Genomic DNA, 115343 nt, shown 5'->3' with positions numbered 1-115343 from the left:
AACGGTACTAGGTCTCCAAAAATAATTCGTCCTTTTTTGGACGGGCTGGAATATTCAACCTCTAAAGAACTTCCTTTTAATTCTAGTTGTTCGGTTTTAGCGGGGCTAAATTTTTTAGCCTCTTGGTGTATGTAAGGTATGATTACCAAATAAACAAGTGCCACAATAAGGGCTATAACAATGAAAATTCTCTTTATTAGTTTCATTTATTACCAGTAATTCTATACACGAAATTTAACTTTTCTTACCTAAATCAAACTTAAAGATAGAAATGTTGTTGTATAGATCACCAGGCCTTAAGAGGCTTTTAGGAAAATCTGGTTGATTTGGTGCATCTGGGTAGTTTTGTGTCTCAAAACATATACCAGGGAAATCATCTGGAGTATAGACCACCAAAGCTGGCTGATTGGTGTATACCTTCATGGTAATGCCCGAACTTTTGGAATGTAGTTCTGCTACCTTTTCATTACCAATATCTTTCACATAAATAGTATCAAACCTTTGTAGACCTATTTTTTTAGGTAAAAGAAAATCGTACTCGGTTTTACGAACTGGAACAATATTTCCCGTTGGTAGCAAATTCTCTTGTGTTTCTAATCTATAAGGACAGTTGAGCTGTAGTTCGTATTCATCTATGTACGGATTTTTATCTAATTTAAAATAGGAATGATTGGTAAGGTTTATAACCGTACTTCTATCCGTCATTCCCTCATAAATGACTTGCAAGGCATTATTCATAAGTTTATAGGTAACACTAACGGTTAAATTACCTGGGTAGCCTTCTTCTAAATGCTTGCTGTTATAGGTAAGTTTTACAAATGGTTTATCGCTATGGTCCACTTCATCTATGTTCCAATATTTTTGATGAAACCCTTCTTTACCTCCATGTAAATGTACACCGTCTTCTTGATACAGGTCATATCTTGCTCGGTCTATTACAAAACCACCATTAGAAATTCTACCTGCGTAACGCCCAACACTGGCACCTAACACATGATCATCTAATCTATATCTGCTTGGATGGTTGTAGCCTACAACTACATTGGTGAATTCGCCATCATCTCCTTTAACAAGTAATTTTTGAATGGTTGCGCCATAATCTAAAACCATTAGGGTCAAATAGGCATTGGAAATTGTAACTTGTTTCAAAGGAAAATTTTAATAGTGTAGTGTAAAAATAAAAATTTTTGCAACATTCTATTTTTTATATCGTCCTTAATATAACAACAACCAAAAACCAATCTAATTAACCGATGTTTCAAAGCAATGTCGTAGAGAAATGTAAAGCGAACGACCGGGCTGCCCAGTTGCAATTATATAGAAAATATTGTGACGGTATGTTTGTGGTAGCAAACCGCTTTGTTAAGAATGCGGATGATGCTGAAGATGTCTTACAGGAATCTTTTATTAAGGCATTTCAAAAAATTCATCAATATAAAGGTGAGGTAACTTTTGGCGCTTGGTTAAAAAGAATAGTGGTAAATAAAAGTATAGACTTTTTAAAATCAAAAAAAGATAAGGTCTCTATTGATGAACAGGATATGCAGGTAGTTGCAGAAGATGATAATTGGAACGTATCTGCTGCAATTAGTATTGATGAGGTAAGGTTGGCTATTGATCAATTACAGGAAAAATATAAATATGTAGTACTCATGTTCTTGGTTGAAGGGTATGATCATCAAGAAATTGCAGAGGTATTGAATATTTCATCCTCTGCTTGCAGAACAAGATTGTCAAGGGGAAAAAATCAACTAAAGGAATTATTAAAAGAAAAGAATTATGGAACAGGATCTTAGGGAAATGTTCAAAAAAGATAGGGAGAAGCAAAAACATGCCATAAAACCAGGTCATGAAGAACGGTTTTTAAAGAAATTGGAAGAATCTATTCCATCAAATAAAACTACAAAATGGGGTTGGTTGCACATTGCGGCATCTGTTGTTGTACTGGTTAGTTTGTCATTGGGCTTCTGGTTTTTAAGCGGAAATGATGAAAATACAGTAACGGTTGTGCAAAATGATAAAGAGGAAAAGCAGAAAACCGAATTCACATTTGGTGATCTATCTCCAGATTTAAAAAAAGTAGAGAATTATTATGTGGCGAACATAAATTTGGAATTGGCTAAGCTAGAGGTTTCTCCAGATACCAAAGGTCTTATTGATAGTTTTATGGAGCAGCTAAATAATTTGAACCTAGAATATAAAACCTTAAATAAAGAATTAAAAGAATTGGGTCCTAATGATCAAACCATTACGGCGCTTATAGAGAATTTACAGTTACGCTTACAATTATTACAGAAATTAAAAAGAAAGTTGAACGAATTAAAATTATCAAAAAATGAACAGATCAATGACACTAGTATCTAAGCAACTCATCATTGCATTAGGTCTTTTAACCTCTGTCGGCTCTTTTTCGCAAGCAGAAAGTAAAACTTTTCAAGAAAGATTTATCGTAGCAGAAGATGCTGTGGTAAATATCAATACCAGCTATGCTGATATTGAATTTGAAACTTGGGACAAGGATGAGGTGGCCATCACGGCCACCATAACCCTGGAAGGTGCTACTACAGAAGAAGCGAAAGACTATTTTGAAAACAGCCCTATTGAAATTTTGGGCAACAGCAAAGAGGTTAAAATTTCCTCAAAGTCCAAAAACAATGATTTTTTTGCAAGTTTTGATTCAAAGACCTTTTTTGACCATAACGATATGCACATAGAGGTGCCCGAAATTGCATCATTTGTAGTTAGTGTGCCACAAATTGCACCTTTTCCAGAAATGCCACCTTTACCACAGACCGAAGCTTTTATATTCGATTATGAAGCATATCAAGAAGATGGTGAAAAGTACATGAAAAAATGGCAAAAGAACTTTGAGAAAAGTTTTGATAAAAAACATCAAAAACGGTTGGAAGAGTGGGCTGAGCGCATGGAGGAGAAAGGTGAGGCAATGGATAAAAGAATGGAGGAATACAATCAAAGGCGTGAGGAACTGATGGAGAAGAGAGAGGAAGTTTTGCAAGAGAGACAAGAGAAAATGGAAGAGAGACAAGAGAAAATGGAAGAGAGACGAGAAAAAATGCAAGAAGAAAGAGAAGAACGTAGAATGTTGATCAATTCAGGTGAAGGTTCTCCAAATATATTCTATTATTCATCCGAAGGGAAACAAAAGAATTTTAAGATTAAAAAGACCATTAAGATCAGTTTACCAAAGTCTACTAGAATAAAAATGGATGTACGTCATGGTGAGGTGAAATTAGCTGAGAATACCAAAAACTTGAATGCGAACCTTTCGCATTCAAGCCTTTGGGCAGTAACAATTGATGGTGAAGACACTTCTGTTTCTGCTGCCTATACACCGGTAAATGTAAAAAAATGGAATGTTGGCCAATTGAATACATCCTATTCTGAAGAGATTTCATTGTCAGAGGTTGTAGAATTGCAGTTGCAAGCAACATCATCTGAAGTAACGATAGATAAGTTGATGAACAATGCGTTTATTAAAAACAATTTTGGAGCAATACATATCCTTGAACTAAGCAATGATTTGGAAGAACTTGATATTAGTGTGAAAAACGGAGAACTTAACGTTAAGTTACCTAAAGTAGCCACTAACATTTATGTAAAAGGTAATTCGTCAACGCTAAAATTACCTTCGCAGGTAAACTTAGTAGAAACTAAAAACGGATCTACAGTAGTAAATAAGGGATATCACTTAAAAAATAATAGTGGTCGTTCTATACTAATAACATCTGATTATAGTGAAGTAGTGTTACAGTAGTTATTTTAATAATTCCAGTGTGCCAAATACATTGGCATCAATCCAACCTGCATTTTTATTCTCTCCAGGTACAAAGACAGATCCTATTAAATTTTCTCGTTTTTTGCTATTATCGTTATCGGCATAGGCAATAGCAAAACCTATTCTTTTTCCTTCGCTCAAAACAACCGGTTTTACAGTAGGCTTATCATTAAATATGCTAGGGTATACCTTTACGAGCATTTCCCAATATGTGGTATTACCTTCTGTTTGGTGCTTAGAGATTACATGATCATTATAAAGCGTTGGTTTTTCATTTACACCTAAGTCTACCACATTACCATCCAAGGCAACATGATAGGTAAATGCATTATGATTAAATCTATGTTGACCACCTGAATTGTCTTCATCAACATAAACAATTACGCAATCATCATTCCACCATAATTTTAAAGGGTCTTCGGTTTGTTCTAATAAGGTATCATCCACTATCTCCAGTAAAATATAAAGTCCGTCTTCGTTCCAGGCCATTTTATATTTACCGTTATAATCATCATGGTCAAAAGGACCGCCGATCCAATTTTGGTCAATAGGTTGCCATTCTAACAAATTCCAATAATTCTCTATAGGTCTGCCGTCTAATGTAGGAGCTTCTTTAATATAGGAGACGGGAGTTATTTGAGTGTTTTTTTTGCTTTTGCCATCAGAACACGAAGTAATGCATAGTAGAAGTAAAAAATAAATAGTCCATTTCATAATACTGGTTTGGAATCTATAATTTAAACACACTATTCTCTTAATTATTGTAAGATTAATAGTACTTCAATATCTGGGGCAAGATAAAATAAAATTAAACGAACCTAATTGTTTTCAATGTTAACTCTTACAGTATTAGATTTTTATTGTTTGTTACCAAATAAAAAAGCGCCCCTACTGGAGCGCTAATCTATTCGTGGTGAACATAGTTCTTAATGTGCATTCTTCTTTAGATAATCTCCAAAGTTAGCTTTAAACCTATTTAATCTAGGTATAGAAACATTTCTGATGTAAGAATTGTTAGGATTATTCTTTTCATAATCTTGGTGATACGATTCTGCTTTGTAGAAAACGGTATATGGTGTTACCTCTGTGGTAATAGGATCATTATCATAAACTTTATTATCTACTAGTGCCTGAATGTAGCTTTCAATAATTTTCTTTTCGTCTTCATTTTTATAAAAGGCAATAGAGCGGTATTGTCTTCCACGATCTGGTCCTTGTCTGTTCAACTGTGTGGGGTCGTGAGATCCAAAGAACACCTGTACCAATTGAGTGAATGAAATTACCTTTGGGTCGTAGTATACTTCGACAGCTTCGGCATGATCCGTTTTGCCATAGCCAACTTCTTCATACGTTGGGTTTTTCTGTTCTCCGCCGGCGTATCCAGATACAACTTCCTTTACACCTTTTACACTTTCAAAAATAGCCTCTACACACCAAAAACAACCACTGGCAAAATAGGCGGTTTCGTATTTACTTAATTGTTGCGGACTCAATTTAACCTCTTCATACATTTCTTCCTGCTGCGTCTCTTTGGCTGGTGTGTTTTCGGAAATTGTATTTTTTTTATTCTTGGACTGGCAACTAGTAGCAATTAAGCTTGCACCGGCCAATAAAACGATTTGTAATAATTTCATATTTCTTTTTCTTTTGCAATTTGTTGCATAATTTACAAAGTACTTACGAGGTAAACGGTTAAAATATGTTAACGAGATACTAAGATGGCATATTTTTGAAAAATGAACGAACTGCAAAAGGTACTTGATTCTTATTCTTTACGTAGTATAGGTATATTGGATAGCACAATACCAATGAATAAGTATATACCTCTGGATCTATCCAAATCTAACGAAGCGTTGCTAGATGTGGACATTACAAATCCTGTTACCTGTCAATCATATATTGATACTGTGGTAAAGAGTAAGGATGGTATAGCTGCCTATGGGGGTTATTTAGAAGAACGAAATCTTTATGCGGATAAAGATGGGTTCTCTGCAGCTCATAAACCCAAGCGCAACATACATTTGGGAATAGATTTTTGGACCAATGCAGATACTAAGGTCTTAGCTCCCATAGATGGCAAGGTGCATAGTTTTAAGAACAATAATGTAGTTGGTGATTATGGACCTACCATAATATTGGAGCATACCTTACGTCATATTACTTTTTATACATTATATGGTCATTTATCTATAGAATCATTAACCGGTTTGTTTAAAGGAAAAGTATTTAAGGCAGGTGAAACCTTGGCAAAGTTGGGAACACCTGATATTAATGTGAATTATGCACCTCACCTTCATTTTCAAATAATAAGAGATTTAGAAGGTAATGAAGGTGATTACCCTGGCGTTTGCGCAGTGGAAAACTTACAACACTATAAATTCAATTGTCCAAACCCCAATTATTTATTAAAAATAAAAGGTAGTTCTTAAAAGAACATTCTTTACTCCTTTTATACCAAGCTCACATGGTCTTATGTGTAGCATATTTGTAGTACAAGAATATATATCGATTAAAAATTGTAAGAAAAAACCTATTAACTCGATAAACTGCACAAATTTGACGATTATCTGTTTAAGATTTTGTAGGAAAAAGGACTACAAAAAATGGTGATACATCGAATAAGTGCCCTTTCATCGTAAAAACTGTACCTCTTGTCGAATGGGAAATACGTTTACTTAGGGGTAGTGGGTTATCAATAGACCAAATTTACCTACTTTATTATGCGTACTATTATTTTTTTATTCCTTGTTATCTGTTTGGGAACCCAGTCCCAAGCACAAGAGAAGTCACCAAACACAAAAGTGCAGACTATTGTTATGCCCATGGCGGATATAACAGTAAAGTCTGATGTAAACACTCAGGGTTTTCAAACAGCTGCAAGGTTTTTTAAAGTGAAGAATGCAAGAGTTAAGCAAGCCTTACTTTTTAAACCAAGGGTAAGAACAATGTCTTTTGCCTAATTCAATTCTTCGACTGCAGCATCTTTGGTTACCTCTGCTACACTTGCAGGTAGTACAATAGTTTTTAAAATTTTCCAAACATTATTTGTAACTATTCTTTGACCTTCAGCGGTAGGATGAATTCCGTCCTCTAGATTTAAGCTTGGGTCGCCAGCTACTCCTTCTAACAAAAATGGGATTAAGTAAATATTGTTAGATTCTGCTAATGCCGGATACATAGCTTTAAATTGAGAAGCATAGTCAGTTCCCATATTTGGTGGTATCTGCATGCCCGCCAACACAATTTTAGTATCAGGATTTTTATCTTTTACCATATCGATCATTTCTTGAAGATTGTTCATGGTCTCGGCAATGGGTATTCCGCGCAAACCGTCGTTAGCACCTAGTTCAAGAACAAAAATGTCTACAGGCTGGTTCAATACCCAGTCTAACCTGTTTAAACCGCCGGATGTGGTTTCTCCACTTAAGCCAGAGTTAATGACCTTGTAGTCTAAACCTAATGAATCTAATTTTTGCTGTATTCTATTGGGAAATCCCTCCTTTACATCCAAACCATAAGCTGCGGTAAGGCTATTTCCATAAAACAAAATGACTTTGTCATCAGTAGAAACCTCTTCCTTTTTATCCGTATTTTCTACCTCTGCTTGCGTTTCAGATGGTTTTTTTTCGGTAGTTTCTCCGCATCCAACGAACAACAGTAGCACTAAAAAATAACGAAACTTTAATACTTTCAACATAGTCTTAACTTATTAGATTCCAAATCATTTGTTTATTTTGCTCTCTTGTACCAAAATGATTTATGACAAAGATATTAAACGTACGTAATCTAAAGAAAACGTATAACAGCGGATCAAGAAATTTGACGGTTATTGATGACATTTCCTTTTCGATTGATGAAGGGGATACTTTTGCAATTGTAGGTCCGTCGGGAAGTGGAAAAACAACTTTGCTAGGTTTATGTGCAGGTTTAGATGAAATAAATGAGGGTACAATAGAACTTTGCGGACAAGACCTAAGTGCTTTAAATGAAGATCAGCGAGCTTTGTTGCGCAATGAAAAAGTTGGTTTCATATTTCAAGATTTTCAACTACTGCCCACTTTAACAGCTTTGGAGAACGTGAGCGTTCCTTTAGAATTACAAGGAGAAAAAAACGCAAGTAAAGATGCTATGGATCTTTTGGCTAAAGTTGGTTTGGCAGGTAGGCATGATCATTATCCATCACAGCTTTCTGGTGGTGAGCAACAACGGGTAGCTCTTGCCAGGGCTTTTTCAAATAAACCATCTATTTTATTTGCAGATGAACCTACCGGTAATTTAGATGAAGAAACCGGTGAGAAGGTAATTAAACTATTATTTGACCTGAATAAGGAAATGGGTACCACTCTGGTCATTGTAACCCATGATCTTGAATTAGCTAATTTAAATAAACGTGTCTTACGACTTAAAGGGGGCAAAATAGTCATCAACGAAACTACATCCATATCTTGAGCGAATTTCAAAGAACATCTAAGGCAAAATTTAATTGGTTGTTGAAAATGGCTTGGCGAGATGGCAAGGCAAGCGGTAAAAGGTTGCTTTTGTTTATGGCATCTATAATATTAGGTATTGCCGCGGTGGTTTCCATACAATCTTTTAGTAATAACCTTAAAAATAACATTGGCCTACAGTCTAAGGCCCTAATGGGTGCAGATTTCTTAATTGATAGTAATCAGCCTGCAAATGAAAGGGTAGTGGAGTTAATGGATTCTTTGGGCGGCTATAAGGCACGTGAGGTGAAATTCGCGTCTATGGCAGCCTTCCCTAAAAGTCTATCTACAAAATTGGTTCAGGTAAGGGCTATTGAAGGTAATTATCCTTTTTATGGCGAATTGGAAACGGAACCCAAAACTTCGGCTTTTGATTATCAAGATAAGGGTGGTGCATTAGTTGATGCCACCGTAATGTTGCAGTTTGACCTAAAACCTGGGGATAGTGTAAAATTGGGCACCACTACCTTTCCTATTCTAGGGGCTTTGATTACTGCACCGGGTAGTACGGGTATAGGTGCAACTGCCGCACCGCCCATTGTGGTACCTTTTCGTTTTATGGAAGAGAGTGGGTTGCTGCAACGGGGTAGTAGGTTAGGTTATAACTACTATTTTGAGGATGATAAAGCCGATTTAGAATTACTTAATGATAAGGTGGATCCGTTATTAGATGCAGAAAATGCAGATATGGATACGCATACAGATACCAGTGAGCGTTTGGGGCGTAGGTATGAGAATGTAGGTAGGTTTTTAAACTTAGTTGCGTTTATAGCGCTTCTTTTAGGGTGCGTTGGTATAGCAAGTTCTGTTCATATTTATATCAAAGAAAAACTAAAAGCGGTGGCGGTACTAAAGTGTTTAGGTGCAACGCGAAAACAAACATTTTTTATATTTCTACTGCAAATTGCCGGAATGGGCTTGTTGGGCGGTATAATAGGTACAGCAATAGGACTATTGTTGCAACAGACCTTTCCATTCATATTACAAGAGTTTTTACCTTTTACCGTTGAAATATCAACTTCATACCCAGCCATATTCGTTGGTTTGTTATTAGGCGTTTCTATGTCGGTGCTTTTTGCTTTATCTCCTTTGGTACATACTTGGTTCGTTTCTCCGTTACAAGTGTTGCGCGTGCAAGAAGATACAGGTAAAAAATCACGTCCATATCAAATCTGGGTAGTGGTGGCTATTGTATTGTTTGTGCTTTTATTTGCATTGTGGTTGTTGGGTAGATGGGAGTTTGCCTTGAGCTTTGTGGTTGGTATATTAGTAACGTTCTCTATTTTGGCAGGTGTCTCAATAGGTTTCATGAGGCTCATTAAAAAGTACTTTCCAAAATCATGGAGCTTTGCTGCACGCCAAAGTCTTTTAAATTTGTACAGGCCAAATAACCAGACTGTAGTTTTAATATTAGCTATTGGTATTGGCACATTCTTAATTAGCACTTTGTATTTCACCAAAGATTTTTTACTTGCCAAAACAACTTTTGAGGCAAGTGCTGAAAGTCCAAATCTTATACTTTTTGATGTACAGACAGAACAACGTAATGACGTTGAAAATACGATAACACCAAAAGGTTTACCGGTTATAGATAATATTCCTATAGTTACTATGCGCATGGAGCGTATTAAGGATAGGGATGTGAATGACATTAGGTTAGACACCACCACTAGGGTGAATAAATGGATACTGAATCATGAATTTAGAACTACATATAGAGATTCTATGATCGGTTCGGAAAAGTTATTGGAAGGGGAGTGGTTGCCGTCTGTTCCTCCTAATACCGAAGTTATTCCTATTTCCCTAGCGGATAATGTTGCCAATGGCGCCCTTGTAAAATTAGGAGATACGCTGTTGTTCAATGTACAGGGTAAAATGATGACTACCGTGGTAGGTAATATTAGGCAGGTAGATTGGGCACGTATGCAGCTTAATTTTTCAATTGTTTTCCCAACCGGGGTATTGGAAAAAGCACCCCAGTTTCATGTGGTTACGACCAATGCGCCGGACAAAGCTTCATCTGCCAATTTACAAAGGGAATTGGTAAAGAAATTCCCGAATATATCCATCATAGATTTACGACAGGTGGTAACATTGGTTGAAAATATATTGGATAAAATTTCATGGGTCATCACCTTTATGGCTTTTTTCAGTATTCTAACTGGTATCATTGTTTTAATAGGATCGGTTCGTAATAGTAAATACCAACGAATTAGAGAAAGTGTATTGTTAAGAACCCTTGGTGCACAGAGTAAACAGATATTGAAAATTAATGCATTGGAGTACCTATTTTTAGGTGTTTTAGGAAGTGGTGTGGGAGTGTTACTTTCTTTACTAAGTAGTTTTTTACTGGCTTATTTTATTTTTGATACTCCATTTATTCCGTCGTGGGTGCCATTTTTGGTGGTGTTGCCGGGTATAACATTGTTGGTCTTAGCCATCGGTTTATTTAATAGTAGGGGAGTGTTAAATAGTCCGCCATTGCAAGTGTTGCGAAAAGAAGGATGATGCAAAAAGATATTACCCTTATAATAGTTTTGGCTTAATTATTTGTTGATGTGGGTTTACCAACATAGAAATATAATAGGTAATCCGTATTCGGGTCTAGAAATCGAAACAGCTGCGTTCGTATTGTTGGTTGTAGATAGTCTTCTTCATCATACACCTCTAATAAAAGTGATGCATAATCTGAACGAGAAAAACCTCCTTTTTTAGCAGTAATTTCAGATACTCGTTGATTAAATAGTATACTTTTAGGTTGAGCTTTATTTCTAAAATGTATTAATGGTACTGTTTTCAAAGTTTTTGCCAGTTCATAATTATGGTGCTTAGCAATTACCTTTAAAGAATCTCCCAAAGCAAAATCACTCACTATTGCATAAGTACTATCCCTGCTTATTTCTTTTAAAAGGTTGGTGTAATTTTTATAGGTACCATCTGTAATTACACTTTTTACAATTAACTCTTGTTCAAAATCATCTAAAATCTTTAAAAGTGCTGAGAAGTACTCAGGATACTCTTTTTCAACGGCCATGTTTATAGCTTCATCATATGTCACATTATTTGTTTGGGCGGCAGATTCATTAAAAGATAAAAAGAAAACAAATAAGTATAGATACGTGTGTAATTTCATTAAGTAAGGATATTCTGTTCTAGTTGAAATTTAGTACTTTATATAGTATTAATTTCTATAACTTTAAGGAATACATAACTTTTATAAATTATACAATTATGAATTTACCGGCAATTTTTTCATTTAAACTAGGTATTTGGCAATCATTAGTATATGTAGCGCTGTTTGTTTGGGTGTATTGCTTAGTTGATATTGTACGCCATGAATTCAAGAATGACGGTAAATTTACATGGTTGCTAATTGTATTTTTTCTTCCAATTTTAGGTTCGCTCCTATATTTATCCACAGGGAAAAGTAGACGTATGCTAAAGGCATAATCTAAAATCCCTTTTTATTATTTTCCGTTTTCCATAGGCGCTTATGACTTAATTACGGATAAATTACTCACTATACGTGAATTGTCAACTAATCAGCATAGCTTTGCACCTGAAATACAAAAGTGATTGTTATGCCGTTATTTACCGAATTAAAAATATCTAGAAACTTAGAAAAAGCACTTGAAGATCTAGGTTTTGAAAATACTACTCCTATTCAAGAGAAAGCTTTTCCCATTGTAATGAGTGGTAGTGATGTTGTAGGTATAGCACAAACAGGTACCGGTAAAACGTTCGCCTATTTACTTCCTATTTTAAATACTTTAAAATTTTCAAAAGATATTCATCCAAAAATTATTGTATTGGTGCCTACACGTGAGTTGGTAGTACAAGTAGTGGAAGAGGTAGAAAAATTGGCAAAATATTCAGGAACAAGAGTATTAGGGGTGTTTGGAGGAAAAAGTATGCTAAAGCAAAAAGAGGCATTGGCATTGGGGACAGACATTTTGGTTGCCACACCTGCTCGTCTTTATGATTTGATATTAACCAAGGCTGTTCAATTAAAACAGGTTAAGAAACTGGTTATTGATGAGGTCGATGTTATGTTAGATTTAGGCTTTAGGTTTCAATTGGTCAATATTTTTGAATTATTGCCGCAAAGAAGGCAGAATATTATGTTCTCTGCCACCATGACAGATGATATTGAACTGTTTATTACGGATTTCTTTACAGGTGTTCAAAAAATTGCTGTTGCCGTAAGTGGTACTCCTTTAGAAAATATTACTCAATTTGGGTATGCGACACCAAATTTTTATACCAAGGTGAACCTTTTGGTGAGCTTATTGCAAAATGAAGAAACGTATAATAAAGTTTTAGTGTTTGTTTCCAGCAAGCGAAGCGCAGATTTGCTGTTTAAGGAATTGTCTAAATTTTTTAGCGAAGAGATATGTATTATACACTCCAATAAAACCCAAAACTATAGACTGCGTTCCATAAATCAGTTCGATGAAGGTAAGAATCGAATTTTGGTTACTACTGATGTTATGGCACGTGGGTTAGACCTGCAAGAGATATCTCATGTTATAAATTTTGATACTCCCACATATCCTGAAAATTACATGCACCGTATAGGTAGAACGGGTAGGGCAGAAAAACAAGGAACATCTATTTTATTATTTACACCACAAGAGGAAGAGGCAAAAAATGCCATTGAAGAATTAATGTCTCACCAAGTTGAGCAATTACCATTGCCCGATGATGTTGAAATTGCAACACAGTTAACTTTTGATGAACAACCAAAACATAGAGAGCGCGATAATCCTTTAAATATCAACGAAGATGAACGTGGTGCAAGTTTTCATGAGAAGTCTGAAAAGAACAAGAAGGAAAATCAAGGCGGTTCCTATAAGCGTATTATTAAAAAGAAATACTCTAAACCCAAAACCAGAGGCGACAAAAACTACGGTAAACGTGGAAGAAATAAAAAGTAATTACATGATTTCAAAATTGGTTTTATAGTCCAGTTCGCCCATTTTTCTGAAAGTAATGATCGATGAAATGCATACCCTATCGGTATGCTGTTTTTAGACCAAAAACCGTTCGTCGACACTTTTTGTCTATTCACCTTAAAACTCTTCACTAGCCGAAAATTATTACAGTTTAGCGAGGTCAACCGGCTTGTTCGCTTTGCTGACGGTACTTTTATATTGTTCAATAATACGATATGAAAGCATTTTTCACCTTACTAGTTTTAATTTTCGCCGGAGCATTAGCATTGGCGCAAACACCCCAAGCAGATGATAAAGTTCACACTACTGAAATGGGTATTGTTATGGTTGATAGCCTTAACGATATTAACGCTGAGAAAAAGACTGTTGACTCTAACGAAACATCTGTAGCTCGCTTGTACAGATATAAGAATGCAAGGGTTAACAAAGAATTGGCATTTATTACCAATAAAACTTATGGTAAGTTGGCATAATATTTGCCCTATATAAAAAGGTGCAATGAAGCACCCTTTTAAAGAATTTAATTATGATGTTATTTACTTTTTTAATTCCGGCTTTAATAATTGTTGCGGCAATATCATTATCTAACAACAACAAAACGAAATTACGTGCTATTAAGGTTCCCGTGAATAAGCGTAAGTCTTAATTTTTAATACCGGGCTGCTTTATAGTATAGTTACTTTTAGCTTTAGCCTCATCTACTTGGCGTTTTACATCTGCGAGTAGAGCTTTGGAATCATACACAATTCCATCTTTTACAGTATATTTTACACCACCAACACGAACCACCTCGTTATCTTCAGTAAGTTTTACAGCTCCTGTGCCGTATAAAACTTTAAAATTTTGAAGAGGATTTTCTTCAACAATGACAAAATCTGCCAACTTACCTATGGCAACGGAACCTATTTTGTCATCCATACCCAATGCTTCCGCACCATTTAAGGTAGCAGATTTTATAATTTCCAATGGGTGAAAACCTGCTTCACGCAATAATTCTAATTCTCTTATATAGGCAAATCCATAAAGTTGAAAGATGAAACCGGAATCTGAACCGGTAGTAACTCTACCACCTCTATTCTTGTATTCATTGATAAAGGTCATCCAAAGTTTATAGTTATTTTTCCAAGCTACTTCTTGCTCGGTGCCCCAATCATGCCAATAAGAGCCATGTGAGACTTTACTAGGCTGATAAAATTCCCATAAAGAGGGTAGTGTATATTCTTCGTGCCATTCAGCTCTTCTTGCGCGTTGCAAATCTCTGCTAGCTTCATAAATATTGAAAGTAGGATCCATGGTAAAATCAAGCTCCAAGAGTTCGTTCATTACATTGTTCCAGTGTTCTGAATACGGTTTTGCCGCTTGTGCCCATAGTTTACCGGCATTTTCAAAGCGATCTTGTTCATTTTGATAATTATAATCTAACGGAAAATCTTGTACCGTACGATCATCAAAAAGTGCCTCAGGTAGTCCATACCAATGCTCCATTGAGGTTAATCCTGCTCTTGCAGAATGTAAAACGTTCCAACGGGCTACGCTCATTTGTGCATGATGGCAGGCGGAACCTAATCCTAGTTTTTTATTTTCATCTAATGCAGCGGCCATAATTTCTGGTTCTGCACCAAAAAACTTAATGCCGTCTGCACCTTTTTTTGCATTTGCACGTACCCATTCACGTGCCTGTGCCGGAGTTGATATTGGCACATCGTTTAAAGGATTGAATGCTTTACTGGTCTGTCCAAATGCGGTATAGGAAATAATACGAGGTGCAATGATTTCATTATTTTCACTTTTACGTTTTAAATCTAAAGCAATATCTATTCCTCTACCTGCAACCTCACGAACGGTAGTGACGCCATGTGCCATCCAAAGTTTAAAAACATAGTCTGGGTCTGCACCTTGTGCATCGCCACCAATATGGGTATGCATATCAATAAAGCCAGGCATTAGATACATGCCGGTACAATCTAATTCTTTACCACCTGCTTTTAATTTTGGTCTTTTGGCGTCATCAATTGCCACACCAGGGTAACCCACGACTTTTACATTTGTAATCCTGTTGTTCTCTACAACAATATCAATAGGTCCTTGTGGTGGTGCCCCGTTACCGTTAATGAGCATTACGCCTCTAATGATCAATTGATCGTGCGGTCCGTCTCCCTCAAGAGATTGTGCATGCATGGTGAGCAAAACGGATATGAATATAGCCGTTAGGAGCAGTTGTTTACGTAACATAGGGTGGTTGTTTGTGTTAGTTTCCTTAAATATAGAGAAAGCAGCAGAAAGAACAGTGACCGTATGTCAACTTTACAAATAAAAAATGGAATTGATATTTATACCCTATTAAGATTAAGCAACAGGTGATAATTGCTGCTTTATTTCTTGAAATTTAATAATGTAGTTGGTTCCTTTCTTAGACATATCCCTAGTAATAGTACCCTTTAATTGTCGGGTAAGATTATGGATTAATTTTAATCCTAAAGATTTTGTAGTCTTATAATTAATGGTTTCCGGGAAACCAATACCGTTGTCACCAATTTCTAGAATGTAACAATTCTTCTCGTCAGTATCTTGTTGGAGCTTTATACTGATAATACCTTCTTTGTCCCCTTCAATACCATACTTTAATGCATTGGTCAATGCTTCGTTGATCAATAAACCTAGTGGTATGGCGGTATCAATTCCTAATTTAATATCTGGAATATCTATTTTTAAATTTACATGGTTGTCATTGCCTTTAATAGATCTTATGAGGTATTCACCCAATTCTTGAACATAAGATTTATACTCTATATGGCTAATGTCATTACGCATATACAACATTTCATGAACCATGGCCATGGCTATAACCCTATTCTGCGTTCCTTTTAAAAGCCCTTTCATAGGTCCGGTTTCTATGTTTCTTGATTGCAAGCTTAAAAGACTGGAAACGGTTTGTAAATTATTCTTTACCCTATGGTGTACCTCTTTTAATAGATTTTCCTTTTCATGCACCTGTAAATACAATGCTTTTTTAGAACTGTACATGGTATTGTAGGTCTTTAGCAAAGTTTTGCCCAAGGTGTTGCCTAAAATAAAAACAGAAAATAAGATGGATACCAAGCTAAATATAGGTCTAGATGCTTCAGGTACCATATTCTGGGTAATGCTCAGTTCTGGTATGGTCTGTGTAAAAACCAGAAGAATGAGTATAATAATGATATTAAGATAGATTCTACCATATCTCGTACTATATATAAAACCTCCAAAAGCTATTAAAGGTATCATGAATATAAACGGACTAAAAATTCCGCCGCTATATAAGGTGATGACGACTGCCGCAATTAAACCGATTATGGATGAAAAATTGAATGTAGGTAGAATAACCTTATGAGACCTAAAATATAGTAGATTGATACTATTCAATATTGAAAAGCCAATAAATACAAAAGGAATGATTTGGGTAATATTTAAAAAGAAATAGCATAATACCCCAAATAGAAAGGAGATAATGCTTGTGGTATAATTTACCCTTAAAAATAGTTTGGTTTTATCCTGTAGACGTTCTTTGTCAATGGTAAATCCGGGCATAGATATTATTTATGTACTAGAAAACATACGAATTACGTAATGTAAATCTAATTATGTTTTTATCATTATACTAGTATTTTCGTGTTTAGTATAGTTAAAACGACGAATATTATTCTGAATAACGCATTTTTTTTGTCTAAATAATGGTTAAAAATATGAAATAAACTGTTAATGACTGATTTCATTTTAGAATCGAAAAAATGAATTATAAAGTTGATTGAGGTATATGTAGTTTATTTTAAGTGAGTTAAACCGGGGTATTAAAAAAGGCATCCATAATGGGATGCCTTTTTTAGATATTGATTTCTATTTGAATTAATCTTGGGTTAAAACCCAAGATCCATTTTGCAAAAGTGGCTCTGCCTGCTTAAATTTTACCGTTTTACTTTCCCCGCTCATTACATTTTTAATGGTAACACGCTCATTACGGCCAATTTTTGGCTGTTCTCTTGTAATGGTCTCGGTAATTGCTGGGCGTTGACCTTGATTTTGACTAACTGCTCTACTACGTGCCGCTAACTCATCGCTATTCGGTATTTCTTCTTTTGTAGTCTGCAGGTTTTCTTTTTTTCTAATGTTTCTTTCTTCTTGAATAGCATTTGCATTTTCAGAAGGTAATTCACCTTTGAAAAGGAAAGAAACCACTTCTTTGTTCACTTTTTCGATCATAGATTTAAAAAGCTCAAAAGCTTCAAATTTATAGATCAATAAAGGATCTTTTTGCTCATGAACGGCTAATTGTACAGATTGTTTCAACTCATCCATCTTACGAAGGTGTGTTTTCCATGAATCATCTATAATAGCCAGGGAAATGTTCTTTTCAAAATCTGTGATCAACTGCTTACCGTTACTATCATAAGCATCTTGAAGATTGGTGACAACATTTAAGCTTTTGATACCGTCTGTAAATGGAACTACAATTCGCTCAAAATTATTGGCATTATCTTCATGAACTTTTTTGATCACAGGGAAAGCCGCAGCGGCATTACGCTCCATCTTATCATTATAATGGTCGTATGCTGCTTTATAAATTTTTCCGGTTATCTCCTGAGCAGATAATTTTCCAAATTCGGCTTCATCTACAGGAGCTGTCATAGAGAAATATTTGATCAGCTCAAACTCTAAATTTTTATAGTCGTTGGCGGCCTTATTGCTTTCTACGATCACCTCACAGGTATCATACACCATATTGGCGATATCCAATTTTAATCGCTCTCCTTGTAGGGCGTGACGGCGTCTCTTATAAACAACTTCACGTTGGGCGTTCATTACATCATCATATTCCAAAAGACGTTTACGTACACCAAAGTTATTTTCCTCAACTTTTTTCTGAGCTCTTTCAATAGACTTGGTCATCATACTATGCTGAATTACTTCACCATCTTCCAAGCCCATTTTATCCATCATTTTAGCAACCCTGTCCGAACCGAACAAACGCATTAGGTTGTCTTCTAAAGAAACATAGAATTGAGAACTACCAGGATCTCCTTGACGACCAGATCTACCACGTAACTGTCTATCTACACGACGAGAATCATGTCTTTCCGTACCAATAATTGCTAGACCACCGGCTTTCTTAACCGCATCTGACAATTTAATATCGGTACCACGACCTGCCATATTCGTTGCTATGGTTACCACACCGGCATTACCTGCTTCGGCGACAACATCAGCTTCTTTTTTATGAAGTTTAGCGTTCAGAACGTTGTGCGGTACTTTACGTACACTCAATAACTTAGATAATAATTCTGATATCTCTACAGAAGTTGTACCGATCAAGACAGGTCTACCTGCTTTACTAATTTTGGTTACTTCTTCTATAATAGCGTTATACTTTTCTCTTTTGGTCTTATAAATAAGATCATTTTTATCTTGTCTGGCAATTGGTCTGTTTGTTGGTATTTCCATAACATCCAACTTATAGATTTCCCAGAATTCGCCAGCTTCTGTTACAGCGGTACCTGTCATACCAGATAATTTGCTGTACATTCTAAAATAGTTCTGTAACGTAACGGTAGCAAAGGTTTGTGTTAGCGCTTCAATCTTTACATTTTCCTTGGCTTCAATTGCTTGGTGTAATCCGTCCGAATATCTACGACCGTCCATAATACGACCAGTCTGTTCATCTACGATCATAACCTTGTTGTCCATTACCACGTACTCCGTATCTTTTTCAAATAGGGTATAGGCCTTTAATAATTGGCTCATGGTATGTATACGCTCGCTTTTTACGGTGAAATCTTTAAAAAGCTCTTCTTTTAGTTCGGCTTCTTTTTCAATTTCAAGATTTTGATTTTCAATCTTCGCTATTTCTGCACCTATGTCCGGCATTACGAAGAAATCTTTATCCTGCTCGCCAGAAATGTAATTAACTCCTTTATCGGTCAATTCTATCTGGTTGTTCTTTTCATCTATAACAAAAAGTAGGTCTTCATCAACAACAGGCATTTCCCTGTTGTTATCTTGCATGTAGTAATTCTCGGTTTTTTGAAGTAATTGTTTTACTCCTTCTTCACTTAAGAATTTTATTAAAGCCTTGTTTTTTGGAAGTCCACGGTAAACCCTTAATAAAAGGAAGCCCCCTTCTTTGGTATCACCTTCGGCAATCAACTTTTTAGCTTCTGCCAAAACACCGGTTAAATGCTGACGTTGTTTTCTTACGATCTCATCCACCTTTGGCTTCAGCTCATTGAATTCATGACGGTCACCTTCTGGTACTGGACCAGATATAATAAGTGGTGTACGTGCATCATCTACCAAAACTGAATCTACCTCATCTACAATGGCATAGTTATGTGGGCGCTGTACCAAATCTTTTGGTGTATGCGCCATGTTATCCCTTAGGTAATCAAATCCAAATTCATTATTTGTTCCATAGGTAATATCTGCATTATAAGCTGCACGTCTACCATCTGAATTTGGTCTGTGGTGATCAATACAGTCTACCGATAACCCGTGAAACTGAAATATAGGCGCCATCCAAGCACTATCCCTTTTTGCCAAATAATCGTTTACGGTAACCAAGTGGGCACCGTTACCGCTTAATGCATTTAAATATAAAGGTAGTGTTGCAACCAAGGTTTTACCTTCACCTGTTTGCATTTCTGCAATTTTTCCTTGGTGCATGGCAATACCGCCAATTAATTGAACATCATAATGAACCATGTCCCAGGTTACCTCTTTTCCGGCGGCATCCCATGAATTTTTCCAAATAGCATCTGTGCCGTCAAGAGTAACATAATCTTTGGAGCCTGACAGGGTTCTGTCATATTCAGAAGCGGTTACCTTTAAGGTTTCGTTATTGGCAAAACGCTTTGCGGTCTCTTTAACCACGGCAAAGGCTTCTGGTAATATTTTATTGAGTGTTTCTTCTGAAATAGTGTAAGCTTCTTCTTTTAACTTATCTATTTCAGTGTAGATATCTTCATTTTTATCGATATCGGTAGAGTTTTTAACCTCTTCCTCTAAAGTGCTGATTTGATCCGTCTTTTCTTTGATGGCATCTTGAATGGCCCTTTTGAACTCTATGGTTTTTTGCCTTAGCTCATCATGACTAAGATTTTCAAGCTGCGATTCAAATGATTTTATCTTATCTACTAAAGGCTGTAATTCTTTTACGTCTTTCTGTGATTTATCACCTACAAAAGCCTTTAGGATGGAATTAATGAAACTCATATATTTTAAACTATTAGAATTGAAACTATTACTTGTTATTAAGCAAGAATATATTTCAAAATGTTTTAGAGCCGATAAATATTTTCGACACTATAAAAGAACAAAAGGTATTCCAGTCTTGATTTTTGAACGGATTTACCTAAAAACATGTCAAAATTACATAAAAAAAAAGCCTCCAAGGAGACTTTTTAGTAGTAATTATGATATCGAATATTAATATTCGTCCTCGTTCCAGAGGTAGTCTTCTTCCGTAGGATAGTCCGGCCAAATTTCTTCTATAGATTCGTATATCTCGCCACCTTCTTCTTCCATAGACTGTAAATTTTCTACGACTTCTAATGGGGCTCCAGTTCTGATGGAGTAATCTATTAACTCATCTTTACTTGCCGGCCAAGGTGCATCACTTAAATAAGATGCTAATTCTAATGTCCAATACATAGTAATTGTTTGATTTTAATTTTTTGCAAAAGTAATTTTTAAATTGAGACAGCAAAGAAATTACGTGTAAATTTCAAGTAATCGCAATATTTTTTTCGCATTTGTTTATTGATAACGAATAAATTACGGAATTATTAGTCCTTTTTATTTGGGATCCATTTTATTTCATTCGCTTGTAGATTATACGACAATTTTCGTGCCAATAAAAATAGATAATCAGAAAGTCTATTTAAAAATGATAGCACATTGATATCAAATGGTTCTGTTTGAAATAATAATGTAGCTATTCTTTCAGCTCTTCTACAAACGGTTCTTGCTATATGACAGTATGACACTGTTGTATGGCCACCAGGAAGAATAAAATGTGTCATTTGTGGAAGTTGCCCATCCATTTCATCAATAGCTTGTTCTAAATAATTGATTTCAGTGTGCCCAACTTTGGTGATTTTTAATCTTTCTTCTCCGTTTTTAAGCAATTCTTTTTCTGGGTCAGTGGCCAAAATGGCACCTACGGTGAATAAATGTTCTTGTATGGCTATTAGTTGCTGCTGGTGAACTTCATCTATTTGTTGATCTCTAATGAGTCCAAGCCATGAGTTTAGTTCATCTACCGTACCATAACTGTCAATTCTAATGTGGTGCTTTGGTACACGAGTGCCACCAAAAAGACCCGTAGTACCGTCATCACCTGTTTTAGTATATACTTTCATTTTGTAGTTTATGGAATTAGGGTATAGATGAGTTAATTTGTAAGCTAAGATCAAGCAAAGGGTTTAAGATTAGTTAGCTATTCTTCTTTTTTGGTTTTACGCTCATAATCTCCCATAAATTTTCTTGACTTACGGGCGCTAGATTTGCCTTTGTTAGTTATACGTATGGCTATATAAATAGCAAATACAACTCCTAAAACTATATATATGGTATTACTTTGCATTGAAATTTACTTTAGTTTAAAATTACTTGTTTAAATCCGTATTTTAAAATGTTCCTTTACTTGTTCCTTTCTAAAGAAAACAATGCCACAATAAAAGAGGTCTAGTGTAACGCGAACATGCTCCATTTCTTTGAGTTGTTTCCACTTTTTTAAATTTTGTGGGTTTTTATGAATTCCGTCTAAAAGTAGCATGGTATCATTAGAAAGGTCATTCACTTTAAAATTGGGCTTATTTATATCGGTTATATCGCCAAAGACAACAGCTGCATTGCTATCAACAATAGATATATTTGGACAATTCGAAATTATTTTTTCTTCGGATGATTTACTGGTGTTCAATAAATGAATAGTTCTATAATCAAAATAGTGAACACTTTTGATTAATACTTTTAGTGTAATGGGAAGTTTGATTTTAGTTTTCTTGTACAGACATTTGGTGACATAATTATATACAAAGGGAGAATGCACACCATGCTGATTGGTAGCAGAACAAAGAAACTTTAAATAAGAAATTAAGCGGTACACGTATTACTTTTTCAATTTTGCCAAAAGTAAGAATAGTGATGCAACTTATAATTTATACGGTAAGAATAATATGTGTTGAAAGTAGGTTTGGTAAGAAATGGGGTAGGTGTAAGATCGTGGCGAAAAGGAAAATTAATGATGTATTAAGAAAGTTTAGCTCTGTTCAATTTAGTAGTGAATTTCAAAGCCTTGATTACTCTGTTGTTTTTGTTCTTGTACAATCTTGCAACTTCTATCGTGTTTTCAGTTTCAATAGTTGGTACGGTAATATCATTAATTTCAATTGTTTGAACCATCTCTACTCGTGCAGTTTCAATCTCCAAAGAAACATTCTCATTGTTAGCTTGAGCCTGAGCGAAGAAACATGTGAAAAAAAGAGCGGTTAAAAGAATATTTGATTTCATAATATTTGTTTTACACTGCTAAAGTACAGGCAAGCCCAAACATATTTTGCCGCTCGTCGTCGGTTACCATTTAACTATAGATGAATGGTAAATTGGCTTCGTTTATTATTTTTGGACAAGATGAAAATTCAATTGGAAATCAGGTGTTGTAATATCCTCAATAACCGTAGGTATAGGTGTTGATAGCTTTAGTTTTTAAAAAAGCTAGTTATTGATAGAAGGTATAATATACAGTTGAATGTTTATTTGAGTTTGAGTTTGATTTTGAGACTTGAACTTGAGTTCGTATTTAAAAAGTAGGTTTTGGTAAGAAAAGAGGTAGGTATAAGATTGGGGCGAAAAGGAAATTAAATGATGTATTAAGAAAGTTTAGCTCTGTTCAATTTAGTAGTGAATTTCAAAGCCTTAATTACTCTGTTGTTTTTGTTCTTGTACAATCTTGCAACTTCAATCGTGTTTTCAGTTTCAATAGTTGGTACGGTAATATCATTGATTTCAATTGTTTGAACCATCTCTACTTGTGCAGTTTCAATTTCCAAAGAAACATTCTCATTGTTAGCTTGAGCCTGAGCGAAGAAACATGTGAAAAAAAGAGCGGTTAAAAGAATAATTGATTTCATAATATTTGTTTTACACTGCTAAAGTACAGGCAAGCACAAACATATTTTGCCGCTCATAGTCGGGCGACATTTAACTATAGACGAATGGTAAAAACCATTCGTCTATTATTTTAATCAATAAAATAAATGTGAGTTTTATTGCTAAAATAAAGGTTAGCCTTCCATTAGTGCAGAAAGCTCAAACCATCTTTCGGTCTTACTGTCTATGGCATCGGTAATGTCGTTCAACTCAATAGATAAGTTCTTAATGTCATCACCACTCAATGATCCATCGGTGAATTTTTCTTGAAGCGCTACTTTAGATTTTTCCAATTTCTGAATCTCTCTTTCTAGCTTTTTAAATTCTTGCTGTTCAGCATATGAGATTTTTGTACCTGTATCGGCTTCTTTCCAATTGGTCTTATTGGTAGGCTGTGATTCTTTCTGCTCTCTTTTTTCTTGTATTTGACTGTCTTCGTATGTACGATAGTCAGAATAGTTACCAGGGAAATCCTCTATGACAGCATCGCCCCTAAATACAAATAAATGATCTACGATCTTATCCATAAAGTAACGATCGTGAGATACTACCATTAAACAGCCTTGAAAATCCATTAAGAAACTTTCCAGTACGTTCAAGGTAACAATATCCAAATCGTTGGTTGGCTCATCTAAAATTAGAAAATTAGGGTTTTGTATCAATATGGTACATAAGTACAAGCGCTTACGTTCGCCACCACTTAGTTTATCTACAAAATCATATTGCTTTTTCCTGTCGAACAGAAAGCGTTCCAATAACTGCTGCGCGGAAATTTGTTTTCCCTTCATTAAAGGTATGTAGTCACCAAATTCACGAATGACGTCTATAACCTTTTGGCCTTCTTTTATTTTTATTCCTTTTTGGGTGTAGTAGCCAAACTTTATAGTGTCACCTACTACTACTTTACCGCTGTCTGGTTGATCGCGCCCACTTAGAATATTTAAAAAGGTAGATTTGCCAGTACCATTTTTACCTATAATACCAATACGCTCTCCCTTTTGGAAAACATATTCAAACTTATCTAAAATAGGTTTGTTAGGAAAAGATTTAGAGATTTTATGAAGTTCAAGAATTTTACTTCCCATACGCTCCATGTTCAGTTCTAATTGAATTTGATGGTCTTTTCTTCTTTGACTTGCTTTATCTTTAATTACAGCAAAATCATCTATTCTGGATTTCGATTTTGTTGTACGTGCTTTAGGTTGTCTACGCATCCATGCAAGTTCCTTTTTAAAAAGGAGTTCTGTTTTGTGATGCTCTACCGCTTCTTGCTCTATACGGGCCTCTTTTTTCTCTAAGTAATAGGAATAGTTTCCTTTGTAGGGATATAACTTTCCATTTTCGAGCTCTATGATTTCATTGCAAACACGTTCTAAAAAGTACCTGTCGTGTGTTACCATGAACAAAGTCATGTTTTCTTTGGCAAAAAACTCTTCTAACCACTCGATCATTTCTAGATCTAGGTGGTTGGTAGGTTCATCCAAAACCAAAAGATCTGGCTTGTTGATCAAGGCGTTGGCCAAAGCCAATCGTTTTTTTTGTCCACCCGATAATTTATCGACCTTGGCACTTAGGTCATCTAACTTCAGTTTTGATAGAATCTGCTTATACTGAGTTTCAAAATCCCAAGCTTCAAAACGGTCCATTGCTTCAAATGCTTTTTGGTATGCATCTGCATCTTCTGGGTTTTGAAGCGCCTTTTCATAATTTTTAATGACTTCAAGAACTTCGTTGTCAGAAGCAAAAATGGTTTCCTCAATGGTCAAGTTCGGGTCCATATTGGGTTCCTGCGCAAGAAAAGATACACGGGTAGATTTACGATAGTTCACTTGACCACTATCTGGAGTGTCCGCTCCTGAAAGAATATTAAGTATAGATGTTTTTCCTGTACCGTTTTTAGCGATTAGGGCTATTTTTTGGTCTTTGTTGATCCCAAATGAGAGATTGTCAAAAAGCACCAATTCGCCATAGGATTTTGAAATATTTTCAACGGTAAGTAGATTCATATAAGGGTAACTGAATTTTATTTTTTGCGTAATTGCTTGGTCTTAAAATAATAGATCAAATATAGATAGCGAATTGCCAATGTCAATAAAACTATTATTAATAGTATAGAGAATACCTGAATTTTAAATAACCATAAAATACTGGTAATGCCTAAAAGTATTGTCAAGAAAACGGAGTAGGTAAGTACCCACTTGGGAACTGTTTTCCTTAAGAGAATAAATGCGATAAAAAGGTTAGGGGCAAATGCCCAAAGTGAATTAAAATTTGCTTTGGTAGCCAAGTGGTCTGTAGCAAACCAAAGGAGCAGTATAAGTACGCCCGCTAAACCTGTAATTGTAAATAATGTAAAGTCCAACCATCTATTTCGGCGTTGGTTTTTATAATCACGGTACGTAAAATAACCTACGATTACCAAAAGAACGCAAAGCCAAAATAAAGGGGTTGCAATGAATAGCGATTTATCTTCTTGCTCTGGTATGTCTAGTAGTATTGATTCTTTTTTAACTATAGGTTTACCGTTTAAGGTAGTATGCTTCATTTGCTCATACACATATATGGGTAGAAATAAATGCTCGTAAGGTGTCGCTGCTCTGTCAATTACAGAACCTAAAGCTAGGTCAATACCAAAATTTGACCACGAATTAGGATTCAATTTTAAACGTATCAGTTCCCTAAATGTTAGTTGTTCTTTTAGGTGATTGTAATCAAATTTAAATGTGTTGCCCAAAGTTTTTTCAAACACCATTGGTATTCTAGTGGCACAGTTGTCAAACAAAAAGTCATATTTGTATTTTTTGTTTTGTGGTAGCAAGTTATGTTCCAAGAAGGATACAATAGCGTTTCTTTGTTCAAGGTCAACATCTAATACTTGCTCCTTAACCCAACGTTTTTCTTGTTGATAGCTGTATTTAAAATACTTAAACGGTATTCGTGAAATGGTATAGGATAATTTACCGCGAGTGAAATTTAAGTAGAAATTTGGATCCTCAAAATCATAGGTGCCGTAACCATATACTTCATCTATACCCAAAGTAGGATCTTGTAAACGAATGGCACTATGTCCAAATTTAGCAGCTAAATCTTCACCCGTGCCCACTGTTAATAGGCTAATTTTAGATAAAGGCGATAACTGGGCATATTGAGCTTGACCCCAAAAAGCAACAATATATAAAAAGAGAAATAAAACGATTTTTTTGAACATAACCCTATTGGTACATAGCGTTTACAAAGATGCGAATAATAACAGACTTCGCAGATATTGCTTTTTTATAATTTTTTGTAAAATTATCTGTATACAGGTTTTAAGATTGTAATGCATAAAAGCCACCTCAATGGGGTGGCTTTAACTTTAATTATACTCAGTTGGCGATTAAGAAATGGTAACGACCAGATCATCTTGCTTCACCATACTGCCTTCTTTTAAGCTTACTGATTGTACTTTGCCAGATTTAAATGCGGTAACCGTAGTTTCCATTTTCATGGCTTCAATAACAAACAAGGGATCGTTCTCTTTTACTTCTTGACCTTTTTTAACCAATACTTTGTACAAAGAGCCTTGTAACGGTGCACCAATTTGGTCATCGTTTGCCGGATCTATCTTTTCGTTTTCTTCAATTTTAAGATTTAAAGAGGTGTCTAAAACATCTACGAACCTATTTTCACCGTTTACTTGAAAGAATACGGTTCTCATACCTAACTCGTTTGGTATACCTACAGATAATAATCTAATAATTACAGTTTTGCCCGGCTCTAATTCTATCAATGTTTCTTCACGCAATTTCATACCATAGAAGAAATGCTTTGTAGGTACCAATGCTAGGTTGCCATACAGCTTGTAGTTCTCATGTGCTTTTTTAAACACTTTTGGATATAGGGTGTACGATAGAAAATCCTCCATTTCTATGGCTCTTGTAAAACCTTTTTGAAACTTCTTCTTAAAGGCTTTGAATTCTTTATCAAAATCCGTTGGCGCCAAATGGGCATTTGGTCTGTTCGTGTATGGCTTTTTGTTTTTCAGAATAATCTTTTGAAGCTTTTTAGGGAATCCGCCAACGGGCTGACCCAGATCTCCCATAAAGAAACTGATAACAGAATCTGGGAAAGATATTTCTTCGCCCCGCGTCATTACATCTTCAGTAGTAAGCTCATTGGTTACCATAAAAATGGCCATGTCACCCACAACTTTTGAGCTAGGTGTTACTTTGATCAGGTTTCCAAAAAGTTTATTGACATCAGCATACATTTTCTTTACTTCATCAAATCTGTCACCTAATCCTAATGCTGTTGCTTGCGGACGTAAATTTGAGTATTGACCCCCTGGAATTTCATGACCGTATACTTCTGCAGTACCAGATTTTAGTCCAGATTCAAACGGGTAATACAACTCTCTTGTATCTTCCCAATAGTTAGAAAACTGGTTCAGCTTCGGCATATCGAATTCATGAGCCCTTGGTTGACCCTTCATCATTTCAACTACCGAATTAAAGTTGGGCTGTGATGTCAATCCAGATAAGCCGCCCAAGGCAACATCCACAACATTTACACCTGCCTCAATTGCTTTTAAGTACGTTGTTGTCTGTAATGAAGAAGTATCGTGCGTATGTAAATGAATTGGCACGTTTACAGTGTCTTTTAACGCGGTTACCAATTCTGTAGCGGCATAGGGTTTTAAAAGACCTGCCATATCCTTGATGGCGATCATATGCGCACCGGCATTTTCCAGGTCTTTTGCCAACTGTGTGTAATATTTTAGGTTGTACTTGGTTTCGTTGACATCTAAAATATCACCCGTATAACTCAATGCGGCCTCGGCAATACCACCGGTTTTATTACGAACATAATTAATACTTGGCTCCATGGCCTTGACCCAATTGAGCGAATCGAAAATTCGGAAAATATCAACTCCATTTTCCCAAGATTTCTCTACGAATTTTTCTATTAAATTATCTGGGTATGCTTTATAACCTACTCCGTTTGATCCTCTAAGAAGCATTTGAAATAAAATATTGGGTATCGCTTTGCGTAGCTCTCTTAATCGTGTCCACGGACTCTCATGTAAAAATCGCATACTTACATCAAAAGTTGCCCCGCCCCAAACTTCCATACTAAAGGTGTTTGGGTGGTTTTTGGCATAACTCTCTGCAACGCGCAACATGTCATAGGTACGCATTCTTGTTGCCAATAGTGATTGATGCGCATCGCGCATAGTGGTATCCGTATAATGAATTTTCTTTTCATCCATTAACCAAGCACAAAATTTTTCGGGACCCATTTCGGTCAGCATATCTTTTGTTCCCTTTGGATGCGCTTCTAACGGATTGAATTTTGGAACCTTTGCATTTCTAAAGACCTTGTTCTCATCAATATACTTTACATCAGAATTACCGTTCACAATAACTTCCGCCAAAAAGTTCACCACCTTTGAGGTTCTATCCTGTGGTAGTTTAATATCAAATAGGGCAGGAGTGTTCTGTATAAAATTAACGGTTACCTTACCTTCTTTGAAGGTAGGATGCTGTATTACATTCTGAAGGAAATGTATGTTGGTCTCTACGCCTCTAATTCTAAATTCTTTTAACGCACGAACCATTTTACGGGTAGCACCGTCAAGTGTTCTGCCGTGCGAGGAAACTTTCACCAGCATGGAATCAAAAAACGGACTCACTTGATATCCTTGGTAAATACTACCGGCATCTAAACGAATTCCCATACCAGAGGCACTACGGTACGTGGTTACCGTACCATAATCCGGGGTAAAATTGTTGCCCGGATCTTCGGTGGTCAATCTACACTGTAAGGCAAAGCCATAAGTGGCAATGGTTTCTTGACCGTATATTTTGATTTGCTGACTATCTAATTTATAATTGCCGGCAACGAAAATTTGTGTTTTTACCAAATCTATACCGGTTACCATTTCTGTAACCGTATGTTCTACCTGAATTCTTGGGTTTACCTCAATAAAATAGATATTGTCATTGGGATCTACCAAAAACTCTACGGTTCCAATATTGTTATAGTTAACTTCTTTGGCAATGTCAACGGCATATTTATAAAGGTTTTGTTTTACTTCTTCGCTAACGTTATGGGAAGGTGCGATCTCTACCCCTTTTTGGTGACGTCGTTGAACGGAACAATCGCGTTCGTGCAAGTGGCGAATATTTCCATGGTTATCTGCTACAATCTGTACCTCTATATGTTTAGGGTCTTCCACATATTTCTCAAGAAACATGGTGTCGTCTCCAAATGCATTGAGAGCTTCATTTCTAGCAGAATCAAAATTCATTTCTAGATCTTCATCTTTTCTAATAATGCGCATACCACGACCGCCACCACCAGATGCGGCCTTAAGCATAACAGGGTAGCCAATTGTAGCGGCTTCTGACAAAGCAATTTTTAAAGAAGTCAATTTCTTTTTATTACTCTCAATGATAGGAACGTTACATTTTACGGCAACTTTCTTGGCGGTAATCTTATCTCCCAAAGCATCCATCACTTTTGGGTCAGGACCTATAAAGATGATGTCATTGGCAGCACATTGTCTTGCAAATTCAGAGTTTTCAGAAAGGAATCCGTAGCCTGGGTGTATGGCATCTACATTTTTAGCCTTTGCCAATGCTATGATCTGCGGAATATCCAAATAAGGTTTTAATGGCTGATTGTCCTCACCGATCTGGTAAGATTCATCGGCTTTGTTGCGGTGTTGAGAATAGCGGTCTTCATAAGTGTAAATGGCAACCGTTTTAATGTTCAGCTCGGTACAGGCACGTAATACACGTATGGCTATCTCACTTCGGTTAGCTACTAAAACCTTTTTAATTTTCATTTTTTGACAATATTTTTATGGTTAGTGTTATGATGTATTCTTGTTATAAAAATCTATTTTTTGTTGATTATTGTTACATTGGTCATAATTTAAACTTAATATCTTAACTAAACAATACTATGCGTGCATAATATTTTTCATATCCCTATTATTTTGTGATATGTTATAGTGAAAGTTAGTTTTTATTCTGATGGGGTGGGTGTAAATAAAAGTAAAACAGTTATTTAAGTGTTGATTTGAACTGGTTTTAGGTTTAGTGAAAACACAGAATACTGTTGTTGCTATAGTATTTTTATGTTGAAAATCTTTACCACCATTTAATTATATTATTTTAGAGCAAATATTGTTAAAGGGGCATACCTATCTTGCCCCTTTTTTGACCTTAGGCGAAATATTATGAAAAGACATATTCCAAATTTTATTACTCTTTTAAACGTTTTCTGCGGTTGTGTGGCATCGGTTTTTGCCGTTTTGAATAAATTGGAAATTGCCGCAGTTTTTGTGGCTCTAGGTATATTCTTTGATTTTTTTGACGGATTGGCAGCACGTGTCCTTGATGTAAAAAGTGAATTAGGCCTTCAGTTAGATTCTTTGGCCGATATGATCACAAGTGGTTTGGTACCGGGTATTGTAATGTTTCAGTTGTTGGCAATGTCGCAGACAAGTGGTTGGGGAGATGGTTCTCACTTTTTTCTAGAAAGTGGTACCATTACATTTCAGCATTTATTGCCTTTTTTCGGATTTGTAATTACAATGGCTTCAGGTTATAGATTGGCTAAGTTCAATATTGATGAAAACCAGACCTCTTCCTTTATTGGTTTGCCTACTCCGGCTAATGCTTTGTTAATTCTTTCGTTACCGCTTATATTAATGTATCAAAACAATGAATTGTTAAACGGTATTATTCTCAATCAATGGTTCTTAATAATTTTGACATTGGTAAGCGCCTATTTGTTGAATGCCAATTTGCCCTTGTTCGCATTAAAATTTAAGAATACCAGTTTTAAGGATAATGCCATGCGTTATATCTTTTTAATTATTAGCCTGGTGCTTATTGTAACCATGAAATTTATGGCCATCCCTTTAATTATTTTATTCTATGTAGTAAGTTCAGTAATACAAGAGAGACTTTAATACTGTACATTTAGGAAAGATAACTATGGAGAATGAAGAATATGAGTTTTGGTTAAGTGGACCAATTGAAGGTGTGCCAGATTTGTTACAGCCTGCCGCACATGCACTTTTACAATCAGAACGAGAGTTAAAAAAGTATACTGCTGATTTCCCTAAAGAATTATTATGGGCTAAAACGGCAGGTAGGGCTTCCGTAGGTTTTCATATGAACCATGTGACGGGAGTATTAGATCGCATGTTGACCTACGCTAAAGGTGAATCGTTATCAGATGAACAATTTACTTTTTTGAAACAAGAAGGTACTTTTAATCTTAATACAGAGGTAATCTATTTGCAAGAGCAATTTTCTGCTAAAGTAGAAGAGGCCATTGGGTATTTTAAAACCGTTCCAGAAAATTCACTTACCGAAGAAAGAACTGTTGGTAGAAAAAAATTACCGACAACCGTTATAGGTTTATTGTTTCATGCAGCGGAGCATAGCCAAAGACATATTGGTCAGTTATTGGTTACTGTAAGCATATTACAAGCCGATATTTCATAAATTGTTAATTTCCATTTTTTATTAGCATGAATACAACGATAGTAATTATCGGCGCAGGATTATCTGGTTTGTTAACAGCATACCGTCTACAAGAACTTGGTTTTAATGTAAAGGTATTAGAAGCTAGAAGTCGTATTGGAGGAAGAATACATACCGTGGAATCCAATAAAACCAAAGTTGAAATGGGTGCCACTTGGTTTAATGACGGCCATTATCATTTATTGGATGTTATAGAAGAGTTCAATGTTCCCTATTTTGAACAATTCATGACCGGTATATCTTATTTTCAAACATTTTCAAATGTGCCACCTCAAGAAATTGCTGTCCCTAGTGATAGCCCTAGTTATCGTTTTAAGAATGGTACGGTAGATTTAATAGATGCAATTTTCTCTAAACTTGCGCCAGAAACGGTTTTGTTGAACGAAAAAGTAGATAAGGTTATTTTTGAGAAAGATAAGGTCAAAGTGGTTACTAAATCTCATACGTTGGTTACCGATGTCGTTATTTCAACATTGCCCCCTGCAGTTTTAATTGATCAAATTGATTTTTCTCCGTCATTGCCAAATGAGTTGCAAACCATTGCAGAGCACACGCATACATGGATGCAAGATTCCATCAAAGTCGCATTGACCTATAAAAAGCCATTTTGGAGAGCGCAGGGAAAATCGGGCACTATATTTAGTAATGTTGGTCCTTTAACGGAGTTTTATGATCAGTCTAATGTAGAAAACAATTCATTTGCCCTGGTTGGTTTTGCATCGGGTAGTTGTGCCCGTTTTACTAAAGAACAACGTATAGAAAAAATTGAAGCGCAATTAAAAATGGTTTTCGGTGATGATGCTTTACACTATGAGGCGTATCATGAAACGGCTTGGTATAATGAAGAATTTACAAAATCTAACGGGCAGGTAGCTAATTTGTTTCCGCATCAAAATGGAGGTCATACTGTATTTTCTACACCTCTAAATGGTAATAAATTGTTTATTTCTGGTGCAGAAACTTCAAAACATCACTCAGGTTACATGGAAGGCGCTATTTTTGCAGCTGAATCTGTTGTTGCAAAACTCAAGAAACTGCACAACAAGTAGCCAATTATAAATGTCAGTCACCTTACTATCTTCACCGTTACAAGGCTTTACCGATTTTAGATTCCGAAATGCGTTTCATAAATATTTTGGAGGTATAGATACTTTTTATGCACCATACATTAGACTGAATGGTAAAATGGTCATCAAAAATTCGTATCAGAAAGATTTACAACCGGATAATAACGCTACTCTAGAGGTAATACCGCAGGTTATGACGGGCGATGCCGATGAGTTTTTATTTGTCATTAAGTATATTCAAAGTTTAGGCTACAAGGAACTTAACTGGAACTTAGGTTGCCCTTACCCAATGGTAACAAAGCAAGGTATGGGAAGCGGACTCATTTGTAATCCTGAGAAAATTGACCATATTTTAAAACGTGCGCATGAAGAAACAGATGTAGTGGTTTCCATGAAAATGAGAATGGGCTATGAGCACGCAGAAGAAATTTTAGATGTTTTTCCAATTCTAGATAAGTATCCGTTAAAAAATATTGCCATTCATGCGCGTATAGGAAAGCAGCTGTATAAAGGCGGTGTAGATTTAGATGCTTTTCAGAAATGTATAGACGGTACCAAACACAAACTCTACTATAATGGAGATATTACCACTGTAGCCAAGTTTAAAGAAATGAAAGAGCGCTTTCCTGGCATAGACCATTTTATGATGGGCAGGGGGCTGATCGCCGACCCATTTCTACCTAGTATGATCAAGAATAATACCACCGAATACCCAAAAGACCGTTGGAAGATTTTTTCGGAATTTCACGATACGATCTATCAGCAATATGATGAGGCGTTATCAGGACCAACACCTATAAAAATGAAAATGAGGGGCTTTTGGGAGTATTTTGCATTGTCTACTTCTAATCCGCATAAAGCTTTTAAAAAAATAAAAAAAGCTAACAATCCCAGAGCATACCAACAAGCGGTGCGTGAGATATTGAATAATGAGTAGCGTAACCATTATCTTTGCTACCTTGTTCTAAAAATCGCTAGTGAAAGACCTTCTTTTAATAACACCGCCCTTTACTCAATTAAACACTCCGTATCCGGCAACGGCATACATAAAGGGTTTTTTGAACACAAAGGATATTTCTTCTTACCAGTCAGATTTAGGGATTGAGGTTATTTTATCACTCTTCAATAAAAATACATTTCAGCAGCTGTTTGCAATGGCTTATGAGGCAGATGCTATTGTAACTGAGAATACCCAAAGAATATATGCACTTCGTCATGAGTACTTAAAAACCTTAGATGCAGTTATTCTATTTCTACAAGGTAAAAATGATACTTTGGCTAGGCAGTTATGTACGGATAGTTTTTTGCCAAAAGCTTCTAGATTTCAACAATTGGATGATTTGGAATGGGCATTTGGGAATATGGGTATGCAAGATAAAGCCAAGCATTTGGCAACTCTGTATCTGGAGGATCTTTCAGATTTTATAGTAGAATGTATAGATCCAAATTTTGGCTTTAGTAGATATGCAGAAAGGCTTGGGCGCAGCGCCAATTCTTTTGATGAGCTATATGATCACTTGAATAAAAAGCCAACCTTTATTGATGAATTAACACTCAATATATTAAAAAAGCAATTAGAGGAACACACACCCAAATTGGTTTGTTTTTCGGTACCCTTTCCAGGGAATTTATATAGCGCCTTTCGTTGTGCCCAATTTATAGAGGCTAATTATCCTGATGTGAAAATTGCCATGGGTGGCGGATTTCCAAATACAGAATTGCGCAGCCTTACCGATGTTCGGGTGTTTGAATTCTTTGATTTTATAACCTTGGATGATGGTGAACTTCCGTTAGAATTGGTACATCAATATATAGTTCATGGAGAAGGGGAGTTAAAGCGTGCTTTTGTTTTAGAGGATGGTAAAGTCGTTTATAAGAATAATAGTTTAAGGCAAGATTATAAGCAGCAAGATGTGGGTACACCAGATTATGCTGATCTGCAATTAGAGAATTATATTTCGGTCATTGAAATTGCCAACCCAATGCATAGTCTGTGGAGCGATGGTCGTTGGAACAAGCTTACCATGGCTCATGGCTGTTATTGGGGTAAATGTACCTTTTGCGATATTTCTTTAGATTATATAAAAATCTACGAACCGGTTGCCGCAAGTATGTTGGTAGATCGTGTAGAAACTTTAATAGCCCAAACTGGTGAATCTGGTTTTCACTTTGTTGATGAAGCGGCACCACCTTCGTTAATGAAGGCTTTTGCCTTAGAGGTGTTAAAACGAAATTTGACCATTACTTGGTGGACGAATATTCGTTTTGAAAAGAATTTTACCCAAGATTTATGTTATCTATTAAAAGCATCGGGCTGTATTGCGGTCTCTGGTGGTTTGGAAGTAGCTTCTGACCGGCTTTTAAAACTGATAGATAAAGGCGTAACGGTAGCGCAAGTAGCACAGGTTACTAGAAATTTCACCGAAGCGAACATCATGGTGCATTCGTATTTAATGTACGGCTACCCAACGCAGACCGTTCAAGAAACGGTAGATAGTTTAGAAATGGTAAGGCAGTTGTTTGAGCTGGGAATTATACAATCTGGCTTTTGGCACCAATTTGCATTAACGGCGCACAGTCCGGTTGGTTTAGATCCTGAAGAATATGGGGTAATGCCAAATTTAAAAGATATCAGCTTTGCGAACAACGATATAGATTTTAAGGATAAAACCGGTATAGATCACGGTATATTCAGCTTCGGGTTAAAGAAATCGCTCTTTAATTTTATGCACGGTATCGGTTTTGATATGAGCTTACAAGAATGGTTCGATTTTGATATTCCGCAGTCTACCATATCACCCGATTACATTTATGATTGTCTACAACAAGAAGTGGTCTTAAAAACAAAACCTACCGCTAAGATTGTTTTTATTGGACAAATGCCACTAGTGCAAGAACAGGTGAAAAAGAAAAAGGGTAGGTCATGGGAGCAATTACAGTTATATTTCCATTCCACCACAGATGTATACGAAATTACGGTCGATAAAGAACAGGGTGAGTGGCTATTGGGTAATTTAGAGAAAATAAGTCCAACCAATAAACCAATTACTTTTGCCCAATTAAAGAAAGATTTTGAAATACAATTTGAGGATTTTGAATTGTTCTGGTATTCTAAGCCTTTACTAGGCTTACAGGATCACGGGCTTTTGGTATTATAAAAAAAAGCCACAATGAATAACAAAGTGGCTTTTTTATCCATAAAAAGTTAAATTACGAATAGCTATACGTATAACCTACCTCTGTACTATAAGACGCTGATAAAAGAGTGTCTACAAAAATCCATTCAGAAGTTACCTCGGTAGTAGTGAAGGTGGTCATCATAAATCCTCTTCTAGAAGCATCAAAATAATTTAGGTTGTCTATTAAGGTTGTCATTGCTTCTTGAAAACCTGCTATTAATTCTGGGGTGACGGTTGCACCCAGGTAAGTTTCAAAACCAGGTGAGCTAACGGAAGAAGTTGCCAATTCAATGCCTACTTCAGAACCATCTGCGGCAATCAGTGTATTTTGCCAAGCGTTGTGGGTATCGCCGGCAAGTGTAACAATTTTTTTGCCGTTCAACGCTCCGTATATGATTTCACGGTCTACTGGGTAGCCGTCCCAAGCATCTAAGTTATATGGAATAACAGATGTTACCCTAGCAATTTCTTCCGGTGTCAATGTTGGGTCGTTATTAAGATGCCTAAGTTTTATGGTCACTAGTTCTGTAAGGATAGTGGCAAAATTGGGTGAGCCAAAGGCGGTAAGTAACTCAGCCGGCACGTTCATTTTACCCATAAGCACTTGTTGCCCCAGTACCTGCCATTTTGCAGAACTGTTACTGATTTCTGAAATGACCCAATCTCTTTGTTCCGTACCTAAAATAGAGCGGTTGGGGTCTGATAATGCTGTTTGGAATGCAACAGCGTCAAAACCGGTTGCAGTAAAATAATCTGTGATGCTTAATTGTTTGTCCCTGCCAATTAAACGAGTATCCATTAACACCAGATTTACCAGATTTCCAATATTTACAGATCTGTAGATAAGGCTATTATTATCTGCAGAAAGTCTTGAGAATGGTAAAAACTCGCTGTACGCTTGTAAGGCATTTTGCTTTCTTACTTCAAAACTACCTTCGGTAGCTTCATCATGGTTTTCAGCACCTTCTTTATAGGTGTCATTGGCAATTTCGTGATCGTCCCAAACACAGATAAAAGGCTTTTTTTGGTGCGCCAATTGTAAGGATGTATCCGATCTATATTGTTTGTATCGGGTGCGGTAGTCATCCAATGAAATAATCTCTCCCTCTGGTTCATGAGAACGATTTAAAAATGCATTTTCTGCTGTTGAGCCATATCCTCCGGCACCATACTCATAAAAGTAGTCTCCTAAATGAACAATGATATCTGCATCGGAATTTGCCATTGCATCGTACGCATTAAACAAACCTGCTTGGTAGTTAGAACATGAACAAACTGCTAACTTGGCTTGCGTGGCATCGGTTGGTAGTGTAATGGTTTCACCAACCACGGAAATGGAATTATCAGAAGTACTTATGAATCTATAATATAATTTTTGATCAGCTTCCAGCTCGGTCAATTCAATGGCCAAAGTATTGTCCCTAGAGGTTTCAGTTGTTATTTTTCCGGTTCTTAATATGCTACTAAAATCCGATTGCGTAGAAACTTCCCAGATAATTTCAACATTTGCCGTGGTATAACGTGTCCATATAATTACACCAGAATTACTTGGGTCAAAACTGGCAACCCCGTAACTAAAGTTTTGTACAGTTAATTGAGATTCGTCATATTCAACTTGTACATTGTCATCTTCGCTACAGCTTATAATGTTTGGGGCTAAAATTATTCCCCCGGAAGCCATTAAGGTTTTTTGAATAAAATTTCTTCTGGTGTTTTTCGTCTTTTTCATCTGGTAAATTAGTTTCCTCAAAATTGTTTTAATTCCGATCAATATATGTTAGTTGAACTTTATGTTTGTGTTATTGAAACTATCGGTAACAATAATGGCCTAAGGTCAGTTGGTTTTATAACTGTTCTATATGAATTTCTTAAGTTTGGAGAATAGCTGTAGAAATATGACTCCTAAGATTATTACCCTTAAAGAAAAAAAGTTGATAGGATTATCTGTTGAAATGAGTTTGTTAGATAATAAAACCCCTCAACTTTGGAAAACGTTTAGGCAACGTAGTAAGGAAGTGGATCATAGGGCGTCTGAAGATTTTATATCACTGCAACAATATCCTAGCCATTATTTTGAACGATTTAGCGCTGGTAGCGAATTTGTAAAGTGGGCTTGTGTTGAGGTTGATGAAGTGGATAATATTCCCGAAGGCATGAACATGTTGCTATTGGAAACTGGCTTATATGCTGTATTTCATTATACAGGAAGTGCACAAAACGCACCTACTTTCTTTCAATATATTTATGGGGAATGGATTCCTAACTCAGAATATCAATTAGATGGTCGCCCACATTTTGAAGTGCTTAGAGCAAAATATAAAAACAACGATCCCAACTCAGAAGAAGAAGTTTGGATTCCTATAAAAGCAAAATGAAACAACCTGAAAAAGCACCCTGGTACTATCTCTTATTATTGATATTGGCTGGGGAAAGTGTCTTTATTTTGCCGTTTGTGCTACAACGTGTTTTTAGACCTACTGTTTTAAAGGTTTTTGAACTCGATAATGTTTCTTTAGGTCTGTGCTTTTCGGTATACGGTTTTGTAGCGTTGGTCTCATATGTGCTTGGTGGTCCGTTAGCAGATAAATATCAACCAAGAAAGTTAATAGCCATTGCACTTTGGATGACTGCAATTGGCGGTTTGGTATTCGCTACTTTTCCTAATTATGCTACATTACAGGTTCTTTACGGATTTTGGGGCTTTACTACCATATTTCTCTTTTGGTCTCCCATGATAAAAGCTACCCGTGTTTGGGGCGGTATAAATTCTCAAGGCAGGGCATTCGGGTTTTTAGATGGTGGTAGGGGCTTGGTAGGAGCCTTGTTCGGTACACTTGGGGTAGTGGTTTTTTCTTATTTTATGACGACGGATTTGGAAGTCGCTAGTTTGGAAGAGAGCCGTTTTGCTTTTAGATATGTTATTTTAACTTCTGCAGGTATTGTAGCCGTAGTGGGTGTTTTGGTATGGTTGTTCATGAAATTACCTGCAGATCAGGAAAAAGAAATTGTCATTGATCGTATTACAGCTTCGCAGATTAAAGAGGTGCTGCGGTTGCCATCGGTTCAATTGTTAATGGTCATTATTCTATGTGCCTATGTTGGCTATAAGATTACGGATATTTTTTCGCTGTATGCTCAAGATGTAATGTTGCTTAATGAAGTTGCCTCAGCGGAAGTTGGTACTGTTTTGTTATTTGCAAGACCGGCAGTAGGGGTGTTGATCGGTATTGTTGCAGATCGATCTAGACCTAGTTTGTTTTTGTTCATAGGTTTTGTAATAGCCTTCTTTGGTTCTTTGATTTTTGCTCTAGGAGTAGTTGAAAATGTTTCTTATGTTATGTTCATATTTTCGATTATGATTGTGGCGCTTGGTGTTTACGCCATACGTTCACTGTATTTTGCGGTTATGCAAAGTGGTAGAATCCCTTTGGTTTTAACGGGTACCGCTGTGGGTATTATCTCATTGGTAGGCTATACTCCAGATATTTTTGCCGGACCCGCAATGGGGTACTTATTAGATTCATCACCGGGTTTAAAAGGGCATCAACATGTATTTTGGATGTTGGCTATATTTTCTTTTGTGGGCGGATTGGCAGCTTTTAGATATTTGAAACTTTATGGTAAACGGTTTTATGGTAATTCCTAAAAATCTTAATCTTTTACTTTCAGCTGTAATCGTCATTATTGCGGGTTTGGTGTATGGCGCCTATCCTACCTATGTTATGCCAGAACTTTTGGGTTTTCAGGTGGTAGATTTAGAATTGAAGAACATGCTGCGTGCCGTAATGGGAATTTATATGGGAGTTGGCCTATATTGGTTATTTGGTGCTATAAATCCTAAATTTTGGTACGGGGCAACGGTCTGCAATGTGCTTTTTATGGGAGGAATATCATTAGGAAGAATAGTAAGTACATTGTTTGACGGTGTATCGCCTTTGTTTACTCCCGCGTTAGTATTAGAACTGCTGTTCTTTGGCTGGGGATTATATAACCTTAAAAAGTATAAAGAGTAGTCGTAATAACTATTTAGTTTAAAAATCAAGCTTCTTTTTACGTAGCTCAAAATTCTGCCCCAGATATACTTTGCGTACCATTTCATCTGCAGCCAAATCTTCTGGAATACCGGATTTTAAAATTCCTCCTTCGAACATTAGGTAAGAACGTTCTGTAATAGCAAGTGTTTCTTGTACGTTATGATCGGTAATAAGTATACCGATATTTTTGTTCTTTAATTGCGCTACAATACGTTGTATATCTTCTACGGCCACGGGGTCTACTCCTGCAAAAGGCTCGTCAAGAAGAATAAACTTTGGATCGGTAGCCAAAGCTCTTGCAATCTCAGTTCTTCTTCGCTCCCCACCAGATAACAAATCGCCACGGTTTTTTCGAATATGGCCCAAACCAAATTCTTCAATGAGCGATTCCATTTTCATGTGCTGCTCTTTCTTGCTTAATTTGGTTAGTTGTAGTACGCTTAGAATGTTCTTTTCTATACTTAGTTTTCTAAATACCGACGCTTCTTGTGCCAAGTACCCAATACCGTTTTGTGCTCTTTTGTACATGGGGAATTTAGTAATCTCCATGTCGTCTAAATAGATACTTCCGCCGTTAGGTTTTATAAGGCCAACAATCATGTAAAAGGATGTGGTTTTACCCGCACCGTTTGGTCCAAGTAGCCCTACGATCTCTCCTTGGTTTACCTCAAGGGAAATTCCTTTAACCACCCTACGGCCTCTGTAGGATTTCATAATATTGTCGGCACGTAATTTCATGTTTTCAAATCTATTGGTTATTGGTCTGCTAGAAAAGTAATTAGGGATTTTTTAACCTTCTTGGTTTTCTAATTCTTCCCAGTACTCATAAGCTCTTCTTAAGTGTGGTATAACAATAGTACCGCCTACCAAAGTAGCTATACTTAAAGTTTCCATGACCTCTTCTTTAGAAACACCTTCTTTGTATGAACTTTCTAAATGATATTTTACACAATCATCGCATCGTAACACTGTAGAAGCCACAAGACCTAATAACTCTTTGGTTTTCACATCTAAGGCACCAGCGGCAAAAGCATTGGTGTCTAAATTGAATATACGTTTTACTATTTTATTATTATCGGCCAATAACTTATCGTTCATCTTAGAACGATACGCGTTAAATTCTTCAATTTGATTTGACATTTCTATTTGCTTTTTTTTCTTTTTCAGCTTTTTTTCTTTCTTTTCTCAATACCATAGCAGAAATATAGATACTTACTTGATATAAGATCAATACCGGTATGGCCACTATAATTTGGCTGGCAACGTCTGGCGGAGTTATTACGGCAGATAAGATCAATACGACCACCAATGCTATTTTTCTATATTTTCTCATTATTTCTGGGGTTACCAGGCCAATTTTGGTCAAAAAGAAAATAATGATCGGTAGTTCAAATAAAACACCACAGGCAATTACAGATGCTCTAACGGTAGATATGTAAGAGGCAAGGTCAAATTCATTGGTAACCTCTGAACTTACTTGGTAGGTGCCTAAAAAGTTAATGGATAATGGTGATACTACATAATACCCGAACAATACACCTAGAAAAAATAAGAAAGATGCTATGAAAATAAAGCCTCTAGAATTTCTTCGTTCTTTTTCGTAAAGTCCCGGACTAATGAATTTCCACATTTCATAAAGAACATAAGGAAAGCCAATAATGAAACCGGCCCAGATCGATGTCCAAATATGTGCGGAAAATTGCCCGGACATTAATCTACTTTGTATGGTAAATGGAAGTTTATCGGCACAAAAAGCCGAGTCGAATCCAAAATATGTTGCGATATCACAAAATAATTTGTAAGTGGGGAAATCCATTTTTTTAGGTCCGAAAATAACCGTGTCAAAAATGAAATCTTTCATTAAAAAGGCAACACTTCCAATAATGACAACTGCCAAAACTGATCTTATTAAATGCCATCTTAATTCTTCTAAATGGTCTAGAAATGACATCTCGTTAGGAGAGGTAGTAGCTTTGGAACTCATTATAAAATACCTTCGTTTATTAAATTATGTAAATGTATAACACCAATGTAGGTATCATTATCCATGGCCAACAGTTGTGAGATTCCCTTTTTCTGCATTTGCTCTAAAGCTTTTATGGCTAAAGTATTGGCAGATATTGTTTTAGGGTTGGTGGTCATGATATCTTTGGCGGTCAATCCTTTTATATTATCATGCTTGTTTAGCATTCGTCTTATGTCGCCATCGGTAACAATACCAACAACTTTTTCTCTATCAAGTACGGCAGTGACCCCTAACATTTTTTTAGAAATTTCAACAATAACCTTTTTGACCTCTTCGTCTTGTTGTACGCTTGGCACTTGGTTTTTGCTTACAAGGTCAGAAACTCTAAGATAAAGTCTTTTTCCCAATGACCCGCCAGGGTGATATTTTGCAAAGTCAGAACTGGTAAATCCCTTAATTTCCAATAGAACTATGGCCAAGGCATCTCCCATTACCAGTTGTGCGGTAGTACTTGTTGTAGGGGCCAAACCATTTGGGCAAGCCTCTTTTTCTACATGGGTATTTAAAATATAGTCTGCCTGCTTTGCTAAAAAAGAATCGGTATTACCGGTCATTGCAATTAATTTGTTTGTACCTCTTTTTATGAGCGGTACCAACATCTTGATTTCGGGTGTATTTCCACTGTTAGAAATGCAGATGACCACGTCATTATCCTGTACGGTTCCCAAATCTCCATGAATGGCGTCGCCAGCATGCATAAAAATTGCGGGAGTACCTGTAGAATTCAAGGTAGCTACAATTTTAGTAGCAATGATGGCACTCTTGCCAATACCAGAGATTATAACACGACCTTTTGCCTGGATAATGCAGTTTACGATACTGGCAAAATCGTCGGTCAAATGAGATGAAAGTTGTGCTATAGCATCACGCTCAGTTTCAATGGTTTTTTTCGCTAAGCCAATAATGGTGTCCGTTGCAATCAATCTATTATTCAAATTATGGATTGTATTCCTAAAAGAATGTATTATCTTTAAGATGACAAAATTAAACAAACTTAATTTTAAATGCCGATTATCGCATAATAATTTAGAAACGCCAAGCTTGGCAAAAGATTAATTTTGTTCGCTTATAGATTTTTAAAGTAAGTAGTGTCCCCTTAAATGTAAAATGTGACAGACAGTAAAGAATTTGACAATATCGATTTACATTCCTCATTAAAAAAATATTTTGGGTTTTCTCAGTTTAAAGGACTTCAAGAAGAGGTAATTAAAAATGTTTTAAGACAGAATAATACGTTTGTAATTATGCCTACCGGCGGTGGTAAATCGCTTTGCTACCAATTACCTGCGTTAATGCAAGAAGGTACCGCAATTATTGTATCTCCACTTATTGCTTTAATGAAGAATCAAGTAGATGCCATACGTGGTGTATCTTCTGAGAACGGAATAGCACATGTGCTCAACTCATCATTGAACAAAGGTGAAATAAAACAGGTAAAGCAAGATATCACAAACGGCGTTACAAAACTTTTATATGTTGCTCCAGAGTCATTGACAAAAGAAGAGAATGTAGAGTTTTTACGCTCGGTTACTATTTCTTTTGTAGCGGTAGACGAAGCGCATTGTATCTCTGAATGGGGGCATGATTTTAGACCTGAGTATAGAAACCTAAAATCTATTGTTGAACGTTTGGGCGATAATATTCCTATTATAGGACTTACCGCTACGGCTACACCTAAAGTGCAGGAAGACATCATAAAGAATTTAGGAATTGGTGGAGCCACTTTGTTCAAGGCATCATTCAATAGACCCAATTTGTTTTATGAGGTACGTACCAAAACCGAGAATATTGAGGCGGATATCATTCGTTTTGTAAAACAAAATTCAGGTAAATCCGGTATTATATATTGTCTAAGCCGAAAAAAGGTAGAAGAATTGGCCCAGGTTTTACAGGTAAATGGTGTAAGTGCCGTGCCGTATCACGCCGGTTTTGATGCTAAAACTAGATCTAAATATCAAGATATGTTCTTGATGGAAGATGTAGACGTGGTTGTGGCCACTATTGCTTTTGGTATGGGTATAGACAAGCCAGATGTTCGTTTTGTTATACATCATGATATTCCTAAAAGTATAGAGAGTTATTACCAAGAAACGGGTAGGGCAGGCCGTGATGGTGGCGAAGGTCATTGTTTGGCGTATTACTCTTATAAGGATATAGAGAAGCTTGAGAAATTTATGTCCGGTAAACCGGTGGCAGAGCAAGAGATAGGAAATGCGCTGTTGCAAGAAGTTGTAGCCTATGCAGAAACCTCTATGTCTAGACGTAAGTTTATGCTTCATTATTTTGGTGAGGAATTCGACGAGGTTAACGGTGAAGGGGCAGATATGGATGACAACACCAGAAACCCAAAAGAAAAAGAAGAGGCTAAGGATGGTGTAGAAAAGCTATTAAAAGTGGTGACCGGAACTAGTGAAAAGTTTAAATCAAAGGAAATTGTAAATACCTTAAGAGGGAAGACCAATGCAATAATATCATCTCACAAAACCAATGAAAAGGAATTCTTTGGTATTGGTTCTGATAAAGATAAGGGGTATTGGATGGCCTTAATACGCCAAACATTGGTTGCGGGACTTTTGAGAAAAGAAATAGAGCAATACGGTGTACTTCATGTAACTGATAGTGGTAAGGAGTTTTTAAAGAAACCTTCTTCTTTCATGATGACCAAAGATCATGTGTACAATGCCGAGAATGATAATGCTATTGTAGGAGCTGCTAAATCTGGCGGAATTGCAGATGAGAAACTTTTAAAACAATTAAAAGATCTTAGAAAAGGTCAAGCAAAGAAATTGGGAGTACCGCCATTTGTGGTCTTTCAAGATCCTTCTCTAGAAGATATGGCCCTTAAATATCCTATTTCCCATGAAGAGTTGCTTAATGTTCATGGTGTAGGTGAAGGTAAGGCCAAAAAATATGGAAAGCCTTTTATCGCTTTTATTAATACATACGTTTCTGAAAATGAAATTATAAGGCCAGATGATCTTGTAGTAAAGAGTACCGGTGCAAATTCTGCTCTAAAATTGTATGTGATACAGAATGTTGATAGAAAATTGCCTTTATCAGATATAGCATCTGCAAAAGGACTTGAAATACCTGAGTTGATCAAGGAAATGGAGCAGATCGTCTATAGCGGAACAAAGTTGAATTTAAACTATTGGATCGATGAGATTTTAGATGAAGATCAACAAGAAGAAATACATGATTATTTCTTAGAGGCCGATAGTGATAATCTTGAAGAAGCCATGACAGAGTTTGATGGCGAGTATGAGGAAGAAGAATTACGTTTGTATAGATTGAAATTTATTAGTGAGGTGGCTAATTAATGTAATTGTCGCTTATAAAATTAAAATTCCCTTTGATTTTCTTTATTGAAAAACCAAAGGGAATTTTTTTCAAACCCACTTGAAACAACTTTTAACGGGCGGCAGCCGCGCCGTTGTCTATTTTTCCTCTACGTAATTGTCGTTGTATTTTTCTAATGGCAGACTCAATAGATTTTTCTGGTTCTATAATATTGTATTCGCCCCAAAAGTCTGGATCGGCAAAACCTAGTGCTTCGTCACTTAATATGATAGAAGATTTCATTCTATCCTTTGACCTGGGTATGGCATTGGTCAAGTTTTGTTCCCAGTCCGTCACGGCCATTTCACAGCTCATACTATACACTGAATTGAATAGTCTTTTATCCCAATTGACTTTAAATTCAAGAAGAACATTGCTGTAACCATAATACCATTTTCCATTCTTTTCCCTGTAATCTACACGGTAAGATACTTCTGTTGGCCAGACCTCTGCATTTTTTGGTTTCTTACGAACAAACATTTGAGAAGCTAGTCGCTTATCGGTAATGTTCAAAGAGTAAATGGCACTGGTTAGAATTTTATTTTGAGCATCTATATATAATTTTCCTTCATATAACGGATCTATAATTTCTGGCTTTTGCTTAAAGTCTATTACATAAATAAGTTGGTCGTTTACTCGCGTAGAAGTATCAAAAGAGAAATCATAATAGTTTAATGTTTCTGGGGTAAATATATATTTAGGGTATTTGACCATGTCCACGAACAAAGTATTGAACGGTCCACCTTGTAATTTTAAGGCAACGGTATCAAGTTTTGAATAATCAGTGCTTTTACGAGCCTTGTATAATTCAAGGGCATCTGTTCTATTAGAAGAGTATGGTGTTTTGTAAACGTTTACAACAGCTTCTGAAAGACTTACATTTGTTCTTCTTTTTTTTATGGTTTCCCTGTAGAATGCTGTCATCACTGTATTTTCATCTAAGTAATTGCTTCCTTTTTTATCGAAGGTCTCTTTTACTAAAGCTTCAGCATCGTTAGGGGCATCTATTTGTGCTTCAGATAATGCCATGACAAACTCTTCCATAAAGATTTTGTTCTTCTCCGGTTGTAGATCGGCTATATTCAATTGCTTGGTCTTGTAACCTAAGAAGGCAATAGTTAAGCTGTTTCCTTTAAATTCATTCGGTACTTTTAAAGAAAATTGACCCTCTGAATTTGTAATGGTGGTGACATTGGTATTGTCAACCGTTAGCGTGGCAAATACCAACGCTTTCTTGCTGTCAGCGTCTAAGACTTCTCCTGTATACTCAATGAAATTAGTGTTTTGGGCGGCCATTGATTGGGTTCCTAATCCCAAGCAGCATAAAAGAATTAAAACAAAGTAAACGCTAAGGGGCTTTTTAATATTGAAGTTGTAAGTTGACATGGTGCAAATTTTTTACTTAAAATAATGATTTTTAGTGAATTAAGCTAATTATTTAACCATTATTCATTTTGTTGATGTGGAATTTTTGGAGTGTTATAGGGAACAGACTTTATTTTTCTCCATCAAACGTTTTTGAGGAGGTGCTTACCAATCTATTGATCTCTCTTAATTCCTCTTCGGTTAAATCTCTCCACTTTCCAACGGGTACATCTAGTTGAACATTCATGATCCTAATACGTTTCAGCTTTTTTACCCGATAATCCAAATATTCGCACATACGCCTAATTTGTCTATTAAGACCTTGGGTCAATATGATCCTGAATTGATAAGTGCTAACTTCATACACCTCACACTCTCTGGTTACTTGGTCAAGAATAGGAATGCCTTTTCGCATTCTGTTCAGAAAATCGATCGTTATCGGTTTGTCTACCGTTACCAAATACTCTTTTTCGTGATTGTTACGGGCACGTAAAATCTTATTTACAATGTCGCCATCATCGGTTAGAAAAATAAGTCCTTCACTGGGCTTGTCCAATCTACCTATTGGGAATATGCGCTTAGGGTAATTGATAAAATCAATTATATTGTCCTTTTCTACTCCGGTGTCGGTAGTGCAAACAATACCTACAGGTTTGTTGAATGCTAAATAGGTTGACTTGCCTTTGGGTTCCTTGATCAGTTCCCCATCTACTTTTACGATATCTCCGGCAGAAATTTTGGTTCCCATTTCCGGTACTTGACCGTTAATGGTTACCCTACCTTGTTCTATTAGTTTATCTGCAGCCCTTCGTGAACAAAAACCCGCTTCACTTAAGTATTTGTTAATTCTGGTTTTACCGGCATTATCTTGCATAGTCAACTTCTTGTTTCTATTATTTTTTTCTCTGTAGTTCTTGTTGATATATTTCGCGTCCTAATTGTGCTAAAAATGGAATGCCTATTTCATCATACTCATATACATCATCATTGAATATGCCATCTTTATTGACCAATATAGTGGCTGTCAATAGAAAATCTATATTATTTTTTGTGTCCTTAATGTAAGCGCAATCGGTTAATGTTCCATAGGCAAACCCAACTTTGTTATATATTTTGATATGTTCTGGTATATCATCTTTAGAGTCGCCAAAAAGAAAAAACTTACAGTAGCTATCGTAATATTCTTTTTTGTCATAACCCATTTCTTTTGGTTCTGTGTGCATAGCATTTAACAGGTGATCGCGCTGCTCTTTGTTTAAATGAAATTGTTCATTTAAATTAAAATTCTCTGGAAAAATAATTCGCTTTAATAGGTTATGCTGAGCAGATAAGGGATAATAGTTTTTTTGCTTAAAGCTAAATGGCTCGTTAATATATTCATCATTTTCATAATATCCTTTTCCCTTTTCTATTTCAAACAATGCTAAAGGTTTTGGCGTTTTGTTTAAAATGGGTTGTGTTATACCGGTGGTAGAATCATTAAGGTAAATAATGATGGGTTTTGTTCTTAAATCTTCTGAATGAAAACCAAGTCTATGTGAGAGCCTAACAGGAGCTATGCCTTTGTTTTTTAAACTTTGGTTGATGGTTTCAAAACCTAAAAATTCTATTAATCTATTATTGGCTAAATTATCACTGACGGCAAATATCTCATTGACATCATCTGCAACGGTACTTTCAATAGTGTCACCTTCTATGTAATATTTGGTGTTTATGGTAAGGGTGTCGGTCTGGTTTATTTTTTCCATTGCCAAAACCGCGGTTGGAAATTTTACCGTACTGGCCGGATAAAAGTATACACTGTCACTTACCTGAAAATCATAGTCCGTAAATAGCACACTGTCATTTCTTCTATCAATTTGGGTGTACCTAATTTGAACCTGATATTTCTCAATACTGTCCATCACCCTTTTAATACTAATATCTGTTGAAGCTAGGGCCGTCTCAAGAAAATTTGGATTTTGTTGCTCGGCGGTGCAAGAAACTAATATGAAGCAGCAAATGAAAAGTAAACAATGTTTCATGTAATAGGTGTCAGATTAAGGTGTGTAGACTTCACCTCTGTGCGGTTTTAATAAATCTCTTACCTTGATCATTTCGTTTTCTTCAACGACCATGAAGGCTATGCTGTACATGTCATTGATTTCATTAAAACCGGTAATGTTAAGTGCGGTTTTTTCTAGTGCTATAAATTCATTGAGGTGCTTAACATGGTGCTCTGCGGTCTTAAATGCCGTAGGACCTCTGAAATCCCAAATTAGTTTTATTTGTCGGTTCAAAAATGTCTTGTATTGGTTTATAAAATAAGTAAGCAAATTTACCGAAAAAACCTTAGCCCGTTTACTATTTTAAGGCGGATTGCAATTTTTAAAAATAGCTGTGCTTATTGATTATTAGGTATTTGTTTAAATTGTAACTCCCAAAAAAAGGTGTTAAGTAAATCATTAAGCGCTTGCACACGATTTGGTAATTGCTATTTTTGCTCGATGTTTTCTAAGAAATCTAAATTATTGTTCAGCAGGTTTTACCTTTTACTTGGTATAGGTCTTATTGCTATTGTCTATACCTCATGTGAAGGTATGTTTAAAAAAGAGGAAGAAAGAAAGGCTATTGCTAGAGTAGGCGAATCCTTTTTATATAAAGAAGACCTTGCTCCACTGATTACGGAAAATATGTCAAAGGCAGATAGCGCATCATTCGCTACAAATTATATTAATAATTGGGCGTCTAAACAATTACTGCTGTCCAAGGCCAAAATAAATTTATCCGAAGAAAAACTTGCGGAATACAATGCTCTGGTAGATGACTATAGAACCGAGCTCTATACTAGAGTATATAAAGAAGCTTTGGTGGCCCAAGCAACGGATTCACTAATAACATCGGAACAACTTCAAGCTTTTTACGAGCGCGCCAAAGAGAATTTTAAACTAAAGGAACCTATTGCCAGAATTAGATTTGTAGCCTTGCCCAAAGGATTTTTGGACAAAGATGAAGTTGCTAAGCGTTTAAAAAGATTTAAAGAAGATGACCTACGTTATTTAGATTCTATTGGGGTTCAGTTCAATAAACTTAATTTTAACGATTCATTTTGGGTTAGAAATACAAGAATATTCGAAGAAATACCTCCAATTACCGCAGAGAATGCCAATAGGTACTTAAAAAATTCACAATTTTTTGAATTAGAGGATTCAATCGGGGTATATTTGGGAAAAATAGTAGAGACAAAGGATATTAATGAAATTGCTCCGTTGTCATTTATTAAGCCTACCATAGAACAAGTTTTATTAAGCCGTAGAAAGATGGACTACCTACGCAAACTAGAAACTGAATTATTAGATGAAGCAATCAAGGATAATGAATTTGAAGTTTTCGAAAACAAAAAATAGTATTTACATAGGGGCATTGCTGCTTTCCGGTTTTGCTATCGCGCAAGATTCAATACCAAATGCAGAGGCAGATCAAGCCCAAGCAATGGAAGCTGCTGTGGAAGCCGTTACAGTAAAAAAAGATTCATCTAACAATTTTAAGAGAATTAAATTGGATGGTATTGCCGCAGTTGTGGGTGACTATGTAATATTGGATTCTGATATTGAAAAAACGCTGATCGATCTTAAAAGTCAAGGTGCTTCCACTGAGGATATTACACACTGCGGGCTTTTAGGTAAGTTAATGGAAGATAGGTTGTATGCCAACCAAGCCGTTCAAGATAGTATTCTGGTCTCTGATGATGAAGTAAATGCTACTGGCGACCGCCAATTACAATCGTTGGTGCAGCAGATCGGATCTATGGACAAGGTGTTGAAATACTACAAGAAAACGGACGAGGCTAGTTTTAGGGAAGAGCTTTATAAGATCAATAAGTTGCGTATGTTATCTGAGCGTATGCAGCAAGATATCATTAAGGAAATTGAAATTACACCGGAAGAAGTTCGTCAATTCTTTAATAAAATTCCTGAAGATGAACGACCTGTATTTGGCGCTGAGTTAGAAATTGCACAAATTACCAAAGAGCCAGAGCCTTCTGAGGAAGAGAAGCAAAAGGTGGTTGATAAGCTAAATCAGATTAAGGCAGATGTGGAGGATAATGATGCTAGCTTTAGTGTAAAAGCCATTCTATATTCTCAAGATCCAGGGTCTAAATCAAAAGGTGGTTTCTATAGTATTACAAAAGATACCGGTTTTGATAAGAAGTTTAAGGATGTGGCCTTTAGTTTAAAGGAAGGTGAAGTTTCTGAGCCTTTTGAAACGGTTTTTGGCTATCATATTATTTACATAGAAAAAATTAGAGGTCAAGAATTGGATTTGAGACATATATTGATCCAGCCAGAAATATCTCAAAATGTGTTGGATGAAGCTAAGGCTGAATTAGACACTATTCGTAAAAAGATTATGGATGGGGAATTTACATTTGCTGAAGCTGCATTGAATTTTTCTGACGAAAAGGAAACAAAATTTGATGGCGGACTTTTACGTAATCCTGTAAATTTCGATTCTAAGTTTGAGCTTACAAAAATGGATCCTACCCTTTACAATCAGGTTCAAAATTTAAAGGATAATGAAATAACGTATCCGGTATTGGAAGAAGATCCAAGAGGAGGTGCACCTAAATATAAAATCTTAAAGATAACCAATAGGTTTGATGAGCACGTAGCGGATTTCTCAAAGGATTATACAAAGATTCAAGAGCTGGCACTTACAGAGAAAAAGTACAATGCCATTAAAAAATGGATGGACGAGCATATTAAAGATACCTACATCAGCGTTAATGACGAGAACAAAGATTGTGATTTCGCTAATAATTGGGTAAAAAAGTAATATATGTCAGACGTTGCAGCAATTGAACGACTAGTAGTAAAACATGCTGAGCTTAAAAAAGAAATAGCCAAGGTCATTATTGGTCAAGATGAGGTTATTGAACAAATTCTGCTTTCAATTTACACAGGAGGGCATTCATTGCTGATAGGAGTGCCAGGGCTGGCCAAAACTTTAATAGTGAATACCATTGCCCAAGCATTAGGACTAGATTTTAAAAGAATACAATTTACGCCAGATTTAATGCCAAGTGACATTCTTGGTAGCGAGGTTCTAGATCAGAACAGAAGTTTTAAATTTCTTAAAGGCCCTATTTTTTCCAATATTATTTTGGCGGATGAAATCAACAGAACTCCACCAAAGACCCAAGCAGCACTTTTAGAGGCAATGCAAGAGAGAGCTGTGACCATTGCCGGTCATCAGCATAAATTGGAACTGCCATATTTTGTTTTAGCTACGCAAAACCCAATTGAACAAGAAGGTACTTACCCTTTACCGGAAGCACAGCTAGACCGTTTTATGTTCGCGATAGAATTAAAATACCCTTCTATAGCAGAGGAAATTAAAGTGGTGAAAAATACTACTTCGAACACCAAGCAGGTGATCAATGCGCTTTTTAACGCTAAAGATATCATTGCTATTCAAGAATTGGTGCGCAGAATTCCTGTTGCGGATAATGTAGTGGAATATGCTGTAAAGTTGGTAAATAGTACAAGGCCTAATTTGGAAACAGCATCAGAATATGTAAAACAATATTTAGATTGGGGTGCAGGGCCAAGAGCCTCTCAAAACCTTATTCTTGGAGCTAAGGCCAATGCGGCCATTCATGGTAAATTCTCACCAGATATAGAAGATGTGCATGCCGTTGTTAAAGGAATTTTACGCCATCGTATCATTAAAAATTATAAAGCAGAGGCAGAAGGTATCACTGAAGAGGATATTATTGATAAGCTGCTTTAAAAAAATTCCACCTTTTTCTGCACTTTTTCAAGGATATGAACATTTTTGATATGAAAAATGTTTGATATCTATCTACTTTTTAAAGGATTTGAGAAAAAGTCCGCAATCATACTTATTTAGTTTTAAATGCGTTCTTTATTACGTAATTTTACGAAATTGCGTTAACTTAAATGAACTAGCAGATGACATTTGATTTTGATACCATTAGAAGACCAAGTAATATTCTAATCGAATAAAACATTCAACAATCAATTAATCTGTCCATTTGTAGTAATAGTGTTCTTATTTTCCACAAATCTTCAGAGAAAATTATGAAGTCGCTATTTCACCATTATATCCAATTAAATATACAAATCACTTATTAATGAGCATTTATAAAGATTACCTTAAGGAGATTGAAGAACGTAAAAGTCAAGGTCTTCATCCAAAGCCCATAGATGGCGCTGATTTACTTAGCAAGATTATTGAACAAATTAAAGATGTAGATAATGAGTATAGAGAAGATTCTCTAAATTTCTTTATTTATAATGTGTTACCTGGTACTACTAGTGCTGCAGGTGTAAAGGCAGAATTTCTTAAAGAGATTGTCGTTGGTGAGTCTGTCGTAAAGGAAATTACGCCGGCTTTTGCATTGGAGCAGTTGTCGCATATGAAAGGCGGTCCGTCTATTAAGGTATTGTTAGATGTTGCTTTAGGTGATGACAAAGAATTGGCGTTGCAAGCTGCAAAGGTTTTAAAGACACAGGTGTTTTTATATGAGGCGGATACTGATCGTCTAGAAGAAGCACTTAAAAACGGAAGTGAAATAGCTAAAGATATAATTGAAAGCTATGCACAAGCCGAGTTTTTTACGAAACTACCGGAGATTGAAGAAGAAATAGAGGTGGTGACCTACATTGCCGGTGTTGGTGATATTTCAACCGATTTACTTTCTCCAGGGGGTGATGCACATTCAAGATCTGATCGTGAATTACATGGTCAATGTATTTTTGAGCATAACAAAGAAATGCAAAAAGAGGTGCTTGAACTAAAAGAAAAGCACCCTGACAAACGTGTAATGCTTATTGCGGAAAAAGGAACAATGGGTGTTGGTTCTTCAAGAATGTCCGGTGTAAACAATGTTGCCTTGTGGACCGGTATTTCCTCTAGCCCATATGTACCATTTATCAATATTGCCCCGGTAATTGCGGGAACTAATGGTATTGCTCCAATTTTCTTAACAACCGTTGGTGTAACCGGAGGTATAGGATTAGATCTTAAAAACTGGGTACAGCAAAAAGATGAAAATGGTAACACTATTGTTGATGAAGACGGTGAACCAATTTTAAAACAGATGTATTCTGTTGCCACGGGTACTGTTTTGACCATAAACACAAAAGAGAAAAAATTGTATCATGGTAAAGTTGAGTTGAAGGATGTTTCTGCGGCATTTACACCACAGAAGATGGAGTTCATGAAAGCAGGTGGTTCTTATGCTGTAGTTTTTGGAAAGAAACTACAAACTTTTGCCTGTAAGGTATTGGGTATAGATGTACCTCAAGTATATGCACCTTCAAAAGAGGTCTCTATTGAAGGACAAGGATTGACCGCGGTAGAGAAAATATTCAATAAGAATGCAGTGGGTACTTCTGGAGCTACTTTGCATGCAGGATCATATGTTCGTGCAGAAGTAAATATCGTAGGTTCTCAAGATACCACTGGTTTAATGACATCACAAGAATTGGAAATGATGGCTGCCACGGTAATTTCTCCAATTGTTGATGGTGCATATCAATCAGGTTGCCATACGGCATCTGTTTGGGATGATAAATCAAAAGCCAACATTCCTAGGCTTATGAAGTTTATGAACGACTTTGGTTTAATTACCGGTCGTGATCCAAAAGGGGTGTATTTTCCAATGACAGATGTAATTCATAAAGTATTAAATGATATCACCGTGGGTGATTGGGATATTATTATTGGTGGAGATTCTCACACCCGTATGTCTAAAGGTGTAGCCTTTGGTGCTGATTCTGGTACCGTTGCTTTGGCATTGGCTACAGGTGAGGCTTCTATGCCTATTCCTGAGTCGGTAAAAGTTACCTTTAAAGGGCAAATGAAGTCTTACATGGATTTTCGTGATGTAGTTCATGCGACACAACAACAAATGTTAAAGCAGTTTGGTGGTGAAAACGTATTTCAAGGTCGTGTAATCGAGGTTCATATTGGTACTTTAACAGCTGATCAAGCATTTACCTTTACTGATTGGACAGCAGAGATGAAGGCTAAGGCATCTATCTGTATCTCTGAAGATGAGACATTGATAGAATCTCTTGAAATTGCCAAAGGCCGTATTCAGATTATGATTGATAAAGGCATGGATAACGCCAAGCAAGTTTTAAAGGGACTTGTAGAAAAAGCGGAAACCAGAATTACTGAGCTTAAAACCGGTATTAGACCATCATTACGACCAGATGCCAATGCTAAGTATCATGCAGAAGTTATTATCGATTTAGATGAGATAGCTGAACCAATGATTGCTGATCCAGATGTAAATAACGAAGATGTTTCCAAGCGTTATACGCATGATACTATTAGACCTTTATCTTACTATGGTGGAACCAAAAAGGTGGACCTAGGTTTCGTAGGGTCTTGTATGGTACATAAAGGCGATATGAAAATTTTGGCTCAAATGTTGAAAAATATTGAGGCACAACAAGGCAAAGTAACCTTTCAGGCGCCATTAGTTGTAGCACCACCAACATATAATATTGTAGACGAGTTAAAAGAAGAAGGTGATTGGGAAGTACTTCAAAAGTATTCAGGATTTGAATTTGATGATAGTGCACCAAAAGGATTGGCACGTACTAAGTATGAAAACATGCTTTATCTAGAAAGACCAGGCTGTAACCTTTGTATGGGTAACCAAGAAAAAGCAGAGCCAGGAGACACGGTTATGGCAACATCAACTCGTTTGTTCCAAGGAAGGGTCGTAAAAGATTCTGGTGAGAAAAAAGGAGAATCTTTATTGTCTTCTACCCCTGTAGTTGTGCTATCTACCATTTTAGGAAGAACGCCAACCATGGCAGAATATGAAGCAGCAGTAGACGGTATTGTTTTAACGAAGTTTAAGCCATCAACAAAACAGTTGGTGAGATAATACATTGTATATAGCTTAATGGAAAGCCCGGGCATGTTTGCTCGGGCTTTTTTTTCTTCCATTTTTTATAATCATTCTTAATTTCATATGCGCTCTTAAATTCAACGTACATTTCGTATCTTGTACGGATAAGATAGATTAACAATTTTATAAATAAATTTTATGGCTTTTGACATAGATATGATTAAGAAGGTTTATGCTTCCATGGCGGAACGTGTAGACAAAGCAAGAGAGGTAGTGGGAAAACCACTTACTCTTTCAGAAAAGATTTTGTATTCTCATTTATGGGATGGTAGCCCTACTGAAGCATTTACCAGAGGAAAGGACTATGTAGATTTTGCTCCTGATCGTATTGCTTGTCAAGATGCTACGGCACAAATGGCGTTATTGCAATTTATGCAAGCTGGGAAGCCAAAAGTTGCAGTACCTACTACAGTTCATTGTGATCACTTGATCCAGGCTAAAAGTGGGGCAACTGCAGATTTAAAATCTGCAAATTCCACAAGTGCTGAAGTTTTTGACTTTCTTGAGTCTGTTTCAAATAAATATGGAATAGGTTTCTGGAAACCGGGTGCAGGTATTATTCACCAAGTGGTATTGGAAAATTATGCTTTCCCTGGTGGGATGATGATCGGTACCGATTCTCACACCGTGAACGCAGGTGGTTTAGGTATGGTCGCTATTGGTGTAGGTGGAGCAGATGCTGTTGACGTTATGGCGGGTATGGCTTGGGAACTTAAATTCCCAAAATTGATCGGTGTAAAATTGACCGGTAATATTTCTGGTTGGACCGCTCCTAAAGATGTTATTTTAAAAGTTGCCGAAATACTAACCGTAAAAGGTGGTACCGGAGCTATAGTTGAATATTTTGGTGAAGGAGCCAAAAATCTTTCCTGTACCGGTAAAGGTACCATTTGTAATATGGGTGCTGAAATAGGTGCTACGACGTCTACTTTTGGCTATGATGAGTCTATGGAGCGCTATTTAAGGGCTACGGATAGAGCTGATATTGCAGATGCCGCTAATAAGGTTAAAGAACATTTAACTGCAGATGCTGAGGTGTATGCTGATCCAGAACAATATTTTGACGAGGTAATCGAAATTAACCTTTCTGAATTGACTCCGTTATTGAATGGACCATTTACACCCGATCTTTCTACAAAAGTGGGCAGTGATATGACAGAAAAGGCTACATCTAATGAATGGCCGTTGGCTGTGGAGTGGGGGCTTATTGGTTCTTGTACCAACTCATCTTATGAAGATTTGTCTAGAGCTTCTTCAATTGCACAACAAGCTATTGATAAAGGATTAAAGATGAAAGCGGAATTAGGGATCAATCCTGGTTCTGAGCAAGTAAGATATACGGCAGATAGAGATGGTATTCTTGGAATTTTTGAGAAATTGGATGCTAAAATTTTCACGAACGCTTGTGGACCATGTATTGGACAGTGGGCGCGTTATAGCGATCCTAAGAATGCACCAAAGAACAGTATTGTACACTCATTTAATAGAAACTTTGCCAAAAGAGCGGATGGTAACCCTAACACGCATGCCTTTGTTGCATCGCCTGAGGTAACTGCTGCGATAGCTATTTCCGGTAGGTTGGATTTTAATCCAATGACTGATAAGTTGATCAACGAAAAAGGTGAAGAGGTGATGTTCGATGAGCCAACTGGTTGGGAACTTCCTCCAAAAGGTTTTGAGGTTGAGGACGCTGGTTATCTGGCTCCAAAAGAAGATGGATCTAGTGTTACCGTAAAAGTAGCTTCAGATTCAGAAAGATTGCAATTATTGGAACCGTTTACTCCTATTAAGGATGAAAGCTTAATGGGTGCAAAATTGTTGATCAAAGCTTTTGGGAAATGTACTACAGACCATATATCTATGGCAGGACCGTGGTTGCGTTTCCGTGGTCATTTAGATAATATCTCTAACAACTGTTTAATTGGTGCCGTTAACGCGTTTGGAAAGAAAACCAATATGGTCAAAAATCAATTGACCGGTGAGTATGGAGGTGTTCCAGATACGGCACGAGCATACAAAGCGGCAGGTGTAAGAAGTATTGTAGTTGGTGATCATAATTATGGAGAAGGATCTTCACGTGAACACGCTGCTATGGAGCCTCGCCATTTAGGTGTAGCTGCGGTAATCGTGAAATCATTTGCACGTATTCATGAAACAAACCTTAAAAAACAAGGTATGTTAGGCTTAACATTTGCAAATGAAAATGATTACGACCTAATTCAAGAAGACGATACATTCAATTTTGTTGATATTGCGGATTTTGCTCCAGATAAGCCTTTAACAGTAGAAATAGTGCATGCTGATGGTAGTAAAGATGTAATTAAAGTAAACCATACCTATAATGACGCACAGATTGGTTGGTATAGAGAAGGTTCAGCTTTAAATGTGATTAAGAGAGAAAACGCATCTTAATACAACCTTTTAAAATTTATAAGGAAAACTCCTGATATTATTCAGGAGTTTTTTAGTTTTGACCCCTAGCTTACTTTTATGAAGAGACAAACGGTTTTTACCTTATTGATCATTGCATTCGTGCTTTCTTTTTTTGTGACACCCTTGGGTGATTATAGCAAAATTATGCTCAACAGGTTTTTTGCCACTTCACCAACCATAATTAAACCGGAAAAAAGAGGTAAGATTACTGACTATGACTGGAAGCTTAAAGATGAAAATTGGAAGTTTTTTAATTTTGATGAGGCAAAAGGAAAAGTAGTATTTATTACATTCTGGACATCGTGGCACATGCCTTCTCAAGCACAATTAAAAGATGTGCAATACTTGTACGATACGTATGGCGACAAAATGAAATTCTACGTGATTACGAATGAGGAAAGAGCCCCTGTAGATTTATTTATGGAAGAACAAGGCTATACATTTCCGGTAACCTATCAAATAATTGGTGAGCCTAGTCCTATAGGCTTATTAAAGCCACCCGGGTCATATCTAATTGATAAAAATGGAGCTATCGTTATACATCAAAACGCAATTGCAGATTGGGATAATGATAAGATAGATAAGCTATTAAATAAGTTAATAGCGGAATAACCAATTACTTTTTAAAGTACTTAAAGGGAACAAATAGCATTCCAAAACATTCACCATCACCTTTGCCTAAGTGTTTATGATGCATTTTATGTGCTCTTCTAACACCTCTACTGTACCAGTTATTGGCATTTCTAAACAACTTAAAACGTTGATGTATAAAAATGTCATGCACTAAAAAGTAAGCAATACCATAGGCTAGAATTCCAAACCCCAATGGGTAGCCATACCAAAAACCTGTAGTGCCTGAATAAAACAATGACATACTTACAATGGCATAGAAAATAAAGAACAGGTCATTTCTCTCGAACCAAGAGTCATGATCTTTTTTATGATGATCTTTGTGTAAACTCCAAAGAAATCCGTGCATTACATATTTGTGGGTAAACCACGCCATGAATTCCATAAATAGAAAAGTGCCTAAAAAAATTAATATCCAAATAACAATATCCATTACACTAAGTTCATTTTAAATTTAACGTATGAACGGGCCAATAGTCCAAATTTCTGGTAATTAGGCACCCTAATACGCGCATTCTTTATTTCTAGAGAGGGAGTGCCCTGTAGTTTTTTGAGTAGCTTAAAATAATATTTGTAAGCGGTATAAACACCAAATTTTGCTTCAGTTGGCAGCCCTACAATACCTTGGTATCCTAATTTAAAGTCTTCTTTTATTTCTTCAACAATACGTTTTTTAGAGGCTTCGTCCAATTCCTTTAAATTAGTATTAGGAAAGTAGGATCTGTTTAATTCTTCGAAGTCGGCTTTTACATCTCTCAAGAAATTCACTTTTTGAAAAGCTGAACCTAAAGCCATTGCAGATTCTTTTAACTTGTTATAAGCTTGAACATCACCTTTAACAAAAACTTGCAGGCACATGAGACCTACAACGTCTGCAGACCCATAAATATATTCTTTGTATTCGGTATCTGTTCGGTATACATTCTTAAAAAGATCCATACGCATACTTTTCATGAAAGAATCTACAAGGTGTTTGGGAATATTGTATGTATGGTACGTATGTTGAAATGAGTTTAAAATTGGGTTTAGACTAATTCTATCTTGTAAAGACGCCTCCAGTTCTTGCTCAAATTTATTAAATAGGACTTCTTTATCATAATCATGAAAAGTGTCTACTATTTCATCTGCAAAACGTACAAAGCCATATATATTATAGATATGACTGCGTATAGAAGGGTGTAGCATCTTTGTGGCGAGAGCAAAAGAGGTACTATATCGTTTGGTTACGATTTTACTACATTGGTACGAAACTTGGTCAAAAGTATCTTTCATAAATAACTAATTATCCTTTATAATTAATTCTGACACTAGTTTACCGGAGATTAAGGCTGGGGGTACTCCTGGTCCAGGTACAGTCAGTTGCCCTGTAAAATATAAATCACCTACTTTTTTACTTCTAAGATTAGGTCTTAAAAACGCCGTTTGGGTCAAAGTGTTTGCCATGCCGTAGGCATTACCTTTATAAGAATTGTACCGATCAATAAAATCATTGACACAGAAAGTTTTCTTGAATATAATATTATTTCTAATGTCTTGGCCTGTTCTTTTTTCAAAACGATCCATAATTAAATCAAAATACTGATTTCTTAAAGCCTCGGTATCTTCTAGGTCAGTGGCAATGGGCACTAGAAAAAAACCTGTTTCACAACCCTTTGGGGCCATGCTGCCATCTGTTACCGATGGGAAATTTGCATAGAACAAAGGGTTTGTAGGCCATTGTGGTTTGTCATATATTTCTTTGGCATGTAGTTCAAAATCGGTATCAAAAAACAAATTGTGATGTTCTACATTTTTCAATTTTGTATTGAACCCTATATAAAATAGTAAAGAAGATGGTGCGAAAACCTTTTTCTCCCAGTACGTCTTACTATACTGCTGATATTTGTCTTCTAGCAAACTTTCAGAGTGTTGATAATCTGCACCGCTCAGTACTTTGTCTGCGTGATGAACTTTGCCGTTACATATAATACCGGTGGCCTTGCCATTAGTAACTTGAATTTGTTCTACCGTTGCATTGGTGTTTATAACGACTCCTAATTCTTCTGCCAAATTTTTCATTGCTTTTATAACCTCGTACATACCACCTTTTGGATGCCAAGTACCTAAGCCAAAATCAGCAAAATTCATAAAATTGTAGAAAGAAGGCGTATTGCTTGGCTTTGCACCAAGAAACAAAACAGGAAATTCTAAAGTAGAAACCAATTTCGGATTTTTAAAAGACTTACGAACTTGTGAGCTAATGGTTTTAAAAAATTGATCAATTTTTAGAATAGTTTCTTTCGTAACCAATTCTAACGGTGAAAGACCTGGTCTTAGAACTACTTTGTTAATGGCAATGTCATAATTTTCCTGTGCTTTATCAATGAATTTTTTTAGTGCTTTTGAGCTTCCCGGCTCTATTCGTTCAAATTCATCACAAATTTTGGAGATAGAATCACCAATAGTAATTATATCGTCACTGAAGAAAATTTTATAGGCAGGACTAAGTTTGTCCAATTGGTAATAATCCGAGGTTTGTTTATTGAAATCGGCAAAAAATTTATCAAAAATATCGGGCATCCAATACCAACTTGGACCCATATCAAAAGTAAATCCGTCTTTTACAAACTGTGAAGCCCTACCGCCAACAGATTCATTTTTTTCAAAAATGGAAACATTCCATCCATTTTTTGCTAAATAGCAAGCTGCAGATAAAGATGAAAATCCCGAACCTATTACTACACAACTTTTCTTCATTATTCTACGGATTATAAATTACTGACCAAGCTATCTAAAGAGGTAAAAGTTCTACAGTAATTTGGCTTAACGGCGTCGTCAATAAAATTGATCTGTCTGCCCAAAATCCAGAAATTTGGATTTTGATAGTCTGCAACCAACTTGCTGAATTCTTCCAAATATTTATTTACACGATCCTTTTCTGGGAAAATGGTAAAGTATGAGACAAAATAAATGTCATCAAAATACTTAAGTACATCTTCTAAATTTTCTAAAGGTATTGTTGGACCTAAGTAAATACACTTATAACCTTTCAATATAATTTCATAGTTAATATAGAGCAATCCAATATCATGAATTTCGTTTTCTGGTAAGAAAGCTACAAAAACCTTATCTGTCTTTGTTGGTTCCAAGTGTTGTAATTTTTCAATATTCAGTAGTATCTTTTGTTTGATAAGACTGCTCATAAAATGCTCATGAGCAGGACTGATCGTATCTGTCTGCCATAAAAGACCAAGTTCGTTCAACAGGGGTACAAAGGTTTCCTTGAATATTTCCCTAAAGGAATTTTCACTTAGAAGGGCATTATAAGTATTGAAAAACATGGTTTGGTCAAAATTGACCATGGCTAATTTAAATGCGTTTATCGCTTGGCTTTTGTGACTATGTTTTGCTACAATTTCACGAACAACATATGGTATTTCTTTATCTGAAATTTTAGCAATTTTAGATATTTTGTGACCATTGTTGTAAAGTAACGTCACATTGAGCAATTTCTGTAAGCTAGCTAGACTATACGTTCTAATATTAGTATCTGTGCGTTCAGGAGATAAAAGATTATATCTTTTTTCCCAAATTCTAATGGTGTGTGCCTTAATACCAGAGAGGTTCTCCAAGTCTCTAATACTAAATTGTTTTTTTACATTGTTCATGTTTTTTGAAAAAGGATTAAACAAATCTACAATTTATTAAAACGCCTAGCAGTACCAAAAAGTTAAAATTATCAAAATAAAAAAAGGTTAGACCTTGGTCTAACCTTTTGTGCCCACGACTAGATTCGAACTAGCACGTCCTTGCGAACACTACCCCCTCAAGGTAGCGTGTCTACCAATTTCACCACGTGGGCAAATGGGAAGTTTGTTGGATGGCAAATATAGAAACCTATAGTTCAAATTAAAATATATTAACCATAATTAATATGCTAATAGTTTTAAAATGAAAGAGACTGTTGGTAATGGGTTGGGGTAATACCTTTAATTTTTTTGAATTTTTTATTAAAGTTAGATATGGAATTGAAGCCAGAAAGGTCTGCTACCTCATTAATGTTCAATTCTTTGTTTGAACTTAGCAGTTGACAAGCATGTGCTACACGTAACTCGATCAGGTATTGAAAAAATGTTTTGTTGGTACGTTGTTTAAAAAAGCGGCAAAATGCATTAGGTGTCATATAAGCCATTTTAGCAATTTGCTCTAACGAAATAGGCTGATGGAAGTTCTTCAACACAAAATCGAACACAATCTGTAAACGTTCACCTTCATTACTACTTAATGACTTGGAATAAACAAACCGACTCAATGTTTGCGTATTTGCTCGCCCTAGTTCATCTAATAATTCTAAAAATAAAATAAAGCGCTTAAGTTTATTTTGAGAGCTCAATTTTACAAGTTGCTGAGCAATTTTCTTTTGGTTTGTTTCTACTTTAAATCCTGCAGTAGCATTACTAAAAAAGGTTTTAAACTCATTAAAATAGGGGAGTTTAAAAAAATCTGCACCAAAAGACCGGGAAGTAAAGAACACGGTAATCATATGCGCGTCTTGTTCATTGAGAACACTTTTAAATACGTGAGGTAAGTTACCGCCTATTACGAAAATATCTCCTTTTGAAAATTGATGGACACTATCGCCTACCAATAACTTACCACTACCATTTATAATATGACTTATTTGAATTTCTTCATGTTGATGAAGTCTATTATAGAAAATAGGCTCTTTATCGACCTGAACGATTAAATGTTCATTTATAGGTTTTGGTATTTTAAAGGGATACACTTTCATGTGCATCTAAGTTAACACTATATATTTTATATGGAATAATTACATGGTAATATAGTATCAGGTTTAGGTAATATGAATACACTTGATTGGTAAAGCCCATCTTATTTTTGGGTATCATCAAAAGAATATAAAATGAGTATATCATGGACAGGCGTTATGCCGGCAGTAACAACAAAATTTACCGATAAGGATGAATTGGATCTAGACATGTTTTCGGTCAATATAAAAGCCCAATTAGAAGCAGGAGTGAGTGGAATAATACTTGGAGGAACTTTGGGAGAAGCAAGCACACTTACGTATGATGAAAAAAAGGTTTTAATGAAAGAAACCGTGCAGTTGGTAGAAGGTAAGGTGCCGGTTATTATCAATATTGCAGAGCAAACTACTAAAGATGCCAAACATGCGGCAGAGGTAGCAGAAGAATGCGGTGCTACTGGATTAATGATGTTGCCACCAATGCGGTATAAAGCTAATGATTATGAAACGGTAACGTATTTTAAGGATACGGCAAATAGCACAAAATTGCCCATTATGATCTATAACAATCCTGTGGATTACGGTATAATGGTCACATTGGAAATGTTGGAGGAGTTAATGGTATGCAGCAACATACAGGCTGTTAAAGAATCAACAAGAGATATATCAAATATTACCCGTATAAAAACAAAATTTGGGGATAGGTTAAATGTACTGACCGGGGTTGATACGCTTGGGCTGGAAAGCACATTAATGGGTGCCGATGGTTGGGTTGCCGGATTGGTTTGTGCATTTCCTGCCGAGACTTGTGCCGTATTTGAATTGGCAAAGGCAGGTCGTATAAAAGAGGCATTGGAAATTTACCGATGGTTTTTGCCATTGTTAGAGTTGGATATAAGTCCGCAATTGGTACAGAACATTAAAATGGCAGAAGTTGCTACGGGTATAGGCACAGAAAATGTTAGGGCACCTAGGTTACCTTTAGTAGGAGCTGAAAGAGAAAGAGTAGCCGCTATAATAAAACAGGGTATAGCTACAAGGCCTACATTACCAGATTATAAGAACTTGGCTTAAATTTTAAAACTCATACTAAAATATGTTGCGCCTGAAACTTTAGTGAAATGTAAACAGAATGTAGAAATTTGTTACGGGTACTTTCTTTACTTTTGGGTAACACGATAAAAATAAAAAATGATCAGCGGTACAAATGCAATAGGGAATAAAGCTTCTAAACAAGGGGAGAGAACGTTCAAGACTTTTGATCCTAAAAATAATGAGAACACGGAATGGACATTCTATGAGGCTACAACTAATGAAATCAATGAAGCGGTTACTTTGGCAACGGATGCCTATGCAGTTTATAAAGATTATTCAGGAGAAAAAAAAGCTGAGTTTTTAGAAGCTATTGCAGATGAAATAGAAGCTTTAGGAGATGAGCTGATAAACACGTATTGTAGAGAGTCTGGGCTGCCCCAAGGAAGAGCGGTGGGCGAGCGTGGCAGAACTATGGGACAATTGCGAGCTTTTGCAACCTTGATTAAACAAGGGTCATGGGTAGAAGCCGTTATTGAAAAAGCACAGCCAGATAGAGAGCCATTGCCAAAATCTGACATAAGAAAAATGCTTTTTCCGTTGGGTCCAGTAGTGGTATTTGGTGCCAGTAATTTTCCTTTGGCATTTTCTACGGCGGGTGGAGACACGGCAAGTGCTCTAGCCGCAGGATGCCCCGTAATAGTAAAAAGTCACCCTATGCATGCTGGTACAGGTGAACTGGTTTCTTCGGCGATCATTAAAGCGGCGAAGAGGACAGGCATGCCAAATGGGGTCTTTTCAAATTTAAATAGCGGTGGTATTGAAGTTGGTCAGCAGTTGGTAAAACACCCAAAAGTAAAGGCCGTAGGTTTTACCGGAAGTATACATGGTGGAACCGCACTTTATAAATTGGCTAACGAAAGAGATGAGCCAATACCGGTATTTGCAGAAATGGGAAGTATAAACCCAGTGGTTTTGCTGCCATCGGCATTAGAACAAGAAGGTGATACTTGGGCAACTAAATACGCTTCGTCAATTACTTTAGGTGCTGGTCAATTTTGTACAAATCCGGGATTGATTTTAGGAGTACAAGGAGAACATCTTAATGAATTCATAGATACTTTGTCTAAGGAGATTCTAAAATTGGAGCCAACAACCATGCTCCATCCTAATATATATGCTAAATATGTGGAAGGTAAAAAGGAACTTTCGGAGCAAGATGGAGTGGTAATTACTGCCGAGTATAAGAATGATGTCAAGGTTAATAGTGGTCAGCCTTTAATTTTAAAAGTAAGTGGTTCGGATTTTTTAGCGAATACAAAATTGCATAGAGAGGTATTTGGACCTTTCTCTATAGTGGTCATGTGTAAAGATGGCGCTGAGATGGAAGATATCATCAACCATTTGGAAGGTCAATTAACGGGAACAATTTTGGGCAGTGAAGAAGAACTGGAATTGAACGCTGGAGTTGTAGATGCATTAAAGGGAAGGGTAGGTCGCATACTGTTCAATGGTGTACCCACAGGTGTAGAGGTAAATTCTTCTATGGTGCATGGCGGACCATACCCAGCTTCTACGGATTCTCGTTTTACATCGGTTGGTACATCTGCCATACGAAGATGGGTACGCCCGGTGTCATATCAAGATTGGCCTAATAGACTTTTGCCAGATGCATTAAAAAATGAAAATCCCCTAGGTATAACGCGTCTTGTTGAAGGTGTTTATACAAATACGGAAATTTAGGTTCAGCTATATGTAGTTTAAGATTTTAGTAATTATGGCCAGTAGTACTTTTGTTTGTATTGATGCCCACACCTGTGGTAATCCCGTTAGGGTGATAAAACATGGCGGACCAAATTTGGTTGGTGCTACAATGAGCGAAAAGCGACAGCACTTTTTAAAGGATTATGATTGGATCAGAAAAGGGCTAATGTATGAACCTCGCGGTCATGATATGATGAGTGGTAGTATATTTTACCCTCCAGGTGACCCCAATAATGATTTTGGAATTTTGTTTATTGAAACCAGTGGTTGTCTACCCATGTGCGGGCACGGGACCATCGGGGCAATTACTATAGGTATTGAAGAAGGGCTAATTGTGCCAAAAACACCTGGTATTGTCCGTATGGAGACTCCTGCAGGATTGGTACATATAACATACAAGCAAAATGGTACTAAAGTAGACTGGGTAAAACTGACCAATGTAAAATCATATTTAGCCGCTACAGATTTAACTATAGAATCTTCACACTTGGGCGAATTGACTTTTGATGTTAGTTATGGGGGTAATTTTTATGCCATTGTGGACCCACAAAAGAATTTTAGTGGAATACAAGATTTTTCCGCAAGCCAGTTAATTCAATATAGTCAAGAACTCAGGGAAAACATAAATGCTAAATATCCTCAAATGTTTATTCACCCAGAAGATGCTACCATAAAGGATGTAACCCATATGTTATGGACGGGAAATACTATCTCTGGAAAGGCTAACGCCAGAAATGCGGTATTTTACGGTGATAAAGCAATAGATAGGTCGCCTTGCGGTACAGGTACTTCTGCTAGAATGGCACAATGGCATGCAAAGGGGAAATTAAATGTGGGTGAAGATTTTGTTCATGAAAGTTATATAGGCTCACAATTTATTGGTAAAGTAGAAGAGGAGACCACCCTAGCCGGCAAGCTTGCGATTATACCCAGCATAAAAGGTTGGGCAAAAATTTACGGAAAGAATACCATTACCATAGATGATGATGATCCCTATGCTCACGGATTTCAGGTCATATAAATTATAGAAAATAGTAGATGAAGAATGTAATAATAATTGGCGGTGGCATTGTTGGTTTAAGTACAGCTTATTATTTGAACAAAGAAGGTTATGAGGTTACAGTAATAGATAAAGGCAATATTAGCTCTGGTGCTTCATTTGTAAATGCAGGTTACATAACTCCAAGTCATATTATTCCTTTGGCCTCCCCAGGTATGATAGCAAAGGGAATTAAAATGATGTTCAATTCTGCTAGCCCATTTTATATGAAACCTAGGTTAGATGTAGATTTTTTAAAATGGTCATGGTATTTTCATAAATCTTCTACAGAGGCAAAGGTTGAAAAGGCTATAGGGGTAATTAAGGATATTAATTTATTAAGCAGGGAATTATTTACGGATATTAAGAATTCAGGTGATCTTGGCAATTTTCAGTTAGAGCGAAAAGGGCTATTAATGTTATACAAAACGGAAGAGAGTTATCTTCATGAAAAAAAGGTGGCCAATAGAGTGGCACAAGAAGGTTTAGAGGTTACCGACTTAAACAAAGACGAATTAAGAATTATTGAGCCTCATGTGAATATAGATGCAGAAGGTGCTATACATTATGAGTGTGACGCTCATACCACACCAAATGAGATAATGCCCAAACTATTGGCGTATTTAAAACAAAGTGGTGTAATCATAAAAACCCAAGAAGAGGTCGTTGATCTAAAGACATCAGATAATAGAATAAAAGAAATTATTACCAATAAACAATCTTATACACCTGATGAGGTAGTATTGGCGGCAGGCTCATGGAGCGGTAATCTTGCAAAGCGTTTACATTTAAAGTTGTCTTTACAAGGAGGTAAAGGCTACAGTATTAATGTAGCTAGGGAAACGGGTATTTCTGTTCCGGCCATATTAATGGAATCTAAAATGGCAGTAACACCAATGAGCGGTTTTACAAGATTTGCGGGTACTATGGAGTTTTCAGGGATCAACAATATTATAAGGAAAGAAAGGGTTGCGGCAATAGCTAATGGGGCAAGTTCTTTTTACCCTGACCTGAAGATCAATGAGGCCGAAATTAAAAGTGTTAAAACAGGTCTACGACCAGTTTCTCCAGATGGGTTGCCATATATAGGCAGATCGGCAAGTATTAAGAACTTAACAATTGGTACTGGTCATGCCATGATGGGGTGGAGTTTGGGACCTGCTACTGGTAAGTTAATAACCGAGTTACTGTCTGGTAATAAGACTTCTATGGACATTTCTTCCTTTGATATACAACGTAGTTTTACATGATTGCTTAAAAAGTTTAACGTTAGATAAATACCATTCACCGACACTTAAGCGTCATTCACCTACACTGGTCAATTTATTTGTGACTTATCTCTGACATTTGTAGTATCAAAATGAACAACAATGGATATTTTACTAATAGAAGACGATTTAATAGAAGTAATGAAGTTGAAACGAACTGTTTCTAAACTTAATTTAAAGCATTCAATCGTTGAGGCAAAAAATGGAGAATCTGCTCTAACGTATTTAAGATCTGGAGAAAAACTTCCAGATATCATTCTATTGGATTTGAACATGCCAAGAATGAATGGTATAGAGTTCTTATCCATTTTAAAAGAAGATGAGCATCTAAGATACTTACCTACCATAATTTTAACTACTTCAGAAAATAGAGCAGATTTATTAAAATGCTACGAAGTTGGTATAGCCGGTTATGTTATAAAACCACTGAAATATGAGGATTATGAGTACAAACTTAATGCTGTTTTAGAGTACTGGAGTGTTAACCAACTAGTGAAAGGCTAACAAAAAAGCTCATTTCACAACATTTTCCTGCATTTTCGTATTAATTTTCCTACGTTTGAGGAACGTTATTAAAAATAGGAAATGAAGGGAATTGTATTTACCGAGTTTTTAGAAATGGTCGAATCTGAATTTGGATTAGAGACCGTTGATAATATTATAGAAAAAGCAGATTTGCCTTCTCAAGGCATATATACCTCTGTAGCTACCTACGAATTTAATGAGATGGTAGCTTTAGTTACCCAGTTAAGTGAAGAGGTAGATCTACCTGCTGGTGACTTAATATACGCATTTGGACTTTATTTATTCTCAAGTTTAAAAAATGCTCATCCAGAGGTAATACAAAGTTATTTGTCACCCATTGGTCTTTTGTACTCTATAGAAGACCATATACATGTACACGTTAAAAAATTATATCCGGAAGCGGAATTACCTACATTCAAAATTCTTGAAAAAACGGATAATTCCATTTCTATGATCTATAGTTCTTCTAGAGGATTGTATAGGCTGGCTCATGGCTTAATTGAAAAAGCATTTGAGCATTTTAATGGTAAGGCCAATATCACATACGAACTTTTAAAAGATGATGGTACAGAAGTAAAATTTGACGTAGTACAACATGGATAGTAAAGAAGTTGTTCTTTTAAAGAAGGCCCTTGAAAGACAAAAGAAAGCCCGCCAACAAGCTGAAAGGATTTTAGAGGAAAAATCTAATGAGCTTTACGAAGTGGCAAGTCATTTAAGGGAGTCTAATGCCAAGCTTGAAAATTTATTGAGCGAAAAAACGTCTGAACTAGATGGCGTATTCATTAACATCATAGATCCTTATGTTGTTATGGACTTATCCTTCAATGTGGTAAGCATGAATCAATCTGCAAAAAACTTTTTGGGTTACGATCATAATAAAGAAGAGATCAACCTTTGGAAAATGGTACATAAAGATTACATGGAGTATACCATAGAATCTTTTAGTAGCTTAAAAGAAGTTGGGCAGCTTAAAAATTATAGAGCTAAAATATTGGTGAAGGACAATGTTGAAAAATGGGTGGAAATCAATGCTAGCTTAGTATTCAATAAAGAAAAACAACCTGTTGCAGCTCAAGGTATTGTGAGGGATATTACCCAAGAAATGGAGGTGCGGGAGTTATTGTCAGAACAGAAAAGGCAATTAGATGTAATTGTAAATAGCTCACCACTAGGTATTATTCTTGCAGATGCCAATAAAATTTTAAAGGTCAATTATACAATGACCTCCTTATTGGGCTATAGTCTTAATAGCTTCATGAAAATGAATGTTAAGGATTTTACGGATAAAGAAAGTATAGAACTAGCCAATGAATTTACCACTAAATTGAACAATGGTGAAATTGATAATTATACCATTCATCAGAAGTTCATAAAGAACGATGGAGAAAAACTACAAGTTAAATTATCTGTCAACGCGGTAAGAAATATATATAGGGAAATCAGCTATATCGTAATGATGGTTGAAGATATTACCCAACAATTAGAAGCAGAAGAGCGTTTAAAATCTGAAAGGGAAAAGTATAGCAGTATTATCGCCAACATGAACCTTGGTTTGATAGAGGCCAACAAGCAGGGTGTAATACAGTTGGTAAACCAGAGCTTTTGTGAAATGATCGGTTATGAAGAAAATGAATTGCTTGGTATTGATGCCAAGAATATTGTAAGTTTTGATGATAAAAGTAAGGTCTCAGATAAAATTGAAACACGTAAATCTGGTAAATCTGATTCTTATGAATTAGAGGTTGTTACCAAATGTGGCGAAAAAAGACATTGGTTGGCAAGTGTGGCACCCAGGTACAATAAACACCATGAAGTAATTGGTTCTATTGGTATTTCTTTAGATGTAACCAAACAAAAAGAATTAGAACTTCAAAAAGAGAAATTGGTAAAGGATCTTGAGAACAGTAACCAAGGTTTACAAGAATACGCACATATTGTTTCTCATGACCTTAAATCACCTCTTAGGAGTATTAGTGCCCTTGCAACTTGGCTAAGCGATGACTACAAAGATGTTTTGGATGAAGGTGGTAAGCAGAATTTAGAACTTATGCAAGAGAAAGTAGCTTCTATGGACAAGTTAATCCATGGAATACTAGAGTATTCTACGGCAAACAGCTCTGCCTTGGATAATTCTAAAGTAGACTTGAACAGTGTCATCGCAGATATTGGTGAAACTATCTATATACCTGATCACGTTCAATTGAAAGTACCCAAATCATTGCCTACCATAATGGCAGATCGAATTAAAGTTCATCAGGTTTTTCAAAATATAATTGGTAATGCGGTAGTTCATATTGAAAGAGAAGTTGGTTTAGTAGAAGTACTTTATAATGATACTGGAGATTACTGGCAATTTACCATTAGTGATAATGGGGTAGGAATTCCAGAAGAGTATCACAAGAAAATATTCGACATCTTTCAATCTATTGGTAATAATGAAAGGTCAACGGGTATAGGTTTATCGATCGTTAAAAAAATAATTGATCGTTACCAAGGAAAAGTCTGGGTAGACAGTGTAGTAGGCGAGGGTACCCAGTTTCATTTTACAATAAAGAAAGACCATAACGAATAAGGAAATTATGAAAATAGTTCAAGCGATAAAAAAGGGCGATGAGCCTTTTGTTTTTCAAAATTCAAATCAATTAAAGGAACCTTTAGTTTTGGTGTTCGGTAACAGGTATATGTTGGAAAGTGAGCATATATTTAATGAGGTTAGAGCTCTTTTCCCAGAAGGACATATTGTTTTTGGTACCACCTCAGGCGAAATCATAGATGATAAGGTTTTAGAGGGTACGGTAGTTTTAACGGCCATAGAGTTTGAAAAGAGTAAAATCTTGGTGAAAAGATGTAACGTAAAGGACTATCAACATGATGACAAGAAAATGGGAACGAAATTGGCTGCCCAATTTCCTAAAGAGCATTTAAAGCATTTGTTCGTTATTTCTGAAGGTAGTAGTGTAAACGGTAGTGCTTTAATTGAAGGCATTGAGCATTTAAACAATAATGGTTGTGGTCTTTCTGGAGGTTTATGTGGAGATGATGACCGTTTTGAAAAAACTTTGGCTTCTTATAATGAAAGCCCAAAAGAAGGAGAGATAGTTGCTATTGGTTTTTATGGTGATACTTTAGAGATTTCAAGTGCAAACTATGGAGGATGGACAACCTTTGGTCCTGAAAGAATCATAACAAAATCTCAAGGTAATATACTTTATGAACTTGATGGTAAACCTGCTTTGGATCTTTATAAAACATATTTAGGTGAAAAAGCCAAAGAATTGCCAAAGTCGGCATTATTATATCCGTTGAGTGTAAAGACAACTGAAAATTCAGAACCTTTGGTACGTACAATTTTAAATATAGATGAGGTTGAAAATACAATGACCCTTGCAGGTGATATTCCAGAAGGTGCCAGGGTACAATTAATGATGTCATCTGTAGATGATATAGCAAATGGGGCTTTTCACGCAGCAGAGTTGGCAATGGAAAATAGAAAAAGTTCTCCTGAATTGGCTTTATTGATCAGTTGTATTGGAAGAAAACTGGTTATGGACCAACGTACCGAAGAGGAAATTGAAGAGGTGAAAGCGGTAATTGGAGATAATACAGTTATAAGTGGGTTTTACTCTTATGGGGAAATGGCGCCATTTAGTGGTCAAGATAGTTGTAAATTGCACAACCAGACCATGACCCTAACTTTATTTAGTGAATAATGCATTCTCTCTTAAAAAGACAAGTACGAAAATATCTACCGGACGAATTAAAAGCGCACCCAGAAATGGAAAGCTTTTTGGAAGCCATTGGCAAGTCATATGAAAATTTTGACGATAAATTTTCTATGCTCCATAGAGCGTCTACTATTAGTTCAGATGAACTTTTTGAGGCAAATAAAAAATTGCAGAAAGAGGCTTTACAACAAAAGAATATTCTTGTTTCATTGGAAAAGGCCATAGCAAGTTTAAGGGAGAATTTAAATGATGAACAAGAATTTGATTTTGATATTCAGAACGAATTCAACGCGGAACACTTGGCATCATATATAAGTAATTTGGCATCTAAGGTGTCTAATATGACCTTGGAGAAAGATAAATTGGTGGCCCATTTAGAAAACCAGAACGAGTCTTTGAACAATTATGCGCATATGGTTTCTCATGATCTAAGATCACCGATAAGAAATATTAGTGCATTAATGAACTGGATAATGGAAGATGAGAAAGATAATTTCTCACAGACCAGTAAAGATAACTGCTCATTGGTATCTGAGAATCTTATAAAAATGGATAAGCTGGTTACTGGTATTCTAAACCATGCTACAATGGGTGAGACCAGTGAGCATAGAGTTCTCTTTAGCCTAGAAGAAAGTTTAAGGGATATAGAGAAGACTATCTATGTTCCAGAAAACGTTACGTTCAAATATGCAAATGATTTGCCTAAGATGGAGTTTGAAAGAGAGCGGTTAGAACAATTGTTCATGAACCTATTTCTAAACGCGATTACGGCAACGGAACATCTGGAAAATGGGATTATTGAAGTTGATTATGAGCCAGATGATTTGTTTTGGAAATTTAGTGTTAGTGACAACGGAAAAGGAATTCCAACTAATCACCAAGAAGGAATTTTTCAAATGTTTAAAAAATTAGAAACTACCAATAATGCTACGGGTATTGGACTTGCAATTGTTAAGAAAATTACAGTTCTTTATGAAGGTAGTGTTTGGTTAGAGTCAGAAGAAAATGTGGGTACCACATTTTTTATAACTTTAAAAAAGAATACATGATAGAGCAACCAAACCTAAATTATGTTGATGAACTTGCGGGTGATGATGTTGCCTTTAGAGGTCAGTTCATAGATATTATAAAAACAGAGTTTCCATTAGAGAAAGAAGAGTATTTTGGTCATGTAACCAATACTAGATTTAAGGAAACAGCAGAAATTGTACATAAGTTAAAGCACAAGTTCAATATTTTAGGAATGCAAGATTCATACAAACTTGCAGTAGCCTATGAAATGGAATTGTTAGAAGGAAAAGAAGATAGTAAGTCAAAATTCATAAAAGTTCTCCAAACTATTGATGAATATATTAAAACAATATAAATGAACTGTATTATTATTGATGACGAAGCTATGGCAAGGGCAATTGTTAGACAATTGTGTTCAAAGATTCCGGATTTAGATGTTATTGAAGAGTTTGATAATGCCATATCGGCCATTAAGTTTTTAAACCAACAAACTATAGATGTTATATTTTTAGATATACACATGCCTGGCTTTAGTGGTGTTGACTTTGTACAGACCTTAAAAGATCCACCAAAAATAGTATTAACTACCTCTGATACCGATTTTGCTATTGCTGCCTACGAATATGAAAGTATTGTTGATTATTTAGTTAAGCCAATTACCCAAGAGAGGTTTGAAAAGTGTATTGATAAGATTTCAAGCTTACCAGCTCATAAACCTATGCAGACAGTAGCACCAGGTAAAGAAAAGGAAGAGGGCGAAGATCTTTATATTAATATAGATAGAAGACTTATTAAATTAAAGTTGAACGAGATTTTAGTCATTGAAGCTAAGGGTGATTATATTGACGTTAAAACAGAGAAGGAAGATTACAGGGTTCACACTACATTAAAGAAAATAAAAGAAAAATTACCTGAAAGGCTGTTTTTGCAAATTCACCGTTCCTATATTATAAATTTCACTAAAATTATTGATATTGAGGATAATAGTGTATTGATAGCCAAGAACGTTGTACCTATAAGCCGTTCTAACCGCCCCGAATTAATGCGCAGGTTAAACTTGCTATAAGATATGATAGCTGGATAGGGTTTTTACCAATTTTCGTGGTAAATCTTTTTGAATATTTCTGCTAATTGTAGTTTGTTTACCGGTTTTACAACATAGCCGGTTAGCTCCTCAAAATGTGATGCTCTTTTTATATCGCTATCTCGCATAGATGAGCTCACCATATAGATGTTAATGTCATTTAAAATTTTTGGTTTTAGCTTTTTAAATTCATTTAAAAAGCCCCAACCATCTAAAAATGGCATATTGATATCCAAAAATATCACTTCGGGGAGTTCCAGTTTTTGATTGGTACATTCAGCAATGTATTCAACGGCTTGTTCACCATCAGTAAATGTAGAAACAATCAATTCTTTTGATAATTGTTGAATTGTTTTCTCCATTAAATATAAGTAAAGCTCATCATCATCTATTAGTAATATGTTTGGCTTTGTATCCATAATTTTAAAATTTTATTTTGAACGTTGTTCCTTCTCCAACTTTACTGTCAATAGTTATTGTTGCATGTAAAGCTTCTAACTGAGATTTTATTAAAAAAAGACCCATACCTTTTCCAGATATGTTTCTATGAAATCTCTTATATAATTTAAATACATTTTCACCATGTTTTTCCAGATTTAGACCCATACCGTTATCACGTACATATAATACTTTATGTTTATTTTCTATAGCCGATTCAAATTCAATATGTGAAGCAACATTGTCCCTCTTATATTTAATGGCATTAGAAACTAAATTTTGTATTACACTTTGTAAATAGAACTTTGAAAAGGTTATATGGTTCCAAGCATCTAATTTCACCAATACATTAAAATTGCTATCATCTAAAAGCGTTTCGGTAAACTCATGCTTCACTTCTTCAATAAGTTCTGCTAGGTCAATATTTGACTGTTTAATTTCTTTGTTGTCCAAAATAGACACATATTCATTAATGTCTTTGGTTAAGTCGGAAATGCTTTTTGCAACTAGATCTAACTTTGGTAGTAATTGATTTAGTATTTCTGGATTTTTTTCTTTCTGTATCATTTCAACAATAACAGACATACTGGTAACAGGAGAACGCAGGTTATGGGAAATTAAATAGTTAAAATCGCTTAGCTGTTTGTTTCTAATTTCTAACCGATTGTTCATTTTGTTGACCTTGATATTGTTTTCTTCTAATTTATTTTTATTTCTGGTCAACAATATATTTTTGCTTTCTAGCTCTTTGTAAAAAAGTTCTTTCTCTAATTTCTTTTTTTGAAAAACATAACACAATGTCAATAGACTTACAATTGAAATTGCATTAAACGTTATTAGGCTGTCGTATAAAGGTTTTGTATTTGCAGCTATGAGCCTTGGAGGAATTTCTACAATCATAAACCAATTGGTAGGCGTAACTATTTCAGATGCTATATTGGTTGCTGATCCAAAAGAATTGGACGTTCCATTCAGTATAATGGGCTGTAAGCGCCAAATGTGTTCTTTTTCTATTATAGTACTGTCACGGGTAATACCTACAGCTATGGATATTAGATTTTTAGGTAAAAGATCATCTACTTTACCAGATTCATAGGGCAGGTCTTCTTTGTGTAAGCTACTGCTAATTACACGTTGGCTTTCATCTAAGAGGTATAGTTCGGTATCGGCTATTTTGTTTTTAAGTTGGTCAAGAACCCTTTTCATTTTAAAGTTTATGACTACCAAGCCTATTTTAGTTTCAGTGGTGTCAAATATGGGTGCTACCGCTCTAATGACGGGTTTATGTGGTTTCTCAATTGCACCATTTTCTCTGTTAAGACTAATATGTGAAAGGTATAGTTGATTCTTTTGTAGTGCCAGCCCTTCTTTTACGTATAAATGATTTTCTTTATTCTGTAGATTACCAATGGTAACGGAGTCTGCACCATTTCTTACAGCTCTAAAAAACTCTTTTCCGTTTAAGTCAATGAAACGAAATTGGTCATAATCGGTAATTTCTTTTATTAGTTCTATATAACGATCCATGAATGCAGTGTGCTTGTTCATGGGGTCAAAATTAACGGGGTATGCTAAGTTGGACCAATACTTGGTATCGTGAAGTAATGTATTACATTGCTCAAGAAAGTACTCTTTTTTTATTTTAGCATCGCGCTTTTGGTATTCAGATAATCCTGCAATCTGTTTTTCTTTTTGAGCGTAAAAGACATATAGCGTAAGGGCCAACAACGGTAGGTATAATCCTAAAAACATTTTTAAAACTCTCTTCCACATAAAATATCAATTAGAGTTTCATTTTAATTAGTAATTCTTGGCTAGGGAAGTATATGTGTATCTTACGCTAAAGTAAGTAAAATTCTTACATTTATTACAATATTATTATCGTATTTCAAAAATAATGTTGATTTTTTAATGGATTGGCAATGTATTTTGTAGGAAAAAAGGAAAGTAATTTTAGAACCCTACAATTATATCAATTTTGCTTTTAAATGAAATGTTCAAATGCGAAATTTATTTGATATATAGGAGAACTAGTCAAAGTTTAGATTTTTATGGAATAGTGGTTTTTTAAGAAACAACCATTTCGCTTTTAAGCCAATTTCTGTAAACTCAAAACCAGCGGCTGTAGCAGATGCAATATTACTGTATTTGGCATATACACTTAAACTAAATCTTTTTGAAAATTGATGTTTAACAGAGGCTTCTGCTCTAAAGATATTAGTATATGGGTCTTCCTCTACTTTTTGTATCCCTGTTGCGGCACTAACAGCATAGGTGGTTTTCTCCGAAATCTCTCCTCTAACATCTGCAAATATTTCTACTGCTTGGTATTTTTCTGGACTAAAATAAATAGTTGGCACCTGATTTTTAAAGGTGATATATTGATAATTCAATCCCATTTTCAAAGCAGGTTTTCTAAGCACATTGTAATATAATGAGGTAAATAGAAGGTTTCTTACATTTTCATCGCTTTGCTGGGTATGCATTAATTGTGTGTACCACCCAAAATTAACATTGGTACCAAGGTTGTAATTCAACCCATAATGGTTCTGAATAATTTCACGTTCAATAAGTTCGGCATTAAAGTTTTGCACTTCACGTTGATATCCTAAAGTTAGGTTCTGCATTTTAAAAGGCTGTAGGTCTAACTTTAAATCAATTACGGGTTGGGTGTAAGAATCATCTAAAAATCTAGAGTTGTTGATACCTACATTAGCTTTTAAGAGTCCCTTTGGAAACAATTTGTAATGAAGCCCGGCTACTACCACATGAGAGTTTGCCTTATTTACCGTTACAGTATTTTCGGTAGTTCTATAAAGGTATGATAATGTTGTTTTAAACTTGGTTGAAAAAGGGACGTCTACAGTGGTATTGGTAAAGAAAGCGGTATTGTTACCATTATCAAAAGTGTAGGCGGCATGTTCTTCTACGGTTGGGGTGTGCATCAAATTTAGCTTTTCTATAAAGCCTTTAGCATCTTTTTGATTCTTATAAAACTTTAGAGTTTGATTGGCCATTTTGTATGCAGGAATAATTCTGTCAGATGCAAAAAGCGCATTTGCCTTACCTAAATTACCATCAAATGACGCACTGTCATTGGCCAAGATCCTGTCGTAGCTTTTAACGCTAGATTTTGCATCACCGGTATATAAACCTAAGGTTGCCCTCAACGCATGTATCCAATTTCTGTTTTGATAATGCACTTCTAAGCTATCTATTTTTTTCTTCGCCGTCATGAATTTTCTATTCCAGATCAGCGCTTGTACATATCGGTCATAAGTACTTTCTGTTAAGGGAACATCATCAATTTGATCTACCTTAACCGTTGCAGTTTTTGAGATTCTTAAAGCTTCTTTATCGTTCTCATTTATATGTTCTGCCAAAGCAATGCCATTTAAAGCGGTAATAGAATCTTTTTGATTTGTTGCGTAACGTGCGTACATGTTCTTAGCCTTATCTCCTTGTTTTATTATTAAATAAAGATTGGCTAGATTAAGTAATACATCTTTATCATTAGGAAAATCTTCAAAGATTTTTTTAAGCGTTTGTTCTCCCTTTTTATATTGTTGATTGTTTACAAAACTATTGGCATAGCCCAGTCTCATAAACTTTCTGGAAATTTTAGCACTTTCATTTTCTGGCTGAAGGGCAATAGCTTTCTCTACCCAACTTAAAGCTGATTTGTACTCTTTTAAGTTACTTAACGTATTGGCATAACCCAAAACGGCACCAAATTTTTCAGGAAATTTTTCCACTAAGTCAGCATATAACGGCTTGGCCTGTTCATATTCTTTTGCCCATAGAAAGGACTCATTATAATTGATTAAAATTTCAAAGTCGCCCGGGTATTCTTTTAATAGCTCAGAGAACAAATTTGTGGCTTTTTTAGGCTCACCGCTTAGGCCAACGGCCCTGCCATAACATAGCTTTGCAGTTTTATTGTTAGGATCTTCTTTAAGGTATTCTCCAAAAAATAGTTCGGCCTCTTGAAAGTTACCTTGCTCAAGTAAACCAAAGCCTTTGGTCATATCAGATTGCGCGGTTAGCACAGATGTGGTTACCAGAAATAGGAATATTATTTTTCGGATCATTTAAAAGTCAGATTAATACTACAAATACCTAACGGTAATTATTGCGATTTATTTGTTTAGAAGAATATTGTAAAGTTAAAAGGTCTCCTATTATTCTAGAAGTAAGATAATTGCCATTGGTCTACAGTAATGTGTAAACCACCTAAACTACCACAAAATAAAGGGCAGTTGTTCAGAAATTTGATGTCAAATGAAATTATTTACACAGACACTAAAATGATAATAATGGGAACAAATAAAGTAGTACTTACAGAATTATCTCCAGAACAATTATTAATGACGAGCGTATCTGTCTTTGTCATTGGGGGTAATTATATTGCCAATCAATTTTTAAGTAGGTTTTTAACAGGTACGGCATATGGTATGCCCTTTCTGCTCATAAGCTTAGTACTGATGTTGGTTTTGTTTGGCTTTTCGTATCAACAAATAATATCAAAAGATTCTACTATTGGTGGTGTCAATAACGCTAAGGCATTTAATAGATTTAAAAACTTTATAGTGTTGATAGCATGTTATGAGCTCGTACATGTAACAATCAGTTATATACATTTATTTTTAGTTAAGCACTACTTAGGTGTTATAGAAGCAAAGGTGTATGCATCAATGGCTTTGATCGGACATTTTGTTTATTTCGTATTTTGGGTAGTCGCGGTAATTTTGATTTCCAATGTAACCGAAAACGATAGAAAGTTTAAGATTACCATTTCAAAAGCCTTAAAATATTCTTTGTATGCTGTAATGGTCAGTTCCATTATTGCAATGGTATGCGTTTTATTTTCAGAAACTCTTTTAAATATTGTTGACTTTTCACCATTGTTATTTCAATATGTTTTGGGTACACTATTGTTTGCTATCTCTAGTGTGCTTACCTATTACTATTTATCATTGGGTAAGTATCTTCCCGTAATAATATCGGGTGTGGTAGGTCTTTCACAGATTATATTATTGGCATTTTTTCATAACAGCTTGGTAGTTATAATTCAAGTTTATGTTATAGCCATGGTAGCGCTTCTTGTTGCGCAACTTCTTTATGTAAGCCATAATCTAATACTAAAAAAGGTTAGTTGAAATTTAGCTTTTAGAAGTGGGCAAATAGCTCTTAAGTTCCTGCTTATATGGCTCAGTTAGTTTGTTGTAGTGATTGCAGATTGTTTTTAACGGGTTGATTTTGTGTTGTTTGTGTTCTGAGTTTTTGCTTAACCTATAATAGCTCCCGTTCGTCTACAGTAAAGCTTCATCCACCTAAAATCCATCTTTAAAGCTTTGTATTTGCTGGATATTTGTACCAGAAATAACCCAATAGATTTTAAAACTTAACCTTATGAAACTTGCTATTGTAACCGCATACCCCCCTAGTAAAGTAACCTTGACCGAGTATGGATATCACTTGGTAAAACACTTTAGATTACAAAAAGAGGTCACAGAAATTATTCTGATTACCGATAAGACCAAAGGTGAAAAAGATTTGAATTTTGAAGAAAAAGGATGTAAAGTCACAGTTAAAGAATGCTGGAATTTTAATGACTACACCAATGTATTTAAGGTTAATAAAGTCATTGCTTCTACCAAACCAGATGCTGTACTTTTTAACCTCCAATTTTTAAAGTTCGGAGATAAAAAAATACCGGCAGCGTTAGGCTTAATGTTACCATTATTGTGTAAGATGAAAGGTATACCTACCATATCATTAATGCATAATATTATAGAGCAGGTAGATTTAAATAATGTAGGTATTTCTTCAAATAAATTTTTTCAAAAAATTTATAGCGGTATATGTAATCTATTAACAAAACTGGTGCTGACTTCAGATGTTGTTGCAGTAACTATGGGTAAATATCAAACTATTCTAGAAAACAAATATCAATCTAGAAACGTGGCCTTAATTCCTCACGGCTCTTTTGAAACGCCGGAAGAACCAGATTTTACTTTACCTGCCGGACCAAAGAAGATATTGGCTTTTGGAAAATTTGGTACATATAAAAAGGTGGAAATAATGATCGATGCCATAGAGTTGATCAGAAGGCGTACTAATCAAAATTTGGAGATTGTCATAGCTGGTACAGATAGCCCTAATACTCCTGGGTATTTAGAAAGCGTTAAAAAGAAATATGCACATGTAGATCAATTATGCTTTACCGGTTATGTAGAAGAAGACAATGTGCCTACAATATTTGAAGAAAGTGCAGTTGTGGTATTTCCATATACTTCTACCACAGGTAGCTCCGGTGTACTACATCAGGCAGGTAGTTATGGTAAAGCTGTTGTCTTACCTGAGCTTGGTGATTTAAGTACGTTGATTAAAGAAGAAGGGTATAAGGGTGAATTTTTTAATTCAAAAAGTGTATCATCATTGGCAGATGCCATAGAAAATATATTGGCTCATGATTCTTATCGCGAGTATTTGGCCAAAGCTAATTACAGAGCGGCAAGCGCTATACCCATGTCAAAAGTGGCAAAAATGTATATAGAATACTTTAAGGTAATACAAGTGGCCAAATCTAAAGGTTTCACCTTAGATGTTCCGCTGGTAGAAAAAAATATAGTTTTTTAAACTTTTTGGTTAGGTTAAGTGCAAAGAGGAGTAGTGTGGTTAGCTACTCCTTTTTATTAATAGGGACTACAATGGTTGAAATTAAATAATCAAGATCAATTAGATTCTTACTTTAATGACTATTAAGTAAGAAACGCTTACAACTTAAAACCAGTGATTTAGCTGGTGTATGATTTTTTTTAAATACTAAAATTTTCTTAAATACTTACAATTTTTTAAAAATACTGCGTTATATGTAGGTTAAATCTTACTTTTTAAATCATGAAAATACTAACCATAGATGATCAACAGTTGATACTCTTATCTGTTGAAAAAAGACTAACTGAACTTGGCTATGATGTGATGACTGCTGATTCTGGCCAGAAGGGAATTGAGTTGTATGACTCTTTTCAACCAGATTTGGTCCTTGTTGATATAAACATGCCAGATATTTCTGGTTTAGAAGTTGTGAAACATATTAAAGGGGGCGAAAGAAATGCTACGCCTGTGTTGGTAATGTCGGGCAACACGGAAGAAGCTATTATTATGGATGGCTTTACGCTGGGCATAGATGATTATATGAAAAAGCCAGTGAGCTTATCAGAAATGTCTGCACGCATTAAAAGACTAATTGGAGCACCGGTTGTTGAACTAAAAACTGAAATTTCTACTGGCGGTAGAATGCTGCAAAAAAACTGTGTTGGTGTTGTTATTCCGTGTTATAATGAAGAAGAACGTCTTTCTGGCACCGAGTTTAAAGATTTTGCACATAGCAACCTTGGCTATCACCTTTGTTTTGTTAATGACGGTAGTACGGATAACACCTTAAAAGTTTTAGAGGAACTCAGAAAAGGGAACGAGAGTAATATCAGTATCTACGATTGTGAAAAAAATGGCGGTAAGGCAGAAGCGGTACGTTTAGGAATGCTTCATATGGCCAAAGATCCGCAATTAGACTATATAGGCTTTTTAGATGCCGATCTATCTACAGATTTTAGGGATTTTGATGATTTAGTGGAAACCCTGGATAAATCCAATTTCAAAATAGTTAGTGGTTCTAGAATGAGCAGAATGGGTGCAGATATTACCAAGGAATCTGCACGTAAGGTTATTAGTATGACCATCAACCTTATTATCAGAACTATTTTAAGAATGCCCTTTAACGATACCCAATGTGGGGCTAAAGTTATGGATCGCTCTGTAGTGCCATTACTTTTTAATAAACCGTTTATTACTAAATGGTTGTTTGATGTTGAAATGTTCATACGTATGCGTAAGCATTACGGTAAGGTAGAGGCTAAAAAACTTATTTGTGAGCAGCCGTTAAAACGTTGGATCCATGCAGATGGTTCTAAACTTTCTATGAAAGATTCCGTAAAAATTGTTGGACAATTGGCAAAAATAGCTATCGTTTACAGATAATACCTATATCACAAAACCCTCTTAAACCACCCTATCATTATGTCAACAATAAAGTTAGCACTTAAGCGAATTTCCCCTAAACAATTGTTTATGGTTAGCGCTTTGCTGGTAAATGGCGGTAATTACCTTTATAATTTGCTATTAGGTAGGTTATTAGGTCCAGAAGCTTTTGCCGATGCGGCTTTATTGGTGACATTACTCTTGGTTTTGTCTTTTGTAGGTATGACCTTCCAATTGGCTACCACCAAATTTGCAGTTTTATTTACCGATCAAACATGGGTTGCCTTTAAGAATACCATGTATAGATATGCACTTGTTTTTGGGGTGTTTACCGGTATTCTAGTACTAATTTTCTCAAAACATCTGCAAGCATTGTTCAATACGCAGAACCATTATATGTTCATGATTTTTGCCGTTGCCATACCCTTATACTTTGTTATGAGCGTAAACAGGGGTAGATTTCAAGGTGGTCATGATTTTGGAAAATTGGCGGGTACATATCAAACAGAAATGTGGAGCAGGTTATTACTAACGTTCGCCTTACTATTATTGGTACCCTTGGAATCTGGAATTTTAATTGCAGTTGGTATTTCCCTTTCTTTTGTATTTGGACTTTTTCCTTCAGATTTTAAAGGAGTTAAGGTTTTCTCAAAAGATAGATTACCTGCAGTGGATTTAAAACAAGTATGGATTTTTATTGGTTTGACCGCTGGTTACGAACTTACTCAAATTATTATTAACAATAGCGATATCTTATTGGTGAAGCATTATTTTGATGATAAACAAGCAGGTCTATATTCATCACTGGCCTTAATTGGTAGGGTAGTGTACTTTGTTGCCTGGATGTTTGTAATGCTTTTAATGCCTACGGTAATTCAAAAACAAAAAGATGGAGAACCAACGGCACCCGTACTTTTTAAATATGTATTTTTTATTGGAACATTATCTGCATTCATTGTGGCGGTATGTTATTTACTGCCCAATTTGATCATCACTTTAATGTTCGGAGATGCCTATTTAAGTATTGCTCCGCTACTTTGGAAATATGCGTTGGCAACTTCGTTGTTTGCTGTCTCCAATATTTTTGCTTATTACTTTTTATCACTTAACCAATACTCGCCGGTAATCTTATCGGGCTTATTGGGTTTTTCACAAGTAGCATTGATCATGCTTTACCATGATGGACTTGAAACTGTGGTACATATGCAGATAATAGCAATGGTCATATTATTGGTTGCGCAACTATTATTTTTCATCATTAAGAACAAAACTGAAACAAAAATTATAACGAAATAAAAAACAGGGTTTTCATATACCTCATGTCACTTTATATAACCTAGTCTATTAAAATTAACCACAATGAAATTAGCAATTGTAACCGCATATCCGCCCAGTAAAGTAACCTTAACAGAGTATGGTTATTATTTAGTGAAACACTTTAGGCTTCAAAAAGAAGTAACCGAGTTGATACTGATTACCGATCGTACAAATGAACCAAAAGACTTGAATTTTGAAGGTGATGGTTGTAAGATTACGGTTAAAGAATGTTGGAGTTTTAATAACTACAGCAACATATTTAGCATTAGTAAGACCATATCACAAACAAAGCCAGATGCCGTTCTTTTTAATCTGCAATTTTTAAAGTTCGGGGATAAAAAAATACCTGCTGCACTAGGGTTAATGCTACCCTTCATTTGTAAATCTAAAGGAATACCTACCATATCATTGTTACACAATATTCTTGAGCAAGTAGATTTGGAAAATGCAGGTTTTACTAAAAATAAATTATTACAAAGTATATACAACTTTATTGGCACTACGTTGACCAAATTTGTATTGGCTTCAGATATTCTTGCGGTAACCATAAGTAAATATGTAACAACCTTAGAGCAAAAATATAAGGTTAAGAATGTGGCCTTAATTCCACATGGTGCTTTTGAAACTCCGCCAGAGCCAGATTTTAAACTTCCTGAAGGACCAAAACAGGTTATGGCTTTTGGTAAGTTTGGAACGTATAAAAAAGTAGAGATTCTTATAGAGGCGGTTGAAGAAATCCGCGCTAGAAGCAATGCCGATATTGAAATTGTAATTGCAGGAACCGATAGTCCTAATACACCAGGTTATCTTGATGAAATGAAACAAAAATATAGCCATGTGCCGCAGATCAGGTTTACTGGTTATGTAGCAGAAGAAGACGTGCCTAAAATATTTGGGGAAAGTGCGGTTACCGTTTTTCCTTACACATCTACTACAGGGAGTTCAGGTGTTCTACACCAGGCTGGTAGTTATGGTAATGCCGTTGCTTTACCAGATTTGGGAGACTTAAGTGTTTTGGTAAAAGAAGAAGGTTATGTAGGTGAGTTTTTTGATGCGCACGATACATCATCTTTAGCCAATGCAATTGAAAAGATCATTACCGATGATAGTTATAGAATTCAATTGGCAAAACAAAATTATAAAGCGGCATGCTCATTACCGATGTCCGATATTACACAAATGTATATAGATTACTTTAAGGCGATACAGAAGTCTAAGGAAACCGGATTTAATATTGATATTTCGACTATGGAGAAGAAATTGGTTCATTAGAATCGATATGGTTAGTGTTATAAGGGCTGACTAGTCACCAGCCCTTTTTTTATGTTTTCATTTACCTGAAAATGATCGTGTAGAATGAAATAGAAAATCACTTCTTTTTAATCTGTTCCACCAATTCAAAATACGAAGGTTTTTTATTGCCCAATGTATTTAAACAGCCAAAATAGTGCTGTTTTTTTGTTTTCCAGGGTAGGCTTCCTGCCACGGCACTTGGTACTTTTTCAAAATCATATAATGTCCAAAACATATATGGGACTTCGTTTTCTTTCAGTACCTGTTGCATTTGACTATAGTATTCTTTTTGTCCTTCTTGGTCTGCACCTCTATAAAAATTCCACGCACCTTTGTATGATGATATCCCATACTCTTGAAGTAATTTAGGTTTGTTGGGCACAGCTGAATTCAAGGTGTCATAAGCTGTTTTGAAATCTTCGATATCCTTATAATAATGAAAGGATACAAAATCTACTTTATCGGCAAGTTCTATACCGGCTTCTGGGGTAGACCACCCTATAGTGACCGGATGTTTTTTGTCCCATTTTTTGATATTTGCGATCATTTGCTCTAACCAGTTTAGAACCCGTAATCGTCCGCGGGATTCAAAATCTAGATCTGGTTCGTTTTTAATATCCCAACCTAATACTGCAGGGTGGTCTTTAACGGCGTTGACTATTTGCTGGGCGTGCCTGTGTGTTAAAGTCCAGTTGGAAACATCATAATCCCCATAGAAATCGAATAAAGTGATTAGAACGTCTAAATTGTAGGCTTCGGCGCTGTCCAAAAGTGTCTTTAACAGCTGCAGTTTTTTATGATCAACTTTATTTTTGCCAAAGTCTTCATACTGTATGAATATACGAATGGTGTTGAGCCCCATATCTTGAATGATCTTAAAATCTTGCTCTATAATTGTATCATTGAACTTCTTGCCAAACGTATCCCAGGGCGAATCTTTAGGGTAGTAGTTGATTCCTTTGATCTGGTTGATTTTCTTTAATTGGTCATCAATGTTTCTTGGCTCAGTAGGTATTGTATCAACCGGTGAGGGAATTTCCTTTAAATGTCTTATCCGCCAAAAACCATCCTCCAAAAGCATCATTACTTGATAGCTGGTGGTATCTCTTTCGGTCAACAATAAAGTTTCTCCTTCATAGATTTCTTGGTATTCTTCAACGTTATAGTCTTTAAAAACGACCATGGTACCATCTGCCGTATAAAAGTCTAAAGCAGAGTTGTGGTTTAGGGTAGTGCGTTTGTACCAATGATTGTTTTTTTTGTTGAGGTCTATATTATCATAAAGCCTTACCCTTGCGCTATCGGTATAAAAATCCTCTATTCCATATCGGTCATTTTTCTTATAGGCTATGTTTCTCACGTGCCATGCGTTCATATAGTCATTGGTGATTTCTGCCAGAGCTTGTTTTTCCATAGGTCTACCGGGATTGTCTAAATTGACCCAATCAAGACTTGGTTTGTAGACATCCTCCATGGGAACTTCTAAATGTAACATGGAAGTCTTATCTGCACCCGTATTCATAAATGCCCATGCAGCGCCAATACCATAAAGAACTAGTCCGTTGATAGCTAAAAAAGTAATTATGAGTACTGTTCTGTACAATGTTTTATTCAACTGTATCGCCATCTATATTTTTTATAAATTCTTTGGTTATACCTGCAGCGTTAATTTTAAGTTTGTATTTACCTTCCGCTAAAAAATATTCACCAAGAAAAATGTTACATACACCATTTTTGGTAGTGGTTTTTTTAGAGGAAATAAAAACATCATCCATATTATAGATATCTAATTGCACTAGCAAACCATCTGGTATTAACTGCTTCATAAAACTTTCAAATGGTCCAATATCTATATTTCTATTTCCTTTTGAAAAGTTAACGGGATAGTCTTTAATGGCAGCGTTAAAGGTAAAGCTGGTGGTGTTACTTTCTGCTGCTCCGGTGACAAATGCTTGTATTTCCCACTCGGCCGCTTTATCCGGGTGTAATGTTTTTGCTTCTGCAATTCCGTTTATGGTTGTGCCTATAGTATACAGGTAGGCATCTTGATCTGTTTTTATTACAAAGGTTACCAATGTACCATTGGTTACTATGTTGCCATATTCGTCTTTAATAATGTCTGATGTAAAAGTGATGATCTGGTTTCCATCTGCATAATTATGCGCGCTAGCACTGCTAATGGAAAAATTTGTTGCATTATTTGGGTAAACTATTGTGGCAAGTTCTTTAGAAGTTGTACCGTTACACTCGGCCGTAACTAATATTCTGCCTGATTTTAAAGTTGACCTAACATTATAAAATGCGAAAAAACTCTCAGTTTCAATTTCTACTTCATCGATATTATCCTGAAACTGGTATTTTACCGTGACCTTAGTGCCATCGTCTAATGGGTTGTCAAAAGCGTCTGTAGGGGCAATGGTCAACATAGAGTAATCATTGTAGCCAGCCGTAACGCTGCGTGGACCAAAATAAGATTCTATATAAGTGGCTTTTGGGGCATTAGTGGCAATATCAAATTTTCCCTGTTTTACCATATGTCCATCTATTAGAAGTTCCCATCTACACGGACCGGCAACTCTGGTATAGTTTTTAGGAATATGGAACACCATGTTTTCTTTTTCGGATATTTCAGGGGACAAAAGCACACTGCCAAAGGCATTTTTAATGTGTAGTTTAAAATTATCAATGTCTATTTCTGCTTTGAACACCAATGAAATAGCATCACCCGCAACGCTATGGGTAACATTAGAAACTATTTCAACTGTAGGTTGCGAGAATGCAGTAAGGTGTTCTTTTTTTTTACCTGAACAACCAAGTAATATAAGTGCTAATATGTATAAGGCTGTACTGCGCATATTATTTTGGATTACCTATATAACTGTTAATCTCAAATTTCATATAGTCATAACCTTTGCCTTTAAAAGGTTGGCTCTGCTGTTTGCCATGAATCAATTTTCTGTCCGGAAAAATTTTATCTGCAATAGCTTTATTGGGCAACCCATTGACAAAACAGTTTTCCAAACTGCTACTTATAACTTCTAAACTATCTAATGCCAAGGGTTTGTAATTAAAGAATTGTTTACGTTGAATACGTACCCCTTCGGTTATAAATTTATGATCTACCCAAAGTAACTCGCTATTTTCATCATAATAAGAAATGATCAATTGTGGTATGGTAACTTCTTGTACACCGGAGTTGAACAAAACACCCTCAAAACCTTGATCCGTATATTTTAGATCTTGTAATGCTACGTGTTTATATAAATCGGTATTTGCGGTATTACCAGCAGACTGCAAGTTAAACTTGGTAGGTTGTTCTTCAAAACTGACCGGCGTAAATTGGTCTGGATCAAAAGTAGGGGGTAAGGTGTCTTTTGTAGATGACCATGCTATACCCTCAAAGTTAATTTTAAAGGTAGTAGTTTCTTTGGGCATTAGCTTATGCTTAATTTGATGTTTGGCGTTATAATTGGCCAGTTCTTTATCATTATCATTGTATAATGTTGCTTTTATTACTACATCTGCGGGTGTATTATCTACATTTTGTAGTTCTCCAATTACACTGTATTGCCCCTTGTATTTTACCAATTTGGCAGATAAAATTTCTAGTACGGGTTGTTTTAGAACATCTTCATGGTAGGTTTCTTGTGTGGTAATCTTTCGTCTACCATGGTTGTAATAAGTTGTGCCGTTAGCTGTAAATAATTGGTCTGGCGGTATATCATTATCTACCTTTTTAGCTTTAATGTACCATTTGTTTTTACGTTTTACCAATTCATGATAATCATTATTGAAGACATTTTCCAAAGGGGTAATCCATCTTGTAGCTACTTTGGCCTTTGCACTATTTTCAGTCTCATCGTAAATTTCAATGCCTAAGGAATCCAGTTTTGCATAAGAACTTAGTATACCATCGGTAACTGAAACTTCTAGCATATACTGGGCTATATCAATATGGTCTTCTGGGTCAATATAAGAGTGTGCCGTAGAGAATTCTTTAAAGTCCAATGCATCATAATAGGATTCTACTACGTTAGTGGGTGACAACTGAGCAACATTTTTCACGTAGAATATGTACATACCATATCCTAAGCAGATAAGTATCAGCAATGCCCACCAATGAGAAAAGGTTAATAATTTAGGAGGAAATCTGTTGTACGGCAATTCTAATTTCATGAAAGAATGTACCGGTGTCTTTCTGGATTTTAACAGTCTAACCCATATCATTTGGATATTTACAAATATAGCAATGAGCACGGTGGTTAACGGTATTACGCCCCACATGATCTTCATAATGGTAGGTACATCTTGTTTGGGCATAATTTGGGGTATGGGTGCAACATTAAGTTTTTCCCAAACCATGATTCCATTTTCTAATTGTTGTAAGCGCTGCCAACCGCAATAATAGAGTATGGGGTCATAGAACTTATCATTGGAGAATATATACTTTAAGTTGTATTTCTCGGGTACGGTCAAGAACTGTTGTAAAGAACCTATACCTTCTACACCTCTAAATTTAGAGTTTTCAATTCTTTCAATGGCCCTTGTTGTCAATTCCGGCAATCGCCTTGCGGAATGGTAGTTGCCATCTACCGTCATGGCTCCACTTTGTGCAGATAACCATGCCATTTGATCACCAAAACCCAGTGGTAGATATCGCCATGCGTCATGCGAATCTGCACCCAAAAAGTTGACAATGGGCAACATTTTAATTTTAGCGGGTTGCGATGGTCTAAAATACCCCAAGGTCATGGTAAAGAGCACCATGAATAGCATTCCGCCTGCAATGAGACCGCCTAAGACCCTATGGTATACACCACCAAATTTAGTTTGTATAAGTACCTTAAGGTCTCCTTCTACCATACGGTAGGCAAATTCTGCAAATATGGGCAATGCCATAATGGTAGCCCATAATGTAAATCTATCTAGGGTAAGAATATTAAATGCAGTTTCACCTAACATCATTAACGGAATGGGCGTAGTACCACCGGTTCCCAGAATGGTCAAAAGGGCAAATGACAATCCGAAGAACACATATCTTTTACTAAAATATCTGTAAAAGAAATAAGGGAGTATAAATAGAAATACACCCCAAGGAATAATAAAAAATACCAGTCCAGATGAGGTCACCTCCAGAAAGTTATCCCTAGATCCATGTGGTATGGCAACTTGGGTAATGGGGTTTCTTTTAGAGTTGTACCAATAGGGGAAAATACAGAAAACCAGTAAAAAAATTGCGGTACCGCCAAACTTGGCTATACGCCAAAAATGCTGTAAAGTGGTTCCCCAAAAAACTTTAAAGGTAAGCGCTTTATAAGAGTTTACTTTTTCTCTTGCAGCATCCATAACAGCCATACCCATTAATGGGGCTATAAAGAATACCATGCCGAATAAAGGGGTAACATGATGTGAGGTTACCGTAACCGCAAGCATGGTGGCCGAGGTTATAAAATATCTTGTTTTACCTGTTTTTATCCAAAGGTAAATTTCGGTCATTGCATGTAATAATATCGACAATGCAGAAACGCTTGGAAGTTGTCCAAAAATGTGCAAGGTTTCTACAAATGTTGATGAAAATACGGCCATTACGGCACCGTAGCCGGCAATTCTTCTGCTCCCTGTCATAAGAAGGGTATACCTATAGGCACCGGTAATAAAGAGCACAATGGCTATGAGTGCCACAGCATACATACCAAATTTGAGTCCGCCAATGTATGAGAGAATTCCAATTAATTGATGCACTAACGGTGGGTAAGATTGTACTGTAAAACCGGTATACCATCTATACTCCCAAGGATCAAACCAGCTATTGGCATAATGGTCAGCAAAAAATAGGTGAATCAATGCATCGTAGGTAGACTCTAGAGTAAAAAAAATGGCAGAACCATGAAAAGCTAGCCCTACGATTAAAGCTAATATTAAGAGGGTGTTGGTTTTTTTCTCCAAAGTTTATATAAGCATCAAAGTCAATTAAAAGTACTAAATATAGCAGATGAAGATTACATTAGAAAGCGATAATTCAAAATATTAGTAATATAATACTTACATGATTGTACAATGAGCTTAATCGTTGTGATGATATTTAATATGATCACCAATGTCCAAATGTGTATTTCTTAAAGGTGTTTTTGAAAGAAACTTCTTTTCATAGTCTATCTTTGTACTTGATTTAATAGGTGTTGAGCAAGATTCAAGTTTTTATTTTAGATACATTAAAAAAGCTATTCCAATTTTTGGGTAGCACTCATTTTACCAAGTCGGTATTGACTGTAATTGCCGTAATTACACCACTGGCCATAGGTATTTCTACGGGGTATTCAGAAATAGGTGTGGCTATTTGTTTTGGTGCTTTTTGGTGTAATCCAAGTGATGTTCATGGCAGTTTTAAACACAAAGTATATGGCATATTATTTTCTGCCGCTTTGGTTATGGTCGTTAGTTTTATAGGGGGGTATTTGCATTATTCTCCATGGTTGTCAGTGATAATCTTAGGTGTCGTCAGCTTTGCAATTTCCATGATTTCCGCCTACGGATTTAGGGCTTCTCTTATTAGTTTTTCGGGGCTATTGGCATTGGTCATCAGTTTTGCGCATACACCAGACCAGTTAAAAATTTATGAATTCTCTTTATTGGTAGGTCTTGGAGGTATGTGGTATCTGGCCTTGTCCCTTTTATGGTATAAGATAAACCCAAAAGGGCAGACCGAGGAAGTTTTATATGAAACCATTGGGAATACCGGTAAGCTATTAAAAAAGAGAGGTAAATTAATAGGTAAAAAAGCCAATAGGAAAAAACTCAAAAAAAGTCTTTTTTTACTACAGAGCGAATTAACTGAACAGCACAACACGTTACGTGAAATACTTATTCTTTCACGTAAGAATTCTGGTATATCGGTATATAACGGAAAACGGGTTTTGGTTTTGGCTCAATTGATAGAAATGTTGGAAAATGCTGGTGCAAACCCTGTTAATTATCTAAAAATGGATGAGCAATTTCAAGGTTATCCTGAGTTTGCAAAACTTTTTCAACATATTATTTCAGAAATGGCAGAACAGTTACAGATGATTGCTGTTATTGGAAATAAGCCAACAAGAATTCCCAAGCACAATAAGCTGAAAACTCTGTTTAATGACTTGGATAGCAAGATTCAAGAATTAGGGGATATAAAAGATGCACAGGCCTATGAAGCTTTTATCATGTTTCAGAATTTTCTGGAGTACCAAGAAAAACAGTTCGATAAAATTAAAAGAATCAAGTGGTTATTAAGTGATCATGATGTTGCGTCTGAAGAGTTTATAGATAAAGAAATATTAAAACACTTTTTAATTTCCCAAGATTATAGCCCGCGTATTTTGTTGCGTAACCTAAGTTTTAGATCTACCATTTTTAGGCATTCGTTGCGCATGGCAATTACCTTAATGATCGGTTTTGTTTTGGGTAACCTATTTTCTTTTCAAAATGCGTATTGGATCTTATTGACCATTATTTTAATAATGAGACCTAATTACGGTTTAACCAAAGCGCGCTCTAAAGATAGAACTGTAGGAACTATCATTGGCGGACTCATAGCCACTGTCATTGTTTTTTTGGTACAAGATGTTTATGCATATGCGATTTTGGCGCTCATCTCTTTTGTAATAGCGTTATCTATGCTTCAAAAGAATTATAAGGCATCGGCAATATACGTAACGCTCAGCATTGTTTTTATTTACGGTATTCTTCAACCAGATGTAATGACCGTAATACAATACCGTATTTTAGATACCCTTTTGGGGGCTGTGCTCTCGTACCTTGGTTTTTTGTTTTTATGGCCTAGTTGGAGTTTTCAAGAGATACGTAAAGATGTTGTCAAAAGTGTGGAGGCGAATAGAACATATCTCTCTGAGATTGCAAATTTTTATATTCATAAAGGCAATGTACCTACAAGTTATAGATTGGCGCGCAAAAATGCATTTTTAGAGACTTCCAATCTTAGTTCTGCTTTTCAAAGAATGACGCAAGAACCGCATTCCAAGCAGAAGAACTTAAATGAAATTTATCAATTGGTAGAGCTAAACCATAATTTCTTATCCTCTTTGGCATCATGGAGTATTTATATCCAGCACCATACAACTACAGAGGCATCTGAGCGTTTAAACAATATTATTACTAAGATCGATGAGAACTTAGAATCGGTATTGAAAATGTTATCTATTGATGCTGCGGATAAACAAGTTATGAATTTAGATGAGGTAATATCGTTTGAGAAACAACTGCCCAAATTTCAATCTGAAGAGGTGAATTTAAGTGCAGACGATTCACATAAATACAAAAGAAACCACCAAGAAGAACAACTGATTTGGGAACAGTTACGATGGTTATATTCTTTAAGTGTCAATATGATGAAATTGACTTCAGGTTTATAAACAGTTTATTTAGGAAATAGGTTTTTATATTAATCATCAAAGTCCATAAGTTCCTGTAGTTTTTCAAAGAATTGCCCAACATGTAGACCATCTGCCAAACCATGATGAACATGAACCGATACGGGCATTTTTTGAATGCCATCTACCGTAGTCATTTTACCAAAACTAATTTTTGGGCAGCTGTCCGGAAAATCAAAATGCCTAGCATGGGAAAGTGATGTGAAATCTATCCAAGGTAATGATGAAAAATGAATTACATTTTCACCCGATAAAGCTGGCATTAGACTTTTGGAGTTTTTTACTTCTTCAATTCTAGGTGCTGCCTGGTCGCAAAAAGTATTAAAATCTTCATGATAATCAAGGTAGGAAAATCCAAAAGTTCCATTTGATCTGTTAATAGTGGGCGATGCATTTATTACATCGTATTCATAAACCTTATCACCCTCAATACGGTATTTAAATGCGGTAATATTATTTGCGGCTTTTAATGATTTATGCAAATAATACATGAAAAAGGAGTATCCGTTTTCTTTTGATTTTTTGTAGGCAGTTGAACAATCTATTTTAGCGGTAATGCCATAGAACGGTTCACTGAATTTTGAAAAAAAATTAAAGTGTTCTTTTCTAGACCATTCATGGATATTAAGTTCTTTTCGCATAGTATAATTTTTGCTCAATGAGATATTGAACTGCAAGATATTGGTTATTTTAAGTAATAAAATGTTTATTCTACGGTATGTCTAACAAGAACTTCATTATCTAAAATGACATTGGTAGTCCAAATAAATTGGGCATCCTTATTAGGGTCATCAAATAGCGTGGTGAAATTAGTATACGAAGGTTTATTGTCCACACCAATGACCTCATTTGTGTATGTTGATGCATCTTGCCAATCAGAGTCATCGAAATTGGTATGCATCCATCCTTCTGGTATTTGCCAATGTAAGGCGTAAAATTTGCTGCCGTCATTTCCGCCATTGGTATCACAGTTTTTAGAATATCTATATCCGCCATCTTCAGAAGTACAATTTAAATCTATGATAGGAGCCGTATAAAATGTTTGTGCTTTCCAGTCTTTGTTCGTAATGGCTATTGTTTCTTCTTTTTTATTTTTAATGACAGCCACCATACCGCCATCACCTGCATGAAAAGGTTTTCCCCTATTTTCTTCACAACCAATACCAAGGTGCTCTTCCCAATCTACCAATTTCATGGCAATGGTAAATGGTCTATGTACTTTAAATTTAACAATACTTGAATTGAATTGCGTGAACGGAACTTTATCTTTGCCTACGGGTTTACCATTGACATACATTTCAAAATAATTGTCGGCAAAGATATATGCGGTAAAAACTTCCCCATCATTATCTATTTCAACAATATCCAAATCATTGTAATGAGACATGGCTTCTTGAGCAGTATTATAATTTTTTCCTTCGCACGCGTTGTATAAATCTACGGCAAACGGAAAATTTTCATTAGTGTAGTTGGTTTCTGCCGGCACGGTCCATTTTTTTCCATCTATAGAAGTAATTTCACCAACATCTGTTTTTCTACCACGATCACATTCGTAAATATCTTCTAGCAGGGTAGTGGCAATACCCTGGGTAACGCTTGCGGTGCCCTTATATGCTTTCGCCGTTAAAACGGTTGTGCTTTCATCGGTTTTGTTTTTTGGTTTATTTTCTCCACAACTATAAACTAAAAATAAAACTAGAAAAGGTAAGATAGTTTTAAAAGGATTGATATTCATTTTTAATGTGTTGGTTATTTTAGCTTGTTTAAAGTTATCGGTATTTTTAGAAATATAGATTGATAATTAAGATTACTATAGCATTTTTCTAGCAGAAAATTCATTGTTTTTTAACGCAGATTCTAATTTTTGAATTCTTCTGTAGTTTTATAATCAATGCTTTTAGCCTTTAAGTATTCCCATATTTCAATAGTGTTACCTGCGTTTTTTAGCGCTATAAAATCATCTTGGGAAAGGCAATAGGTAAGAAAGCCGTCAATATAGCTTACGGGAATCTTAAAATTTTCACTCATGGTCTGTTTTGAAAATTTATCAATGATTTCCTTTTCCAGTTGCTTTTTTTCATCACGTTCCACCATTTCTTCCAAAGACTTGGTTCTACCAGAAACCCTGTTCATGATTTTATGGGTGTTGATCTTTACAGTTATACCTACGTAACTCAATATCTCGTTTAATTTTCCATATTCATCCATTGTTTGTAGACTAACATATTTTCCTCTATCGGCCTCTTGCAATAACCTTTCACTTTGGGACATTTTGGTGACATCTGCATTTTGTAATCCTAAAGTGTATGATGTTATTGTAGGCTTTATGTCAAGTCTATCTATATCACGATCCAATTCGCCCGTTAAATTATAGGGTGTAACCGTAACTTCTTTAAGGTCTATTATATTTTCAATTAAGTGAATAGTTACAAAACTGCTATTTAGGTAAGATTCATTGATGATAATTTCTTTGGGAAGATATTGTACGGCAGAAATACGCAGTGAATCTTTTAATCTAACTTCAATGCTGAAAAGACCAGAAGAGTCGGTAATGGTTGATTGTTGGGTGTTTAAATTAACGATAAGTACATTAGATACATCGTTTTTGGCATTGGTCACCGTACCTTTTAAAATTACAGTGTTATCCTGGCCATATGCGCAGAAAGAAGTTAGAGAAATAGCAATTAAAATGAATATATATTTAGGCAATGGTCTGGTTTGCTATAAATATAAAACGACGTTATTTATTAAATGAAAATATTAAGTTAAATGTAACTTGTTATTATTTAGTGTTTTAGTTTGTTCTAAACAGACCTTTAAAATTACTTTTTTAAAGTTTATGTTTCCATTGTTGATAAAAGTCTTCAATTTTTAATTTATCATCTGCGGAAAATTCTTGTGTCTTTAAAAAGTAATACACCCTACGGGAAATTAGAAAATCATCTGCTCTCAAAAGTGCTGTTAACTGAGCAATGGTATTGGGTGTAGTTAGTTTTTTTTCTTTTAGTATGTTCAAGAATATATCAATTTCTTGATAGCTGAATTTGGCAATCAAAGGGTTTGTTGCATTGATAAAAGAAGTGTTTAATTTTTGTTCAGTTTGCAAAATATCGGTTAGGTATAAGACACGATTGGCAGAGTTAACAGCAGGTAATAATTCTTGGGCACCGTATTGATAAATATCACCGGGAGCACTATTCCAATACCGCATACTGGTTCTCAATAGCTCAGGGTTTGTTTTAATGGCATTTATTATGGCGTTGACCGTTTTCTTAGAAAAATCTTTCTTTCTGATCAATTGTTCTAGTGCAAATAGTTGATAATTGTCTTTTTGTAAGAAAGACTGCAATTCGCTTTTTGAATATGAATTTCCGGTAATATTCCTAATGTGCTGCTTTACATCTCCGTGTGCCCAATGCCATAGGGAATAGCAGGTCCAGACCGCTCCTTTTACATAAGTCGATTTTTCTAGCAAAATGGTCTCACCAGACATTGCATCTACGCCCTCACTGCCCACCGTACCTACAATTTCATCTTTATATACATTTTTTAGGGCAGAGTTTTCATTCTTTAATATTTCATGTAGTTTTTTATAATCGGCATTGGTGAAGCTTTTTCCTTCGGATTTTTCCAATGCAACGTCATCAGGTAGCACAAGCTTGTTAAAATGTCCTAATTCATCCCAATAAATGCGAACCACATCTATCTTACATTGATTATCGCCACATACTACAGATTCTACATCCATGTAAAACTCATGAGGTAATGCCTTTTCATTAGTTATTTCCACCAATGTGCAGGCTACCGGTTCGGTTAAACTGATGCCTTTATGTATAACATGTAATGTATGCTTTATTTCATCTGTAGAAATAAAGCTGACCCATAGAAAAAGGCAAAAAGATAAGGCGAAATAGATGATGTGCTTCATTTGTTATATCCAAGTTAACTATAACATCTTACTTCAAATAATTTGGCATGATCTGCGCCATAGGTACTTTTTAAATTAATACGGACGGCAGTGGTTTCTATGGTTTCAAAATTAAATTTGATTAAACGGGTTTTGTTTTTATCTATACTGCCTATTTTAACCCAGTTACCGTTTATACGAGCTTCTATATCCAAGGATCGTAATAGTTCCTTAGGAACCTTAGTGGTATACACATCATTTTCTAAACTATCTCTGCGTAGCATCAAGTTTCGTTTTACATTGGTATCACATTTTAATTCAAGCTGAGAGATATTTATACGGTCATCCCATTCAATTTGAACATGCGCCGGTAGTCCGTCAGATTGCCAATGATGTGGATTGTCATTGTAATCTCTTGACCAACCATCGTTCAATAATTTTGCATCGCCAGAAGATGTACTAGAGCCAAAAATTAATGCTGCACGTTTAACCAGGTCTGTGCTGTCATTTGCAGGTCTATTTGGAATAAATGCATCGTCCCTAATTAATTGTTCTTGCAATTCTTCAATATATGTTTTTCCCAATTTACGTGGTAATACTTTCTTTTTTACACACAAGGCTGCCGCAGTACCTACTGCTTGCCCTTCAAGGGCACATGTAGCCATTATACGGGAAGATGATAAGGCTATATGTGTCTGACTTATATTTCTACCTGCAAATAAAAGATTAGGTACATTTTTAGAATACAGGGAACGAAATGGTATTTGGTACGGCTCTTCAAAATCTTCGTGAAAATAACTGGGCGGTTCGTTAAGGTTCTCAATTCCGCCAGGGTTGTGTTCATCTAAGGACCAACCGCCAAATGCCACTGCATCTTCAAATTGTTTGTTCTTTAATAAATCTGGTTCGCTAAGAATATAATCGCCAATAAACCTGCGGCTTTCTCTTTTGCCGGGTAATGAAGAAACCCAATCTAAAGCATAGTTTTCGGTTTCGGGAAATTTACCTGAGTTTTTCATATAGTCCCAAACGCCGTAGGCATATCCTAAAAGTTTATGTTTATTATCTTCGAATTCACCAATAATATCTTCATCACTACCTAACTCTACCCACCAAAAACCTAATTCAAAAGGTTTTAACTGTCTTCCTTTATGAGATTTTTCCGCGTCATATTTAAGGGTGAAATGTGGCGGTTCAAAAGGCATAGGTCTACCCATGTCTTTTGAACCTAAAAGCACGGTAGAGCCCATTTGCCAACCATCTGCCTCTTTGGGCGCATATTTCTCATTAAATTCAGAAGAAGCTTCCCTACCGGTTCTGTATAGTGCGCCAGCGGTAGCACCCAATAAGCCATCACCTGAGCAATCTATAAAGATAGATGCCTCTATGGTAAATTCAGTTTCAGTGGTCAATTGCCAACAATAAGCGGCTTCAATTTTACCGTCGTCTGACATTATGGCTCTAATTGCCGTGGTATTCAGTTTTAGATCAAGGTTTTCTTCCTTGGTGATAAAGTCATACAAAATATGGTCCCAAACAGGGTAGGAGTCTTGTGGGTTATGAAAGCGATTGTGTAATAGTATTTCTTCAATGATACCGGTTTCTCGTTCTGGCAAACCGTTTCTTAAGTGATTTACCCCGTTGAGGTGAACACGGATTTCGCTTGAAGAGTTACCGCCTAAAACAGGGCGGTCTTGAATTAAAACTACTTTAGAACCATTTCTTGCAGCAGCTATGGCGGCACACATGCCTGCAGCTCCGCCACCAATAACGGCAACGTCATAGGTTTCAGTTTTTCGTCTGTCCGGTCTTGGCTTTTTGCCGGTACCCATTTGGTGCCATTGATTGGGGTCCGTATTGCCAAAAGGCTTTTCTGATGTTAGGTCTGTACTATTTGCTTTTTCTGGGTCGTTTGAATATCCGGTTAACGGAATAACACTTGCGCCTAGAGTTGCTTTTACAGATTTTTCAAAAAACTTTCTTCTTTTCATTTTGCGTTAAATGGTTGAGTTGATCTTAAGTTTGTTTTGATATTTTAAATCGCATTTATCTTTTTTAGTATAATTGATTAGCGAAAAGCAAAATTTTGACAATTAGCTGCACATCTTATAAAAAAAAATGAGATTGTTCAAAGCAAAAAACAGGTTTAGATAATACGAGAAAAACTATCTCTTTTCTGTTATTGTTAAATAGTAATAATATGAATTTTCACCTTATGAAGTAAGTGTAATCATTAGGTTTTAGATACGTGTCTAGTTTTTTATGAGTGTGTTTTATGCAAATTTCTTTGCTGTTAGATTATTATGGGTGTACATGCTCTATCTAAACGGCCTTAGAATAGGTTGTTTAGGAGATTTACATTCATTTGAAAAAAGGAAAGTTTAATAGAATAGCAGATTGTAGCAACTGCTATTCTAATTTTCAAAAGTTTGTCTTTATGCCCTCTATGTTATTTCATGGAGTGCAACCCTATAGTATTACCATCTCTATCCATTAAAATGGATACAAAACCAAATTCGCCAATAGACATTTTTGGTCTTATAATTTTTCCGCCTGCTTGTGCTACTAAATTCTCTTCAGTAGTGCAGTCTTTAGATTCAAAATAGACCACAGTATTGTTACTGCTTGCTATAAAATCTTCTTTTTCTACCAATGCCCCAGTAATATTTAAACCTTTTGGGTCAAATGGAAAACCAGATTGCTTGCCAAATTCAATAGGAAAATCAACAAGTTTAATATTAAAAACTGTTTCATAGAACTCTTTGGCACTTTGTAAGTTTGAAACATGGATATCAAACCAGTTTACAGGATTTACGTTTGTCATTTTATTTTCTTTTATATTTTGTTGCTTTATTGCACAACAAAAGTGCCTTTACTTTAAAATATAAAATTGTAAAAATGGGACAAGCTTACTTTTTGTTGTCAAAAATCATGGACATTTTTAAATCATCCCCATAAAACTCTTTAGGGGTAAGCCCTGTAAACTCTTTAAAATCTTTAATGAAATGTGCTTGGTCAAAATATTCGTTTTCATAAGCCAAATCGGTAAGACTCGTAACTTCTTCTGTTAATAATTTTTTTAAAGTATTCTGAATTCTAATAGTTTTGGAAAGTTGTTTGGGACTCAACCCAATGGTAGATGAAAATTTTCTGACCAACTGTCTTCTATGAATGTTATTTTGTTTTGAAAGTTCATTCACAGAAAATTGTCCATTGGCCTCTAAAATGGTCTCAATAGTAGATTTTACAATATGGTCAATATTTTTTTTATCTATTAATCGGGCAAGTAAAAAGATTTCGATTAGCGCTATTCGTTCTGCAGTAGAGTGGGCTTCTAGAATTTGGTTTCCAAGTATTTCGCCTTCCTTGTCAAACAATACATTTAACGGCACTGCAGTATTTTGTATTTCTTTAATATTGATGTCTGCAAAAGGGAAAAATCCATTTGGCTGAAATCTAACTACAAAAGTACCGGTAACACCTAGTGGTTCTACAATATACGGTTGTGTTAATTGCCCAATTAAGAAACATTTAGGTAATATGAAACTTTCTTTTGAATTTGGGTGATGTCTATAGGTATCTCCGTAATGAAAAATTAGTTTCATTGTACCATCGGGTATTATAGTATTTTTTACAGGAGTGTCTTCAATAGCACTTTCTAATGTCCAGTAACATTGAACCCATTCCTTTAAATTCTGTTGTGGTTCAAATATTTTCGGATTCATTGCTAGCTATTATTTGTTTTGAGAAGTTTTAGAAAAAAAAGAACGATTGATTAGTTACAACCATCCTAAGTTTATCCTCTATTGCTTTTAATCTAATTTATAACACCGAGATTTCAATAATTAATCTGGTAAGAAAGATACTATAATCTTTGAAAATCAATAGTATAGATGAGATAAAAGTACGAAGCTATGGATCAGCGAAAATTAATTTTCAACGGCAGAAATAGAAACGGGAATTTCATAAACCTGTAAATGAAAATAGGGTAGTGCGGCCAGTAAATGGTCAAAGATATCTGCCATAACATACTCATAGTTTTCCCAACGTTTATCTGAGCTAAATGCATATATTTCTAAGGGTATGCCTTGTGGCGTAGGAGGTAATTGACGAACCATTAAGGTCATTCCCTTATTTATGGCAGAGTGGGTTTCTAAATAATCGTTCACATATTTCCTGAACACTCCTATATTCGTCAAATTTCTACCGTTAATGGCAAGGTCTTTATTGATGTTGTTTGAGGTATTGTAAGAATTGATTTGCTCGTTTCTGGTTTTAAGGTATGGCGCAATTAATTGTATTTTTTCAAATTCCTCCAGATCTGTTTCAGAAAGAAAACGTATACTTTTTTGACTTATGATCAATGCGCGCTTAATTCGTCTTCCGCCAGAATCTTGCATACCACGCCAGTTCTTGAAAGAATCTGATATCAAGGCATAGGTAGGAATGGTCGTAATTGTTTTATCAAAATTCTGAACCTTTACCGTCGCCAATGAAATTTCTATAACATCGCCATCTGCACCAAACTTATCAAAACTGATCCAGTCGCCAATACGCACCATATCATTGATACTTACTTGTATACTAGCCACCAACCCAAGTATGGAATCTTTGAAAATAAGTAGAATAACGGCAGAGCCGGCACCCAGTGCGGTAAAGAACTTCCAAACTTGAATTTCGGTGATAATGGCGAAAATAGTGAAGATGCCTACGATCCAGGCAAAAATCATAAATACCTGTATGTAACTGCCCATAGGCTTATCTCTAAACCTTGGCTTGGTCTTTAAATAATCATTAATACTGGTAAAAACACTTTTGACCACATATAATGCAAGCACTACAAAAAGTACATGTAAAAACTTTAAAACAATTTCTGCGGCATAGTCAAAACCAATAAAGGCAAAGGGTACAAATTCTATTAATATGCTTAACGGAACAATATGAGCCAAGTATCTGGGCACCCTATTGGCTACCAAAAAATTATCGAAATTGGTTTTTGATTTTCTTGCTAGCCTTAATGAAACTGAACGTAGAACTTTCCAGATCAAAAGATCCAAAAACCAAGCCAACACTAATGCAACAATTAATAATATGGCTAAATTCAGATATGATGCGGCAGTAGTGCTTAGTCCAGCTTCTGTAAGATAATTAAAGAGTATTTTATGAAAATCGTCGTTCATTTATCATGTTCTTTCAACCTTACAAAGGTACTATTTGTGAAAGCAACAAGTTAAACTGTTAAGGTAATTTTATTATTTACTATGTATGGCCAGTACGGGTACTTCTGCATAATAGCCCAGGTTGTTCAATGATAGTCTCCCAAAACTAAATCTTTCCCAAAATGACGGTTTTTTGTCTACATAACTAATCATATTTGAATGCCTTATAGCAACAAAACAATTTAATGCAATAGCCATTTTAACATTGCGCAAGGTATTAAAGCTATGGGCTACGTCTTTTAGCTGATTACGTAATTTTACTTTGTTCCTTTTTTGACTAAAACTTAGGTTGCTCGGCTGTTCTAAACTAAGTACTTGTATGCTTGCGTTGCTTAGTTTGGCAATAGTAACCAAATATTCAATTTCAGATTTTTTAATGTTCGTATTAAAATTAGTGGTCAATACAATTTCTTTGGGTTGATTGAAATCTACATTGCCGGGAACAATTAATATTGGATTTTCCTTTACGTTCTTTAAAATTTCCAAGGTATGTTGACCATATGCTGCTTCGTTTTTGTTTGCCGAGCCTTTAGCTCCCAATACAAGTAAATCAAATTGTATCTTCTTGTTCAGGTTTTTGACTGCACTTAAAAGTGATATAGACTCAGATACGGCATAGAAACTATGCTTGGTATTTTTGTTTAAGCTATGTAATCTGGCAATGGTTTCTCTTAAACCTTTTTTAGAATTGTTTTCTGATGTTTTATTGAACGCTTCATCTGGATCAAGAAGGCTTAAACTATCAAGACCATATGTTTCTTTGGCATAGGCATGCAATATGTAAAAACTACACTTTCTATCTTCAAACAGCTTTATAGCGTAAAGCATGGCATTCCATGAATTTTTTGAGAAATCTGTGGGTATTAATATACTGCTTTCCATACTGTACGTTTTAGTTATTGTTAATATTTTTTTATTAAATTCAATACATGATTAGTATACTTGTCTTAGGCAATCATAATGTTTAAATTTTGTTTATCAACATAGAATGGTTTGTTGTAGTCATAATGCCATATTCAGGTTAATATGTTCGTTTTCTTGCTCCACTTTTTCAATAGTAAGTTTTTGTTCCCCGACCGGAAATTCCCATTGAACGGTATCACCTTCACTATATCCCATAACTGCTGCACCCATTGGTGTAAGAATTGAGATTTTATTGTTTTTAATATCACTGTCCGTAGGCATTACCAGTTTAAACTTTTTGTGCCAACCGCTATCAGAAACTATGGTGACCAGGGTATTTAACCGTATTACATCTTCATGCATATCGTTAGCGTCTAAAATAATAGCAGTTTCTAGTTCTGATGCCAGCTTTTTAACAGATTTACGTAAGGTGTCATCTTTGTAATACCCAGATAGGTTCATTAATCTTTTAAGTACTACAAATTCTTTTTTTTCTATAACCAGATTTCCGTACTTCATATGCTGTGTTTTATGGTTGTACATTTAATTTTAATAGCTTGTCCATTGCCATTCTAAGCGCAGCCGAGAACATTGGCTAGCTTATTTCAAATAATTTCGACCACGCTCGTTGTGGCAGTATCACGTATTAAAATTTTTTATTGTTCGTTGATCAACTATGTATATCAAGGAAAAATACCTCGTTGTACATAAGCTTCTTCCAATCTTTCAATAGCAATGATGAATGCGGCGGTACGCATATCCACATTTCGCTTTTTAGAGGTCTCGACAACCGTGGTAAAAGAGGCTGACATTTTCTTTTCTAATTTCTCCATAACCTCATCTAACGACCATATTTCGCCATTACGGTTCTGTAGCCACTCAAAATAACTACCTATTACACCACCAGAATTGCAAAGAATATCGGGTATAATTTCAATCCCTTTTTTTAGTAGTATATTTTCGGCGTCTACATCGGTCGGTCCATTTGCACCTTCAGCAATTAAATACGCTTTAATCTTGTTGGCGTTCTTTGCCGTTATCTGGTTGCCCAATGCGGCAGGAATACATATATCACAATCTAACGAGAAAAAGTCTGCGCTATCAATGGTTCTTGCTTTAGAGAAACCTAAAATACTTCCCTTGTTACCTTGGCTATAGGCCAGCAATTGGTCTACGTTTATACCTTCTTCATTGGTAATACAGCCATATGCGTCTTGTACGGCAGTTAAGATAGCGCCTTCTTTTTCTAAGAAATACGCAGCCCAGTACCCTACGTTACCAAAACCTTGAACAATGAATTTTTTGTCCTTTAGGTCAATGTTGTTATTTTTTGCCCAGAATTTTATCGTTAGAAAAACACCGTAGCCCGTAGCTCTATCCCTTCCTTTAGAACCGCCTGCACCAATTGGCTTACCGGTAACTACATGCATATTGGTGGAGCGTTCCGCCGGTGATTTGGTAGACATGTAGGTGTCAAGTATCCATGCCATGGTTTGCGAATTGGTATTCACGTCTGGAGCAGGAATATCTAACTCAGGTCCAATATTGTCGCCTAAGGCATAGGTGAATCTTCTGGTAATACGTTCCAATTCGGAATCTGTATATTTCGTGGGGTCTAACTGTATTCCTCCTTTGGCTCCACCATAGGGCAAACCTGCTAAAGAAGTTTTCCAGGTCATCCACATTGCTAAAGCCTTGGCAGCATCTATATCTACTGTTGGGTGGTAACGTAGCCCACCTTTGTATGGGCCAAGAGAATTGTTATGTTGCACTCGGTAACCGGTAAAGATCTCAACTTCACCATTGTCCATTCGTACAGGAAAATGAACAACAAATTCATTGTTGGTAACCTCAAGAATTTTTCTAATGTTCTTATTAAGGTCAATAATGTCTGCGGCATTATCAAACTGTCGCATTACATTTTCTAGCATACCTTGTTTAGGTGCTTTTTTTGGAGCTACTTTTGCTATCATTATATGTAGTTTAATACTAATTCATTATTTAATTCACTGCTAGACATTTCATTGGATATCATGGTAATGGGTTTGTTAGTGAAATCCATAAAATGAACATATTCACTGCACGAATGAATGTTATATTTATCTTTTGTGATCGAACAATAAGAATGGTGCGTACAAGTGGAGCATATGCTGCGCATATAATTTTTCATCGAGCTCATATTATGATGTATTAAAGTGTTCTTACTGTTGTTTGTTATTCTAAAACCGTCTGAGGTTTAAAAGGATAAAAAATTAACGCCAAAAGGGTAATGCCAATAAGTACTAATAGGGCAAATGCCAGTTTGGACATTAGAATATTGTTGTCTAAAGTTTTATTGGAAAGTTGAGTAAGTTGTTTGCTTTCTTCTAATTGTATTTTTGCTAGTATATTTAAATTATCATCTATTTCGGAAAGAGTTTTTAATGAGGTTGACCTTATGCTGCTTTGAATATCGTTATTGGATTGTAGCTCTTTATCTTCCAATATTCTTAGCTTTTTAAATTTGTCGGTCAGGGTATTTAAGGTATTATATTCGGTAGTGGTCAGTTCTGTAAGTGCCACTTCATTCAATAGATTTTCTACTTTTTTATTTTCTTCTTGGTTTAAAATAAAATCATGAGCTGTAAGTCTTAGTTCTTTTTCATGGAAAATGTTATTTAACTGATAAATAAAATCTTGAACCTTAACCCTATCTTCATACACAGTATTTACCGTTGTTTGCAACGTAGTAAAATGTCTTTGGTACAATCTATTTGAACCCAAAACCAACAAAAAAGTGATGCCTAAAATAAAGATGGCATGCATTCTTTGCTGTGTTTTTAATTTTGAGAACATAAGTGTTATAGAGTTTATATTATGATTGTACATTTTGCGTTAATAGGAATCCACTTGGTGTTTTCTTAATAAATCAGCCAACCTATTTATAGAAGCCAAGTGGATTACATCAACCAACTAAAAAAAAAATTAAAGGACTTGTAATTCGCCTGAGTTGATAGCGTCTTTGTAGTCTGCAGTTACTACTGTATGACTACCAAAAAAACGACCACCATCATTTCTTTTAATTTTAATTTGTGTAGTACCGTCCTTTTTTTCCTTAACTGAGGTAACTACAACTTTCTCGCCATGGGCCTGCCTATAATTGGCAATACCACCACGTTTGATTATAAAATTTTCTCTTGGAAAATCTATGTGTTTATACTTGTGAGATTCGGGTTTTCCTATTTCAAAAACATCACCAACACGAACCTCTGGTTGTGTAGAAGTGTTGTCTTGAGCGGTTAACATACTTACTGAAAATAACAGGGCAATTGCATATTTTATCATAACTGAATAATTTTAGAATTAATTAATATTTGTTTTTAAATGGTTGAAACTTTAGGAGTGATTTTGTTGGCTTGGTTTGGTTGGATAACTTTTTCTATGACCAGGGACATCATTTCACCTGGTAGCCCAAATGAAATTCTATCACCGACGGCGCGACCTATTACCGATGCACCTAAACTGCTGATTACTGAAACTTTGTGGTGTTTAGCATTGCTTTGCTCAGGTGGTACTATGGTAAAAGTTTGATGTACGCCCGATGCTCCAGTAACTTTTATGGTTGAATTAATAGTTACTATGTCAAAAGGGATATCTGCAGTATTCAAAACCATGGCAATACTCATATTTTGAGCTAGAAGTTCTAACGCGTTTTTATGCGCATAATCTTCAATAGAAAGATTATTCTCTATATGATTTTTAATAGCGATGAATTCGCTCTCTTCCAAAACTAGACTACCGTATTTCATCTACTGCATTTTTAATTGTACTACGTATTACCAAACTAGTGGTAGTAGCTTTATTGTTCGCAATAGAAAATGCAAAGGGTATGCCCTAAAAATGATTATTTGAAAATATGTAATATAAATTACTGATAATCAACAATTTATAATCTTAAAAATAATTTTTGATAAAACCTGAAGTGGGGAGTATTTACCCGATTGGGTAGAATTTCCCCGATTTTATTGGCACCGCCAAAGGGTATAATACTCTGAGGCTTGTCTCGAATTTAAAAGTTTGTTTCCTTTTGAATGCCTCATGGGCATGCCCTGAGATGTTTTATTTTAGTTTTTCGCGTAAAGTTTTACGATCGATCTGAAGAATTTGGGCGGCTTTGGTTTTGTTTCCTTTCGTATGAACCAATACACGTTGTATGTATTCTTTTTCCATTTCATAAAGTGGTCGTAACCCATTATCAGGAAAATCAATTTGATATTTTAAGGCTTCTGGCAAATCTTTTACTTTAATAATACCATCGGACATTATTACGGCACGTTGAATAATATTTTCAAGCTCCCTTATATTACCGGGCCAATTATATCTTTCAAGAATTTGAAGCGCTTCAGGGGCAATACGCAGAAGGCGGTCCTTAAATTCTATGCCATATTTTCGTATAAATTTATCGGCTAAAATAGAAATATCGGATTTTCTTTCCCTAAGTGGTGGCACGTTGATTTCTACAACGGTTAACCTATAGTAAAGGTCTTCTCTAAATGAGCCGTTTTTTATTTCATCTTTTAAATTGGCATTCGTAGCGGCAATAATCCTTATATCTACTTTTTCAACTTTTTGAGATCCTACCCGTGTAATTTCCTTTTCCTGTAAGGCACGCAATAACTTGGTCTGTACTGCTAGTGAAGCAGTGCCTATTTCGTCTAAAAAGAGTGTACCGCCCTTGGCCGCTTGAAAAAATCCGTTTCTATTTTCATTTGCACCGGTGAAGGCACCTTTTATGTATCCAAACAGTTCCGCTTCTTGTAAGTTTTCTGGAATAGCCCCACAGTTTACTGCAATGAAAGGTTCTCTTGAGAATTTACCAGAATAATGTATGGCCCTTGCAACCAGTTCTTTTCCTGTTCCGCTTTCACCGGTAATTATAATGGTAGCTTTGTTGTCTTTGACCCTTTCTATAATATTCGTCACTTTTTTAAAAGCGACTGATTCTCCTACCATATCTGAATATAGGTTAGGGGAGGCTGCGGTAACGTTGCTGTTTTTTCTGTGGGCATTTTGTTCAAATGCTTTCTCTATAGCGTCTTTAAGTTCGGATTTAGTAAAAGGTTTGGTCAAATAGTCTGTAGCACCAGATTTTATGACTTCTAAAGAGTCTTCTACAGAAGGGTAGCCGGTTACCACTAATTTAGGAATCTCTGGATAATGTTCATTTGCAAACTTCAGTAATTGTAATCCATCAATTTCTGGCATTTGAATATCAGTAATAATAAGATCTATAAAAGTATCCTTCAAGATAAACAAGGCCTCTTTCACTGACACAGCCTTATAAGTATGGTATCCCATAGCTTGTAAATGCCTTTGCAATAGCTCTAGAATATCTATATCATCATCTACTATGAGTATGTTCTCTTTGCGTAAATCCATAATTACAATTTAGGAAAGCTGACCGTAAAAATAGTTCCTTTAGGTGTATTCTGTTCATGCTCTATGGTACCTTTATGGCTCGTAATAATACCATGAACTACACTAAGACCTAAACCAGTACCTTCACCAATAGGTTTGGTAGTGAAAAAGGGTTCAAAAACCTTATCTTCCAATTCTTTTGGTATACCTTCTCCTTGATCGGCAATTTTTAAAAGAATATGATTTTCTGTATCTAGGACCTTTACTGAAATAATACCATTTTCTGGGGAATAATAAATGGCGTTCATAATTAGGTTAAACAATACTTGGGTCAATTGTACTGTATCTGCCTGTAAAACCAGATCTTCATTTTCATAAGTTGTTATTAGTTTAATTTTTTTATCACGTAATGATGGTGCTAGTAATTTTATAACGCTTGTTACAATAGGAATTAATTGAACCCTTTTCATTTCCTGCGGCATTTCGCAAGCAAAGAACATAAGTTTTTTAACGATTTCTCTACTAAAAATGGCACTATCCATGATTTTTTCAAGATCTCTTACAGACTGCTTATCCGTCATTTTATCGGTAAGAAGTTCGGCAAAGCCAAGTATATTGGCCAATGGGGTATTTAATTCGTGAGCTATGCCAGCTGTAATCTCACCTAATATGTGCAAACGATCGGTTCGCTCCATTTTTCGTCTTGTAAGAGCTTCACTGTCACGAATTTGTTTACGTTCTATAAGATTGCCAACATCTAATGCAACGTTGTTCAACAACGTTTGTTCCTCTATTAAAAAGTCATCAATGCTATATTTTTCTGAAGGATAGCCAACCATTACCTCGCCCTCTAACTTATTAAAGACTTTTATTTTTGAAGATAAACAGACCATATTTGGCTTAAAGTCGTCTGTTTGTACAGTGTATTCACCAACTTTTAGAAAAACTTCGGTTACTTGCTCAAATTGCCATGCCCGTTTTAAGCAATAAACAATGGCTTCTAAAGATGCATCAATTTGATCATAATCTGCATTTACGATAATAGAAGTTACCTCATATAAACAGGTTAGTTCTTTTACGCGTTCCTTTAATTTTGCCTCTGCCGATGTCATAACTATTGTTGTTCAATTTGCTTTATAAAGGTCAACAATATTTGGCAGAAATGAAATGTGCAATAGGTTAAACTATGCTATTTACATTCAAATTAGGGTAAACCGGATATTTAAAAATTTTAAAAGATCTGTGAAGGTTTATGAGGCTTTTACACCATTAAAAATGAAATCCATAAACTGCTTTTCAAGTTCAATAGGGTTAATACTTGTATTGCTATTGTCTACATACTTGTTATAAGACCATCTCAATGATGATACTATACTATTTGTGGCAATTTCAATGTTCATAGGTCTAAATTCTCCTTTCTCTACACCGTCTTCCAAAATAGAGGCAATTTTAGAAATATAGTCTGATCTTTTGGCTACATATTCACTAAGTGCGGGCTCCTTTAAATTTCTCCATTCATTTGCCATAAGTGCCAGCTGGTATGGTTTTTCAAATGTGAACTGTATGTGTTTGGAAATTACCATTCTCAGCTTATCCTTTGGTGAAAAAGTTGAATCTATAATATTATCCATATAGGTTTGAAATTCTTTCGTAATCCCAATCACATAATTTTCTAAAAGGGCATCTTTAGAGTCTATATAATTATAAATGTTAGCCACCTCAAAGTTCATGCGTTCCGCAATATCTCTCATGGTGGTGGCTCTAAATCCTTTTTCATGAATCAATTTCAATGTTTCCTTGAAAAATAAATCCTTTTTCACACTCTTCGCCATCATAGTACAAACATTATAATAGTAATTAACAGATGTTATTCTTTTAATTAACAGTATAAATATAATTTTATTTCATTTTAACATTTAAATATGTAAGAATTTATTTGATTTTTATCTATTATATACGAAACGATCACTAAAACAATAATTAATATCCGTATCATTTTGTAGGAAAATACATTATATCTTAGATTCACATACAGAAAGGGCTATTTGACAACAAAAAATAATCCCCTTACAGAACCATTGGTATTTTTGTTTTACTATTAATTTTTTAATGAACGCTTGTTCATGTAAAAATTAAAAACATTAATCTTTTAAGTATAGAATTCGCGGAATATGAAATTAATGCACGCTTACTTCACAAGACAGAGAAATTCACACCAGACGAAAATGAACAGATTTAATATTTTGTTTATTAAACTTTTAAGTCTATGTGCTAATCTGCTGAAGACAAATACATATTCTAAATATAAAAGCCCTGCATACATACAATCTTGTCTGGTTGCATTTGTGCTGTTTTTTGCAATTGATGCCAATGGACAGAATTTTGAAAGCGTATCTATAACGGGTGTTTCAAGTGGTACTGTTGAAGATGCCTATTTTAATGCTACTTCACCTACTATACCGGCATTGGCCTTCGTAAGGGTTCAAAAAATTGGAGGTGCACCTAATAATGGTCGAGTTGGATATAATAATACTGTTGACAATTTCTTTTATTTTAACCCTAGTGATAGTGGATCAAATGCACCTTCAAGGATAAGAATTAGTTTTTTACAAGCGGATCAGACGACTTTGATACCAGTAAATGATTTTAGAATAATTATAAATGATATAGATGGTACACCGGCACCTGCTGATCCAAATGTACCTATAGAAAATGAGGCGGTGGGTACAGACTGTAGTAATTCCGTACGTTTTACGGCTACTGATATTCCCACAAATATTGCAATAGACACAACGCCGCCAACACTTTTGTCGGCAGGTACGGAATCTGAGTCAAACGGTCCTGAAAGTAATTTAATGTTCGAGTTTAATGATGTAAATTTTATTGAATTCGATATCTATGCTAATCCAGGTTTTGTAAAAGAATTTGATCTTAACCAAAGTGAATATCAGATCAATACATTTTTATACTCTGTTTGTGTTGGTGATTCTGACGGTGATGGTGTTTTTGATAATGTTGATATTGATGATGATAATGACGGAATTTTGGATATTGTTGAATCTGATGGTAATGATCCCAATGGAGATGCTGATGGTGACGGTCTACCCAATTATCAAGATGTTTTAGATAATTCTGGGGATGGGGTTCCTACTTATAATGCAAATGCCGATGGTAGTGTTACCAACTATACAGATGCAAATTCTGATGGTGTACCGGACGTTTATGAGGCTAGCCAAGATAATGATAGCTTTCCTAATCATTTAGATTTGGATTCTGACGATGATGGTATTCCAGATAATATTGAAGCTCAAGCTACAGGTACTTATGTAGCACCGTCTGGTAACGATTCCGATGGTGATGGATTAGATGATAATTATGAGGGAACAGGTAACCAAGGCTTACTACCTGTTAATACGGATGCTGCTTTTATAACATCGGATAATGTTCCAGATTTTTTGGATCCAGATAGTGATAATGACGGAATACCAGATACGGTAGAGGCATATGATACCAATGGAGATGATATTCCGGAGATAACATCGTCAGGTAATGATACAGATTTAGATGGTATTGATGATAATTTTGATCAGAATGCTGGCGGATTGGATGACCCAGATGCAGCAACGAACAATAACCAAACTCCAAATACTTTTCCAGATGATGACCCCGCCGGTGGAGAAAGAGATTGGAGGGATCCCCGAGATAGTGATGGTGATGGTACAACGGATAACAATGATACGGATGATGATAATGATACCATTTTAGATGTAGATGAATATACCGGTATTGATCCTTTTGGCGATGAAGATGGTGATGGTATTTTAAATTTCAAAGATGTTAGACAAGATGTAGGTGGAACAGGCGATGGTACGAGCACTAATTATACCGATGCTGACGGCAATGGAGTTCCAGATGCTTACGATGTGGATAATGATGGTTTACCCAATCATTTGGATACGGATAGTGATGGTGATGGTCATTTAGATGCCACGGATCCAAATCCGTATGCACCAACAGCTCAAGATGAAAGTGTTAATGCCACTTTAGGCGTAGCTACAAATATTAATATTTTAAGTAATGATGATTATTTGCCAAATAATGACGCTAATAATCAAGGTACAACTGCAATAACCAGAGTTGGTGGTACTGCAGGCGGAACAGCAATTTTAGATCCTTTTACGGGAGAATTGGCATATACCCCTTTATTGACAGAGAATGGATCAACAGTGACGGTAATTTACGAAGTCTGTAATACCGATCCGGACCCAGATGTTTGTGAAACCGCAACGGTTAATATTACGGTAACCAATGATCCGGATACCGATGGTGATGGTACGCCAGATTCTAGTGATGACGATGATGATAACGATGGTGTCCTAGATGGTGATGATAATGCACCTTTTGATCCAAGTAGCTGTCAAGATTTGGATAACGATGGTTGTGATGATTGTTCTGCTACAGCTAATAATGATTTTTCTGTAGGCGCTAACTTTGATCCTGCAAATGACGGTACGGATACGGATGGTGATGGATTATGTGATGCTGGTGATCCAGATGATGATAATGACGGAGTTTTAGATGGTGATGATAATGCACCGTTAGATCCAAGTAGTTGTCAAGATTTGGACAGCGATGGCTGCGATGATTGTTCCGCTACCGCAAGTACGGATTTTTCTGCGGGTAATAATTTTGATCCGGCCAATGACGGAACGGATACCGATGGTGACGGATTGTGTGATAGCGGTGATACAGATGATGATAATGACGGAGTTTTAGATGTAAATGATAATGCACCTTTAGATCCTAGTAGTTGTCAAGATGCGGATGGTGACGGTTGTGATGATTGTTCGGCAACGGCTAATACCGATTTTTCTGCCGGTGCTAATTTTGACCCTGCAAACGATGGACTTGATACCGATGGTGACGGAATTTGTGATACTGGTGATACTGATGATGATAATGACGGAGTTTTAGATGTAAATGATAATGCGCCCTTAGACCCAAGTAGTTGTCAAGATGCAGACGGAGATGGTTGTGATGATTGTTCGGCAACAGCTAATACCGATTTTTCTGCCGGTGCTAATTTTGACCCTGCAAACGATGGACTTGATACAGATGGTGACGGAATTTGTGATACTGGTGATACTGATGATGATAATGACGGAGTTTTAGATGTAAATGATAATGCGCCCTTAGACCCAAGTAGTTGTCAAGATGCAGACGGAGATGGTTGT

The 115343-nt window shown here is 35.8% G+C and carries 97 protein-coding genes, 1 tRNA gene and 1 pseudogene (1 of these 99 running past the window's edge); 43 read left to right on the top strand and 56 right to left on the bottom strand.

The window, feature by feature from the left end:
• Positions 1–206, bottom strand: partial view of a DUF2911 domain-containing protein gene (locus tag VBZ51_RS00625; RefSeq protein WP_416575754.1) — the start only. 367 nt of this gene lie to the left of the window's left edge; the window shows 206 of its 573 coding nt (coding positions 1–206); it begins with the start codon at positions 204–206; its stop codon lies off the left edge, out of view.
• Between the two features lie 28 nt (positions 207–234).
• On the bottom strand, positions 235–1149 hold the full coding sequence (locus VBZ51_RS00620; protein ID WP_071341628.1) for an aldose epimerase family protein: 915 nt from the start codon (positions 1147–1149) through the stop codon (positions 235–237).
• 104 nt (positions 1150–1253) lie between these two features.
• Between VBZ51_RS00620 and VBZ51_RS00615 the strand changes: the two genes are divergently transcribed.
• Genes VBZ51_RS00615 through VBZ51_RS00605 form a run of 3 tightly spaced genes read left to right on the top strand, consistent with a single transcriptional unit; the run spans position 1254 to position 3775 of the window.
• Entirely contained in the window at positions 1254–1796 is a 543-nt protein-coding gene (locus tag VBZ51_RS00615; RefSeq protein WP_416575753.1) for an RNA polymerase sigma factor, read from the top strand.
• Positions 1780–2364 (top strand): hypothetical protein, encoded by a 585-nt coding sequence (locus tag VBZ51_RS00610; RefSeq protein ID WP_210706811.1) that lies wholly within the window; start codon positions 1780–1782, stop codon positions 2362–2364. Before VBZ51_RS00615 ends, VBZ51_RS00610 begins: the two co-directional genes overlap by 17 nt.
• Positions 2336–3775, top strand: coding sequence for a hypothetical protein (locus tag VBZ51_RS00605; RefSeq protein WP_416575752.1), 1440 nt, complete (start codon positions 2336–2338; stop codon positions 3773–3775). Before VBZ51_RS00610 ends, VBZ51_RS00605 begins: the two co-directional genes overlap by 29 nt.
• On the opposite strand, the gene VBZ51_RS00600 is transcribed toward VBZ51_RS00605, so the two are convergent.
• Entirely contained in the window at positions 3776–4510 is a 735-nt protein-coding gene (locus tag VBZ51_RS00600) for a sugar-binding protein (protein WP_416575751.1), read from the bottom strand.
• Positions 4511–4722: 212 nt separating this feature from the next.
• Positions 4723–5430, bottom strand: coding sequence for a peptide-methionine (S)-S-oxide reductase MsrA (gene msrA, locus VBZ51_RS00595; RefSeq protein ID WP_340157825.1), 708 nt, complete (start codon positions 5428–5430; stop codon positions 4723–4725).
• Positions 5431–5532: 102 nt separating this feature from the next.
• Here msrA and VBZ51_RS00590 point away from each other — a divergent pair, with 102 nt between their 5' ends.
• Positions 5533–6225: a peptidoglycan DD-metalloendopeptidase family protein gene (locus VBZ51_RS00590; RefSeq protein WP_416575750.1), complete on the top strand. Its 693-nt coding sequence runs from the start codon at positions 5533–5535 to the stop codon at positions 6223–6225.
• A gap of 291 nt (positions 6226–6516) precedes the next feature.
• Positions 6517–6756 (top strand): hypothetical protein, encoded by a 240-nt coding sequence (locus tag VBZ51_RS00585; protein ID WP_058103490.1) that lies wholly within the window; start codon positions 6517–6519, stop codon positions 6754–6756.
• Here VBZ51_RS00585 and VBZ51_RS00580 read toward each other — a convergent pair.
• Complete coding sequence (locus VBZ51_RS00580; protein ID WP_416575749.1) at positions 6753–7493, bottom strand: arylesterase; 741 nt, start codon at positions 7491–7493, stop codon at positions 6753–6755. The genes VBZ51_RS00585 and VBZ51_RS00580 overlap by 4 nt on opposite strands.
• Before the next feature lie 62 nt (positions 7494–7555).
• Between VBZ51_RS00580 and VBZ51_RS00575 the strand changes: the two genes are divergently transcribed.
• Together VBZ51_RS00575 and VBZ51_RS00570 are read left to right on the top strand one after the other, a co-directional pair.
• Positions 7556–8245: an ABC transporter ATP-binding protein gene (locus VBZ51_RS00575; RefSeq protein WP_058103488.1), complete on the top strand. Its 690-nt coding sequence runs from the start codon at positions 7556–7558 to the stop codon at positions 8243–8245.
• Between the two features lie 47 nt (positions 8246–8292).
• Positions 8293–10791, top strand: coding sequence for an ABC transporter permease (locus tag VBZ51_RS00570; protein WP_416576251.1), 2499 nt, complete (start codon positions 8293–8295; stop codon positions 10789–10791).
• A gap of 34 nt (positions 10792–10825) precedes the next feature.
• Here VBZ51_RS00570 and VBZ51_RS00565 read toward each other — a convergent pair whose 3' ends face one another.
• Complete coding sequence (locus VBZ51_RS00565; RefSeq protein WP_416575748.1) at positions 10826–11416, bottom strand: hypothetical protein; 591 nt, start codon at positions 11414–11416, stop codon at positions 10826–10828.
• Positions 11417–11514: 98 nt separating this feature from the next.
• Here VBZ51_RS00565 and VBZ51_RS00560 point away from each other — a divergent pair, with 98 nt between their 5' ends.
• The 3 genes from VBZ51_RS00560 to VBZ51_RS00550 all read left to right on the top strand — a co-directional run bounded on the left by VBZ51_RS00560 (position 11515) and on the right by VBZ51_RS00550 (position 13711).
• Positions 11515–11733 carry a PLDc N-terminal domain-containing protein gene (locus tag VBZ51_RS00560; protein ID WP_416575747.1) on the top strand — a complete coding sequence of 73 codons (219 nt, stop codon included), beginning with the start codon at positions 11515–11517 and terminating at the stop codon, positions 11731–11733.
• A gap of 131 nt (positions 11734–11864) precedes the next feature.
• Positions 11865–13220 (top strand): DEAD/DEAH box helicase, encoded by a 1356-nt coding sequence (locus tag VBZ51_RS00555; protein ID WP_416575746.1) that lies wholly within the window; start codon positions 11865–11867, stop codon positions 13218–13220.
• Positions 13221–13453: 233 nt separating this feature from the next.
• Positions 13454–13711, top strand: a complete 258-nt coding sequence (locus tag VBZ51_RS00550; RefSeq protein WP_058103484.1) for a hypothetical protein — start codon at positions 13454–13456, stop codon at positions 13709–13711.
• Between the two features lie 169 nt (positions 13712–13880).
• Here VBZ51_RS00550 and VBZ51_RS00545 read toward each other — a convergent pair whose 3' ends face one another.
• From VBZ51_RS00545 to VBZ51_RS00490, 12 genes are all read right to left on the bottom strand, one after another.
• Complete coding sequence (locus VBZ51_RS00545; RefSeq protein ID WP_416576250.1) at positions 13881–15416, bottom strand: amidohydrolase family protein; 1536 nt, start codon at positions 15414–15416, stop codon at positions 13881–13883.
• 168 nt (positions 15417–15584) lie between these two features.
• On the bottom strand, positions 15585–16805 hold the full coding sequence (locus VBZ51_RS00540; RefSeq protein ID WP_321826841.1) for a sensor histidine kinase: 1221 nt from the start codon (positions 16803–16805) through the stop codon (positions 15585–15587).
• A 315-nt stretch (positions 16806–17120) separates the two neighbouring features.
• The gene (gene secA / locus VBZ51_RS00535; RefSeq protein ID WP_058103481.1) at positions 17121–20480 is read right to left on the bottom strand and encodes a preprotein translocase subunit SecA; all 3360 of its coding nucleotides are present in this window, start codon (positions 20478–20480) and stop codon (positions 17121–17123) included.
• 213 nt (positions 20481–20693) lie between these two features.
• On the bottom strand, positions 20694–20918 hold the full coding sequence (locus VBZ51_RS00530) for a DUF2795 domain-containing protein (protein WP_027064442.1): 225 nt from the start codon (positions 20916–20918) through the stop codon (positions 20694–20696).
• A 134-nt stretch (positions 20919–21052) separates the two neighbouring features.
• Positions 21053–21628: a cob(I)yrinic acid a,c-diamide adenosyltransferase gene (locus VBZ51_RS00525; protein WP_416575745.1), complete on the bottom strand. Its 576-nt coding sequence runs from the start codon at positions 21626–21628 to the stop codon at positions 21053–21055.
• Positions 21629–21705: 77 nt separating this feature from the next.
• A complete protein-coding gene (locus VBZ51_RS00520; RefSeq protein WP_167342528.1) occupies positions 21706–21852 on the bottom strand; it encodes a hypothetical protein in 147 nt (48 codons plus the stop codon).
• 30 nt (positions 21853–21882) lie between these two features.
• Positions 21883–22191, bottom strand: a complete 309-nt coding sequence (locus VBZ51_RS00515) for a hypothetical protein (protein WP_348360773.1) — start codon at positions 22189–22191, stop codon at positions 21883–21885.
• A 329-nt stretch (positions 22192–22520) separates the two neighbouring features.
• The gene (locus VBZ51_RS00510; RefSeq protein WP_416575744.1) at positions 22521–22781 is read right to left on the bottom strand and encodes a hypothetical protein; all 261 of its coding nucleotides are present in this window, start codon (positions 22779–22781) and stop codon (positions 22521–22523) included.
• A 359-nt stretch (positions 22782–23140) separates the two neighbouring features.
• Positions 23141–23401 carry a hypothetical protein gene (locus tag VBZ51_RS00505; protein ID WP_058103477.1) on the bottom strand — a complete coding sequence of 87 codons (261 nt, stop codon included), beginning with the start codon at positions 23399–23401 and terminating at the stop codon, positions 23141–23143.
• Positions 23402–23554: 153 nt separating this feature from the next.
• Positions 23555–25426, bottom strand: a complete 1872-nt coding sequence (locus tag VBZ51_RS00500) for an ABC-F family ATP-binding cassette domain-containing protein (protein WP_348100551.1) — start codon at positions 25424–25426, stop codon at positions 23555–23557.
• Positions 25427–25443: 17 nt separating this feature from the next.
• Complete coding sequence (locus VBZ51_RS00495; protein WP_416575743.1) at positions 25444–26628, bottom strand: DUF4105 domain-containing protein; 1185 nt, start codon at positions 26626–26628, stop codon at positions 25444–25446.
• Positions 26629–26796: 168 nt separating this feature from the next.
• A complete protein-coding gene (locus VBZ51_RS00490; RefSeq protein ID WP_416575742.1) occupies positions 26797–30249 on the bottom strand; it encodes a pyruvate carboxylase in 3453 nt (1150 codons plus the stop codon).
• A gap of 396 nt (positions 30250–30645) precedes the next feature.
• Between VBZ51_RS00490 and VBZ51_RS00485 the strand changes: the two genes are divergently transcribed.
• The 5 genes from VBZ51_RS00485 to VBZ51_RS00465 are packed head-to-tail and all read left to right on the top strand — an operon-like array spanning position 30646 to position 36188.
• On the top strand, positions 30646–31383 hold the full coding sequence (locus tag VBZ51_RS00485; protein WP_416575741.1) for a CDP-alcohol phosphatidyltransferase family protein: 738 nt from the start codon (positions 30646–30648) through the stop codon (positions 31381–31383).
• Positions 31384–31408: 25 nt separating this feature from the next.
• A complete protein-coding gene (locus VBZ51_RS00480) occupies positions 31409–31924 on the top strand; it encodes a DinB family protein (RefSeq protein ID WP_074672827.1) in 516 nt (171 codons plus the stop codon).
• Between the two features lie 26 nt (positions 31925–31950).
• Positions 31951–33012 (top strand): flavin monoamine oxidase family protein, encoded by a 1062-nt coding sequence (locus tag VBZ51_RS00475; RefSeq protein ID WP_416575740.1) that lies wholly within the window; start codon positions 31951–31953, stop codon positions 33010–33012.
• Between the two features lie 10 nt (positions 33013–33022).
• On the top strand, positions 33023–33967 hold the full coding sequence (locus tag VBZ51_RS00470; RefSeq protein ID WP_416575739.1) for a tRNA dihydrouridine synthase: 945 nt from the start codon (positions 33023–33025) through the stop codon (positions 33965–33967).
• A 40-nt stretch (positions 33968–34007) separates the two neighbouring features.
• The gene (locus tag VBZ51_RS00465; RefSeq protein WP_416575738.1) at positions 34008–36188 is read left to right on the top strand and encodes a B12-binding domain-containing radical SAM protein; all 2181 of its coding nucleotides are present in this window, start codon (positions 34008–34010) and stop codon (positions 36186–36188) included.
• Positions 36189–36240: 52 nt separating this feature from the next.
• On the opposite strand, the gene VBZ51_RS00460 is transcribed toward VBZ51_RS00465, so the two are convergent.
• The gene (locus VBZ51_RS00460) at positions 36241–37938 is read right to left on the bottom strand and encodes an alkaline phosphatase D family protein (RefSeq protein ID WP_416575737.1); all 1698 of its coding nucleotides are present in this window, start codon (positions 37936–37938) and stop codon (positions 36241–36243) included.
• A 130-nt stretch (positions 37939–38068) separates the two neighbouring features.
• Between VBZ51_RS00460 and VBZ51_RS00455 the strand changes: the two genes are divergently transcribed.
• Genes VBZ51_RS00455 through VBZ51_RS00445 form a run of 3 tightly spaced genes read left to right on the top strand, consistent with a single transcriptional unit; the run spans position 38069 to position 40222 of the window.
• Complete coding sequence (locus tag VBZ51_RS00455; protein ID WP_416575736.1) at positions 38069–38584, top strand: GyrI-like domain-containing protein; 516 nt, start codon at positions 38069–38071, stop codon at positions 38582–38584.
• Complete coding sequence (locus VBZ51_RS00450) at positions 38581–39855, top strand: MFS transporter (RefSeq protein WP_416575735.1); 1275 nt, start codon at positions 38581–38583, stop codon at positions 39853–39855. The genes VBZ51_RS00455 and VBZ51_RS00450 overlap by 4 nt, the downstream gene beginning before the upstream one ends.
• Positions 39842–40222, top strand: a complete 381-nt coding sequence (locus VBZ51_RS00445; RefSeq protein WP_416575734.1) for a DUF4345 domain-containing protein — start codon at positions 39842–39844, stop codon at positions 40220–40222. Before VBZ51_RS00450 ends, VBZ51_RS00445 begins: the two co-directional genes overlap by 14 nt.
• A gap of 18 nt (positions 40223–40240) precedes the next feature.
• On the opposite strand, the gene lptB is transcribed toward VBZ51_RS00445, so the two are convergent.
• Genes lptB through VBZ51_RS00425 form a run of 4 tightly spaced genes read right to left on the bottom strand, consistent with a single transcriptional unit; the run spans position 40241 to position 43204 of the window.
• Positions 40241–40981, bottom strand: a complete 741-nt coding sequence (gene lptB, locus VBZ51_RS00440; protein ID WP_058103464.1) for an LPS export ABC transporter ATP-binding protein — start codon at positions 40979–40981, stop codon at positions 40241–40243.
• Between the two features lie 51 nt (positions 40982–41032).
• Positions 41033–41383, bottom strand: a complete 351-nt coding sequence (locus VBZ51_RS00435; RefSeq protein WP_071341661.1) for a carboxymuconolactone decarboxylase family protein — start codon at positions 41381–41383, stop codon at positions 41033–41035.
• Positions 41367–42227 (bottom strand): twin-arginine translocase subunit TatC, encoded by an 861-nt coding sequence (gene tatC / locus VBZ51_RS00430; protein ID WP_074672843.1) that lies wholly within the window; start codon positions 42225–42227, stop codon positions 41367–41369. Before tatC ends, VBZ51_RS00435 begins: the two co-directional genes overlap by 17 nt.
• The gene (locus VBZ51_RS00425) at positions 42227–43204 is read right to left on the bottom strand and encodes a KpsF/GutQ family sugar-phosphate isomerase (protein ID WP_416575733.1); all 978 of its coding nucleotides are present in this window, start codon (positions 43202–43204) and stop codon (positions 42227–42229) included. The genes tatC and VBZ51_RS00425 overlap by 1 nt, the downstream gene beginning before the upstream one ends.
• 174 nt (positions 43205–43378) lie before the next feature.
• Here VBZ51_RS00425 and recQ point away from each other — a divergent pair, with 174 nt between their 5' ends.
• A complete protein-coding gene (gene recQ, locus VBZ51_RS00420; RefSeq protein WP_236973291.1) occupies positions 43379–45589 on the top strand; it encodes a DNA helicase RecQ in 2211 nt (736 codons plus the stop codon).
• Positions 45590–45680: 91 nt separating this feature from the next.
• On the opposite strand, the gene VBZ51_RS00415 is transcribed toward recQ, so the two are convergent.
• The 4 genes from VBZ51_RS00415 to VBZ51_RS00400 all read right to left on the bottom strand — a co-directional run bounded on the left by VBZ51_RS00415 (position 45681) and on the right by VBZ51_RS00400 (position 49252).
• On the bottom strand, positions 45681–46994 hold the full coding sequence (locus tag VBZ51_RS00415) for a carboxypeptidase-like regulatory domain-containing protein (protein WP_416575732.1): 1314 nt from the start codon (positions 46992–46994) through the stop codon (positions 45681–45683).
• Between the two features lie 109 nt (positions 46995–47103).
• Positions 47104–47847, bottom strand: coding sequence for a 23S rRNA pseudouridine(2604) synthase RluF (gene rluF / locus VBZ51_RS00410; RefSeq protein ID WP_058103459.1), 744 nt, complete (start codon positions 47845–47847; stop codon positions 47104–47106).
• 19 nt (positions 47848–47866) lie between these two features.
• On the bottom strand, positions 47867–48997 hold the full coding sequence (locus VBZ51_RS00405; protein ID WP_416575731.1) for a serine hydrolase: 1131 nt from the start codon (positions 48995–48997) through the stop codon (positions 47867–47869).
• 15 nt (positions 48998–49012) lie between these two features.
• Positions 49013–49252 (bottom strand): hypothetical protein, encoded by a 240-nt coding sequence (locus VBZ51_RS00400; RefSeq protein WP_416575730.1) that lies wholly within the window; start codon positions 49250–49252, stop codon positions 49013–49015.
• Positions 49253–49459: 207 nt separating this feature from the next.
• Here VBZ51_RS00400 and VBZ51_RS00395 point away from each other — a divergent pair, with 207 nt between their 5' ends.
• The 6 genes from VBZ51_RS00395 to VBZ51_RS00370 all read left to right on the top strand — a co-directional run bounded on the left by VBZ51_RS00395 (position 49460) and on the right by VBZ51_RS00370 (position 58953).
• Positions 49460–50359, top strand: coding sequence for a peptidyl-prolyl cis-trans isomerase (locus tag VBZ51_RS00395; protein ID WP_416575729.1), 900 nt, complete (start codon positions 49460–49462; stop codon positions 50357–50359).
• Positions 50328–51788 carry a peptidylprolyl isomerase gene (locus VBZ51_RS00390; RefSeq protein WP_348360798.1) on the top strand — a complete coding sequence of 487 codons (1461 nt, stop codon included), beginning with the start codon at positions 50328–50330 and terminating at the stop codon, positions 51786–51788. Before VBZ51_RS00395 ends, VBZ51_RS00390 begins: the two co-directional genes overlap by 32 nt.
• A gap of 3 nt (positions 51789–51791) precedes the next feature.
• On the top strand, positions 51792–52745 hold the full coding sequence (locus VBZ51_RS00385; RefSeq protein ID WP_416575728.1) for an AAA family ATPase: 954 nt from the start codon (positions 51792–51794) through the stop codon (positions 52743–52745).
• Positions 52746–53109: 364 nt separating this feature from the next.
• Positions 53110–55884: a bifunctional aconitate hydratase 2/2-methylisocitrate dehydratase gene (locus tag VBZ51_RS00380; protein ID WP_416575727.1), complete on the top strand. Its 2775-nt coding sequence runs from the start codon at positions 53110–53112 to the stop codon at positions 55882–55884.
• Between the two features lie 162 nt (positions 55885–56046).
• Positions 56047–58320, top strand: coding sequence for an aconitate hydratase (locus VBZ51_RS00375; RefSeq protein ID WP_416575726.1), 2274 nt, complete (start codon positions 56047–56049; stop codon positions 58318–58320).
• 78 nt (positions 58321–58398) lie between these two features.
• A complete protein-coding gene (locus VBZ51_RS00370) occupies positions 58399–58953 on the top strand; it encodes a TlpA family protein disulfide reductase (protein ID WP_091605707.1) in 555 nt (184 codons plus the stop codon).
• Positions 58954–58957: 4 nt separating this feature from the next.
• Here the strand turns inward: VBZ51_RS00370 and VBZ51_RS00365 are convergent, their stop codons facing one another.
• From VBZ51_RS00365 to VBZ51_RS00340, 6 genes are all read right to left on the bottom strand, one after another.
• Positions 58958–59404, bottom strand: coding sequence for a sterol desaturase family protein (locus VBZ51_RS00365; RefSeq protein ID WP_058103451.1), 447 nt, complete (start codon positions 59402–59404; stop codon positions 58958–58960).
• A complete protein-coding gene (locus VBZ51_RS00360) occupies positions 59404–60243 on the bottom strand; it encodes a phytoene/squalene synthase family protein (RefSeq protein WP_416575725.1) in 840 nt (279 codons plus the stop codon). The genes VBZ51_RS00365 and VBZ51_RS00360 overlap by 1 nt, the downstream gene beginning before the upstream one ends.
• A gap of 6 nt (positions 60244–60249) precedes the next feature.
• Complete coding sequence (locus VBZ51_RS00355; RefSeq protein ID WP_416575724.1) at positions 60250–61707, bottom strand: phytoene desaturase family protein; 1458 nt, start codon at positions 61705–61707, stop codon at positions 60250–60252.
• Between the two features lie 11 nt (positions 61708–61718).
• A complete protein-coding gene (locus VBZ51_RS00350) occupies positions 61719–62618 on the bottom strand; it encodes a MerR family transcriptional regulator (protein ID WP_416575723.1) in 900 nt (299 codons plus the stop codon).
• Between the two features lie 110 nt (positions 62619–62728).
• Positions 62729–62812, bottom strand: a tRNA-Leu gene (locus tag VBZ51_RS00345).
• An 84-nt stretch (positions 62813–62896) separates the two neighbouring features.
• Positions 62897–63742, bottom strand: coding sequence for an AraC family transcriptional regulator (locus VBZ51_RS00340; protein WP_416575722.1), 846 nt, complete (start codon positions 63740–63742; stop codon positions 62897–62899).
• A 132-nt stretch (positions 63743–63874) separates the two neighbouring features.
• Between VBZ51_RS00340 and VBZ51_RS00335 the strand changes: the two genes are divergently transcribed.
• The 11 genes from VBZ51_RS00335 (at position 63875) to VBZ51_RS00285 (ending at position 75151) form a co-directional block, all read left to right on the top strand.
• Positions 63875–64792, top strand: coding sequence for a dihydrodipicolinate synthase family protein (locus tag VBZ51_RS00335; RefSeq protein ID WP_416575721.1), 918 nt, complete (start codon positions 63875–63877; stop codon positions 64790–64792).
• Between the two features lie 117 nt (positions 64793–64909).
• Positions 64910–66493 (top strand): aldehyde dehydrogenase (NADP(+)), encoded by a 1584-nt coding sequence (locus VBZ51_RS00330; RefSeq protein WP_416575720.1) that lies wholly within the window; start codon positions 64910–64912, stop codon positions 66491–66493.
• Between the two features lie 34 nt (positions 66494–66527).
• Complete coding sequence (locus VBZ51_RS00325; protein WP_416575719.1) at positions 66528–67535, top strand: 4-hydroxyproline epimerase; 1008 nt, start codon at positions 66528–66530, stop codon at positions 67533–67535.
• Between the two features lie 17 nt (positions 67536–67552).
• On the top strand, positions 67553–68803 hold the full coding sequence (locus VBZ51_RS00320) for an NAD(P)/FAD-dependent oxidoreductase (RefSeq protein ID WP_416575718.1): 1251 nt from the start codon (positions 67553–67555) through the stop codon (positions 68801–68803).
• A gap of 120 nt (positions 68804–68923) precedes the next feature.
• Positions 68924–69325 carry a response regulator gene (locus tag VBZ51_RS00315; protein WP_058103442.1) on the top strand — a complete coding sequence of 134 codons (402 nt, stop codon included), beginning with the start codon at positions 68924–68926 and terminating at the stop codon, positions 69323–69325.
• Between the two features lie 81 nt (positions 69326–69406).
• Positions 69407–69949, top strand: coding sequence for a heme NO-binding domain-containing protein (locus VBZ51_RS00310; RefSeq protein WP_058103441.1), 543 nt, complete (start codon positions 69407–69409; stop codon positions 69947–69949).
• A complete protein-coding gene (locus VBZ51_RS00305) occupies positions 69942–71921 on the top strand; it encodes a PAS domain S-box protein (protein WP_416575717.1) in 1980 nt (659 codons plus the stop codon). The genes VBZ51_RS00310 and VBZ51_RS00305 overlap by 8 nt, the downstream gene beginning before the upstream one ends.
• 7 nt (positions 71922–71928) lie before the next feature.
• On the top strand, positions 71929–73059 hold the full coding sequence (locus VBZ51_RS00300) for an FIST signal transduction protein (RefSeq protein ID WP_058103439.1): 1131 nt from the start codon (positions 71929–71931) through the stop codon (positions 73057–73059).
• Positions 73059–74123, top strand: a complete 1065-nt coding sequence (locus tag VBZ51_RS00295) for a sensor histidine kinase (protein WP_416575716.1) — start codon at positions 73059–73061, stop codon at positions 74121–74123. The genes VBZ51_RS00300 and VBZ51_RS00295 overlap by 1 nt, the downstream gene beginning before the upstream one ends.
• Complete coding sequence (locus tag VBZ51_RS00290) at positions 74120–74440, top strand: hypothetical protein (protein ID WP_058103437.1); 321 nt, start codon at positions 74120–74122, stop codon at positions 74438–74440. The genes VBZ51_RS00295 and VBZ51_RS00290 overlap by 4 nt, the downstream gene beginning before the upstream one ends.
• Positions 74441–75151, top strand: a complete 711-nt coding sequence (locus VBZ51_RS00285; RefSeq protein ID WP_058103436.1) for a LytR/AlgR family response regulator transcription factor — start codon at positions 74441–74443, stop codon at positions 75149–75151.
• Between the two features lie 23 nt (positions 75152–75174).
• On the opposite strand, the gene VBZ51_RS00280 is transcribed toward VBZ51_RS00285, so the two are convergent.
• The 3 genes from VBZ51_RS00280 to VBZ51_RS00270 form a co-directional block, all read right to left on the bottom strand.
• Positions 75175–75588 (bottom strand): response regulator, encoded by a 414-nt coding sequence (locus VBZ51_RS00280; RefSeq protein ID WP_058103435.1) that lies wholly within the window; start codon positions 75586–75588, stop codon positions 75175–75177.
• 4 nt (positions 75589–75592) lie between these two features.
• Entirely contained in the window at positions 75593–77380 is a 1788-nt protein-coding gene (locus VBZ51_RS00275; protein WP_416575715.1) for an ATP-binding protein, read from the bottom strand.
• Between the two features lie 257 nt (positions 77381–77637).
• On the bottom strand, positions 77638–79698 hold the full coding sequence (locus tag VBZ51_RS00270) for a tetratricopeptide repeat protein (protein ID WP_416575714.1): 2061 nt from the start codon (positions 79696–79698) through the stop codon (positions 77638–77640).
• A 225-nt stretch (positions 79699–79923) separates the two neighbouring features.
• Between VBZ51_RS00270 and VBZ51_RS00265 the strand changes: the two genes are divergently transcribed.
• The 5 genes from VBZ51_RS00265 to VBZ51_RS00245 all read left to right on the top strand — a co-directional run bounded on the left by VBZ51_RS00265 (position 79924) and on the right by VBZ51_RS00245 (position 86239).
• The gene (locus VBZ51_RS00265; protein WP_416575713.1) at positions 79924–80766 is read left to right on the top strand and encodes a hypothetical protein; all 843 of its coding nucleotides are present in this window, start codon (positions 79924–79926) and stop codon (positions 80764–80766) included.
• A 253-nt stretch (positions 80767–81019) separates the two neighbouring features.
• Positions 81020–82249 carry a glycosyltransferase gene (locus VBZ51_RS00260; RefSeq protein ID WP_416575712.1) on the top strand — a complete coding sequence of 410 codons (1230 nt, stop codon included), beginning with the start codon at positions 81020–81022 and terminating at the stop codon, positions 82247–82249.
• A gap of 261 nt (positions 82250–82510) precedes the next feature.
• Positions 82511–83650, top strand: coding sequence for a response regulator (locus VBZ51_RS00255; protein ID WP_058103430.1), 1140 nt, complete (start codon positions 82511–82513; stop codon positions 83648–83650).
• 39 nt (positions 83651–83689) lie between these two features.
• Positions 83690–84946, top strand: coding sequence for an oligosaccharide flippase family protein (locus tag VBZ51_RS00250; protein WP_416575711.1), 1257 nt, complete (start codon positions 83690–83692; stop codon positions 84944–84946).
• 63 nt (positions 84947–85009) lie between these two features.
• Positions 85010–86239 carry a glycosyltransferase gene (locus tag VBZ51_RS00245; RefSeq protein ID WP_286813414.1) on the top strand — a complete coding sequence of 410 codons (1230 nt, stop codon included), beginning with the start codon at positions 85010–85012 and terminating at the stop codon, positions 86237–86239.
• Positions 86240–86336: 97 nt separating this feature from the next.
• On the opposite strand, the gene VBZ51_RS00240 is transcribed toward VBZ51_RS00245, so the two are convergent.
• The 3 genes from VBZ51_RS00240 to VBZ51_RS00230 are packed head-to-tail and all read right to left on the bottom strand — an operon-like array spanning position 86337 to position 92206.
• Complete coding sequence (locus tag VBZ51_RS00240; protein WP_416575710.1) at positions 86337–87887, bottom strand: cellulase family glycosylhydrolase; 1551 nt, start codon at positions 87885–87887, stop codon at positions 86337–86339.
• The gene (locus VBZ51_RS00235) at positions 87868–89115 is read right to left on the bottom strand and encodes a hypothetical protein (protein WP_416575709.1); all 1248 of its coding nucleotides are present in this window, start codon (positions 89113–89115) and stop codon (positions 87868–87870) included. Before VBZ51_RS00235 ends, VBZ51_RS00240 begins: the two co-directional genes overlap by 20 nt.
• 1 nt (position 89116) lies before the next feature.
• Positions 89117–92206 (bottom strand): hypothetical protein, encoded by a 3090-nt coding sequence (locus VBZ51_RS00230; RefSeq protein ID WP_416575708.1) that lies wholly within the window; start codon positions 92204–92206, stop codon positions 89117–89119.
• A 230-nt stretch (positions 92207–92436) separates the two neighbouring features.
• Between VBZ51_RS00230 and VBZ51_RS00225 the strand changes: the two genes are divergently transcribed.
• Complete coding sequence (locus VBZ51_RS00225) at positions 92437–94665, top strand: FUSC family membrane protein (RefSeq protein ID WP_416575707.1); 2229 nt, start codon at positions 92437–92439, stop codon at positions 94663–94665.
• A 29-nt stretch (positions 94666–94694) separates the two neighbouring features.
• Here the strand turns inward: VBZ51_RS00225 and VBZ51_RS00220 are convergent, their stop codons facing one another.
• The 17 genes from VBZ51_RS00220 to VBZ51_RS00140 form a co-directional block, all read right to left on the bottom strand.
• A complete protein-coding gene (locus tag VBZ51_RS00220; protein ID WP_416575706.1) occupies positions 94695–95324 on the bottom strand; it encodes a CatA-like O-acetyltransferase in 630 nt (209 codons plus the stop codon).
• 65 nt (positions 95325–95389) lie between these two features.
• Entirely contained in the window at positions 95390–96418 is a 1029-nt protein-coding gene (locus VBZ51_RS00215) for a hypothetical protein (protein WP_416575705.1), read from the bottom strand.
• 122 nt (positions 96419–96540) lie between these two features.
• Positions 96541–97392 carry a carboxypeptidase-like regulatory domain-containing protein gene (locus VBZ51_RS00210; RefSeq protein WP_416575704.1) on the bottom strand — a complete coding sequence of 284 codons (852 nt, stop codon included), beginning with the start codon at positions 97390–97392 and terminating at the stop codon, positions 96541–96543.
• Between the two features lie 121 nt (positions 97393–97513).
• On the bottom strand, positions 97514–98611 hold the full coding sequence (locus VBZ51_RS00205; protein ID WP_416575703.1) for a hypothetical protein: 1098 nt from the start codon (positions 98609–98611) through the stop codon (positions 97514–97516).
• 14 nt (positions 98612–98625) lie between these two features.
• Positions 98626–100581 carry an FAD-dependent oxidoreductase gene (locus tag VBZ51_RS00200; RefSeq protein WP_416575702.1) on the bottom strand — a complete coding sequence of 652 codons (1956 nt, stop codon included), beginning with the start codon at positions 100579–100581 and terminating at the stop codon, positions 98626–98628.
• Positions 100582–101039: 458 nt separating this feature from the next.
• The gene (locus VBZ51_RS00195) at positions 101040–101414 is read right to left on the bottom strand and encodes a VOC family protein (RefSeq protein WP_210706958.1); all 375 of its coding nucleotides are present in this window, start codon (positions 101412–101414) and stop codon (positions 101040–101042) included.
• Between the two features lie 85 nt (positions 101415–101499).
• A complete protein-coding gene (locus tag VBZ51_RS00190) occupies positions 101500–102315 on the bottom strand; it encodes a DUF6597 domain-containing transcriptional factor (protein WP_416575701.1) in 816 nt (271 codons plus the stop codon).
• Positions 102316–102519: 204 nt separating this feature from the next.
• Entirely contained in the window at positions 102520–103770 is a 1251-nt protein-coding gene (locus VBZ51_RS00185) for a mechanosensitive ion channel family protein (RefSeq protein WP_210706956.1), read from the bottom strand.
• Positions 103771–103842: 72 nt separating this feature from the next.
• Positions 103843–104691, bottom strand: a complete 849-nt coding sequence (locus VBZ51_RS00180) for a universal stress protein (protein WP_416575700.1) — start codon at positions 104689–104691, stop codon at positions 103843–103845.
• 120 nt (positions 104692–104811) lie between these two features.
• Positions 104812–105231 (bottom strand): GreA/GreB family elongation factor, encoded by a 420-nt coding sequence (locus VBZ51_RS00175; protein ID WP_058104285.1) that lies wholly within the window; start codon positions 105229–105231, stop codon positions 104812–104814.
• Between the two features lie 164 nt (positions 105232–105395).
• Positions 105396–106685: a Glu/Leu/Phe/Val family dehydrogenase gene (locus tag VBZ51_RS00170; protein ID WP_058103415.1), complete on the bottom strand. Its 1290-nt coding sequence runs from the start codon at positions 106683–106685 to the stop codon at positions 105396–105398.
• Positions 106686–106926: 241 nt separating this feature from the next.
• Positions 106927–107547 (bottom strand): hypothetical protein, encoded by a 621-nt coding sequence (locus VBZ51_RS00165; protein WP_340158137.1) that lies wholly within the window; start codon positions 107545–107547, stop codon positions 106927–106929.
• Positions 107548–107676: 129 nt separating this feature from the next.
• A complete protein-coding gene (locus VBZ51_RS00160) occupies positions 107677–108036 on the bottom strand; it encodes a hypothetical protein (protein ID WP_058103413.1) in 360 nt (119 codons plus the stop codon).
• Between the two features lie 35 nt (positions 108037–108071).
• Positions 108072–108500: a GreA/GreB family elongation factor gene (locus VBZ51_RS00155; protein WP_416575699.1), complete on the bottom strand. Its 429-nt coding sequence runs from the start codon at positions 108498–108500 to the stop codon at positions 108072–108074.
• Positions 108501–108810: 310 nt separating this feature from the next.
• Positions 108811–110130 carry a sigma-54-dependent transcriptional regulator gene (locus VBZ51_RS00150; RefSeq protein WP_416575698.1) on the bottom strand — a complete coding sequence of 440 codons (1320 nt, stop codon included), beginning with the start codon at positions 110128–110130 and terminating at the stop codon, positions 108811–108813.
• A 2-nt stretch (positions 110131–110132) separates the two neighbouring features.
• Positions 110133–111221, bottom strand: coding sequence for a sensor histidine kinase (locus VBZ51_RS00145; protein WP_416575697.1), 1089 nt, complete (start codon positions 111219–111221; stop codon positions 110133–110135).
• Between the two features lie 138 nt (positions 111222–111359).
• Positions 111360–111944 carry a TetR/AcrR family transcriptional regulator gene (locus VBZ51_RS00140; protein ID WP_058103409.1) on the bottom strand — a complete coding sequence of 195 codons (585 nt, stop codon included), beginning with the start codon at positions 111942–111944 and terminating at the stop codon, positions 111360–111362.
• Positions 111945–112334: 390 nt separating this feature from the next.
• On the opposite strand from VBZ51_RS00140, the pseudogene VBZ51_RS00135 reads away from it, so the two are divergent.
• Positions 112335–115343: pseudogene (locus VBZ51_RS00135) on the top strand (hypothetical protein); the annotation flags it as partial.

The sequence above is a fragment of the Maribacter sp. HS genome (genome assembly GCF_048059195.1).
Classification (GTDB): domain Bacteria; phylum Bacteroidota; class Bacteroidia; order Flavobacteriales; family Flavobacteriaceae; genus Maribacter; species Maribacter dokdonensis.
Note: the sequence above shows the minus strand (reverse complement) of the source record. Positions and strands in the feature narration are given on the sequence as shown.

Coding starts and splice junctions, on each gene's coding strand:
- VBZ51_RS00245 (WP_286813414.1), top strand. CDS start 85,010: ATGAAATTAGCAATTGTAACCGCATATCCGCCCAGTAAAGTAACCTTA.
- VBZ51_RS00190 (WP_416575701.1), bottom strand. CDS start 102,315: ATGAATCCGAAAATATTTGAACCACAACAGAATTTAAAGGAATGGGTT.
- VBZ51_RS00170 (WP_058103415.1), bottom strand. CDS start 106,685: ATGATAGCAAAAGTAGCTCCAAAAAAAGCACCTAAACAAGGTATGCTA.
- VBZ51_RS00555 (WP_416575746.1), top strand. CDS start 11,865: ATGCCGTTATTTACCGAATTAAAAATATCTAGAAACTTAGAAAAAGCA.
- VBZ51_RS00160 (WP_058103413.1), bottom strand. CDS start 108,036: ATGATAAAATATGCAATTGCCCTGTTATTTTCAGTAAGTATGTTAACC.
- VBZ51_RS00525 (WP_416575745.1), bottom strand. CDS start 21,628: ATGAAAGTATATACTAAAACAGGTGATGACGGTACTACGGGTCTTTTT.
- VBZ51_RS00270 (WP_416575714.1), bottom strand. CDS start 79,698: ATGATCCGAAAAATAATATTCCTATTTCTGGTAACCACATCTGTGCTA.
- VBZ51_RS00320 (WP_416575718.1), top strand. CDS start 67,553: ATGAAGAATGTAATAATAATTGGCGGTGGCATTGTTGGTTTAAGTACA.
- VBZ51_RS00240 (WP_416575710.1), bottom strand. CDS start 87,887: ATGGCGATACAGTTGAATAAAACATTGTACAGAACAGTACTCATAATT.
- VBZ51_RS00220 (WP_416575706.1), bottom strand. CDS start 95,324: ATGCGAAAAGAACTTAATATCCATGAATGGTCTAGAAAAGAACACTTT.
- VBZ51_RS00360 (WP_416575725.1), bottom strand. CDS start 60,243: ATGAAAGATACTTTTGACCAAGTTTCGTACCAATGTAGTAAAATCGTA.
- VBZ51_RS00195 (WP_210706958.1), bottom strand. CDS start 101,414: ATGACAAACGTAAATCCTGTAAACTGGTTTGATATCCATGTTTCAAAC.
- VBZ51_RS00375 (WP_416575726.1), top strand. CDS start 56,047: ATGGCTTTTGACATAGATATGATTAAGAAGGTTTATGCTTCCATGGCG.
- VBZ51_RS00570 (WP_416576251.1), top strand. CDS start 8,293: ATGGCTTGGCGAGATGGCAAGGCAAGCGGTAAAAGGTTGCTTTTGTTT.
- VBZ51_RS00150 (WP_416575698.1), bottom strand. CDS start 110,130: ATGGATTTACGCAAAGAGAACATACTCATAGTAGATGATGATATAGAT.
- rluF (WP_058103459.1), bottom strand. CDS start 47,847: ATGCAAGATAATGCCGGTAAAACCAGAATTAACAAATACTTAAGTGAA.
- tatC (WP_074672843.1), bottom strand. CDS start 42,227: ATGAGTTCCAAAGCTACTACCTCTCCTAACGAGATGTCATTTCTAGAC.
- VBZ51_RS00435 (WP_071341661.1), bottom strand. CDS start 41,383: ATGTCAAATCAAATTGAAGAATTTAACGCGTATCGTTCTAAGATGAAC.
- VBZ51_RS00175 (WP_058104285.1), bottom strand. CDS start 105,231: ATGAAGTACGGAAATCTGGTTATAGAAAAAAAAGAATTTGTAGTACTT.
- VBZ51_RS00530 (WP_027064442.1), bottom strand. CDS start 20,918: ATGTATTGGACATTAGAATTAGCATCTTATTTAAGTGATGCACCTTGG.
- VBZ51_RS00405 (WP_416575731.1), bottom strand. CDS start 48,997: ATGAAACATTGTTTACTTTTCATTTGCTGCTTCATATTAGTTTCTTGC.
- VBZ51_RS00285 (WP_058103436.1), top strand. CDS start 74,441: ATGAACTGTATTATTATTGATGACGAAGCTATGGCAAGGGCAATTGTT.
- VBZ51_RS00460 (WP_416575737.1), bottom strand. CDS start 37,938: ATGAAAAAGACGAAAAACACCAGAAGAAATTTTATTCAAAAAACCTTA.
- secA (WP_058103481.1), bottom strand. CDS start 20,480: ATGAGTTTCATTAATTCCATCCTAAAGGCTTTTGTAGGTGATAAATCA.
- VBZ51_RS00145 (WP_416575697.1), bottom strand. CDS start 111,221: ATGACATCGGCAGAGGCAAAATTAAAGGAACGCGTAAAAGAACTAACC.
- VBZ51_RS00355 (WP_416575724.1), bottom strand. CDS start 61,707: ATGAAGAAAAGTTGTGTAGTAATAGGTTCGGGATTTTCATCTTTATCT.
- VBZ51_RS00545 (WP_416576250.1), bottom strand. CDS start 15,416: ATGCATGCACAATCTCTTGAGGGAGACGGACCGCACGATCAATTGATC.
- VBZ51_RS00205 (WP_416575703.1), bottom strand. CDS start 98,611: ATGAAGCACATCATCTATTTCGCCTTATCTTTTTGCCTTTTTCTATGG.
- VBZ51_RS00340 (WP_416575722.1), bottom strand. CDS start 63,742: ATGAAAGTGTATCCCTTTAAAATACCAAAACCTATAAATGAACATTTA.
- VBZ51_RS00300 (WP_058103439.1), top strand. CDS start 71,929: ATGAAAATAGTTCAAGCGATAAAAAAGGGCGATGAGCCTTTTGTTTTT.
- VBZ51_RS00495 (WP_416575743.1), bottom strand. CDS start 26,628: ATGTTCAAAAAAATCGTTTTATTTCTCTTTTTATATATTGTTGCTTTT.
- VBZ51_RS00480 (WP_074672827.1), top strand. CDS start 31,409: ATGGAGAATGAAGAATATGAGTTTTGGTTAAGTGGACCAATTGAAGGT.
- VBZ51_RS00450 (WP_416575735.1), top strand. CDS start 38,581: ATGAAACAACCTGAAAAAGCACCCTGGTACTATCTCTTATTATTGATA.
- VBZ51_RS00485 (WP_416575741.1), top strand. CDS start 30,646: ATGAAAAGACATATTCCAAATTTTATTACTCTTTTAAACGTTTTCTGC.
- VBZ51_RS00185 (WP_210706956.1), bottom strand. CDS start 103,770: ATGAACGACGATTTTCATAAAATACTCTTTAATTATCTTACAGAAGCT.
- VBZ51_RS00395 (WP_416575729.1), top strand. CDS start 49,460: ATGTTTTCTAAGAAATCTAAATTATTGTTCAGCAGGTTTTACCTTTTA.
- VBZ51_RS00470 (WP_416575739.1), top strand. CDS start 33,023: ATGTCAGTCACCTTACTATCTTCACCGTTACAAGGCTTTACCGATTTT.
- VBZ51_RS00385 (WP_416575728.1), top strand. CDS start 51,792: ATGTCAGACGTTGCAGCAATTGAACGACTAGTAGTAAAACATGCTGAG.
- VBZ51_RS00335 (WP_416575721.1), top strand. CDS start 63,875: ATGAGTATATCATGGACAGGCGTTATGCCGGCAGTAACAACAAAATTT.
- VBZ51_RS00370 (WP_091605707.1), top strand. CDS start 58,399: ATGAAGAGACAAACGGTTTTTACCTTATTGATCATTGCATTCGTGCTT.
- VBZ51_RS00275 (WP_416575715.1), bottom strand. CDS start 77,380: ATGTGGAAGAGAGTTTTAAAAATGTTTTTAGGATTATACCTACCGTTG.
- VBZ51_RS00295 (WP_416575716.1), top strand. CDS start 73,059: ATGCATTCTCTCTTAAAAAGACAAGTACGAAAATATCTACCGGACGAA.
- VBZ51_RS00260 (WP_416575712.1), top strand. CDS start 81,020: ATGAAACTTGCTATTGTAACCGCATACCCCCCTAGTAAAGTAACCTTG.
- VBZ51_RS00305 (WP_416575717.1), top strand. CDS start 69,942: ATGGATAGTAAAGAAGTTGTTCTTTTAAAGAAGGCCCTTGAAAGACAA.
- VBZ51_RS00255 (WP_058103430.1), top strand. CDS start 82,511: ATGAAAATACTAACCATAGATGATCAACAGTTGATACTCTTATCTGTT.
- VBZ51_RS00330 (WP_416575720.1), top strand. CDS start 64,910: ATGATCAGCGGTACAAATGCAATAGGGAATAAAGCTTCTAAACAAGGG.
- VBZ51_RS00550 (WP_058103484.1), top strand. CDS start 13,454: ATGAAAGCATTTTTCACCTTACTAGTTTTAATTTTCGCCGGAGCATTA.
- VBZ51_RS00350 (WP_416575723.1), bottom strand. CDS start 62,618: ATGAACAATGTAAAAAAACAATTTAGTATTAGAGACTTGGAGAACCTC.
- VBZ51_RS00280 (WP_058103435.1), bottom strand. CDS start 75,588: ATGGATACAAAGCCAAACATATTACTAATAGATGATGATGAGCTTTAC.
- VBZ51_RS00180 (WP_416575700.1), bottom strand. CDS start 104,691: ATGGAAAGCAGTATATTAATACCCACAGATTTCTCAAAAAATTCATGG.
- lptB (WP_058103464.1), bottom strand. CDS start 40,981: ATGAAATTACGTGCCGACAATATTATGAAATCCTACAGAGGCCGTAGG.
- VBZ51_RS00605 (WP_416575752.1), top strand. CDS start 2,336: ATGAACAGATCAATGACACTAGTATCTAAGCAACTCATCATTGCATTA.
- VBZ51_RS00250 (WP_416575711.1), top strand. CDS start 83,690: ATGTCAACAATAAAGTTAGCACTTAAGCGAATTTCCCCTAAACAATTG.
- VBZ51_RS00265 (WP_416575713.1), top strand. CDS start 79,924: ATGGGAACAAATAAAGTAGTACTTACAGAATTATCTCCAGAACAATTA.
- VBZ51_RS00510 (WP_416575744.1), bottom strand. CDS start 22,781: ATGAAATCAAATATTCTTTTAACCGCTCTTTTTTTCACATGTTTCTTC.
- VBZ51_RS00610 (WP_210706811.1), top strand. CDS start 1,780: ATGGAACAGGATCTTAGGGAAATGTTCAAAAAAGATAGGGAGAAGCAA.
- VBZ51_RS00590 (WP_416575750.1), top strand. CDS start 5,533: ATGAACGAACTGCAAAAGGTACTTGATTCTTATTCTTTACGTAGTATA.
- msrA (WP_340157825.1), bottom strand. CDS start 5,430: ATGAAATTATTACAAATCGTTTTATTGGCCGGTGCAAGCTTAATTGCT.
- VBZ51_RS00585 (WP_058103490.1), top strand. CDS start 6,517: ATGCGTACTATTATTTTTTTATTCCTTGTTATCTGTTTGGGAACCCAG.
- VBZ51_RS00390 (WP_348360798.1), top strand. CDS start 50,328: ATGAATTTGAAGTTTTCGAAAACAAAAAATAGTATTTACATAGGGGCA.
- VBZ51_RS00445 (WP_416575734.1), top strand. CDS start 39,842: ATGGTAATTCCTAAAAATCTTAATCTTTTACTTTCAGCTGTAATCGTC.
- VBZ51_RS00380 (WP_416575727.1), top strand. CDS start 53,110: ATGAGCATTTATAAAGATTACCTTAAGGAGATTGAAGAACGTAAAAGT.
- VBZ51_RS00315 (WP_058103442.1), top strand. CDS start 68,924: ATGGATATTTTACTAATAGAAGACGATTTAATAGAAGTAATGAAGTTG.
- VBZ51_RS00575 (WP_058103488.1), top strand. CDS start 7,556: ATGACAAAGATATTAAACGTACGTAATCTAAAGAAAACGTATAACAGC.
- VBZ51_RS00140 (WP_058103409.1), bottom strand. CDS start 111,944: ATGATGGCGAAGAGTGTGAAAAAGGATTTATTTTTCAAGGAAACATTG.
- VBZ51_RS00215 (WP_416575705.1), bottom strand. CDS start 96,418: ATGAATATCAATCCTTTTAAAACTATCTTACCTTTTCTAGTTTTATTT.
- VBZ51_RS00490 (WP_416575742.1), bottom strand. CDS start 30,249: ATGAAAATTAAAAAGGTTTTAGTAGCTAACCGAAGTGAGATAGCCATA.
- VBZ51_RS00310 (WP_058103441.1), top strand. CDS start 69,407: ATGAAGGGAATTGTATTTACCGAGTTTTTAGAAATGGTCGAATCTGAA.
- VBZ51_RS00165 (WP_340158137.1), bottom strand. CDS start 107,547: ATGTTCTCAAAATTAAAAACACAGCAAAGAATGCATGCCATCTTTATT.
- VBZ51_RS00475 (WP_416575740.1), top strand. CDS start 31,951: ATGAATACAACGATAGTAATTATCGGCGCAGGATTATCTGGTTTGTTA.
- VBZ51_RS00325 (WP_416575719.1), top strand. CDS start 66,528: ATGGCCAGTAGTACTTTTGTTTGTATTGATGCCCACACCTGTGGTAAT.
- VBZ51_RS00500 (WP_348100551.1), bottom strand. CDS start 25,426: ATGAATCTACTTACCGTTGAAAATATTTCAAAATCCTATGGCGAATTG.
- VBZ51_RS00520 (WP_167342528.1), bottom strand. CDS start 21,852: ATGCAAAGTAATACCATATATATAGTTTTAGGAGTTGTATTTGCTATT.
- VBZ51_RS00155 (WP_416575699.1), bottom strand. CDS start 108,500: ATGAAATACGGTAGTCTAGTTTTGGAAGAGAGCGAATTCATCGCTATT.
- VBZ51_RS00580 (WP_416575749.1), bottom strand. CDS start 7,493: ATGTTGAAAGTATTAAAGTTTCGTTATTTTTTAGTGCTACTGTTGTTC.
- VBZ51_RS00540 (WP_321826841.1), bottom strand. CDS start 16,805: ATGCCCGGATTTACCATTGACAAAGAACGTCTACAGGATAAAACCAAA.
- VBZ51_RS00505 (WP_058103477.1), bottom strand. CDS start 23,401: ATGAAATCAATTATTCTTTTAACCGCTCTTTTTTTCACATGTTTCTTC.
- VBZ51_RS00365 (WP_058103451.1), bottom strand. CDS start 59,404: ATGGATATTGTTATTTGGATATTAATTTTTTTAGGCACTTTTCTATTT.
- VBZ51_RS00615 (WP_416575753.1), top strand. CDS start 1,254: ATGTTTCAAAGCAATGTCGTAGAGAAATGTAAAGCGAACGACCGGGCT.
- VBZ51_RS00565 (WP_416575748.1), bottom strand. CDS start 11,416: ATGAAATTACACACGTATCTATACTTATTTGTTTTCTTTTTATCTTTT.
- VBZ51_RS00455 (WP_416575736.1), top strand. CDS start 38,069: ATGAATTTCTTAAGTTTGGAGAATAGCTGTAGAAATATGACTCCTAAG.
- VBZ51_RS00415 (WP_416575732.1), bottom strand. CDS start 46,994: ATGTCAACTTACAACTTCAATATTAAAAAGCCCCTTAGCGTTTACTTT.
- VBZ51_RS00235 (WP_416575709.1), bottom strand. CDS start 89,115: ATGCGCAGTACAGCCTTATACATATTAGCACTTATATTACTTGGTTGT.
- VBZ51_RS00600 (WP_416575751.1), bottom strand. CDS start 4,510: ATGAAATGGACTATTTATTTTTTACTTCTACTATGCATTACTTCGTGT.
- VBZ51_RS00200 (WP_416575702.1), bottom strand. CDS start 100,581: ATGAAAAGAAGAAAGTTTTTTGAAAAATCTGTAAAAGCAACTCTAGGC.
- VBZ51_RS00290 (WP_058103437.1), top strand. CDS start 74,120: ATGATAGAGCAACCAAACCTAAATTATGTTGATGAACTTGCGGGTGAT.
- VBZ51_RS00560 (WP_416575747.1), top strand. CDS start 11,515: ATGAATTTACCGGCAATTTTTTCATTTAAACTAGGTATTTGGCAATCA.